This is a genomic window from Corynebacterium nasicanis (assembly GCF_042658165.1).
Taxonomy (GTDB): domain Bacteria; phylum Actinomycetota; class Actinomycetes; order Mycobacteriales; family Mycobacteriaceae; genus Corynebacterium; species Corynebacterium nasicanis.
Genome location: NZ_JBHSQE010000002.1, coordinates 1 through 110,979 on the forward strand (window position 1 = coordinate 1; position 110,979 = coordinate 110,979).

General features: G+C 69.6%; 109 protein-coding genes, 2 tRNA genes, 1 rRNA gene, 3 pseudogenes and 1 riboswitch. Of the genes and pseudogenes, 52 read left to right on the forward strand and 63 right to left on the reverse strand.

Annotated features, from left to right (window positions below):
* The first annotated feature begins 159 nt into the window (after positions 1-159).
* The 14 genes and pseudogenes from rrf to ACFPUZ_RS03630 all read left to right on the forward strand — a co-directional run bounded on the left by rrf (position 160) and on the right by ACFPUZ_RS03630 (position 13,005).
* A 5S ribosomal RNA gene (rrf, locus tag ACFPUZ_RS03565) occupies positions 160-277 on the forward strand.
* A gap of 134 nt (positions 278-411) precedes the next feature.
* A pseudogene (locus tag ACFPUZ_RS03570) lies at positions 412-1,248 on the forward strand (hypothetical protein); the annotation flags it as partial.
* Positions 1,249-1,276: 28 nt separating this feature from the next.
* Positions 1,277-2,260: an HAD-IIA family hydrolase gene (locus ACFPUZ_RS03575; protein ID WP_376999988.1), complete on the forward strand. Its 984-nt coding sequence runs from the start codon at positions 1,277-1,279 to the stop codon at positions 2,258-2,260.
* 5 nt (positions 2,261-2,265) lie between these two features.
* Positions 2,266-2,403: a hypothetical protein gene (locus ACFPUZ_RS03580; RefSeq protein ID WP_376999990.1), complete on the forward strand. Its 138-nt coding sequence runs from the start codon at positions 2,266-2,268 to the stop codon at positions 2,401-2,403.
* A complete protein-coding gene (locus tag ACFPUZ_RS03585) occupies positions 2,403-3,227 on the forward strand; it encodes a TlyA family RNA methyltransferase (RefSeq protein ID WP_376999992.1) in 825 nt (274 codons plus the stop codon). The genes ACFPUZ_RS03580 and ACFPUZ_RS03585 overlap by 1 nt, the downstream gene beginning before the upstream one ends.
* A gap of 5 nt (positions 3,228-3,232) precedes the next feature.
* Complete coding sequence (locus ACFPUZ_RS03590) at positions 3,233-4,165, forward strand: NAD kinase (RefSeq protein ID WP_377000300.1); 933 nt, start codon at positions 3,233-3,235, stop codon at positions 4,163-4,165.
* Positions 4,166-4,170: 5 nt separating this feature from the next.
* Complete coding sequence (recN, locus tag ACFPUZ_RS03595; protein WP_376999994.1) at positions 4,171-5,895, forward strand: DNA repair protein RecN; 1,725 nt, start codon at positions 4,171-4,173, stop codon at positions 5,893-5,895.
* Positions 5,896-5,921: 26 nt separating this feature from the next.
* Positions 5,922-7,106 (forward strand): putative cytokinetic ring protein SteA, encoded by a 1,185-nt coding sequence (gene steA / locus ACFPUZ_RS03600; protein ID WP_376999996.1) that lies wholly within the window; start codon positions 5,922-5,924, stop codon positions 7,104-7,106.
* 9 nt (positions 7,107-7,115) lie between these two features.
* Complete coding sequence (locus ACFPUZ_RS03605) at positions 7,116-8,036, forward strand: copper transporter (protein WP_376999998.1); 921 nt, start codon at positions 7,116-7,118, stop codon at positions 8,034-8,036.
* A gap of 42 nt (positions 8,037-8,078) precedes the next feature.
* On the forward strand, positions 8,079-9,647 hold the full coding sequence (locus ACFPUZ_RS03610; RefSeq protein ID WP_377000000.1) for a CTP synthase: 1,569 nt from the start codon (positions 8,079-8,081) through the stop codon (positions 9,645-9,647).
* Between the two features lie 5 nt (positions 9,648-9,652).
* Entirely contained in the window at positions 9,653-10,300 is a 648-nt protein-coding gene (locus tag ACFPUZ_RS03615) for an NUDIX domain-containing protein (RefSeq protein WP_377000002.1), read from the forward strand.
* Positions 10,297-11,196 carry a site-specific tyrosine recombinase XerD gene (xerD, locus tag ACFPUZ_RS03620; RefSeq protein WP_377000004.1) on the forward strand — a complete coding sequence of 300 codons (900 nt, stop codon included), beginning with the start codon at positions 10,297-10,299 and terminating at the stop codon, positions 11,194-11,196. Before ACFPUZ_RS03615 ends, xerD begins: the two co-directional genes overlap by 4 nt.
* Before the next feature lie 133 nt (positions 11,197-11,329).
* Positions 11,330-12,205 (forward strand): ParA family protein, encoded by an 876-nt coding sequence (locus tag ACFPUZ_RS03625; protein ID WP_377000302.1) that lies wholly within the window; start codon positions 11,330-11,332, stop codon positions 12,203-12,205.
* On the forward strand, positions 12,202-13,005 hold the full coding sequence (locus ACFPUZ_RS03630) for a segregation and condensation protein A (RefSeq protein WP_377000006.1): 804 nt from the start codon (positions 12,202-12,204) through the stop codon (positions 13,003-13,005). Before ACFPUZ_RS03625 ends, ACFPUZ_RS03630 begins: the two co-directional genes overlap by 4 nt.
* Here ACFPUZ_RS03630 and ACFPUZ_RS03635 read toward each other — a convergent pair.
* Positions 13,002-14,444, reverse strand: coding sequence for a peptide MFS transporter (locus tag ACFPUZ_RS03635; RefSeq protein WP_377000008.1), 1,443 nt, complete (start codon positions 14,442-14,444; stop codon positions 13,002-13,004). The two genes, ACFPUZ_RS03630 and ACFPUZ_RS03635, sit on opposite strands and share 4 nt — an antisense overlap.
* Positions 14,445-14,496: 52 nt before the next feature.
* Here ACFPUZ_RS03635 and ACFPUZ_RS03640 point away from each other — a divergent pair, with 52 nt between their 5' ends.
* Entirely contained in the window at positions 14,497-15,720 is a 1,224-nt protein-coding gene (locus ACFPUZ_RS03640; protein WP_377000010.1) for an adenosylmethionine--8-amino-7-oxononanoate transaminase, read from the forward strand.
* Positions 15,717-16,364, forward strand: a complete 648-nt coding sequence (gene bioD / locus ACFPUZ_RS03645; protein ID WP_377000012.1) for a dethiobiotin synthase — start codon at positions 15,717-15,719, stop codon at positions 16,362-16,364. Before ACFPUZ_RS03640 ends, bioD begins: the two co-directional genes overlap by 4 nt.
* Here the strand turns inward: bioD and ACFPUZ_RS03650 are convergent.
* On the reverse strand, positions 16,348-16,911 hold the full coding sequence (locus tag ACFPUZ_RS03650; RefSeq protein ID WP_377000014.1) for a GNAT family N-acetyltransferase: 564 nt from the start codon (positions 16,909-16,911) through the stop codon (positions 16,348-16,350). The two genes, bioD and ACFPUZ_RS03650, sit on opposite strands and share 17 nt — an antisense overlap.
* Before the next feature lie 76 nt (positions 16,912-16,987).
* Here ACFPUZ_RS03650 and ACFPUZ_RS03655 point away from each other — a divergent pair, with 76 nt between their 5' ends.
* From ACFPUZ_RS03655 to ACFPUZ_RS03680, 6 genes are read left to right on the forward strand one after another with little or no spacing between them, the layout of a single operon-like run.
* Positions 16,988-17,740 (forward strand): sulfurtransferase, encoded by a 753-nt coding sequence (locus tag ACFPUZ_RS03655; RefSeq protein WP_377000016.1) that lies wholly within the window; start codon positions 16,988-16,990, stop codon positions 17,738-17,740.
* Complete coding sequence (gene scpB, locus ACFPUZ_RS03660; protein ID WP_377000018.1) at positions 17,737-18,276, forward strand: SMC-Scp complex subunit ScpB; 540 nt, start codon at positions 17,737-17,739, stop codon at positions 18,274-18,276. Before ACFPUZ_RS03655 ends, scpB begins: the two co-directional genes overlap by 4 nt.
* Positions 18,277-18,326: 50 nt before the next feature.
* The gene (locus ACFPUZ_RS03665; protein WP_377000020.1) at positions 18,327-19,259 is read left to right on the forward strand and encodes a pseudouridine synthase; all 933 of its coding nucleotides are present in this window, start codon (positions 18,327-18,329) and stop codon (positions 19,257-19,259) included.
* Positions 19,260-19,270: 11 nt separating this feature from the next.
* Positions 19,271-19,951, forward strand: coding sequence for a (d)CMP kinase (cmk, locus tag ACFPUZ_RS03670; RefSeq protein ID WP_377000303.1), 681 nt, complete (start codon positions 19,271-19,273; stop codon positions 19,949-19,951).
* On the forward strand, positions 19,948-21,465 hold the full coding sequence (gene der / locus ACFPUZ_RS03675; RefSeq protein WP_377000022.1) for a ribosome biogenesis GTPase Der: 1,518 nt from the start codon (positions 19,948-19,950) through the stop codon (positions 21,463-21,465). The genes cmk and der overlap by 4 nt, the downstream gene beginning before the upstream one ends.
* Complete coding sequence (locus ACFPUZ_RS03680; protein WP_377000024.1) at positions 21,443-22,042, forward strand: phosphotransferase; 600 nt, start codon at positions 21,443-21,445, stop codon at positions 22,040-22,042. Before der ends, ACFPUZ_RS03680 begins: the two co-directional genes overlap by 23 nt.
* On the opposite strand, the gene ACFPUZ_RS03685 is transcribed toward ACFPUZ_RS03680, so the two are convergent.
* Complete coding sequence (locus ACFPUZ_RS03685; RefSeq protein ID WP_377000305.1) at positions 22,039-22,830, reverse strand: class I SAM-dependent methyltransferase; 792 nt, start codon at positions 22,828-22,830, stop codon at positions 22,039-22,041. The two genes, ACFPUZ_RS03680 and ACFPUZ_RS03685, sit on opposite strands and share 4 nt — an antisense overlap.
* A gap of 26 nt (positions 22,831-22,856) precedes the next feature.
* On the opposite strand from ACFPUZ_RS03685, the gene ACFPUZ_RS03690 reads away from it, so the two are divergent.
* From ACFPUZ_RS03690 to ACFPUZ_RS03720, 7 genes are all read left to right on the forward strand, one after another.
* Positions 22,857-24,281 (forward strand): ABC transporter transmembrane domain-containing protein, encoded by a 1,425-nt coding sequence (locus tag ACFPUZ_RS03690; protein ID WP_377000026.1) that lies wholly within the window; start codon positions 22,857-22,859, stop codon positions 24,279-24,281.
* Entirely contained in the window at positions 24,278-26,014 is a 1,737-nt protein-coding gene (locus ACFPUZ_RS03695; protein ID WP_377000028.1) for an ABC transporter ATP-binding protein, read from the forward strand. Before ACFPUZ_RS03690 ends, ACFPUZ_RS03695 begins: the two co-directional genes overlap by 4 nt.
* On the forward strand, positions 26,011-26,823 hold the full coding sequence (locus tag ACFPUZ_RS03700; RefSeq protein ID WP_377000030.1) for a CE1 family esterase: 813 nt from the start codon (positions 26,011-26,013) through the stop codon (positions 26,821-26,823). Before ACFPUZ_RS03695 ends, ACFPUZ_RS03700 begins: the two co-directional genes overlap by 4 nt.
* 10 nt (positions 26,824-26,833) lie before the next feature.
* Positions 26,834-27,868 carry a diacylglycerol/lipid kinase family protein gene (locus ACFPUZ_RS03705; protein ID WP_377000032.1) on the forward strand — a complete coding sequence of 345 codons (1,035 nt, stop codon included), beginning with the start codon at positions 26,834-26,836 and terminating at the stop codon, positions 27,866-27,868.
* 67 nt (positions 27,869-27,935) lie between these two features.
* On the forward strand, positions 27,936-28,904 hold the full coding sequence (locus tag ACFPUZ_RS03710; protein WP_377000034.1) for an ABC transporter substrate-binding protein: 969 nt from the start codon (positions 27,936-27,938) through the stop codon (positions 28,902-28,904).
* Positions 28,901-29,779 (forward strand): ABC transporter permease, encoded by an 879-nt coding sequence (locus tag ACFPUZ_RS03715; protein ID WP_377000036.1) that lies wholly within the window; start codon positions 28,901-28,903, stop codon positions 29,777-29,779. Before ACFPUZ_RS03710 ends, ACFPUZ_RS03715 begins: the two co-directional genes overlap by 4 nt.
* Positions 29,779-30,570, forward strand: coding sequence for an ABC transporter ATP-binding protein (locus ACFPUZ_RS03720; protein WP_377000037.1), 792 nt, complete (start codon positions 29,779-29,781; stop codon positions 30,568-30,570). The genes ACFPUZ_RS03715 and ACFPUZ_RS03720 overlap by 1 nt, the downstream gene beginning before the upstream one ends.
* On the opposite strand, the gene ACFPUZ_RS03725 is transcribed toward ACFPUZ_RS03720, so the two are convergent.
* A complete protein-coding gene (locus ACFPUZ_RS03725) occupies positions 30,567-30,917 on the reverse strand; it encodes a thioredoxin family protein (RefSeq protein WP_377000039.1) in 351 nt (116 codons plus the stop codon). The genes ACFPUZ_RS03720 and ACFPUZ_RS03725 overlap by 4 nt on opposite strands.
* Before the next feature lie 105 nt (positions 30,918-31,022).
* Between ACFPUZ_RS03725 and ACFPUZ_RS03730 the strand changes: the two genes are divergently transcribed.
* The gene (locus ACFPUZ_RS03730) at positions 31,023-32,444 is read left to right on the forward strand and encodes an HNH endonuclease signature motif containing protein (RefSeq protein ID WP_377000041.1); all 1,422 of its coding nucleotides are present in this window, start codon (positions 31,023-31,025) and stop codon (positions 32,442-32,444) included.
* A 150-nt stretch (positions 32,445-32,594) separates the two neighbouring features.
* Here ACFPUZ_RS03730 and ACFPUZ_RS03735 read toward each other — a convergent pair.
* The 3 genes from ACFPUZ_RS03735 to ACFPUZ_RS03745 form a co-directional block, all read right to left on the reverse strand.
* Positions 32,595-32,668 (reverse strand) — tRNA-Pro (locus ACFPUZ_RS03735).
* Positions 32,669-32,736: 68 nt separating this feature from the next.
* Positions 32,737-33,123, reverse strand: a complete 387-nt coding sequence (locus tag ACFPUZ_RS03740) for a YchJ family protein (RefSeq protein ID WP_377000043.1) — start codon at positions 33,121-33,123, stop codon at positions 32,737-32,739.
* Positions 33,120-34,247 carry a bifunctional alpha/beta hydrolase/OsmC family protein gene (locus tag ACFPUZ_RS03745; RefSeq protein ID WP_377000045.1) on the reverse strand — a complete coding sequence of 376 codons (1,128 nt, stop codon included), beginning with the start codon at positions 34,245-34,247 and terminating at the stop codon, positions 33,120-33,122. The genes ACFPUZ_RS03740 and ACFPUZ_RS03745 overlap by 4 nt, the downstream gene beginning before the upstream one ends.
* Positions 34,248-34,273: 26 nt before the next feature.
* On the opposite strand from ACFPUZ_RS03745, the gene secA2 reads away from it, so the two are divergent.
* The 5 genes from secA2 (at position 34,274) to ACFPUZ_RS03770 (ending at position 38,974) form a co-directional block, all read left to right on the forward strand.
* Positions 34,274-36,502: an accessory Sec system translocase SecA2 gene (gene secA2, locus ACFPUZ_RS03750; RefSeq protein WP_377000046.1), complete on the forward strand. Its 2,229-nt coding sequence runs from the start codon at positions 34,274-34,276 to the stop codon at positions 36,500-36,502.
* 85 nt (positions 36,503-36,587) lie between these two features.
* Entirely contained in the window at positions 36,588-37,022 is a 435-nt protein-coding gene (gene odhI / locus ACFPUZ_RS03755; RefSeq protein ID WP_377000048.1) for an oxoglutarate dehydrogenase inhibitor Odhl, read from the forward strand.
* 22 nt (positions 37,023-37,044) lie between these two features.
* On the forward strand, positions 37,045-37,752 hold the full coding sequence (ftsR, locus tag ACFPUZ_RS03760) for a transcriptional regulator FtsR (RefSeq protein ID WP_377000049.1): 708 nt from the start codon (positions 37,045-37,047) through the stop codon (positions 37,750-37,752).
* Complete coding sequence (locus ACFPUZ_RS03765) at positions 37,749-38,315, forward strand: bifunctional nuclease family protein (RefSeq protein ID WP_377000050.1); 567 nt, start codon at positions 37,749-37,751, stop codon at positions 38,313-38,315. The genes ftsR and ACFPUZ_RS03765 overlap by 4 nt, the downstream gene beginning before the upstream one ends.
* A gap of 116 nt (positions 38,316-38,431) precedes the next feature.
* The gene (locus tag ACFPUZ_RS03770; protein WP_377000052.1) at positions 38,432-38,974 is read left to right on the forward strand and encodes a MerR family transcriptional regulator; all 543 of its coding nucleotides are present in this window, start codon (positions 38,432-38,434) and stop codon (positions 38,972-38,974) included.
* A gap of 49 nt (positions 38,975-39,023) precedes the next feature.
* On the opposite strand, the gene ACFPUZ_RS03775 is transcribed toward ACFPUZ_RS03770, so the two are convergent.
* The 6 genes from ACFPUZ_RS03775 to gndA are packed head-to-tail and all read right to left on the reverse strand — an operon-like array spanning position 39,024 to position 46,011.
* On the reverse strand, positions 39,024-39,977 hold the full coding sequence (locus tag ACFPUZ_RS03775) for a hypothetical protein (protein ID WP_377000053.1): 954 nt from the start codon (positions 39,975-39,977) through the stop codon (positions 39,024-39,026).
* Entirely contained in the window at positions 39,964-40,836 is an 873-nt protein-coding gene (locus ACFPUZ_RS03780; protein WP_377000055.1) for a 3-methyladenine DNA glycosylase, read from the reverse strand. The genes ACFPUZ_RS03775 and ACFPUZ_RS03780 overlap by 14 nt, the downstream gene beginning before the upstream one ends.
* Positions 40,829-41,857, reverse strand: a complete 1,029-nt coding sequence (locus ACFPUZ_RS03785; RefSeq protein WP_377000307.1) for a hemolysin family protein — start codon at positions 41,855-41,857, stop codon at positions 40,829-40,831. Before ACFPUZ_RS03785 ends, ACFPUZ_RS03780 begins: the two co-directional genes overlap by 8 nt.
* Before the next feature lie 20 nt (positions 41,858-41,877).
* Positions 41,878-43,260: a hemolysin family protein gene (locus ACFPUZ_RS03790; protein ID WP_377000057.1), complete on the reverse strand. Its 1,383-nt coding sequence runs from the start codon at positions 43,258-43,260 to the stop codon at positions 41,878-41,880.
* 21 nt (positions 43,261-43,281) lie between these two features.
* A complete protein-coding gene (locus tag ACFPUZ_RS03795) occupies positions 43,282-44,544 on the reverse strand; it encodes a DEAD/DEAH box helicase (RefSeq protein ID WP_377000059.1) in 1,263 nt (420 codons plus the stop codon).
* A gap of 18 nt (positions 44,545-44,562) precedes the next feature.
* On the reverse strand, positions 44,563-46,011 hold the full coding sequence (gndA, locus tag ACFPUZ_RS03800) for an NADP-dependent phosphogluconate dehydrogenase (protein WP_377000061.1): 1,449 nt from the start codon (positions 46,009-46,011) through the stop codon (positions 44,563-44,565).
* Positions 46,012-46,077: 66 nt separating this feature from the next.
* Here gndA and ACFPUZ_RS03805 point away from each other — a divergent pair, with 66 nt between their 5' ends.
* Positions 46,078-46,527: a PaaI family thioesterase gene (locus ACFPUZ_RS03805; RefSeq protein ID WP_377000063.1), complete on the forward strand. Its 450-nt coding sequence runs from the start codon at positions 46,078-46,080 to the stop codon at positions 46,525-46,527.
* On the opposite strand, the gene ACFPUZ_RS03810 is transcribed toward ACFPUZ_RS03805, so the two are convergent.
* A complete protein-coding gene (locus ACFPUZ_RS03810) occupies positions 46,514-47,611 on the reverse strand; it encodes a saccharopine dehydrogenase family protein (RefSeq protein WP_377000065.1) in 1,098 nt (365 codons plus the stop codon). The two genes, ACFPUZ_RS03805 and ACFPUZ_RS03810, sit on opposite strands and share 14 nt — an antisense overlap.
* 127 nt (positions 47,612-47,738) lie before the next feature.
* Complete coding sequence (locus ACFPUZ_RS03815) at positions 47,739-48,797, reverse strand: magnesium and cobalt transport protein CorA (protein ID WP_377000308.1); 1,059 nt, start codon at positions 48,795-48,797, stop codon at positions 47,739-47,741.
* 14 nt (positions 48,798-48,811) lie between these two features.
* On the opposite strand from ACFPUZ_RS03815, the gene ACFPUZ_RS03820 reads away from it, so the two are divergent.
* Positions 48,812-49,402 carry a class I SAM-dependent methyltransferase gene (locus ACFPUZ_RS03820; RefSeq protein ID WP_377000067.1) on the forward strand — a complete coding sequence of 197 codons (591 nt, stop codon included), beginning with the start codon at positions 48,812-48,814 and terminating at the stop codon, positions 49,400-49,402.
* Here ACFPUZ_RS03820 and ACFPUZ_RS03825 read toward each other — a convergent pair.
* Positions 49,381-50,886 (reverse strand): annotated as a pseudogene (locus ACFPUZ_RS03825) (bifunctional hydroxymethylpyrimidine kinase/phosphomethylpyrimidine kinase); the annotation flags it as partial. The gene ACFPUZ_RS03820 and the pseudogene ACFPUZ_RS03825 sit on opposite strands and share 22 nt — an antisense overlap.
* Positions 50,887-50,888: 2 nt before the next feature.
* Positions 50,889-51,686 (reverse strand): hydroxyethylthiazole kinase, encoded by a 798-nt coding sequence (thiM, locus tag ACFPUZ_RS03830; RefSeq protein ID WP_377000310.1) that lies wholly within the window; start codon positions 51,684-51,686, stop codon positions 50,889-50,891.
* Positions 51,668-51,763: riboswitch (TPP riboswitch) on the reverse strand. It overlaps the preceding gene by 19 nt.
* A 12-nt stretch (positions 51,764-51,775) precedes the next feature.
* Here thiM and ACFPUZ_RS03835 point away from each other — a divergent pair.
* Complete coding sequence (locus tag ACFPUZ_RS03835; protein ID WP_377000312.1) at positions 51,776-52,999, forward strand: NAD(P)/FAD-dependent oxidoreductase; 1,224 nt, start codon at positions 51,776-51,778, stop codon at positions 52,997-52,999.
* Here ACFPUZ_RS03835 and pflA read toward each other — a convergent pair.
* From pflA to ACFPUZ_RS03855, 3 genes and pseudogenes are all read right to left on the reverse strand, one after another.
* The gene (gene pflA / locus ACFPUZ_RS03840) at positions 52,996-53,859 is read right to left on the reverse strand and encodes a pyruvate formate-lyase-activating protein (protein WP_377000068.1); all 864 of its coding nucleotides are present in this window, start codon (positions 53,857-53,859) and stop codon (positions 52,996-52,998) included. The two genes, ACFPUZ_RS03835 and pflA, sit on opposite strands and share 4 nt — an antisense overlap.
* Positions 53,852-56,203 (reverse strand): annotated as a pseudogene (gene pflB / locus ACFPUZ_RS03850) (formate C-acetyltransferase). The gene pflA and the pseudogene pflB overlap by 8 nt, the downstream one beginning before the upstream one ends.
* 125 nt (positions 56,204-56,328) lie before the next feature.
* Complete coding sequence (locus ACFPUZ_RS03855; RefSeq protein WP_377000070.1) at positions 56,329-57,750, reverse strand: NAD(P)/FAD-dependent oxidoreductase; 1,422 nt, start codon at positions 57,748-57,750, stop codon at positions 56,329-56,331.
* Positions 57,751-57,912: 162 nt separating this feature from the next.
* Here ACFPUZ_RS03855 and ACFPUZ_RS03860 point away from each other — a divergent pair, with 162 nt between their 5' ends.
* Positions 57,913-59,193, forward strand: a complete 1,281-nt coding sequence (locus ACFPUZ_RS03860; RefSeq protein WP_377000072.1) for a class I SAM-dependent methyltransferase — start codon at positions 57,913-57,915, stop codon at positions 59,191-59,193.
* Here the strand turns inward: ACFPUZ_RS03860 and ACFPUZ_RS03865 are convergent.
* Positions 59,190-59,573 carry a VOC family protein gene (locus ACFPUZ_RS03865; protein ID WP_377000074.1) on the reverse strand — a complete coding sequence of 128 codons (384 nt, stop codon included), beginning with the start codon at positions 59,571-59,573 and terminating at the stop codon, positions 59,190-59,192. The genes ACFPUZ_RS03860 and ACFPUZ_RS03865 overlap by 4 nt on opposite strands.
* A gap of 36 nt (positions 59,574-59,609) precedes the next feature.
* Here ACFPUZ_RS03865 and ACFPUZ_RS03870 point away from each other — a divergent pair, with 36 nt between their 5' ends.
* A complete protein-coding gene (locus tag ACFPUZ_RS03870; protein ID WP_377000076.1) occupies positions 59,610-60,119 on the forward strand; it encodes an SRPBCC domain-containing protein in 510 nt (169 codons plus the stop codon).
* Here ACFPUZ_RS03870 and ACFPUZ_RS03875 read toward each other — a convergent pair.
* The 4 genes from ACFPUZ_RS03875 to ACFPUZ_RS03890 form a co-directional block, all read right to left on the reverse strand.
* Positions 60,116-60,877: an amidohydrolase family protein gene (locus tag ACFPUZ_RS03875; RefSeq protein ID WP_377000078.1), complete on the reverse strand. Its 762-nt coding sequence runs from the start codon at positions 60,875-60,877 to the stop codon at positions 60,116-60,118. The genes ACFPUZ_RS03870 and ACFPUZ_RS03875 overlap by 4 nt on opposite strands.
* Positions 60,878-61,197: 320 nt before the next feature.
* The gene (locus tag ACFPUZ_RS03880; RefSeq protein WP_377000080.1) at positions 61,198-61,371 is read right to left on the reverse strand and encodes a hypothetical protein; all 174 of its coding nucleotides are present in this window, start codon (positions 61,369-61,371) and stop codon (positions 61,198-61,200) included.
* 7 nt (positions 61,372-61,378) lie between these two features.
* Positions 61,379-62,083: a YceI family protein gene (locus ACFPUZ_RS03885; RefSeq protein WP_377000081.1), complete on the reverse strand. Its 705-nt coding sequence runs from the start codon at positions 62,081-62,083 to the stop codon at positions 61,379-61,381.
* A gap of 8 nt (positions 62,084-62,091) precedes the next feature.
* The gene (locus ACFPUZ_RS03890; RefSeq protein ID WP_377000083.1) at positions 62,092-62,427 is read right to left on the reverse strand and encodes a hypothetical protein; all 336 of its coding nucleotides are present in this window, start codon (positions 62,425-62,427) and stop codon (positions 62,092-62,094) included.
* A 109-nt stretch (positions 62,428-62,536) separates the two neighbouring features.
* Between ACFPUZ_RS03890 and ACFPUZ_RS03895 the strand changes: the two genes are divergently transcribed.
* Complete coding sequence (locus tag ACFPUZ_RS03895; RefSeq protein WP_377000085.1) at positions 62,537-62,923, forward strand: RNA polymerase-binding protein RbpA; 387 nt, start codon at positions 62,537-62,539, stop codon at positions 62,921-62,923.
* A gap of 53 nt (positions 62,924-62,976) precedes the next feature.
* On the opposite strand, the gene ACFPUZ_RS03900 is transcribed toward ACFPUZ_RS03895, so the two are convergent.
* The 4 genes from ACFPUZ_RS03900 to ACFPUZ_RS03915 are packed head-to-tail and all read right to left on the reverse strand — an operon-like array spanning position 62,977 to position 67,069.
* Positions 62,977-63,780, reverse strand: a complete 804-nt coding sequence (locus tag ACFPUZ_RS03900; RefSeq protein WP_377000087.1) for a polyprenol monophosphomannose synthase — start codon at positions 63,778-63,780, stop codon at positions 62,977-62,979.
* A gap of 14 nt (positions 63,781-63,794) precedes the next feature.
* Positions 63,795-65,276 (reverse strand): apolipoprotein N-acyltransferase, encoded by a 1,482-nt coding sequence (gene lnt, locus ACFPUZ_RS03905; protein ID WP_377000089.1) that lies wholly within the window; start codon positions 65,274-65,276, stop codon positions 63,795-63,797.
* Entirely contained in the window at positions 65,273-65,773 is a 501-nt protein-coding gene (locus ACFPUZ_RS03910; protein ID WP_377000091.1) for an FxsA family protein, read from the reverse strand. The genes lnt and ACFPUZ_RS03910 overlap by 4 nt, the downstream gene beginning before the upstream one ends.
* A 9-nt stretch (positions 65,774-65,782) precedes the next feature.
* Positions 65,783-67,069 carry a lipase family protein gene (locus tag ACFPUZ_RS03915; RefSeq protein ID WP_377000093.1) on the reverse strand — a complete coding sequence of 429 codons (1,287 nt, stop codon included), beginning with the start codon at positions 67,067-67,069 and terminating at the stop codon, positions 65,783-65,785.
* Positions 67,070-67,098: 29 nt separating this feature from the next.
* Between ACFPUZ_RS03915 and ACFPUZ_RS03920 the strand changes: the two genes are divergently transcribed.
* Positions 67,099-67,707, forward strand: a complete 609-nt coding sequence (locus ACFPUZ_RS03920) for a hypothetical protein (protein WP_377000095.1) — start codon at positions 67,099-67,101, stop codon at positions 67,705-67,707.
* Here ACFPUZ_RS03920 and ACFPUZ_RS03925 read toward each other — a convergent pair.
* The 3 genes from ACFPUZ_RS03925 to ACFPUZ_RS03935 are packed head-to-tail and all read right to left on the reverse strand — an operon-like array spanning position 67,704 to position 70,310.
* On the reverse strand, positions 67,704-68,423 hold the full coding sequence (locus ACFPUZ_RS03925) for an SDR family oxidoreductase (RefSeq protein WP_377000097.1): 720 nt from the start codon (positions 68,421-68,423) through the stop codon (positions 67,704-67,706). The two genes, ACFPUZ_RS03920 and ACFPUZ_RS03925, sit on opposite strands and share 4 nt — an antisense overlap.
* A gap of 3 nt (positions 68,424-68,426) precedes the next feature.
* Positions 68,427-69,197, reverse strand: a complete 771-nt coding sequence (ygiD, locus tag ACFPUZ_RS03930) for a 4,5-DOPA-extradiol-dioxygenase (protein WP_377000099.1) — start codon at positions 69,195-69,197, stop codon at positions 68,427-68,429.
* 3 nt (positions 69,198-69,200) lie between these two features.
* Positions 69,201-70,310, reverse strand: a complete 1,110-nt coding sequence (locus ACFPUZ_RS03935; RefSeq protein WP_377000101.1) for a M24 family metallopeptidase — start codon at positions 70,308-70,310, stop codon at positions 69,201-69,203.
* Positions 70,311-70,339: 29 nt separating this feature from the next.
* On the opposite strand from ACFPUZ_RS03935, the gene ACFPUZ_RS03940 reads away from it, so the two are divergent.
* Positions 70,340-70,948 (forward strand): S1 family peptidase, encoded by a 609-nt coding sequence (locus ACFPUZ_RS03940; RefSeq protein ID WP_377000103.1) that lies wholly within the window; start codon positions 70,340-70,342, stop codon positions 70,946-70,948.
* Here the strand turns inward: ACFPUZ_RS03940 and ACFPUZ_RS03945 are convergent.
* Positions 70,945-73,731 carry a DEAD/DEAH box helicase gene (locus ACFPUZ_RS03945; RefSeq protein WP_377000105.1) on the reverse strand — a complete coding sequence of 929 codons (2,787 nt, stop codon included), beginning with the start codon at positions 73,729-73,731 and terminating at the stop codon, positions 70,945-70,947. The genes ACFPUZ_RS03940 and ACFPUZ_RS03945 overlap by 4 nt on opposite strands.
* A gap of 60 nt (positions 73,732-73,791) precedes the next feature.
* Between ACFPUZ_RS03945 and ACFPUZ_RS03950 the strand changes: the two genes are divergently transcribed.
* Positions 73,792-74,235, forward strand: coding sequence for a tautomerase family protein (locus ACFPUZ_RS03950; protein WP_377000107.1), 444 nt, complete (start codon positions 73,792-73,794; stop codon positions 74,233-74,235).
* On the opposite strand, the gene tatC is transcribed toward ACFPUZ_RS03950, so the two are convergent.
* The 10 genes from tatC to ACFPUZ_RS04000 all read right to left on the reverse strand — a co-directional run bounded on the left by tatC (position 74,236) and on the right by ACFPUZ_RS04000 (position 84,455).
* Positions 74,236-75,210 carry a twin-arginine translocase subunit TatC gene (gene tatC / locus ACFPUZ_RS03955; protein WP_377000109.1) on the reverse strand — a complete coding sequence of 325 codons (975 nt, stop codon included), beginning with the start codon at positions 75,208-75,210 and terminating at the stop codon, positions 74,236-74,238.
* Between the two features lie 20 nt (positions 75,211-75,230).
* Positions 75,231-75,569 carry a Sec-independent protein translocase subunit TatA gene (gene tatA / locus ACFPUZ_RS03960; protein ID WP_377000112.1) on the reverse strand — a complete coding sequence of 113 codons (339 nt, stop codon included), beginning with the start codon at positions 75,567-75,569 and terminating at the stop codon, positions 75,231-75,233.
* 14 nt (positions 75,570-75,583) lie between these two features.
* Entirely contained in the window at positions 75,584-76,582 is a 999-nt protein-coding gene (locus tag ACFPUZ_RS03965) for a helix-turn-helix transcriptional regulator (RefSeq protein WP_377000114.1), read from the reverse strand.
* The gene (locus ACFPUZ_RS03970) at positions 76,579-77,532 is read right to left on the reverse strand and encodes a helix-turn-helix transcriptional regulator (protein WP_377000115.1); all 954 of its coding nucleotides are present in this window, start codon (positions 77,530-77,532) and stop codon (positions 76,579-76,581) included. The genes ACFPUZ_RS03965 and ACFPUZ_RS03970 overlap by 4 nt, the downstream gene beginning before the upstream one ends.
* Complete coding sequence (gene pafA, locus ACFPUZ_RS03975) at positions 77,533-78,927, reverse strand: Pup--protein ligase (RefSeq protein WP_377000314.1); 1,395 nt, start codon at positions 78,925-78,927, stop codon at positions 77,533-77,535.
* A 21-nt stretch (positions 78,928-78,948) separates the two neighbouring features.
* Complete coding sequence (locus tag ACFPUZ_RS03980) at positions 78,949-79,137, reverse strand: ubiquitin-like protein Pup (protein ID WP_377000117.1); 189 nt, start codon at positions 79,135-79,137, stop codon at positions 78,949-78,951.
* A 16-nt stretch (positions 79,138-79,153) separates the two neighbouring features.
* Positions 79,154-80,716 (reverse strand): depupylase/deamidase Dop, encoded by a 1,563-nt coding sequence (dop, locus tag ACFPUZ_RS03985; RefSeq protein ID WP_377000119.1) that lies wholly within the window; start codon positions 80,714-80,716, stop codon positions 79,154-79,156.
* Positions 80,717-80,721: 5 nt separating this feature from the next.
* A complete protein-coding gene (gene arc, locus ACFPUZ_RS03990; RefSeq protein ID WP_377000121.1) occupies positions 80,722-82,233 on the reverse strand; it encodes a proteasome ATPase in 1,512 nt (503 codons plus the stop codon).
* Positions 82,234-82,339: 106 nt separating this feature from the next.
* Entirely contained in the window at positions 82,340-83,176 is an 837-nt protein-coding gene (locus ACFPUZ_RS03995) for a tRNA (adenine-N1)-methyltransferase (RefSeq protein WP_377000123.1), read from the reverse strand.
* Between the two features lie 16 nt (positions 83,177-83,192).
* On the reverse strand, positions 83,193-84,455 hold the full coding sequence (locus ACFPUZ_RS04000; protein WP_377000125.1) for a M18 family aminopeptidase: 1,263 nt from the start codon (positions 84,453-84,455) through the stop codon (positions 83,193-83,195).
* A 35-nt stretch (positions 84,456-84,490) separates the two neighbouring features.
* On the opposite strand from ACFPUZ_RS04000, the gene ACFPUZ_RS04005 reads away from it, so the two are divergent.
* A complete protein-coding gene (locus tag ACFPUZ_RS04005) occupies positions 84,491-85,318 on the forward strand; it encodes a RecB family exonuclease (RefSeq protein ID WP_377000127.1) in 828 nt (275 codons plus the stop codon).
* Here the strand turns inward: ACFPUZ_RS04005 and ACFPUZ_RS04010 are convergent.
* From ACFPUZ_RS04010 to ACFPUZ_RS04050, 9 genes are all read right to left on the reverse strand, one after another.
* Positions 85,315-86,943, reverse strand: coding sequence for a formate--tetrahydrofolate ligase (locus ACFPUZ_RS04010; RefSeq protein ID WP_377000129.1), 1,629 nt, complete (start codon positions 86,941-86,943; stop codon positions 85,315-85,317). The two genes, ACFPUZ_RS04005 and ACFPUZ_RS04010, sit on opposite strands and share 4 nt — an antisense overlap.
* A 17-nt stretch (positions 86,944-86,960) precedes the next feature.
* A complete protein-coding gene (locus ACFPUZ_RS04015) occupies positions 86,961-88,271 on the reverse strand; it encodes an anaerobic C4-dicarboxylate transporter (RefSeq protein ID WP_377000131.1) in 1,311 nt (436 codons plus the stop codon).
* 127 nt (positions 88,272-88,398) lie between these two features.
* Positions 88,399-89,883 carry an aspartate ammonia-lyase gene (gene aspA / locus ACFPUZ_RS04020; protein ID WP_377000133.1) on the reverse strand — a complete coding sequence of 495 codons (1,485 nt, stop codon included), beginning with the start codon at positions 89,881-89,883 and terminating at the stop codon, positions 88,399-88,401.
* A gap of 113 nt (positions 89,884-89,996) precedes the next feature.
* Entirely contained in the window at positions 89,997-90,842 is an 846-nt protein-coding gene (gene hisG, locus ACFPUZ_RS04025; protein WP_377000135.1) for an ATP phosphoribosyltransferase, read from the reverse strand.
* Positions 90,843-90,852: 10 nt separating this feature from the next.
* On the reverse strand, positions 90,853-91,116 hold the full coding sequence (locus ACFPUZ_RS04030) for a phosphoribosyl-ATP diphosphatase (protein ID WP_377000136.1): 264 nt from the start codon (positions 91,114-91,116) through the stop codon (positions 90,853-90,855).
* 28 nt (positions 91,117-91,144) lie between these two features.
* Positions 91,145-91,837, reverse strand: a complete 693-nt coding sequence (locus ACFPUZ_RS04035) for an HAD family hydrolase (RefSeq protein WP_377000138.1) — start codon at positions 91,835-91,837, stop codon at positions 91,145-91,147.
* A gap of 4 nt (positions 91,838-91,841) precedes the next feature.
* Entirely contained in the window at positions 91,842-92,219 is a 378-nt protein-coding gene (locus ACFPUZ_RS04040) for a hypothetical protein (protein ID WP_377000140.1), read from the reverse strand.
* Between the two features lie 24 nt (positions 92,220-92,243).
* Complete coding sequence (mshC, locus tag ACFPUZ_RS04045) at positions 92,244-93,476, reverse strand: cysteine--1-D-myo-inosityl 2-amino-2-deoxy-alpha-D-glucopyranoside ligase (protein ID WP_377000141.1); 1,233 nt, start codon at positions 93,474-93,476, stop codon at positions 92,244-92,246.
* Positions 93,477-93,492: 16 nt separating this feature from the next.
* Positions 93,493-94,320, reverse strand: coding sequence for an undecaprenyl-diphosphate phosphatase (locus ACFPUZ_RS04050; RefSeq protein ID WP_377000316.1), 828 nt, complete (start codon positions 94,318-94,320; stop codon positions 93,493-93,495).
* 78 nt (positions 94,321-94,398) lie between these two features.
* On the opposite strand from ACFPUZ_RS04050, the gene ACFPUZ_RS04055 reads away from it, so the two are divergent.
* From ACFPUZ_RS04055 to ACFPUZ_RS04065, 3 genes are read left to right on the forward strand one after another with little or no spacing between them, the layout of a single operon-like run.
* Positions 94,399-95,298, forward strand: a complete 900-nt coding sequence (locus ACFPUZ_RS04055) for an aldo/keto reductase (RefSeq protein WP_377000143.1) — start codon at positions 94,399-94,401, stop codon at positions 95,296-95,298.
* Between the two features lie 14 nt (positions 95,299-95,312).
* A complete protein-coding gene (locus tag ACFPUZ_RS04060) occupies positions 95,313-96,335 on the forward strand; it encodes an NHL repeat-containing protein (protein WP_377000145.1) in 1,023 nt (340 codons plus the stop codon).
* Between the two features lie 13 nt (positions 96,336-96,348).
* Positions 96,349-97,455 carry a quinone-dependent dihydroorotate dehydrogenase gene (locus tag ACFPUZ_RS04065; RefSeq protein ID WP_377000147.1) on the forward strand — a complete coding sequence of 369 codons (1,107 nt, stop codon included), beginning with the start codon at positions 96,349-96,351 and terminating at the stop codon, positions 97,453-97,455.
* Between the two features lie 317 nt (positions 97,456-97,772).
* On the opposite strand, the gene ACFPUZ_RS04070 is transcribed toward ACFPUZ_RS04065, so the two are convergent.
* Genes ACFPUZ_RS04070 through ACFPUZ_RS04085 form a run of 4 tightly spaced genes read right to left on the reverse strand, consistent with a single transcriptional unit; the run spans position 97,773 to position 102,114 of the window.
* Positions 97,773-98,171: a hypothetical protein gene (locus ACFPUZ_RS04070; RefSeq protein ID WP_377000149.1), complete on the reverse strand. Its 399-nt coding sequence runs from the start codon at positions 98,169-98,171 to the stop codon at positions 97,773-97,775.
* Between the two features lie 12 nt (positions 98,172-98,183).
* Positions 98,184-98,723: a YbhB/YbcL family Raf kinase inhibitor-like protein gene (locus tag ACFPUZ_RS04075; protein ID WP_377000150.1), complete on the reverse strand. Its 540-nt coding sequence runs from the start codon at positions 98,721-98,723 to the stop codon at positions 98,184-98,186.
* Between the two features lie 32 nt (positions 98,724-98,755).
* Positions 98,756-100,528 carry an ABC transporter ATP-binding protein gene (locus ACFPUZ_RS04080; RefSeq protein WP_377000152.1) on the reverse strand — a complete coding sequence of 591 codons (1,773 nt, stop codon included), beginning with the start codon at positions 100,526-100,528 and terminating at the stop codon, positions 98,756-98,758.
* Positions 100,525-102,114, reverse strand: a complete 1,590-nt coding sequence (locus tag ACFPUZ_RS04085) for an ABC transporter transmembrane domain-containing protein (protein ID WP_377000154.1) — start codon at positions 102,112-102,114, stop codon at positions 100,525-100,527. Before ACFPUZ_RS04085 ends, ACFPUZ_RS04080 begins: the two co-directional genes overlap by 4 nt.
* Positions 102,115-102,248: 134 nt before the next feature.
* Between ACFPUZ_RS04085 and ACFPUZ_RS04090 the strand changes: the two genes are divergently transcribed.
* Positions 102,249-102,334, forward strand: a tRNA-Leu gene (locus ACFPUZ_RS04090).
* 45 nt (positions 102,335-102,379) lie between these two features.
* Here ACFPUZ_RS04090 and ACFPUZ_RS04095 read toward each other — a convergent pair.
* Positions 102,380-102,748, reverse strand: coding sequence for an excisionase family DNA-binding protein (locus tag ACFPUZ_RS04095; RefSeq protein WP_377000156.1), 369 nt, complete (start codon positions 102,746-102,748; stop codon positions 102,380-102,382).
* Positions 102,749-102,908: 160 nt separating this feature from the next.
* On the reverse strand, positions 102,909-103,334 hold the full coding sequence (locus ACFPUZ_RS04100; protein WP_377000158.1) for a cupin domain-containing protein: 426 nt from the start codon (positions 103,332-103,334) through the stop codon (positions 102,909-102,911).
* Between the two features lie 64 nt (positions 103,335-103,398).
* On the opposite strand from ACFPUZ_RS04100, the gene ACFPUZ_RS04105 reads away from it, so the two are divergent.
* Complete coding sequence (locus ACFPUZ_RS04105) at positions 103,399-104,100, forward strand: TVP38/TMEM64 family protein (RefSeq protein ID WP_377000160.1); 702 nt, start codon at positions 103,399-103,401, stop codon at positions 104,098-104,100.
* 10 nt (positions 104,101-104,110) lie between these two features.
* On the forward strand, positions 104,111-104,689 hold the full coding sequence (locus ACFPUZ_RS04110) for a MarR family transcriptional regulator (RefSeq protein WP_377000161.1): 579 nt from the start codon (positions 104,111-104,113) through the stop codon (positions 104,687-104,689).
* On the opposite strand, the gene ACFPUZ_RS04115 is transcribed toward ACFPUZ_RS04110, so the two are convergent.
* The 3 genes from ACFPUZ_RS04115 to ACFPUZ_RS04125 are packed head-to-tail and all read right to left on the reverse strand — an operon-like array spanning position 104,686 to position 107,158.
* Positions 104,686-105,852, reverse strand: a complete 1,167-nt coding sequence (locus tag ACFPUZ_RS04115) for an SPFH domain-containing protein (RefSeq protein ID WP_377000163.1) — start codon at positions 105,850-105,852, stop codon at positions 104,686-104,688. The two genes, ACFPUZ_RS04110 and ACFPUZ_RS04115, sit on opposite strands and share 4 nt — an antisense overlap.
* 5 nt (positions 105,853-105,857) lie before the next feature.
* Positions 105,858-106,286, reverse strand: coding sequence for an NfeD family protein (locus ACFPUZ_RS04120; protein ID WP_377000165.1), 429 nt, complete (start codon positions 106,284-106,286; stop codon positions 105,858-105,860).
* A gap of 23 nt (positions 106,287-106,309) precedes the next feature.
* Positions 106,310-107,158, reverse strand: a complete 849-nt coding sequence (locus ACFPUZ_RS04125) for a DUF3097 domain-containing protein (protein ID WP_377000166.1) — start codon at positions 107,156-107,158, stop codon at positions 106,310-106,312.
* Between the two features lie 33 nt (positions 107,159-107,191).
* Between ACFPUZ_RS04125 and ACFPUZ_RS04130 the strand changes: the two genes are divergently transcribed.
* A complete protein-coding gene (locus tag ACFPUZ_RS04130) occupies positions 107,192-107,905 on the forward strand; it encodes a hypothetical protein (RefSeq protein WP_377000168.1) in 714 nt (237 codons plus the stop codon).
* Here ACFPUZ_RS04130 and ACFPUZ_RS04135 read toward each other — a convergent pair.
* Together ACFPUZ_RS04135 and ACFPUZ_RS04140 are read right to left on the reverse strand one after the other, a co-directional pair.
* Positions 107,872-108,942, reverse strand: coding sequence for a ferrochelatase (locus ACFPUZ_RS04135; protein WP_377000170.1), 1,071 nt, complete (start codon positions 108,940-108,942; stop codon positions 107,872-107,874). The genes ACFPUZ_RS04130 and ACFPUZ_RS04135 overlap by 34 nt on opposite strands.
* 37 nt (positions 108,943-108,979) lie before the next feature.
* Positions 108,980-110,737, reverse strand: coding sequence for a DIP1281 family NlpC/P60 protein (locus tag ACFPUZ_RS04140; protein ID WP_377000172.1), 1,758 nt, complete (start codon positions 110,735-110,737; stop codon positions 108,980-108,982).
* Between the last annotated feature and the right edge of the window lie 242 nt (positions 110,738-110,979).

Consider the following 110,979-nt stretch of genomic DNA (forward strand, 5'->3'; position numbering starts at 1 on the left):
GTGACCGGTACTAATTGACCGACCTAAACACACACCCCCCAAGGGGGTTCGTGTTCAACGCACACGTAACAAACATGCACGAAGAAGATTGTGCTCGCGTCCACTATGCAGTATCTGACACAACACACGGCCACCAGTTGGTTGGTGTTCTACGTTTGTGTCGGTGGTTGATAGCGGCAGGGACACGCCCGGTCCCATTCCGAACCCGGAAGCTAAGCCTGCCCGCGCTGATGGTACTGCACCCGGGAGGGTGTGGGAGAGTAAGTTACCGCCGACCTAAAATTTCACAGAGGAATGAAAGGCGCGGCCTGTCGAGTTGAGATCCTTCTCCTCGACAGGCCGCGTCTTTTCGTCGTATCTGCCCCCGGGGCAGTGTTGATGGGAGAGAATTGCCCTATGTCTGATCGCCCGAACCGTGACCACCAGAACAACCCCCGTGGGGGCCGTCCGCAGGGCGGTGGCTCGCGCCGCCGCGATGAGCGGGGCGATCGTCGCCACTCGCAGCGTGCGGGTGCCGATCGCCCCGAGAAGCAGCGTTCCGGCCCCCAGCGCTCGGGGTTCCGCGAGGAGCGCATCAACAAGCGTCTGACTGAGCCGGATCTGCCGGACGACATCGACATCAACGATCTTGATCCCCTCGTCCTGCAGGACCTGCGTGTCCTGAGCAAGGACAACGCGGATGCCGTGGCCAAGCACATGTTCATGGCGGCCACCCTCATGGAGGATGATCCGCAGCTGGCACTGCGCCACGCCCGCGCCGCCAAGGACCGCGCCGGCCGCGTGGCCGTCGCCCGGGAGACCAACGGCATCGCCGCCTACCGGGCCGGCGAGTGGAAGGAGGCCCTCTCGGAGCTGCGCGCCGCCCGTCGTATGTCCGGTGGCCCGGGGTTCATGGCCGTCATGGCGGACTGCGAGCGCGGACTGGGGCGCCCCGAAAAGGCCGTCGAGATGGGCCGCTCCGACGAGGCCCGTCAGCTGGACCGCGAGGGCGCGGTGGAGCTGGGTATCGTCATCGCCGGCGCCCGCCTCGACATGAACCAGCCGGAGAGTGCTGTGGTGACCCTGCAGCGGCTCAACCCGGACCTGGCGTCCACGGGCTTCATCAACGCGCGGCTCTCCTACGCCTACGCGGATGCCCTCGCTGCCGCAGGTCGTACCGATGAGGCCCGCGAGTGGTTCGCCCACGCCGACCGCCTCGACGAGGACGAGCTCCTCGACGCCGCGGAGCGGCTGTCGGAACTGGCCTGATCGGCACCAGAGACTAAGCTGAGTCACCATGAGTCTTCTGCGCGCCCATGATGCCCTGCTTCTCGATCTTGACGGCACCGTCTGGGAGGGGGGTCGGGCGATCCCGGGTGCGGTGGAGACCATCACCGGGGCCGACGTGCCCTGTGTCTACATCACGAACAACGCCATGCGCGCCCCGCAGGTGGTCGCGGAGAAGCTGCAGGCCATCGGCCTGAACGCCACCGATGCGGATGTGGTCACCTCCGCGCAGGCGGCCATCGACCTGGCGGCGGGGCACCTGCAGCCGGGGGATCCGGTCTACGTCGTCGGCACCGAGTCCTTCCGTGACCTGGCCCGCGCGGCCGGCTACCGGGTCGTCGACTCGGCCGATGAGCAGCCGCGCGCGGTGCTCCAGGGGCTGGACCCGGAGGCCACGTGGGCGGTCCTCTCGGAGGCGGCGCTGGCCATCCGCAACGGCGCCACCTATGTCGCCTCCAACCTCGACACCACGCTGCCCGACCCCCGCGGCCTGCTCGTGGGCAACGGCTCGATGGTGGCGGCCGTCGTCTCGGCCACCGGCGTGGACCCCGTGTCCGCGGGTAAGCCGCAGGGCGCGATGTTCCTCACGGCCGCGCAGCGGGTGGGTGCCCGCGCCCCGCTCACCGTCGGCGATCGCCTCGACACCGACATCGAGGGTGCCAACGCCGCCGGCATGCCCTCTCTCCACGTTCTCACCGGCGTCTCCGGGCACATCGCGCTGCTCGAGGCCGCAAAGGAGCAGCGTCCGACGTACCTGGGTGAGGACATGCGGGCACTGGCAGAGGATCCGGCCGCCCTGCGCCCCGGTCCGCAGGGCGGGTTCACCGCTCGCGTCGACGGCCAGGACATCCTGCTTGAGCGCGGCCACGCGGAGTCCACGTCCATCCAGGCCCTGCGCACCGTGCTCGAGGTCGCGTGGTCGATGAAGCGCCCGGCCGACCTCATCCGCCCGGTCGGTGAGCACGCCGCCCGCGCGGTCGGCGACTGGTGGTGAGGGTGGTGCGGGAACGTCCGGAGGACGTCGATAAGCAGCTGCGCGACATCCTCGCCGAGCAGCCGGACTCCCTGCCGGCGGAGGCGGAGCAGCTCACGCGCGCGCATGCGGTGCTGCAGCGCGCCCTGCAGGAGGGGCACTGATGGCGCCGGCGCGCAGGCGACTGGACGCGGAGCTCGTGCGGCGTAAGATCGCCCGCTCCCGTGAGCACGCCGTCGAGATGATCAAGGCGGGCCGTGTCCACGTCGGGGGTTTTCCGGCGCTCAAGCCCGCCACCGTCGTGGAGCCGGAGGTCTCGATCCGCGTCGAGGAGGCGGCTGAGGAGGACTGGGCCTCACGGGGAGCCCACAAGCTGCTCGGCGCCCTGGAGGCCTTCGAACCGCAGGGTCTGCAGGTGGCGGGCCGGAAGGTACTTGACGCGGGTGCGTCCACCGGCGGGTTCACTGACGTCCTGCTGCGGCACGATGCCGCCGAGGTCGTCGCCGTCGACGTCGGCTACGGCCAGCTCATCTGGCGGCTGCAGAATGACCCGCGGGTGCGGGTCCTCGACCGCACCAACGTGCGCACGCTCACCCCGGAGCAGTGCGGCGGGCTGTGCGACATGATGGTCGGCGACCTCTCCTTCATCTCCCTGCGCCTCACGTTGCCCGCCATTGCGGAATGCCTGCGGGAGGGCGCTGACCTGCTGCCCATGGTCAAGCCCCAGTTCGAGGTGGGCAAGGACCGCCTCGGCTCCGGGGGCGTCGTGCGGAGTCCGCAGCTGCGGACGGAGGTGACCCGGGAGGTCGCGGATTTCGCGGCCACCCTGGGCCTGAGTTGCCGGGGCGTGGTGGCCTCTCCGCTGCCCGGCCCGAGCGGAAACGTAGAATACTTTCTATGGCTGAACAAGGACGGCGGTGCCGCGGCTCCGTCCCCGGATCAGCTGCAGTCCATGATCGACACGGCAGTGCAGGAGGGCCCGCAGTGAATGCAGTGAGCACCGAGCAGAGCACCCGACGGGAGGTGCTGCTCGTCCCGCACACGGGGCGCAGCAAGAACCTCTCCGCAGCGGAGCGGACCGCCGAGCTTCTCGACGCCGCCGGAATCACCGTCCGCGTCCTCGTCCACCAGGATGGCCGCCCGCTCGAGGGCAGCGAGGTCCTCGCCCCCCTCACGCGCGTCACCCACACGGCCGACGCCGCGGAGGGCTGCGAGCTCGTCCTCGTCCTCGGCGGCGACGGCACCTTCCTCCGTGCCGCGGACCTGGCGCACGCCGTCGACGTCCCCGTCCTGGGCATCAACCTGGGCCATGTCGGCTTCCTCGCGGAGTGGGAGGCGGAGTCCCTCGACGCCGCCATCCAGCGCGTCATCGACCGCACCTACCGGGTCGAGGACCGCATGACCGTCGACGTCACGGTCCTGGACAACGACCTCGAGGTCATCGGCCGGGGCTGGGCGCTCAACGAGGTGAGCGTGGAGAACCTCAACCGCCGCGGCGTGCTCGACGCGATCCTCGAGGTCGACGGCCGCCCCGTGTCCTCCTTCGGCTGCGACGGCGTGCTCATCTCCACCCCGACGGGCTCGACCGCCTACGCGTTCTCCGCCGGCGGCCCCGTGCTGTGGCCGGAGCTCGACGCGATCCTCGTCGTACCCAACAACGCCCACGCCCTGTTCACCAAGCCCCTCGTCGTCTCCCCGCGCTCGACGGTGGCGGTGGAGTCCAACCCGGACGCCTCCCCGGCGATGGCGGTCATGGACGGCTTCCGTCCCATCCCCATGCCCCCGGGCTCGCGGGTCGAGGTCGTCCGCGGCGCGCGCCCCGTGCGGTGGGTGCGTCTCGACGACTCGACCTTCACCGACCGCCTCGTGACCAAGCTGCGCCTGCCCGTCTCCGGGTGGCGCGGTCCGCGTACCCAGCAGAAATAGGTTTCATGCTCGCTGACATCGCCATCGAGAACCTCGGTGTCATCCCCGCGGCCTCGGCGGAACTGGCCGCGGGGCTGACCGTGCTCACCGGTGAGACCGGGGCCGGCAAGACCATGGTGGTCACCGGCCTGCGCCTGCTCGCCGGGGGACGCGCCGATGCCTCCCGCGTCCGCTCCGGCGCCAAGCAGGCGGTGGTGGAGGGCCGCTTCCTCACCACCGCCCTGCCCGCGGACACCGCCGCGCAGGTGAGCGCCCTGGTGGACGCCGCCGGCGGCACCCCGGACGAGAACGGCGAGTACATCGCCTCGCGCACCGTCACCGCCGCGGGCCGCTCCCGCGCCCACCTCGGGGGACGTTCCGTGCCCGCCGCCACCCTCGCCGAGTTCAGCGCCCCGCTGCTGACCATCCACGGGCAGAACGACCAGCTGCGCCTGCTCGCCCCGGAGCAGCAGCTCGCGGCGCTCGACCGCGTCGACCCCGCCATCGCGCCGCTGCTCGAGACCTACCGGGCGGCGTGGTCCACCTGGCGGGAGCTGGCCCGGGACCTGCGCTCGCGCACCGAGTCGCGGCGGGAGCTGGCCCAGGAGATCGACCGCCTGCAGTTCGCCCTCGACGAGATCGACGCGGTGGACCCCGCCTCCGGGGAGGACGCCGAGCTGCTCACCCTCATCCGCCGCCTGCAGGACGTGGACACCCTCCGGGAGGAGGCCTCGACCGCCCTGGCGGCGATCGACGGTCCAGAGGCCTTCGGAGGCTTCTCCGAGGCCGACCCCGCCTCCACGCTGCTGGGGCAGGCCGCGGCCGCCCTCGGTGGCTCCGAGGACGCCGTCCTCCAGGAGCTGGGCGAGCGGCTGGCCGCGATCACCAGCCAGCTCGGTGACATCGCCGCCGAACTGGGTGGCTTCCTCAGTGACCTGCCCGCCGATCCCTCCCTGCTCGAGGAGTCCCTGCAGCGCCAGCAGCAGCTCAAGCTGCTCACCCGCAAATACGCGCCCGACATTGACGGGGTCCTGGCCTGGCGGGACAAGGCGCGGACCCGGCTGGCCCGCATCGACATCTCCTCCGAGGCGCTCGACGAGCTGAAGAAGCAGGTCGCGGCCGCCGAGAAGGCCCTGAAGGCGACGGCGAAGAAGCTCAGCGCGGCCCGGAAGAAGGCTGCCGCCCATCTGGCCGCCCGGGTCACGGAGGAACTGCAGGGCCTGGCGATGGCCAAGGCGGAGCTCAGCGTCGCGGTGCGACCCGTGGAGCCGGGCCGCGACGGTGCCGACGAGGTGGAGCTCATGCTCGCCCCCAACTCCGGCTCGGAGCCCCGCCCCCTGGCCTCCAGCGCCTCGGGCGGTGAGCTCTCCCGCGTCATGCTGGCGCTCGAGGTCATTCTCTCGGCGGGCACCCAGGGTGCGACGCTCGTCTTCGACGAGGTCGACGCCGGCGTCGGCGGCCGCGCCGCTGTGGAGATCGGGCGGCGGTTGGCGCGGCTGGCGGTGCACAACCAGGTGATCGTTGTGACGCATCTCCCGCAGGTGGCGGCCTACGCCGACACGCATCTGCACGTGGCCAAGAACGTCGGCGACGAGGCCGTGACCTCGGGCGTGAGCACGCTCAGCCACCAGGAAAGGGTGGAGGAGCTGGCGCGGATGCTGGCAGGCCTCGACGACACGGACACGGGCCGGGCGCACGCGGCGGAGCTGCTGGAACTGGCCGCGCAGGAGCGGCGCGCCTTCACCACCTGAGTGGTCCCGGCCGTCACAATGGCCACATGAGTCTGTTCTCCCGCACCGCCGACCTGCCCGGTCTGCAGGGCACGCTCCGTGACTGCACCTCCGGAGGCAAGGGCGCCCGCCGGCTGCGCGCCGGCGACATCGCCGTCATCAACGCCGCCGACCTCTCGCGCCGCGACGCCCAGCTGCTTCTCGACGCCCGCCCCGCCGCCGTCATCAACATGTCCCGGTTCTCCACCGGTGCGGTCCCCAACTTCGGCCCCCACATGCTCCTCGAGTCCGACGTCCTCCTCGTCGAAGGCACCGGCCCGGAGCTCGGCGCCGCCCTCAAGGACGGCAAGAAGGCACGGATCACCGAGGACGGGGCGATCCACATGGGGGAGCGGCAGCTCGGCGCGGGACACGTCGTCACCACCGAGGCCGCCGAGGCCACCTTCACCGACGCCCAGCAGTCGCTCGTCGACCGCATGGAGGCATTCTTCGGCAACACCATCCAGTTCATCCACTCCGAGGGGCCCCTGCTCATCGACGGCCTGGGCATCCCCGACACCGGAGCCGACATCAACGGCCGCAAGGCCCTGGTGGTCAGCCCCGGACCGGAGCACCGCAACGAGGTGAAGCTGCTGCGCAACTTCATCCGCGAGTACGACCCCGTCATCATCGGTGTCGACGCCGCCGCCGACACCCTCCTCGAGCTCGGCTACAAGCCCGACCTCATCGTCGGTAACCCGGCGGGCATCGGCGCGGACACCCTGCGCAGCGGGGCCCGCGTGGTGCTGCCGGCCGACCCGGACGGACACGCCGCCGGGCTGGAGCGGATCCAGGATCTCGGCGTCGGGGCGATGACCTTCCCGGCCGCGACGGATTCCGCCACCGACCTGGCGCTTCTGCTCGCCGACTACCACGGGGCGCAGATCATCGTGAACGCGGGCAGCCCCTTCGACCTCGACGGGGTGTTCGGCAACGATCCGGACGCCACCCCGACCGCGATGCTCACCCGCGCCAAGCTGGGCAGGCGTCTCGTCGACGCCACGGCCATCTCCGACCTCTACACCGTCCGTACGGGGAAGGGCCTGGCCTGGTTGTGGGCCGTCCTCGGGCTGCTGGTGGCCCTGGCGGCCATCGTGCTCATCGTCGGCCTCACCGGCTCCGGCGGATTCACCGACAACCTCATCGACACCTGGAACAGCATCGCGCTGACCTTCCAGGGCTGGTTCCAGTAGGGGGCTGACATGGCAGGAAACAGTTCCGGTCGCGCCGGATGGCTCATCGGCGGCATCGGTTTCGGCATCGCCGCCGGAGTGGCGCTGGGCACCCTGGTGCTCGCGCCCAACATGCCGGACGACACCCGGCCCGCCCCGGAGCGGGAGGACACCGCGTCCGTCGAGCGGGCCGAGATCGCCGAGGCGCAGGCCGCCTCCGCCGACAGCGTCATCGCCGATCTCTCGGCGAGCGCGGTTGCGGACACGCTCGGAGACCGGCCCGTGCTGGTCATCCGCACGGCGGACGCGGTGGACGAGGATGTCGTGGGCGTCGAGAAGCTCCTGGCCCAGGCCGGCGCCAACGGCGCGGGGACGATCTCGCTGCGCGAGACATTCCTCTCCGCGGAGGGGGCTGATCAGCTCAAGTCCATCGTGGCCAACACGCTCCCGGCCGGGGCCCAGCTCTCGGAGGATCGCCTCGATCCGGGTGTCCACGCCGGCGAGGCCCTGGGTTCGGCGCTCATGCTCAACCGTGAGAGCGGCGAGGAACAGGCCAGTTCCGAGGAGCGCGGCCTGCTGCTGCGGGCCCTGCGGGATGCGGAATTCCTCGACTACGAGGACGGGACCATCCTCCCGGCGCAGGTCATCGTCGTCGTCACCGGCGACTCCGATGGCGCCGAGGGGCGCGCGGCCCGCAACTTGGCGGACTTCGTCGAGGCCCTCGACGGGCGCGGCAACGGCGCGGTGCTGGCCGGGCGTATCCACACGGCCGCCGACACCGGCGCGGTGGGGCTGCTGCGGGCGGCGGACACCGGCGTGTCCACCATCGATTCCGTCGACCGGGCCGTGGGCCGGATGGCCACGGTGCTGGCGGTGCGCGAGCAGCTGGAGGGCGAAACCGGAGCCTATGGTTCCGCCGAATCCGCGGAGGCGGCCAGCCCGGCGCCTTAGTGGGGTTCCTATCGGTCTACAGATAGGTTATCCTGAGGTTCCATGCGCCACATCATCATTACGGGAGGCGTCGTGTCCTCCCTCGGAAAGGGCCTGACGGCCGCCAGCCTCGCCCGCCTGCTCGCCGACCGCGGGCTTTCGGTGACCATGCAGAAACTCGACCCGTACCTCAACGTCGACCCCGGCACCATGAACCCCTTCGAGCACGGCGAGGTCTTCGTCACCGAGGACGGCGCCGAGACCGACCTCGACCTCGGACACTACGAACGCTTCCTCGACCGGGCTCTCAGCCGCTCCGCCAACGTCACCACCGGCGCCGTGTACTCCGACGTCATCGCCCGGGAACGCCGCGGCGGCTACCTCGGGCGGACCGTGCAGGTCGTCCCGCACATCACCGATGAGATCCGCGACCGCATCGTCGCCGCGGGGGAGGAGGACGTCGATGTCGTCATCACCGAGATCGGCGGCACCGTCGGCGACATCGAGTCCCTGCCCTTCCTCGAGGCCGCCCGCCAGCTGCGCCACGTCGTCGGGCGCCGCAACATTGCCTTCATCCACGTCTCCCTCGTGCCCTACCTGGCGCCGTCGGGGGAGCTGAAGACCAAGCCCACCCAGCACTCCGTGGCCACCCTGCGTTCCTTGGGTATCCAGCCCGACGCCATCGTCCTGCGTTGTGACCGCCCGGTCCCCGCCGGGCTCAAGGAGAAGATCGCGCTCATGTGCGACGTCGAGAAGCAGGGCGTCATCTCCTGCGCGGACGCGCCGAGCATCTACGACATCCCCGACGTCCTCCACGAGCAGGGCCTGGACACCTTCCTCATCGAGCTCCTCGGGCTGCCCGCCGGGGAACGGGACTCGCGCACCTGGCGGGACCTCCTTGACCGCGTGCGGAATCCGCGCGGCGAGGTCACCGTCGGCATCGTGGGCAAATACACCGATCTTCCCGACGCCTACCTCTCCGTCGTCGAGGCCGTCCACGCCGCCGGATTCCACCACCGCGTGGCCACCCGCATCGAGTGGATCAACGCCGACGGGGAGATGTCCTTCGAAGGTATCGACGCCGTCATCATCCCCGGCGGCTTCGGGTCCCGCGGTATCGAGGGCAAGATCTCCGCCGTCACCCACTGCCGCGAGAACGACATCCCGCTCCTCGGCATCTGCCTCGGCCTACAGACCGTGGTTATCGAAGCAGCCCGAGCGGCCGGACTGAGCGGGGCCACCTCCACCGAGGTCGACCCGGACACCGACACCCCGGTCATCGCGGTGATGGAGGAGCAGAAGAACATCGCGGACCTCGGCGGCACCATGCGCCTGGGCGCCTGGCCGGCGGTGCTGGCGGAAGGGTCCGTGGTCGCCCGCACCTACGGCGCGACCGCGGTCAGCGAACGCCACCGCCACCGCTACGAGGTCAACAACGCCTATCGGGACGCCATCACCGCGGGCTCCGGCCTGGAGTTCTCCGGTACCTCGCCGGACGGAGCGCTCGTCGAGTTCGTCGAGTACCCCGCGCACCGCTTCCTCGTGGCCACCCAGGCGCACCCGGAGTACGCCTCCCGTCCGACGCGGGCACACCCGCTGTTCATCGGACTGCTGGCGGCGGCGCTAGATTAGGGGGCATGACCACGCCCGGTACCCATGAATTCGACGTCCTCGATTCCGAGCTTCTGCTCGAGGCCCCCATTATCGCCGTCCGCCGCGACACCCTCGCCATGCCGGGCGGCGGGAGCGGGCGGCGCGAGATCGTCGAGCACTTCGGGGCCGTGGCGGTCGTCGCCGTGCGCGGGGCGGAGATCGCCCTGGTCCGCCAGTATCGGCACAGCGTCGCCTCCCGCCTGTGGGAGCTGCCCGCCGGCCTGCTCGACATCAAGGGGGAGGACGAGATCAGCACCGCGCAGCGTGAGCTCGCCGAGGAGGCAGGCCTCGCCGCCGATCGCTGGGACGTGCTCTGTGACCTGGTGACCTCGCCCGGATTCTGCGACGAGACCGTCCGCGTCTTCCTCGCCCGTGACCTCCACGAGGTGGAGCGCGGGGAGGCGGAGCACGAGGAGGCCGACATGCTCCTCGAGTGGGTCCCGCTGGCCGAGGCCCGCGCCATGATCCTGCGCGGCGAGATCATCAACTCCATCGCCGTGTCCGGCATCCTCAGCGCCGCCGAGGTGCTTGACGGGCGGGCGGAACCCCGCGGCGTCGATACGCCCTTCCCGTGGCGGCCGACCTCCCTGGCGACACGGCGGGTGGGCCCGGACCTGAAGACCATGCCGTGAGCGCCCGGGACATCGCCGCCACCTGGCTCGACCACCTCGCCGTCGAACGCGGCCTCGCGGAGAACACGCTGAGCAATTATCGACGCGACGTCGACCGCTACCTCACCTGGCTCGACGCTGCCGGGCGCCGCGACCTGGCCGATGTCGCCACCACCGACGTCGAGGCCTACGTCGCCGACCTGCGCCGCTCCGGCCTGGCCGCCAGCTCGACGGGACGGGCCCTCGTGGTGGCCCGCGGCCTGCACAAGTTCGCGGTGCAGGAGGGCCTCGTCGACGTCGATGTCGCCGCCGACGTCTCCCCGCCGGCCACCGGCCGCCACCTGCCCGACACCCTCAGCATTGACGAGGTCACCCAGCTTATCGACGCCGTCCCCGACGGCGAGTACGCCGACGCCCTCGACCTGCGCGACAAGGCCCTTCTCGAACTGCTCTACGGCACCGGCGCCCGCATCAGCGAGATCACCGGACTGCGCGTCGATGACGTCACCGACCACGACGGCATCCTCCGCATTACCGGCAAGGGCGACAAGCAGCGCCTCGTGCCCGTCGGCTCCAAGGCCGTGGAGGCGGTCGAGGCCTACCTCGTGCGCGCCCGCCCCCTCCTGGCGCAAGGCAAGTCGCACGCTCTGCTGCTCAACACCCGCGGGGGAGCGCTGAGCCGGCAGAGCGCCTGGGCGATCCTCAAGAACGCCGCCGCCCGCGCCGGACTGGACAAGGACATCTCCCCGCACACCCTGCGCCACTCCTACGCCACCCACCTGCTCGAGGGCGGCGCCGATGTCCGCGTCGTCCAGGAACTCCTCGGGCACTCCTCCGTGACCACCACCCAGATCTACACCCACGTCACTGCGGATAACCTCCGGCAGGTGTGGCGAGAGGCGCATCCGCGGGCGTGAGGTCAAGTCTGCAGGGTAGACGTCTTCCGGCTGCGCCGTGTCGCCGCGGCGTGTGGAAGAGAAGATGTACCCTGATAAACAACAACGATGTAAGGCAGCCTCTCTCGTGGAGGTCAAGGGAGTGGGTGTGACTGTGAGTCGAGAGGCACTGTTCGATGATCCCGGCGTCGAGCTGGGTCTGACCGGTCGCCCGCTGCGCGAGTTGCCGCAGCCGGCGCCCCTGGACCGCCACGGGCCGGCGACGATCATCTCGATGTGTAACCAGAAGGGCGGCGTCGGTAAGACGACGTCGACCATCAATCTGGGTGCCTGCCTGGCCGAGCAGGGGCGCAAGGTGCTGCTCGTCGACCTCGATCCGCAGGGCGCCCTGTCGGCGGGCCTGGGCGTGGCGCACGACGAGCTCGACATCACGGTCTATGACCTGCTGCTGGACAACCACACCTCGATCCACTCCGCGATCCACCACACCTCGGTGGCCAACATGGATCTCGTGCCGGCCAACATCGACCTCTCGGCCGCCGAGATCCAGCTGGTCAATGAGGTCGGCCGCGAGCAGACCCTGGCGCGTGCGCTGCGCCCGGTGATGAAGGAGTACGACTTCATCATCCTCGACTGCCAGCCCTCGCTGGGCCTGCTCACGGTCAACGCACTGGCCTGTTCGCACGGGGTCATCATCCCGATGGAGTGCGAGTACTTCTCGCTGCGCGGTCTCGCCCTGCTCACCGACACGGTGGAGAAGGTGGGCGACCGCCTCAACTTCGACCTGGAGATCCTGGGCATCCTGGTGACCATGTTCGACCGCCGCACCTCCCATGCCCGTGAGGTGATGTCACGGGTGGTCGAGGTGTTCGGGGACCGGGTCTTCGACTCGGTGATCACCCGCACGGTGCGTTTCCCGGAGACCTCCGTCGCCGGGGAGCCGATCATCAGCTGGGCGCCGTCCTCGCAGGGGGCGGAGCAGTACCGCAACCTCGCGCTCGAGGTGCTGGAGCGGACCGCCCAGCGGTGACCGGGGAGCAGCTGGAGATCCCGGGTTTCCGGGTGGCGCTGGCGAACTTCGAGGGCCCCTTCGACCTGCTCCTGCAGCTCATCGGGGCCCGAAAGCTCGATGTCACCGAGGTGGCGCTGTCCGAGGTCACCGACGAGTTCATCGCCTACACCCGGGCGCTGGGGGAGACGGCCAATCTGGACGAGACGACCGAGTTCCTCGTCGTGGCCGCCACGCTGCTCGATCTCAAGGCGGCGCGGCTCCTGCCGCGCGGGGAGGTCGATGACCTGGAGGATCTCGCGCTGCTGGAGATGCGGGACCTGCTCTTCGCCCGGCTGCTGCAGTACCGCGCCTACAAGCAGGTGGCGGACCTGTTCGCCGAGTGGCAGAAGAAGGCGCAGCGGCGCTACCCGCGGGCGGTCGGCCTGGAGCCGCAGTTCGCGGAGCTCCTGCCACCGGTGAGCATCGGTCTCAATCCCGCACAGTTCGCCGAAATGGCGGCCGGGGTCTTCCGCCCGCGGCCTCCGGAGCAGGTCGGCATCGGCCACATCCATCAGGTGGCGGTGTCCGTCCCGGAGCAGGCCGGGCGCATCCTGGACACCCTGCGGCTCATGGGGGCGGGCCACTTCCTCACCTTCCAGGCGCTCACCCGGGACTGCACGGTGTCCATGGAGGTCGTCGGCCGCTTCCTCGCCCTGCTGGAGCTGTACAAGGCGCAGGCCGTGGAGACCCGGCAGGAGGAGGCGCTGGGGGAGTTGTCCGTCAGCTGGACCGGGATGGATGTCGATCCGGCCGTGGTGGCCGCGAAGAACTGGGATTAGCGGCGGAGGGCGCGGGACGTCGTCAAGCACACCACCCCGATGAGGACGGCGCCGGCGGCGACGGCGAGGAAGTAGGCGCGTTCGGAACTGGGGGAGGCGGCGTCGTAGAAGGTGGACAGGGTGCCGGCGAGCGAGGTGCCGATCGCCAGGGTGAGGAAGTACAGCGCCGAGAAGCGGGTGGCGAAGGCCCGCGGGGCGTGGAGCGCGGTGGAGGCCATGCCTACCGGGCCGATGAGCATCTCCCCGAGGGAGAGCAGGCCGATGGCCGCCGCGAGGGCCAGGAAGGGGGTCGAGTTCTCCCCGCCGCCGACGAAGGGCAGCATGAGGAGCATGCTCGATCCGGCGATGATCACCCCGCCGCCCATCTTGGTGGCCGACGTCGGCCCGCGCTGGCCCAGGCGCACCCACAGCCACGCCAGCGGCAGGGAGAAGGCGAGGATGTAGAAGGGGTTGAGGGACTGCGTCCAGGCGGCGGGCACCTCGAGGTTGCCGATCGTGCGGTCGAGGCGGACGTCGGAGTAGACGGCGAGCACGCCGTAGATCTGCGCCTGCAGCGCCCAGTAGGTGGTCGAGGCGAGGAAGAGCGGGAGGAAGGCGAGGACGCGCTGCCGCTCCGGGGCGCTCACGGCCGGGGAGAGGAGCATCTGCCCGAAGAGAAACACGGCCATCGCGATGGTGAGCGCCAGGAAGGCGGCGGCGAGCTGCCCCGCGCTGAGGATCCCGAGCGCGAGCAGCGCCACCACGGTGAGCACCGCCAGCACCGCGCCGCCGATGAGGAGCGCGGCGCGGCGCGGGTCGAGGGGCTGGGTGGGCTGGGTGAGGACGCAGGTGGCCAGGAGCCGGGGGCGCAGGACCAGGTAGACCACCACGCCGAGGACCATGAGTCCGGCGGCGGCCGCGAATCCGGCATGGAATCCGTGGCGCGCGGCGAGCCAGCCGGTGAGCAGGGGCCCGAGGAGGGCGCCGATGTTGATGCCGAGGTAGAAGATCTGGAAGGCGGCGTCGCGACGCGCGGAGGCCGCTGGGTAGGACTGCCCGAGGATGGTCACGGCGGCGGTTTTGAGCAGCCCGGAGCCGAGGGCGATGAGCAGCAGCCCGGGGGTGAGGCCCGCGTAGCCGGGCAGCAGGGCGAGGCTGAGATGGCCGAGGACGAGCAGGCCGGCGCCGCCGAGCAGGGTGCGTTCGGCCCCGAGGAGGCGGTCGCCGATCCAGCCGCCGGCGAAGGTACACAGGTAGAGGAAGGCGCCGTAGGCGCCGACGAGGGCGGTGGCCTGGGGTTTCTCCATGCCCAGGCCGTCGGCCTGGGAGTAGAGGTAGTAGGCGAGGATGGCCTGCATCCCGTAGAAGCTGAAGCGTTCCCACATCTCGATGCTCACCATGGAGGGCATGGCGAGGGGATGTTTCTCGACGGTGCTTGAACGGTGTTCAATTATGGTCATGGGCGCTAGTATGACATGAATTGAACACTGTTCAAGAATCGAATGGAGACCCATGCACCCCGCCGCGATCCAGGCGCTCGACCACGCCCACGTGTGGCACCCCTATGCCCCCGCCCGCACCACCAACCTCCCGGTGGCCGCCACGGACGGCATCCACCTCCAGCTGTCTGACGGCCGCCGCGTCATCGACGCCATGAGCTCCTGGTGGGCCACCATCCACGGCCACGGACACCCGGCGCTCGTCGCCGCGGCCACCGAGCAGATCGGCCGGATGAGCCACGTCATGTTCGGCGGCCTCACCCACGAACCCGCGGTGCGCCTGGCCGCGCGCCTCGCCGACATGGTCGGCCTGCCCCACGTGTTCTTCTCCGACTCCGGCTCCGTCGCCGTCGAGGTCGCGGTGAAGATGGCTCTGCAGTACTCCCGCGGCATCGGCCACACGGAACGCACACGCTTGCTCACCTGGCGTTCCGGCTACCACGGCGACACCTTCGCCGCGATGAGCGTCTGCGACCCCGACGGCGGCATGCACGCGCTGTGGGCGGGCACGCTCGCCGAGCAGGTCTTCGCGCCCGCCCCGCCCGTCGGCGAGGTCGGCGATTATCTCCACCGCTTCGAGATGCTTATCGACGCCACCGTCGCCGCCGTCATCGTCGAGCCCGTCGTCCAGGGCGCGGGCGGGATGCGCTTCCATGACCCGGCCCTCGTGGCCGGGGTGCGCGAGATCTGCGACCGGCACGGCATCCTGTTCATCGCCGACGAGATCGCCACCGGCTTCGGCCGCACCGGGGAGCTCTTCGCCACCCACGGGGCAGGGGTGACCCCGGACATCATGTGCGTGGGCAAGGCGTTGACCGGCGGATTCATGAGCCTCGCCGCCACCCTGTGCACCGCGGAGGTGGCGCAAGCGATCCCCACGCTCATGCACGGCCCCACCTTCATGGCCAACCCCCTGGCCTGCGCGGTCGCCGGTGCCTCCCTGGATCTGCTGGAGGCGGGGACGTGGCGCGCGGATGTGGCCCGCATCGAGGCCGGCCTGCGCCGGGGCCTGGAGCCGCTGCGCGATCAGGCGGCGGACGTGAGGGTGCTCGGGGCCATCGGTGTCGTCGAGATGGCCGAGCAGGTGGACATGGTGGCCACCACGCAGGCGGCGCTGGAGGAGGGGGTGTGGCTGCGGCCCTTCGGCCGGCTGATCTACACCATGCCGCCCTACACCTGCACCGAGGCGGACATGGCGCAGATCTGTCGCGGCGTGGCAGCGGCGGTGCGCGCATGATCCTCATGGTGACGGGTACCGGCACGGACGTCGGCAAGACCATCGCCACCGCGGCCCTGGTGAGCAACCTGCGGGGACAAGGCCGGGAGGTGCTCCCCGCCAAACCGGTCCAGACCGGGCCGGGGGAGGGGGACGCGGCGAGCGTCGAGAAGCTCACGGGCGTGGCGGGCGTCGAATTCGCCCGCTACCCGGAACCCCTGGCGCCGAACATCGCCGCCCGGCGCGCGGGCCTGCCGCAGGTGACGCGCGTGGAACTCGGGGAATGGCTGCGGGGCCTCGATGCGCCCGGGCGGACGGTCGTCGTCGAGGGGGCCGGCGGTCTGCTCGTGCGCCTGGCTGATGAGCTGACCCTCGCGGACCTGGCCGCGGACGTGTCCGCCCCGCTCATCGTCGTGACCTCGCTCGGGCTGGGCAGCCTCAACGCCGCGGAGCTGACGGTGCGGGCGGCGCGCGCCCGGGGCCTGCAGGTGAGAGGCCTCATCGGGGGCAGTCTGCCGGCGGACCCGGACCTGGCGACCCGAGAGAACCTCAGTGAGCTGCCGCGGGTGACCGGGGTGCCGCTGCTGGGGTGTCTGCCGGAAGGCATGGGGCGGGCCCCGGACTTCGCGTCCGTGGCCCGCCGGGTACTTAGGGACGTGCCTTGAGGAACTCGAGGATCTCCACCGGCAGCTCGCGGTCGGCGTAGATGCGCACGTCCGGCTCGTCCGGATCATCGGCGGTGCCGACGCGGCGGCCCTCCCACACCGGGCTCAGGCCGACCTTCTCCAGGACGCGGGCCGAGGCGGGGTGGTTGGTGGTGATGCGCGCGGTGATCGGGGTCTCCGGGTCGAGGCGCTTGGCGGCCTTGAGGGCGGCCTCCGACACCTCGGTGGCGAAGCCGTTGCCCCACTTGTCGGGGCGGAAGCGGTACTTGAGGTCCCAGACGCGGCCGTCGACAAGCTCGATGCCGCCGACGCCGATGAACTCGGTGGGCTGATCGCGCATGTACACACCCCAGGGGCCGAGATCCTTCGCGGCCCAGGAGGCCTGCGTGCGGCCGATGAGCTGGTGGGTCTCCTTGACCGTTTCGTGCCGCGCCTGCGGGCGGTGCTCCCAGATGCGCTTGTCGCTGTAGACCTTGTAGGCCTCGGCGTCATGCTGGGCGCTCAGGGGCATGAGGATGAGTCGTTCGGTGCGTGTGATCGTAGCCATGCGGTGATGTTACACACATCACATTCGCCGGTGTGCGCGTTTCGGCAGATTTTCCGGCCCGCTTAGACTGGCAGCCATGAACCCGATGATCACGGTCGAAGAACTGCGCGCTCTGCCGGATGCGGTCGTGCTGTGTGCCTCCATGGGCCCGCACCCGCCGAGCCACGGCATTCCCGGCTCCCACCTCGCGGACCTCGAGGGTGACTTCTCCGATTCCGCCTCCGATCTGCCGCACACCGTGCCCACGGACGTACAGGCACTCTTCGCGTCCTACGGTGTCTCCGACGGCACCCCGGTGGTGGTCTACGACGATGCGGAGGGCGCCTCAGCGCCCCGCGTGTGGTGGCTGGCGAAGGTGGCCGGCATCGAGGCGCATGTGCTCGACGGCGGGCTCACCGCCTGGCGGGAAGCCGGGGGAGAGCTCGCCCCGTTCGCGGCACCCCGCGGCGGAGGACACCTGAGCGCCACCGAGCGGCCGGAGCTTTTGCGGAACCAGGAAGACGTGGCACAGGACGGCCGCCTCATCGTCGACGCCCGCTCCGCCGGTCGCTTCGCCGGCACGGAGCCGGAACCGCGCCCCGGCCTGCGCTCCGGGCACATCCCCGGCTCCGTCAACCTGCCCTACACGGAGGTCTACGCGGAGGGGCGCCTGAAGTCTCCCGCGGAGTTGCGCGCGCTCTTCGCCGGGGTGGCGGGGGAGCGCCGCGACCTCACCTTCTCCTGCGGTTCCGGGGTGACCGCCTGCGTCACCGCCCTGGCCGCCACCGTCGCCGGGTACGAGGACACGGCGGTCTACGAGGGATCCTGGTCCGAGTGGGGCCGGGCGTGATCAGTCAGCTGCGCTCCCAGCTGGAGTCGGTGCTGCTGGTCATCGACACTCCGGCCACCGTGGCCACCCTGGCGCGGGTCCTCGGCGCGGAGGAGGCCACCGTCGAGAGCCTGCTCCGGGCGACGGCCGCCGAGTTCGATGAGCGGGGATCCGGCTTCGACCTGCGTGAATCCGCGGAGGGTTGGCGCCTGTACACCCGGCAGGCCAACGCCCCGGTGGTGGAGCAGTTCCTGCTCGACGGCACCCAGACCCGGCTGTCCCGCGCGGCGCTGGAAACCCTCGCGGTGGTGGCCTACCGCCAGCCCGCGACCCGTGGCCAGATCTCCGGGGTGCGCGGCGTCAACGTGGACGGGGTCATGCGGACGCTGCAGTTGCGCGGCCTCATCCGGGAGGTCGACGTGGAGCCGGGCACGGGCGCCCACCGCTACGAGACCACGGAGCTTTTCCTCGAGCTCCTCGGCATCGATTCCCTCGACAGGCTGCCCGATCTGGCGCCGCTACTGCCTGACGTCGAATCGATCGACGAGGACTACTAGGGGTAGGGTGGAACGGACCCAATTTCATACCCAGATAGGACACGATTCCCGTGACCCCACCCGCTCGCCGTGACGGCACACCGGACAAGGACCAGCAGCCCAAGAAGCTGCGGGCCTCCGAGATCCCGCTGTCCAACGCCCGCCCCGCCCGCCGCCAGAACGTCAGCCCGCAGAAGCGGCAGGCCTCCGCCCGCTCCGTCGCCGAGAGCCTCGGCGCGGACTGGCTCTTCGACGATCAGCCCTCCGACGCCGCCGGGGTGCGCCTGCAGAAGGTGCTCGCCCAGGCCGGGGTGGCCTCGCGCCGCCATGCGGAGGTGCTCATCGAGAAGGGCCGCGTCGAGGTCAACGGGAAGATCGTCACCCAGCAGGGCATGCGCGTGAACCCGAACGTCGACGTCATCCGCGTCGACGGCGTGCGCGTCCACGTCAACGAGGAGCTGGAGTACTTCATCCTCAACAAGCCGCGCGGCGTCCTCTCGACGATGTCCGACGATGAGGGCCGTCTGTGCGTCGGCGACATCGTCGCCGAGAAGATCGCCTCCGGGCAGCGCCTCTTCCACGTCGGCCGCCTCGACGCAGACACCGAGGGCCTGCTGCTGCTCACCAACGACGGCGAGCTGGCCAACCGCCTCATGCACCCGAAGTACGAGGTGTCCAAGACCTACCTCGCCACGGTGCTCGGCGCAGCCGACCGCCGCCTCATCACGACCCTGAAGAAGGGCGTGGAGCTCGAGGATGGCCCGGCGAAGGCCGACTACGTGCAGATCGTCGATACGCATGAGGGCCAGTCCTTGCTCAAGATCGAACTGCACGAGGGCCGCAAGCACATCGTGCGCCGCATGCTCAAGGAGGCCGGCTTCCCCGTCCAGCGCCTCGTGCGCACCAAGATCCACACCGTCCAGCTCGGTGAGCAGAAGCCGGGCTCGCTGCGCGCGCTCAACAACTCCGAGCTGAGCTCCCTGTTCAAGGCGGTGCAGCTGTGAGCATCTCCAACATGCCCGACGGCGGGCTGATCCTCGCCGTCGACGGTCCCTCCGGCACCGGCAAGTCGACCACCTGCCGCGCCCTGGCCCGCCGCCTCGACGCCAAGTACATCGACACCGGCGCCATGTACCGGGTGGCCACCCTCGCGGTCCTGCGCGCGGGGGTCGATCCCGCGGACACCGCCGCCGTCATCGCCGCCACCCGCGCCCTGCCCCTGGCCGTCAACGACGACCCGGATTCCACCGAGGTCCTCCTGGCCGGCGAGAATGTCGCCGCCGAGATCCGCGGCCGCGAGGTCACCGGGCACGTCTCCGCCGTCTCCGCGGTGCCGGAGGTCCGCGAGAACCTCGTCGCCCTGCAGCGCCGCCTGGCCGCCGAGGCGCACCGCGCCATCGTCGAGGGCCGGGACATCGGCACCGTCGTGCTTGCCGACGCCCCCGTCAAGGCCTACCTCACCGCCTCCCCGGAGATCCGCGCGCGGCGTCGTTACGAGCAGGACCTCGCCGCCGGCCGCGAGGCGGACTTCGACACCGTCCTGGCCGACGTGATCCGCCGCGACGAGCTCGACTCCTCGCGCGCCACCTCCCCCCTGCGTCCCGCCGCGGACGCCCACCTCATCGACACCTCCGAGATGACCCTCGACCAGGTGCTCGACACGCTCGTCAATCTTGTGAAGGAGTCCCAGCGATGACCGACAACCACGAGGAGATGGAGACCGAGTTCATCTTCCCCGGCGAAGACGACATCGACGAATCCGAACTCAGCTCGGCCGAGCAGTGGGCGGACGCCGACTTCGCCCTCGAGGACTACGACTTCGAGGACATGACCGAGGAGGAGTGGGCCGCCCTCGAGGAGAAGCTGGGCGTCGAGCACAGCGACCACCTGGAGGAGGAGCTGTGCACCGTCGCCATCGTCGGCCGCCCCAACGTGGGTAAGTCGACGCTGGTCAACCGCTTCCTGGGGCGTCGAGAAGCGGTCGTCGAGGACTTCCCCGGCGTCACCCGCGACCGGATCTCCTACATTGCCGAATGGGGCGGGCGCCGCTACTTCGTGCAGGACACGGGCGGCTGGGACCCCAACGTCAAGGGCATCCACGGGGCCATCGCCCGCCAGGCCGAGGTGGCGATGGAGACCGCGGACGTCATCGTCATGGTCGTCGACACCAAGGTCGGCATCACCGAGACCGATGCCGTCATGGCCAAGCGCCTGCAGAAGGCCAAGGTGCCCGTCATCCTGGTGGCGAACAAGTTCGACTCGGATTCCCTCTACGCCGACATGGCGGAGTTCTACGCCCTCGGCCTCGGCGACCCGTGGCCCGTCTCCGCCCTCCACGGCCGCGGTGGCGCCGACGTCCTCGACGAGGTGCTGCGCCTGTTCCCGGAGAAGCCGCGCGCGGCCTCTATCACGGAGGGACCGCGGCGCGTGGCGCTCGTCGGTAAGCCGAATGTGGGCAAGTCCTCCCTGCTCAACAAGGTGTCGAAGGAGGAACGCTCGGTCGTCGACAATGTCCCGGGCACCACGGTCGACCCGGTGGACTCCCTCGTGCAGCTGGAACAGAAGCTGTGGAAGTTCGTCGACACCGCCGGCCTGCGCAAGAAGGTGAAGTCCGCGCAGGGCCACGAGTACTATGCCTCGCTGCGTACCCGCGCGGCCATCGACGCCGCCGAGGTGTGCGTCATGCTCATCGACGCCTCCGAGCCCATCTCCGAGCAGGACCAGCGCGTCCTGGCCATGGTGCTGGAATCGGGCAAGGCCCTGGTCATCGCATTCAACAAGTGGGACCTCATGGACGAGGACCGCCGCGACCTGCTCGACCGCGAGATCGAGCAGCAGCTCGGCCACCTGCCCTGGGTCACCCGCATCAACATCTCCGCCCAGACCGGCCGCGCCCTCCAGCGCCTCGAGCCGGCCATGATCGAGGCCCTGGAGAGCTGGGACAAGCGCATCTCCACCGGCCAGCTCAACAACTGGCTGCGCGAGGCCATCGCTGCAAACCCGCCGCCAATGCAGGCCGGGCGCCTGCCGCGCGTCATGTTCGCCACCCAGGCCTCGACCCGCCCGCCGGTGATCGTGCTGTTCACCACCGGCTTCCTCGACGCCGGCTACCGCCGTTACCTCGAGCGCAAGTTCCGTGAGCGCTTCGGTTTCCACGGCTCGCCCGTCCGCGTGGCGGTGCGTCTGCGTGAACGTCGCGCCCGGAAGTAGCGCCACCCCGGTCTGGGTCAACGAGCTCGGCGGCGTGACATGGCGGCTGCCGGGCTCGTACGTCAAGACGGGGCCGGGTAGGCACCTTCCGGAAGCCGAGCGGCTCACCTGGCTGGGCACCTGCGACCTGCCTTTCGCGGTGCCGCGGGTGCTCAGCGTGGGGGAGGACCACCTGCAGACCGCGAGCCTCACGGGCGCGCCTCCCCTGCACCCGGCCGATCCCGGCGCGGCGGCCCAGGCATTGGGCCGGGCGCTGCGCACGTTTCACGACGCCGTGCCGGTCGACCAGTGCCCCTTCGTCTGGAGCCCCCTGCGGGGCGACGAAGACCTGGTGGTCTGCCACGGCGACGCCTGCCCGCCGAACTGGCTGTTCGGCCCCGCGCTGGAGTTCGTCGGGGCGGTAGATCTGGGCAGCCTGGGTCTCGCGGACCGGTGGGTGGACATCGCCCCCGCCCTCGACTGTTTGCCGGAGGACGGCATGGCGGGGCAGGAGGCGGAGTTCCTGCGGGGCTACGGCATTGAGATGGACGCGGAGAAGTACGCCTTTTACCTCGATAAGTGGAACACCACCGACTAGTTCCGGAGTGATCCTCCCCGCTCGAGCACGAAAGCGTCCGTGCGGTAGGGGATCGGCAGCAGCTGCCCCGGCTGGTACTCGAGGCGATCGAAGAGGTACCAGCGCAGGTTCTCCGTCATGCGCGCACGCACCGTAGTCGAGGACTTCAACCAGTAGGACCGCGAGGCCATGAGGTCGAAGAGCTGCTCCACCCGCAGGTGCTGCACCCAACCGGTGCGCAACTCCTCCACCACCTCCCACGGTGCGTGCACCGCGGGGAAGAAGCCCGGGCGCTGGATGTCACCGGAGTGCATGATGCGCGCCAGGCGCAGGATCCACGGGTGGGAGACGTCGAGGTTGTTCCACACCAGCACCACCCGCCCTCCGGGGCGGACCACGCGATCCAACTCCGCGCACGCGGCGGGAGCGTCGACCCAGTGCCAGGTCTGGGCGCAGGTGGCGGCGTCGACGGAGTCCGCGCGCAGCGCCGTCGCCTCGGCGGTGGCCCGCCAGACGGGGACGTCGATAAGCGAACGAAGGACACGGACCATGTCCGGTGAGGGGTCGCTGGCGAGGACGTCATGGCCGGCGTCGAGAAGCGAGGCGGTGAGTTTTCCGGTGCCGGCGCCGAGGTCGACGACGGTGCGGGGGGTGCCGAGCAGCGAGAGCACCGCGGGCGGATAGCCCGGCCGGACGTCGTCGTAGGTGTCGGCGCCGGAGCGGAAGGCCCACGCGGATTCCCGGCGGTGGGCGGCGTCGAGAAATTCCGGGGTGTCCTTGGTGGAGGCCTTCCGGAAGGCGGGGGAGATGCTCACGCCAAGTAAGATAGCCGATCATGGCTCGACTTCCCGCCCCCGATGACCCGCGGTGGCTCCCCAAAACAGTCCTGTCGCGGTGGCGCTGGACAGTCCCGGCGGGGGTGCTCATGGCGTTGAGTTTCCTCAGCAACGGGCTCTCGCCGGTGATCATCGGCCGCGCCATCGATGACCTCGACCGGGTCTTCCAGTGGATCGCCGTCCTGGCCGCCACCTTCGTGGTGGGCATGGTGGCCAGCTGGTTCGGGCGGCGCCTGCTCATCCGCGCGATCCTGGTCATCGGGCATGACCTGCGCATGGAGGTCACCGACCGCATCCAGGATCCGCGCGGGGTCGGCGGGCACAAGCGCACGCCCGGTGAGCTGCTCTCCGTCGCGTCGGCGGACACGCAGCGGGTGGCGGACGCGGTGATCATGACCGTGTTCCCCATCGCGGAAGTGGCCTCGGTGCTCTACGTGGGCATCATGATGCTGACGATCAGCGTGCCGCTGGGCATCGCGGTGCTCATCGGCGGCCCGCTGCTGGTGTGGATCGCCCTGGTGGCGGCCGGCCCGCTGCGCAGCCGCTCCGGCAAGCGGCAGGCGGCGCTGGCCCGCGCGGCGGCGACGGCCACGGATGTGGTGCAGGGGCTGCGCATCCTCAAGGGGCTCGGCGCGGTGAGCATCGTCCGGGGCCGCTACCTGCGGGTCTCAGATGAGGCCTATGAGCGCACCGTCGCGGCCAATGCCGCGCAGGCCCGCCTCAACGCCATCACGGATGCGACGGGCTCGCTTTACGTCATCGCCGTGGCGGTGGCGGCGGCGTGGTTGGCGCTGCGCGGGCACCTGAGCATCGGTGAGCTCATCACCGCCATCGGCCTGACGCAGTTCGTCATCATGCCGATGACGATGCTGGGCAAGAACATCGCCTCCCGCTGGGCGGCGGCGCAGGCCTCGGGGCGGCGGATCCGGGAGGTGCTCGGCGCGCCGTACGCGCTGCCCGCGGAGCACGGGGACATCCCCGAATTCCCGGCCGGGCTCACGGTGATCACCGGGCCCTTCCCGGAGGAGCTCATCCTGGCGCCGCGTGAGCGCGTCATCGTCGCCCCGCACGCCGTGGACCTCTTCGACGGCACCGTCCTGGACAATGTCCACCCGGACCCGGTCCGGGCGCGCGCGGCCCTCGAGGTCGCGGCGGTGGGGGACATCCCCGGCGGGCCGGAGCGGGAGGTCGGCGAGAACGGACGCAACCTCTCCGGCGGGCAGCGCCAGCGCGTGGCGTTGGCCCGGGCGATCGCGGCGGATCCGGAGATCCTCGTGCTGCAGGATCCGACGACCGCGGTGGATTCCGTCACCGAGGTCCGGATCAGCGAGCGCGTCGCGGATGCCCGGCGGGGGAAACCCACCGTGGTGTACACCGATGCGCCCGCCTGGAAGGCCGTCGCTGATCAGGTGGTGGTCTCATGAGGTTCCCGCTGGCAGATCTCCGCCAGGTCCGCCGGGAGGTGGCCCGCCAGAGCGCGCGGGTGCCCGGCGCGCGCCGCCAGGCCCTCATCGCGCTGGTCCTGCTCAGCCTCGGGGCGGCGGCGACGGTCGCGGTGCCGTGGCAGTTGGGGCGGATCATCGACATCGTCCTGGCCGAGGGCAGTCTGTGGGCGGCCCTCGGGTGGCTGGTGCTGGCGGCGTTGCTCGGTGCGGGCCTCAGCGCGGCCGGGTTCTTCTACCTCTCCTGCCTCAGTGAGCGAATCATCGCGCACCTGCGGGAGGAGATGGTGGGCACCGCCCTCGGCCTGCCGGTCCACCGCGTCGAGGACGCGGGCACCGGTGACCTCGTGTCACGGTCGACGGATGATGTCGCGGTGGTCTCCTCCGCGGTGACGGAGACCGTGCCGATCCTGTCGAGTTCCCTGTTCACCATCCTCGCCACCGCGGTGGCCCTGTTGACTCTCGACTGGCGCTTCCTGGTCATCCTCGTCCTCGTGGCGCCGATCTACTGGTACTCCTCGCGCCGCTACCTGGCGGTGGCCCCGGCGCGCTACGCGGCGGAACGGGCGTCGATGGCAGACCGGGCCCGCAAGCTCCTCGAGGCGATCCACGGGCAGGAGACGGTCCGCGCCTACCGGATGGAGGCGGAGATGCACGAACGCATCCGCGTCACCTCCCAGTCAGTCGTCGACCACGGCTTCTCCGCCCGGGCCACGATGATCGTGCTGCAGGCGTGGATGTCGGTGGGGGAGTTCCTCATCCTCGCCGGCGGTCTGCTCGTCGGCTGGTGGGCGGTGCGCCACGGCGACCTCAGCGTCGGCGCGGTCACGGCGGCGATGTTCATGCTCATCCGCCTGCGCGGTCCCCTCATGATGTTCATGCGCGTGCTGGACACGGTGCAGTCCGGCTACGCCTCGCTCACCCGTATCGTCGGCGTGGTCATCGACCCGCCCGCCCCGGTCGCCGATTCCGGGGCCCGCGCGCCGGAGGGCGAGGTCGTCATGGACAACGTCAGCTTCTCCTACGGCGGCGACTGGGCCGTGCGCGACGTCTCCCTGCGGATCCGCCCCGGCGAGACCGTCGCCCTGGTGGGCGCCTCCGGCGCCGGCAAGACCACCGTCGCCGCGCTGCTCGCGGGTCTGCGGGTCCCCGACGAGGGTTCCGTGCTTATCGACGACGTCGAGGTCTCCACCCTCTCCGACGCCGAGCGTGTCGCCCGCCTGGCCATGATCTCCCAGGACGTGCACGTCTTCTCGGGCACCCTGCGCGAGGACCTCACCCTGGCGCGCCCGCACGCCACCGACGAGGAGCTCATCGACGCCCTCGAGCGGGTCCACGCCCACTGGTACCGCGACCTGGCGGACGGCCTGGACACCGAGATCGGCTCCCGCGGGCACCAGCTCGACCCCGTCGAGGCCCAGCAGCTGGCGCTGGCCCGCATCCTGCTGCTCGACCCGAAAGTGGTCATCATGGATGAGGCCACGGCGGAATCGGGTTCGGCCGGGGCCGGGGATCTCGAATCCGCGGCCGAGGTGGTCACCCGGGACCGGGCCGCCCTGGTCGTGGCCCACCGCCTCGACCAGGCGGCGCGCGCCGACGAGGTGCTGGTCATGGAGGCCGGGGTGGTCGTCGAGTGCGGCACCCACGCCGAACTGGTCGCCCGTGGGGGCCGCTACACGGACCTGTGGACCGCGTGGTCGAGGGGGCGCGGATGAGGGTGCTCATGCTCCTGCTGGTGCTGGCGCTCGGGGCGTGCACGGTGCCGGAGCGGGAGGCGCCGGTGGCGTCGACAAGCAGCGGTGCCCCGCAGAAGACGGTGACGGAGACCGTCGAGGGCCGCGAGGTGCGCATCTCCACGCCGGAGGGATTCCACCGCGGACGGCAGTGGCCCGTGCTTCTGGCCTTCCATGGCTGGCGGGAGACGCCGGAGTCGATGGAGCGCGCCAGCGGGCTCGATGCCGCGCAGGCGGTCGTCGTGTACCCGGAGGGTCGGGAGCGCGCCTGGGCCCCGGCCCCCTACGCGCGGAGCAGTGGGGAGGAGGATCTCGCCTTCGTGCGCGCGCTGGTGGAGCGCATCGCGGCGGACTACCCGGTGGACCGCAGCCGCCTCTTCGCCACCGGTTTCTCCAACGGCGGGGGTTTCGCCGCCTTCCTGGGCTGCCGGATGCCGGAGACCTTTCTCGCGGTGGCGCCGGTGGGGGCGGCCTACTACGAGTCGATCCACTTCGATTGCGCCGCGCGTCCCGTCGCGCGCCTGGACATCCACGGCACCAATGACGCCACGATCAACTATTACGGGGGCACCCGGCACGGGGTCGCCTACGAGTCGGTGCCGGAGGTTCTCGAGCGCGTCGCGGAGTCGAACGGCTGCACCGGCTCGACCCTTATCCGGCGGAGCCAGGAGGTCATCGTCCAGCACTGGCAGGGGTGCCGTCTGCCCCTGGTGCACATGCGTGTCGGCGGGGGTGCGCACGTGTGGCCGCCGGAGGCGACAGCGGAGGTGAGGTCCTTCTTCGGCGTGTAGCGTTGCGTTTATGGATAGCAACACAACTCGGCGCGTGGCGGTGGTGTTCAACCCCGTCAAGGGCGAGCCGGAGGAGATGAAACAGCTGGTCATCGATGCCGCGCGTCGGCACGGCTGGGAGGAGCCGCACTTCCGGGAGACCTCCGTCGAGGATCCGGGCTTCACCCCCGCCCAGGAGGCTGCGGAGGAGGGCTACGACATGGTCTTCGCGGCGGGCGGCGACGGCACCGTCCGCGCCGTCGCCGCAGCCCTGCGGGGGACCGGGACCACGCTGGCCATCATCCCCGCGGGCACGGGCAACCTGCTGGCGCGCAACCTCAAGCTGCCGCTCGATGTCCCCGAGGCGATCGAGACGGCTTTCGCGGGGCAGGACACGCGTATCGACGTCTGCACCGCCCTGCTCACCCGCCCCGACGGAGAATCCGAGGAGCTCGATTTCGTCGTCATGGCCGGGGTGGGCATTGATGCGCAGATGATCGTCAACTCCGACGATGACCTGAAGAAGCGGGTCGGCTTCCTGGCGTACGGGGTGGCCATCGCTAAGTCGCTGCAGGGCGGGCGGCGGCTGCGCCTGCGCTGGCGGCTGGACGATGCTCCGGTCCGCCGCACCCGCGTGCACTCCCTCATCGTCGGCAACTGCGGAGACCTCGTGGGCAGCGTCCCGCTCCTGCCCGACGCCGTGGCCAACGACGGGCACTTCGACATCGTCGCCCTGCGCCCCAAGGGGCTGCCCGGCTGGGGCCTCATCGTCGGCCGCCTGGTGACGCAGATGGGCCGGAAGGTGATCAACCGCCTGCGCCGGCGCGACGAACAGATCACCGGCGGTTCCTCCGACATCGACGTCCTGCAGTACGCCACGGGCACCCGTCTGGAGGTGACGCTCTCCGCCCCGGAGGTCTTCGAGGTCGACGGCGACGAGGTGGGGGAGGTCACGGGATTCACCGTCACCATCGAGCCGGAGTGCCTCGTGGTCCGCGAGCCGCTACCCCCGCCGACGGCAGAACCGGGCGAACCCCGCCCCGGAACGGAGATCTTCGGAGGGTGATGCCCCGTGTGACTACATGTACAAGTAGATTTATCTCCGTACCACGTCACACCTGGAAGGAACCCCCATGTTCACACGCACCAAGGTAGTGGCCGGCCTCGCGGCCGCCGCGCTTTTCCTCACCGCCTGCAGCTCGGACTCCGAGACGGAGTCCGGTGAGCAGTCCTACTCCATCGGCATCAACCAGCTCGTCCAGCACCCTGCGCTCGACGCCGCCACCGCCGGTTTCAAGGAGGTGCTCGACGAAGCGGGCATCGAGGTGACCTACGACGAGCAGAACGCCAACGGCGAGCAGTCCACCGCCCTGACCATCGCCCAGCAGTTCGCCGGCAAGAACCTCGACCTCGTCCTCGCCGTGGCCACCCCGGCCGCGCAGGCCACGGCCCAGAACATCACCGATGTCCCGGTGCTGTTCACCGCCGTCACCGACCCGGTCTCCGCCGAGCTCGTCGACTCCGAGGAGGCCCCCGGCGCCAACGTGACCGGCACCTCCGACGTCGCCCCCATCGCAGACCAGCTCGACCTGCTCAAGGAGCTTGTGCCGGACGCTCAGAAGGTCGGCATCGTCTACGCCTCCGGTGAGGTCAACTCCCAGGTCCAGGTCGACCTGGCCAAGGAGGCCGCGGCTCCGCGTGACCTGGAGATCGTCACCCAGACCGTGACCACCGCCAACGACATCCAGCAGGCCGTCGAGGCGCTCGGCGATGTCGACGCCATCTACGTCCCGACCGACAACATGGTCGTCGCCGGCATCGCCTCCCTGGTCCAGGTGGCCGAGCAGAAGCAGATCCCGGTCATCGCCGCTGAGGCCGGCACCGTGGAAGGCGGCGCCGTGGCCACCCTCGGCATCGACTACACCGAGCTGGGTCGCCAGACCGGCGAGATGGCCCTGCGCATCCTGCGCGACGGCGCGGATCCGGCCACCATGCCGGTGGAGAAGGCCACCGAGTTCACCTACGTCATCAACGAGGACGCCGCACAGCGCCTCGGCGTGACCATCCCGCAGGAGATCCTGGACGAGGCCGAGTCCGTATGATCGGCGCCGTCGAGGTCGGCCTCATTTACGGGGTGATGGCCCTCGGCGTCTTCCTGACGTTCAAGGTCCTCAACTTCCCCGATCTGACGGTCGACGGCAGCTTCACCACGGGCGCCGCGACAGCCGCGGTGGGCATCCTCCACGGATGGCCGCCGCTGCTGGCGACGCTCGCCGGTTTCGGCACCGGCTTCCTCGCCGGGGTCGTCACCGGACTGCTCCACACGAAGGGCCGCATCGACGGCCTCCTCGCGGGAATTCTCACCATGATCGCCCTGTGGTCGATCAACTTGCGCATCATGGGCGGTGCCAACATCCCCATGCTGCGCCAGGAGACCCTGTTCACGCCGCTGCGTGAGGCGGGTTTCCTGGGAACCTGGGTCGGCGCGGGCATCCTGCTCGCCGTCGTCGCGGTGCTCGGCCTGGTGGTCGTGTGGTTCCTCACCACCGACCTCGGCCTGTCCATCCGCGCGACCGGCGACAACGGCCCGATGATCACCTCCTTCGGGGTGTCCACCGACTACACCAAGACCCTCACCCTGGCGCTGTCGAACGGCTTCGTCGGCATGTGCGGCGCGCTCGTCGGCCAGTACCAGGGCTTCGCTGACATCTCCATGGGCATCGGCCTCATCCTCGTCGGCCTGGCGTCGGTCATCATGGGCCAGGCGATCCTGGGGCAGCGTTTCCTCTGGCTGGCCGTGTACGCGGTCGTCGTCGGTGCGGTGCTCTACCGCATCATCATCTTCCTGGCGCTGCAGGTCGGTCTCGACCCCAACGACATGAAGCTGATCACCGCCCTGCTCGTCATCGTGGCGCTCATCGTGCCGCGCTGGCGGGGGCTGACGTCCGGTTTCGCAAAGAGGAAGGTGGCTGTCTGATGCTGAAGATCGAGAACATCTCCAAGACCTTCTTCCCGGGCACCGTCAACGAACGCGTCGCCCTCAACGGGGTCGACCTCACCCTCGAGGAGGGTGACTTCATCACCGTCATCGGCTCCAACGGCGCCGGCAAGTCCACGCTGCTCAATGCCGTGGCCGGCCGTCTCTTCGTCGACTCCGGCACCGTGCTTATCGACGGCAAGAAGGTCAACAAACTCCCCGAGCACAAGCGGGCCCGCTACGTTGGCCGTGTATTCCAGGATCCCCTCGCCGGCACCGCCCCCAACCTCACCATCGAGGAGAACCTCTCCCTCGCGCTGCTGCGCGGCAAGGGGAGGGGGCTGGGTCGGGGGCTGACGAAGAAGCGCCGTGAGGAGTTCGTCGAGAAGCTCAAGTCCCTGGAGCTGGGCCTGGAGAACCGCCTCCCCGCCAAGGTGGGGCTGCTCTCCGGCGGTCAGCGGCAGGCGCTGTCGCTGCTCATGGCCGGTTTCACCAACCCTCGCATCATGCTTCTCGACGAGCACACCGCCGCCCTCGACCCCCAGCGGGCCGAGCTGGTCACCGGTCTCACCGAGCGCATCGTCGCCGAGGGCGGGCTGACCACCCTCATGGTCACGCACAACATGGAGCAGGCCATCCGCCTGGGCAATCGCCTCATCATGATGCATGAGGGGCAGATCGTCTACGAGGCCGACTCGGAGCTGAAGTCGAAGCTCACCGTGCGGGACCTGCTGCAGGAATTCGCCAACATCAAGGGAGCGACGCTCTCGGACAAGGCGTTCCTGGGCTAACGCAGGCTGTCGACGAAGCCCCGGAATCCTTCCTCGCTGTACATGAAGTCGAGGAAGGGCGGGGCGTCGATAAGCGTGTGAAACGGGGGGTCGCGGTAGATGAGTTCGCCGTCGCGGTAGACCAGCAGCACGGGGATGGTGGAGATCTGCAGATCCTTCACCAGGCGTTGCTGGATCTCGATCTCAGCCTCACCGAAGGGGATCTCGGGGAATTCCTTGTCGACAGCCTGGTAGATGCGCCGGAAGCGCAGGCACGGTCCGCAGGAGGTGGACCAGAACAGCACGAGCGCGAGGCCGTCCTGGCGCGTGAAGTCGGCGAATCCAGCGTGGTTCAACTTCTCGGTCATGGTGTCCATTATGCCGGTTACCCCCGGAGATCACCCCTGTGTCAGGGGCGTGGTTTAGGTTGGGGCTCGAACGTACGAACGAGACGTCGGGAGGGGGTGAAAGTCATGGCCGCACCATCATGGTCGGTGCTCGATCAGTCGAACAAATACCGCGATGTGCGGCAGGCGAAGCTGCAGGCGGAATATGAAATGTGGCGTAGCTGTCAGCCCGTGACCAGCGAGCGCGAGGGGGAGGACTGGACGGCGCTCACCGCCGAGCTCTACGCCAAGATCGGCGTGATGAAGCACCACATCACCCGCAACTTGGACGCGCTCGACGTCCTCGACCGGCTGCCCCGGCTGAAGGAATTCGTGGAGTCGACCTTTCTTCTCGACATGAACCACCTCTGTTCGATCGAGAAGGCCGTGTCGGGCGCCGCCTTCGCCCTCCAGGAGGATCCCTTCTTCTGGAAGGCCGTCGACGAGGACCTCCTTGAGCGCCTCACGCCTTCCCGGCCCCTCCAGCTGGTGCCGAGCACCTCAACCATCACCGACACCATCAGGAACACCATCCGCAGCGTGGAGGAGCTGGCGGCCCCGCAGTCGGATGCCTGGGGCGAGGGGGCACCTCCGGACCCGGAGGCCGCGGAAAAGGAGCGGCCGATACCCTGTGAGAACCCCGGCGAGTTGATGTCCACCCTGCCCCCGCCGGAGGAACCGCCGGGATCGACCCTCATCGTGGAGGACCTCTCGAACGGGGACATCCGCATCGAGCTCATCACAGACCAGGCCACCGGCACCCAGATCCTGGGGGCCGTGGACGAGGTCGCGGGGGAGCGGACGTGCTCGAAAGCGGACGCCCTGACCACTCTCATCCTTGACGACGTGAGCACCCGTGTGACCCTCAACCTGTACCAGGCTGAAGATGAGGGGGAGGACCAAGCGGACAGTCCCACCTTCCACCCCCAGCGGGGCCTGCTCACGCTTCAGGCGGTGGCCGCCCTGCGCAAGCGCGTCACCCGGACGATCAGCATGCGCCACGCCAAGACGGCCGCCACCGGGACCTACAAGCCGACCTCACTCATCCGGGCCTACCTCATCGGCCGCGACTGGATCTGCCGCTGGCCGGGCTGCAACCGCCGGGCCACCCACTGCGATGCCGACCACCACGTCAACCACGCCGACGGGGGACCCACCACCGCAGCCAACATGGTGATGCTCTGCCGGCATCACCACAACCGGAAGACCGACGACGTCATCCGCTACATCGTCGATCAGCACTCCGGAGACGTCACCTGGCTCTTCGCCGACGGTACCTACGCCGTCGACGAGGCCACCGGCCCCCTGGCGCCGAAGCAGAAGCGCTGGGTGCGCACCTATCGACAGCGCCGCCGAGCTCGCCGCGAATACCTCGCGGGCCAGGCGGCCGCAGAGAGGTTCGAGCGCTACCAGGACCGGAACAACTCACCACCGCCGGAACCTGAGAAGCCGGACCACCAGATCCCGTGGATGCGTCCGCCCCCCGACGATGATCCGCCACCCTTCTGAGAATTCCGTGCCATATTCGTGCCACAACTATGCCCAACAGACGTGAAAAGGCAGCTGGTGGAGCCGACCTCGCTGCCGTACAGATATATGCCTTGAGCTGCAAAAACGACGAAAACCAGTGATTGCCAATCAATCACTGGCTTTCCTTTGTCGGACTGACAGGATTTGAACCTGCGACCCCTACACCCCCAGTGTAGTGCGCTACCAAGCTGCGCCACAGTCCGCCGCTGCTTCGTGAAGAAGCAACTGCTACAGGTTACAACACTGTGGTTTGAATAGGCGAATCAGCAGGTCAAGACACGTTACCGGCGGTGTAGAACCATTCCCTGCCCACGCGTCGGAAGGTGGAACGCTCGCGCTGGGAGCCCGGTGGGTCGCCCTTGTAGAAGGCTTCGAATTCGACAATGCCCGCGGTGTCGAGGGGGCCGCCGCCCACGACGTCGATGATGTCGAGGCGGTAGAACCGCACCGGCAGGTCGACGAGCGTGAGCTCGAAGGGGCGGGTGTCGGGGTCCCAGGTGCGCAGGAGATAGTCGGCGTTGCGGATGACGAAGGCGGTGAAGCGGGAGCGCATGAGGGTCTCCGCGGTGGGGGCCACGCCGCCCCGGTGAAAGCGGCCGCAGCATTCGGCGTAACTAAGCCCGGTGTTGCACGGGCAGCGCTGGTCGTCGCGGATCATGCGGGCACGTCCAGGATCTTGATGCCCGGCAGCATGATCTGGAAGGGGGAGATCGCCGCGTTGAGCAGGGTGCGGCGTTGGGGTTCGGTGAGGTCGCCGATGAGCTGGACCTTTCTCTCGAAGATGTTGCGGGTGGCGTGGGTGATGGTGACGTGGGCGTCGATAAGCGGCATGTCGACGGCCGCTTCGCGGATGGCCTGCGTGGTGGCGGCGGCCAGCCCGGCCATGAGCAGGCTGAGCGGCGAATGGCCCTTGCCGCGCCCGCCGGCCTCCTTGTCGCGGTCGGAGTGGAGGGTGCCGCCGGCGGTGTCGACGATGGTGCCGTGGCGGGAGCCGACGGTCATGCGGGAGACGACGCGGTCGTCCTCGACCTGCGGTGGCTCATAGGAGGGGATGAGGTAGGGGCGGGCCCATTCGGCGATGAGTCGCCCGGCGCGCTGCGCGGAGTCCCCGCGGGTGAGCAGGTGGTTGGCGTCGTCGAGGGAGAGGAGTGACTTCGGCTGGCGCAGGCTGCGGTAGATCTCCTCGGCGTTGCTGTGGGGGACGGTCTGGTCGTGGGGGGAGTGCAGCAGGAGGGCCGGGGTGGTCACCTCCGGCAGGTAGGTGTCGGGGCTGTGGGCGGAGAGGTCCGCGAGGAATTCGCGCGTGAGCGTGAACTCACGTCCGGCGAGGGTGACGGTGACGCTGCCCTCGGTCTCGGCGTCCCGGATGCGCTCCCCGAAGCGGAGCACGGTGTGATAGACGTCGAAGGGCGCGGCGAGCGTGGCGACGGCCCGCACGGACGCCAACTCAGGAAGACTCACAGCCCGCAGCGCCGCCGCACCCCCGAGGGAATGGCCGACGAGCAGCTGCGGGGGCTCGTACTCGGCACTCAGCCACGAGGCGGCGGCCGCGAGCTCCTCGACGTTGGAAGAGAACTCGAGGTCGCTGAAATCGAAACGCAGGGAAGCGATGCCCTCGGCCGCGAGGGTCCGGCACACGCGCGAGGCGGCGGGGACCTGGCGGGAGCAGGTGAAGCAGTGCGCGAAGATCGCGTAGGCGATGGGCGGTGTGTCCGGCAGGTCGAGGGTTCCGATGACCTCCGTGCCACGCCCCGAGGGGAAGGTCACGCTCACTGATTGCATGCCCACCAGGGTACTAGGGTGGTGGCATGGCTTTTGACTGGTTCTGGAAGGCGATGGGTGCATCGCAGACGCGCAACCAGAAGCGCAGCCGCGCGCTGGTGGATGAGGCGGAGGCGCAGCACGCGGAGCTGGCGCAGCTCGATGACGCGGCGCTCGCCCAGCGCGGCCGCGATGTCGTCGATGATCCGGCGGCGCTGCTGGCGGTTCTCGGTGTTGCCGCGCACCGCACCCTCGGGTTGGAGCCTTTCCCGGTGCAGTCGCAGGCGGTGCTCCGCCTGGTCGAGGGGGACGTCATCCAGATGGCCACCGGCGAGGGAAAGACGCTGGTCGGCGCCATGGCGGCGACGGGTTTCGCGCTGCGGGGCCGGCGGGTGCACGTGATCACGGTCAACGACTACCTGGCGGAGCGGGACGCGGAGTGGATGCGCCCGCTCGTCGAGTTCTTCGGGCTGCGCGTGGCGGCGGTGACGGAGGGGATGGGGCCGGCGGAGCGTCGAGAAGCGTATGCGGGCGACGTCGTCTACGGCCCGGTCAATGAGATCGGTTTCGACGTCCTGCGGGATCAGCAGATCACCCGGCGCGAGGACGCCGTGCAGGCGCCGGCGGATGTCGCCCTCGTCGATGAGGCGGACAGCGTGCTTGTCGACGAAGCCCTCGTCCCCCTCGTCCTCGCGGGTAACCAGCCGGGCGAGGAGCCGACGGGGCAGATCACCGATGTCGTGCGCCACCTGCGGGAACGCGAGCACTACACCATCGACGACGAGCGGCGGAACGTCTTCCTCACCGATGCCGGGGCCGCCCGGGTCGAGGGCGCCCTGGGGATCGATTCGCTCTACGACGACGAGCACATCGGCACCACCCTGGTGAAGGTGAACCTGGCGCTGCACGCGAAGGCACTGCTCATCCGCGACATCCATTATCTGGTGACCGACGGCAAGGTGGCGCTCATCGACGCCTCGCGGGGCCGGGTCGCCGACCTGCAGCGCTGGCCGGACGGTCTGCAGGCCGCGGTGGAGGCGAAGGAGGGGCTCGACGTCACGGAGGGCGGGCGCATCCTCGACACCATCACGCTGCAGGCGCTCATGCGCCGCTACCCGATGGTGTGCGGCATGACCGGTACGGCGGTGGAGGCCACCGACCAGCTCCGGCAGTTCTATGGCCTGCATGTCTCCGTCATCGACCGGCACAAGGAGCTGCGCCGTTTCGACGAGGCCGACCGTATCTACGCCACCAGCGCGGAGAAGAACCGCGCCATCGTGCAGGAGATCGCCGCGCTGCACGCCACGGGGCAGCCGGTGCTGGTGGGTACCCATGACGTCGCCGAGTCGGAGGCGCTCGCCGAGGCGCTGGAGGAGCTGGGGATCGAGGTCAACGTCCTCAACGCGAAGAACGACGCCGAGGAGGCCCGGATCATCGCGGAGGCGGGCGACCTCGGGCGGGTGACCGTCTCCACGCAGATGGCCGGGCGCGGCACGGACATCCGTCTCGGCGGGGCGGACCAGTCGGACCACGCGGCCGTCGCCGACCTCGGGGGACTGGCCGTGATCGGCACCTCCCGGCACCGGACCGCCCGGCTCGACAACCAGCTGCGGGGCAGGGCGGGGCGCCAGGGGGATCCGGGCCTGTCGCTGTTCTTCGTCTCCCTGCAGGATGACGTGGTCACCGCGGGAGGGGCGGGGGAGACCATCACGGCCAGCCCGGAGCCGGACGGGCTCATCAACTCAGCGCGTATCCGCGACTGGGTCGGCCACTGCCAGCGCGTCACCGAGGGGCAGCTGCTGGAGATCCACGCCCAGACGTGGAAGTACAACCAGCTGCTCGCGGACCAGCGCGCCATCATCGAGGAACGCCGCGCCACGCTCCTCGACACCGAGCAGGCGTGGGTGGAGTTGAACGAGAAGGCCCCGGAGGTGGAAAGCTCCGTCCAGCACGCCCGTGACATCATGCTCTTCCACCTCGACGACGAGTGGGCCGAGCACCTGGCCATCATGGATGACGTGCGGGAATCCATCCACCTCCGCGCCATCGCCCGGGAGACGCCCCTCGACGAGTTCCACCGCATCGCGGTGCGGGAGTTCCGGGACCTGGCGCAGCGCGCCGTCGATAAGGCGGTGGAGACGTACCGCTCTGGTAGCACCCTCGCGGACCTCGGTCTGGCGCGTCCGTCGGCGACGTGGACGTACATGGTGTCGGACAACCCGCTCGCGGGGTCGGGTAATTCGGCGGTGTCCGGAATTGCTAACCTTTTCCGATGAGGGTGTCGTCGTGCTCTCACGCGGCGGCCACAGTCGCTATGATGGCAACCAGTCACAGTTCCGACCCAAGCGGAGGATTAAGAAAATGAGCGAGAACACCGGTACCCCCGAGGCACAGGTTGAGACCACGTCTGTCTTCCGTGCAGACCTGTTGAAGGAGATGGAGTCGGGCGCCGGGACCGCCCCGGCCACGGCAGGCGCCGACAACCTTCCCGAGGGTGCAGGTCTCCTGGTGGTCAAGCGTGGCCCGAACGCAGGTGCCCGATTCCTTCTGGATCAGCCGATCACCACCGCCGGCCGCCACCCCGAGTCGGACATTTTCCTCGACGACGTCACCGTGTCGCGTCGTCACGCGGAGTTCCGCATCACCGACGGCGAGTTCGAGGTCTACGACGTCGGCTCCCTCAACGGCACCTACGTCAACCGCGAGCCGCGCAACAACCAGGCCCTGAGCACCGGTGATGAGATCCAGATCGGCAAGTTCCGTCTGGTCTTCCTCGCCGGCTCCAAGAACGACTAGGTGATACAGAAGTAGTTTTCCCGTGAGTGCTGTTCGAAAGCCGGCGAGTGCAGTTCCGCCGCGCACGTCCCGGACCCTGTCCATCGGCAAGGTCCTCGAGGCCCTGCGCGAGGAATTCCCGGATGTGACCGTCTCGAAGATCAGGTTCCTCGAATCCGAGGGCCTGATCACACCGCAGCGCACCGCATCCGGCTACCGGCGATTCACCGGCGAGGACGTCGAGCGTCTGCGCTACATCCTGGTCACCCAGCGCGACAACTACCTGCCGCTCAAGGTCATCCGCGAGCAGCTGGAGGCGATGGACGCGGGCGTGGTCTCCGTCATCGACACCGAGCCGATCGTCTCCCCGGAGACGTTCCGGGCGCCCGCGGTCACCCGACTCACGGACGGGGACATTGCCGCCCAGACCGGCGTCGAGGTCTCCTTCGTCGCCGAGCTTCTCGACGCCGGGCTCATCCGCCCCGACGCCGCCGGCTTCTTCACCGCCGATGACGTGCTCGTGGTGAACACCGCGCACTCCCTGCGGGATGTCGGATTCGATGTCCGCCACCTGCGCTCCCTGCGGAACACCGCGCAGCGCCAGGCCGACCTCATCGGACAGGTCGCCGGCCCGGTCGCGCGTCGCAAGGGACGACAGGAGGGCGTGGACATGGGCCAGCAGCTCACCGCCCTCGTCGTGTCGCTGCACGCCAGCCTGGTGAAGAGCGCCCTGCGGGATGAGCTTGCATGACGCTCATTCCGGTCGAGTACCACGGCATCCACACCGCCGGCCCGGAGCAGTTCACCTGCGTGCTGCTGCGGTGGGCCGAGCAGAATAGGATCCTGCCGGTGTGGATCTCGCCGGTGGCCGCTGCCGAGCTGGATGCGCGTGACAACGGTTTCACCCCGCGTCGTCCGGGTTCCGCCGAGCTGCTGCTCGACGTGATCAACCGCAGCGCCGGGGGAGTGTCGGCGGTGACGATCATCAGCCATTTCGAGGGCGTGTTCATCGCCTCGATCGTGCTTGCCGACGGCGAGGAGATCGACGCCCGCCCCTCCGACGCGCTGCTGCTCGCGCGTGCCCTGGAGGTGGAGATCCAGGTGGAGGAGGACGTGCTCAACCAGGCGTCCTTCTTCGTGTCCGACGACATTCTCGAGGAATATTTCGGGATCCGTTTCGGCGGGGACGTGGAGGCCGCCTCGGCATCGGGGGATGCGCAGGCGGACGCTGATTTCGAGGAGATGATGCGCTCTCTCGGCATGTCAGAGGAGGATTTCGGACCGGGGGATGACAACGGGGAAGAAGAACTCTAACCTTCAAGTTGAGGGTTAGAGTTTCGGCGTGTCTCCGGGCCATCTCTTGACGTTGCTCTAACCTTGGTTTTTAATGACGCATAGGGCGCCTGTCCGAACCCCATTGGAGTAATTACGTGAGCAGCAACGAATTTCCCGTCCAGGAATCCCTCTTCGACCTCGGACCCGGTGAAGAGGTCGGCTACCGCGTGCCCATCGCATGCCAGGTGGCCGGAATCACCTACCGGCAGCTCGACTACTGGGCCCGCACCAAGCTGGTCGTCCCCTCGATCCGCGGCGCGCGCGGTTCGGGTTCCCAGCGTCTCTACTCTTTCCGCGACATCCTCGTGCTGAAGATCGTCAAGCGTCTCCTCGACACGGGCATCTCGCTGCAGAACATCCGCCTGGCCGTCGACAAGCTGCGTGACCGCGGCGCCAACGACATTGCGGAGATCACCCTCGTGTCCGACGGCACCACCGTCTACGAGTGCCGCTCCGCGGACGAGGTCATCGACTTGCTCGGCGGTGGCCAGGGCGTGTTCGGTATCGCGGTCCCGGGCATCATGAAGGAGCTCACCGGCACGATCTCCTCTTTCCCCTCCGAGCGTATCGACGACTCCGCGGCCGAGGTCATCGGCATGGACGAGCTCGCCGCCCGGCGCCAGCGCAAGACCAGCTAGGTTATTCGCCTCTCCCGCTCAGCTCACGTGCGGGGGAGGCGTTGCTGATTCAGAGGGTGGCCGGGGTGGACAGCTCCGCCAGGACGGCGTCGCGCTCACCCTCGCCGAGGTGGGCCACCTCGATGGTGACGGGGGCATCGCCCCGGGCCTGTTCCACCGCGTTGCGGAAGGTGTCCTCGTCCATGTCCTCGGCGGTACCGGTGGTGACCACGAGCACCCGGACCGGTTCGCCGGTGGCGCGGGCCTGTTCCGCGGCGGTCGCCACGGCGGCGGCGACGGCCGAGCGGGTCTGGGGGACGCCGCCGGTGCCGAAGCGCTGCACCACCTGGGCGGCCTCGGTGCCGTCGGAGAAGCTGACGTTGGTGCGCCAGCCCTGCGTCACTCCCGGGTTGAGGGGGGAGGAGTAGTTCCACAGCGCCACCTGTTGCCCCTCGCCGCCCAGCTCCAGCGCCAGACGGGAGAGGTCCTCGCTCGCCTGCGCGTTCACCGGGGCGGACTGGGCGGAGGTGTCGAAGAGGATGAGAGTGCTACCCGGGGCTGCGGGGGCGGCCTCGGTGGTGGTCGTGGTCGGAGGTGCGTCCACCTGAGAGAAGCGGGCGAAGTCCGCGCCCGCCCGGCTCTGTTCCTCGGTGATGTCACCGGCCGGGGCGAGCACATGGGCCGTGCCCCCGGTGACGGGCGTGGAGGAGGCCACCGAACGTCCCTCCGGTGCCTCGCCGATGACCACGGCGGCGCGGGCGGCATCGTCGACGGCAGTGGCCGTCACGCAGTAGTCGCGCACCACCGGTTCGGAGGCGTTGTAGGCGCTGATGAGCTCGGCGGCGTCGCCGGCCACGGGCAGCGTGAGCTCACCCTGGATGCACTCCTGTGCCTGGGGTTGCTCGGTGGTGCGGAACCCGAACCACCAGATGAGGACGCCGAGGAGCACGAGCGCCGCGATGACGGCGGCGATCACCCACCCGGCGACGGAGAAGCTTCTTGAGTCACTGCTATGACGGCCCATGACCATGCAGTGTAGTGGCGTGTGCTGTGTCAATGAGGGAGACAAGCCGGTCACGCAGGGGCTTTCCCCGTTCCGCCAGAGCGCGCTGCCGCTCGACGTACTCCGCCTTGCCCTCCGGGGTCTCGATGGCCACGACCCCGAAGCCGTAGGCCCGGCAGTCGTAGGGGGAGGCCTCCATGTCGAGGACGCGGGCGTCGACGGCCAGCTCGAAGCAGTCGAGGAAGAGCTCGCCCGGCACCAGCGGCCCCATTTTGGCCGCCCATTTGTACAGGTCCATGGTCGCGTGGACGCATCCGGTCTGCTCGTGGGCGGGCTGGTCGGCGCGTTCGAGCACGCGCAGGTTGAGCGGCCGGGCGGCCGGGGTGAAGAAGCGGAAGGCGTCGACGTGGGTGCACCGCAACCGATGCTTCTCGACGACCGCGTCACTCCCCGCCGCCCCCAGGCGCAGGGGCAGGTCGTGGCGGGGAGAGTCCGTGCGGTAGATCATCGCCCACTCGTGGAGCCCGAAGCAGTCGAACTGTGCGGGGTTGAGGGCGGTGCGCTGCAGCAGGTCGCGGATGTAGAGCAGGGCCTCGCCCCGGCGGGCCCACAGGGCGGCCACGTCGACGGTGGTGCAGGTGCCGTCGAAGGAATAGTCCCGCCACTCGGCGTGCGGGGTGCGGCCGGGCAGCGCGAGCCCGGCCCCAGGGTGCCAGCGGCGCAGCTGGGCCGGGCGGACGGGGTAGTACTCGAAGAGGAAATCGTGGACGGGGTGCTTCTCCCGACGCTTCCGGCGGGCGAGGTGCTCGCGGGTGAGTGCGTCGGCGCGGGCTTCATGGGCGGCCCGGCGGTCGACCCAGTCGTCGAGAAGCTCAGGCATCCTCGTGGGTCCAGTCGTTGACCGTGCCGACGTACTCCTCGATGAGATCCTCGAGGGTGATCACGCCGATGAGCTCGCCGCGGTCGCGGACCTGGGCCATGTGGGCGGAGCGGCGGTGCAGCTTGCGCAGGGCCTCGTCCATGGTGCCGGTGCCGTCGACGATGGTCAGCGGGCGCAGGTCGGAGCGGGGGATGAACTCCTCCGGGCTGTCGGTGGCCAGGCGGTCGAGGACGTCCTTGACGTGGATGTAGCCGAGGAAGGAACCGTCGGTGCCGGTGACGGGGAAACGGGAGAATCCGGTCTCGACGACCGCCTGCTCCAGCTCGCCGAGGGTCGGGCCCCGGCGGCCGAAGTCGAGGGTGCGGACCTTGCGCAGCGGGATCATGACCTCCTTGAGCGAGCGCTTCTCGGAGCGCAGGGCACGGGAGAGGCGCTGGGTCTCCTCGGCGTCGAGAAGCCCCTCGGCGCGGGACTCCTTGATCATGAAGGCCAGCTGGGCCTCGTTGACCGTGGTGTCGAGCTCGTCCTTCTGCTCGATGCCGAAGGCGCGGAGCGTCATGCGGGCGACCCAGTTCATGAACTCGATGAGCGGGCGGGTGATCTTCACCCACCAGATCATCGCGGGCGTCAACCACATGGCCAGCGTCTCGGGGCCGGCGATGGCGATGTTCTTGGGCACCATCTCGCCGAAGAGGATGTGGAGGAAGGTGATGAACGCCAGCGCGATGACGAAGGAGATCGGGTGGAGCAGGTGGTCGGGGATGCCGAGGGAGTGGAAGGGGCCCTCGATGAAGTGGGCGACCGCGGGCTCGGCGACCTTACCCAGGATGAGGGAGGCGATGGTGATGCCGAACTGGGCGCCGGCCAGCATGATCGACAGGTGCTCCGTGGCGTAGAGGACCTTGCGCGCCGCGGGCTTGCCCTGGGCGATGAGGGACTCGATGCGGTCCTTGCGGGAGGAGATGAGCGCGAACTCGGCGGCGACGAAGAAGGCGTTGGCGGCCAGCAGTGCCACGATCATGAGGGTGGTGACGACGATGTTCACGGCTGGTACTCCTGGGCTTCCTCGTCGGTGACCGGGGTGAGGATCACCTTGTCCACGCGGCGGTCCTCCATGACGGTGATCCGGGCGATCCAGCGGCCCGTGATACCGGTCTCGAACTCGGACATGCCGGGGTTGTCGGATTCGGGCAGCAGGAGGACATCCTGGACGGTCGGGATGCGCCCGAGGGTGGCCATGATGAGCCCGCCGAGCGTTTCATAGGGCCCGGAGGGGGCCGTGTAGCCGACGCGGGCGTGGAGGTCGTCGACGCGCACCAGGCCCGAGACCTCCCAGGAGGAGCCGAACTTCTGGAAGTCCTGCTCGGCGGCGGCGTCATCGTGCTCGTCGTAGACCTCGCCGAGGATCTCCTCGACGACGTCCTCGATGGTCACCAGGCCGGCGGTGCCGCCGTACTCGTCGGCGACGAGCACCACCTGGGAACCGGCGGAGCGCACGGTCGACAGCACCGCGTCCCCGTCGAGCGTGTCCGGCACGACCGGGACCTTGCGGGCCAGGGAGCCCAGGAGGGTGGTGGAGCGGGCCTCGCGCGGCACGGCGAAGGCGTCCTTGACGTGGACGACGCCGACGGTGTCGTCGAGGTCGCCGCGGGTGACGGGGAAGCGCGAATGGCCCGTCTCCAGGGACTTGGCGATGAGCGCGTCCACCGTGTCCTCGGCACTGAGGTAGGCGATGGTGGAGCGCGGGGTCATGAACTCGCTGGCCGTGGCCTCGCCGAACTGGAGGGAGCGGTCGATGACCTTGGCGGTGTTGATGTCCAGGCCACCCTGCTGCGCGGAGGTGCGCACGAGGCTGCCGAGCTCCTGGTTGGAACGCGCCGTCGCCAGCTCATCGGCGGGTTCGATGCCGAGTTTGCGGACGATGAAGTTCGCGGAGCGGTTCATCGCGACGATGAACCACCGGAAGACCATGTTGAACACGTGCACCGGATGGACCACCACGCGGGCGGTCTGCAGCGGCATGGTGATGGCGGCGTTCTTCGGCACGAGCTCGCCGAAGACCATCGACAGGAAGGTCGCGACGATGAGCGCCAGGACCAGCGCGACCGCCGTCGACGCGGACTCACTGAGCCCCACGAGCTCCAGCAGGGGAGTGAAGTAGCTGGACAGCACCGGTTCCGCGAGGAAACCGGTGGCCAGGGTGGTCACCGTGATGCCCAGCTGGGCCCCGGAGAGCACGAAGGAGAGGTTCTGGTAGTCGCGCTGGACGGCGTGCGCGCTGCGGTCGCCCTTGTCCCGGACATGATTGTCGACAGTCGAGCGTTCCAGGCCGGTGAGCGCGAACTCGATGGCCACGAACAGACCCGTCGAGCCCGTCAGGGCGATGAAGCCCAGGAGCGAGATGATGCTGATGAATATGTCCATGAGTGGCGCGGGTCGGGATCCTTATCGACGTGGGCGGCGCTGGCCACCCCGGCGCTGTCGGGCGTGCGGGGAGGCCTGCTTCCGCGGCTGCTGCTGGCCAGGGGGCGCCAGCGGGGCGCCGGAGGGCACGCGGGCACCCGTGATCTTAGTCAAGACATCTGATTCCGGGGTGACCCGGACCTCGGGGGCGTCGACCCCCGCCTTCCGCATGAGGCCCTCGACCTCCTTGCGCTGCTCGTCCATGACGAGGGTGACCACCGTGCCGGAGGTGCCGGCGCGTGCGGTCCGCCCGGCCCGGTGCAGGTAGGCCTTGTGCTCGGCCGGGGGATCGACGTGGACGACCAGGGACACGTCGTCGATGTCGATTCCGCGGGCGGCGATGTCCGTGGCGACGAGCACCGGGACCGAACCGTCGGCGAAGCCCGCCAGGGCGTTGGTGCGGGTGGTCTGGCCCTTGTCGCCGTGGAGACCGGCGGCGTTGATGCCCACCCGGCGCAGCTTCTTCACCTGGCGGTCGACGCCGTGCTTGGTGCGCATGAACATGATGGTCTTGCCCTCGCGGGCGGCGATGTGCAGGACGACGTCGTTGCGCTCGTCGCGGTTGCCCACCAGCAGGCGGTGGTGCTCCATGGTGTCGACGCTGGCCTGCACCGGAGCGGTCGAATGGGTGACCGGGTCATTGAGGTAGCGGTCGATGAGCTTCTGCACGTCCCCGTCGAGGGTGGCGGAGAAGAGCAGGCGCTGGCCGTTGCGCGGGGTGCGGTCCATGAGGCGGCGCACCTGCGGGAGGAAGCCCATGTCGGCCATCTGGTCGGCCTCGTCGAGGGCGACCATCGCGACCTCGTCGAAGTGGAGCTTGCCCTGGTCGAGGAGGTCCTGGGCGCGGCCCGGCGTGGCCACGAGCAGGTCGACCGGCGCCGCGAGCGAACGGATGTGCCGGTTGATGTTGACACCACCGACAACGTCGAGCAGGCGCAGGCCCAGGGCGTTGGCGGGGGCGTCGAGACGCTCCTTGACCTGGGCGGCCAGCTCACGGGTCGGGGTGAGCACCAGGGCGCGCGGGTGGCCGGGGCGGGTGACGCCCTTCTCCGCGAGGCGGGCGAGCATGGGCAGGCCGAAGGTGAAGGTCTTGCCGGAACCCGTCGGGCCGCGGCCGAGGACATCCCGGCCGGCCAGCGCATCAGGGATGGCGGCGGCCTGGATGGGGAAGGGCTCGGTGATCCCCTGTCGCTGCAGTTCGCGCACGATGGGCAGGGGAAGGCCGAGATCCTTGAAAGTGGTCATTGCGCAGAGTCTACGCTGCTAGCTCGTCTGCACCTCAGTCCGGTCACCCGACCACAGGGTGTGGAAGGCGCCCGGCTTGTCCACGCGGCCGTAGGTGTGCGCGCCGAAGAAGTCGCGCTGGCCCTGGATGACGGCGGCCGGCAGGCGCTCGGCGCGCAGCGAGTCGTAGTAGGACAGCGAGGAGGCGAAGACCGGCACCGGCAGGCCGAGGCTGGTGGCGGTGATGATGACGCGGCGCCAGGAGTCGATGAGCCCGCTGAGTTCGCCGAGGAAGTAGCCGTCGAGCAGCAGTGAGGGCAGCTCCGGGTTGGCATCGTAGGCCTCGACGATGCGGTTGAGGAACTTCGCGCGGATGATGCAGCCGCCGCGCCAGATGGTGGCCAGGTCGCGGGGGTCGATGTTCCAGCCGTACTCCTCGGAGCCGGCCTGGATCTCGTCGAAGCCCTGCGCGTAGGCGACGAACTTGGAGGCGTAGAGCGCCCGGCGCACGTCCTCGATGAAGGCGTCGCGGTCACCGTCGAAGGTGGCCAGCTCGCCGGAAGGCAGCACGCCCTGGGCGGCGCGCCGCTGCTCGAGGGAGGAGGACAGGGCGCGGGCGAAGACGGCCTCGCCGATGCCGGTGACCGGGATACCCAAGTCGAGGGCGGCCTTGACGGTCCAGCGGCCGGTGCCCTTCTGACCGGCGGCGTCGACGATGACGTCGATAAGCGGCTGACCCGTCTCGGCGTCCACCTGGGCGAGGACCTCGGCGGTGATCTCGATGAGGTAGGAGTTGAGCTCGCCGGCGTTCCACTCGCGGAAGACCTCGGAGATCTCGGCCGGAGTCAGGCCCGCCGCGTAGCGCAGCAGCTGGTAGGCCTCGCCGATGACCTGCATGTCGGCGTACTCGATGCCGTTGTGGACCATCTTGACGAAGTGTCCGGCCCCGTCCGGGCCGATATGCGTGACGCACGGGGTGCCGTCGACGACCGCCGCGACGGATTCGAGGAGGGGGCCGAGGGTCTCCCAGGACTCGGTGGGGCCGCCCGGCATGATGGACGGGCCGGTGAGGGCACCCTCCTCGCCGCCGGAGATGCCGGCGCCGACGAAGTGGCGGCCACGCGCGGCCATCTCCTGCTCGCGGCGGATGGTGTCGGTGAACAGGGCGTTGCCGCCGTCGATGATGATGTCACCCTCCTCCATCGCCTCGGCGAGCTGCTCGATGACGGCGTCGGTGGCGGGACCGGCCTGCACCATGATGATCGCCTTGCGGGGGCGCTCGAGGGAAGCGACGAAGTCCTCGATGGTCTCGGAGGGCAGGAAGGCGCCCTCGTCGCCGTGCGCGGCCATGAGCGCACGGGTCTTCTCCGGGGAGCGGTTGTACACGGCCACGGTGTGACCCTTGTGGGCGAAGTTGCGGGCGAGGTTGGAGCCCATGACAGCGAGGCCGACGACGCCGATGTGGGCGAGATTCTCAGGGGTGCTCATGGCTCATGAGTGTAGACACCGCTGATCGCCGCCGTCGGATGGACCCGGCAGGCTAGGATGTCCGCCATGAGCGAGCTCAAGTACACCGACCTCTTCCGCCTGGCCGGGACCGGGAAATCCCTGGACGCGCAGACCCTGGAGACGGTCAACACCCGCGACGTCGGCCTCTCCGCCCACCTGGGTGTCCGCTACACCGAGATCGCCGACGGCCGGGTCCGCGCCGAGCTGCCCGTCGGCCCGCACCTCCTGCAGCCGGTGGGCCTGGTCAACGGCGGGGTGTTCTGCGCGCTGGCCGAATCCGTCGGCAGCCTGGCGGGCGTGGCGGCGGCCGGGGCGCCGGTGGTGGGGGTCAACAACGACACCGACTTCATCGCGGCCGTCCGCGAGGGGATCATCGAGGCGGAGGCCACCCCGCTGCAGCTGGGCGGGCGCACCCAGCTGTGGGAGGTCATCATGCGCAACGAGGGGCGTGTCGTCGCCCGCACCACCCTGCGCACGATGGTCATGAGCAGGTGAAACTCATCCCCTTCGCCTGCAGCCGCGCGAGGTAGGGGGTGCCCAGCGCCGTGGACGGGGTGAACACCCCGCCCTCGCCGGGGTGTTCCAGCAGGGTGAGGGCGGCCTCGGCGAGCATCATGGCCGTCACCACGTAGCCGGGATCGCCATCGGCGGCGACGGTGCAGGCGACCTTCCTCCCGGATTCCGTCACGCCCTCGTGCGTGAAGCGGAAGTGGCCCTTCCCGGGGCCCGGGACGAAGCGCCGCAGGATCGGCTTCTGCGAGGCGGCGAAGACCGCGGCCGTCATCCCGGCCAGCGCCCAGGCCCCGAGGCGGGTGCGGGTGGCCCAGCGCTCGTGGTAGGTGAAACGCTCCCCGCGCAGCGAGTTGGATCGCCGCACCACCCGCGTGTTAAACATGGACATGAAGAACGGCCCGGCCCAGCGCCCGTCGGCCAGCCGGGTGACCTCGAGGTCCTTCCCCTCCAGCCAGGGCTCCGCGGAAGGGACGGGGGAGAGGGAGTAGGGGTGATGCAGGTTGCGGGCCACGCTGCGGTCGGCGCGGGCCTGCGCGGAGACCTCCCGCATCGAGTCAAGAGTGCCGGCGGACAGCCCGCCCTTGAGCTTCTCGACGACCATCGTCACGGTGTCCAGCGGCTCACCCGCGTGCTCCCGCAGGGCGAAGGCACCCATGTCCGAGGGGACGGAGTCGAAGCCGCAGGAGGGGACGATGCGGGCCGTGGTGGTGCCGTGGTGGGTGTCGATGACCCGCCGGATGAAGGGCACCTCGCCGCACAGGTCGACGTAGTCGGTGCCGTGCTCCGCGCAGGCGTTGACCATCTCCCAGCCCAGCCTCGAATAGGGGCCCACGCAGCTGATGACCACCTTCGCCTGCGCGGCGAGGGCGGCCATGTCCGCCGCCGAATGGGCGTCGCCCGTGGCGATCCGCCAGTCCGGGTTGAGCTCGTCGCGCAGCTCCTCGAGGGCCCGCCTGTCTCGGCCGGCGAGGATGACGTCGTGGTCGATGAGGTAGCGGGCGGTGAGGCGGCCGACGACACCGGTGGCGCCGAACAGGAGGATGTCAGACGTGGAGGGGGCGTTCATGGCGCCAGGCTACCGAAAGGCATATCTCGTCATGGATAGCGTGGCAGGTCTAGGCCGAGAGGAGCACGGGTCGCGCGGGCCGCCTACTCGACCTATGCCTGCCGTGATATCGCTGCCGTGATATGCCTCAGAGCCAGTTGTTGCGGCGGAACCACCAGAACATCAGCGCCACGATGAAGGCGATGACGCCGAGGACGACGTAGTAGCTGTACTCCCAGTCGAGCTCCGGCATGTGGCGGAAGTTCATGCCGTAGATGCCCGCGATGAGGGTCGGCGCGGCCGCCATGCCCACTACGGCGGAGATGGTGCGCATGTCGGTGTTCTGCTGCATGGTGATTTTGGCCACGGAGGCGTCGATGAGCGCGGAGAGGCGCTCGTCGTAGCCGGCGATCTGGTCGCGCACGGCCATCTCGTGGTCGAGGACGTCGCGGAAATAGCTGCGCAGCTGCTTGCCCAGGATGTCGCGGTTGTCCGCGATGAGCGCCCGCAGCGCCGGGGCGAGGGGGTCGGTGGAGTGGCGCATCTCGAGGATCTCGCGCTTGTACATGTAGATCTGCTCGATGTTGAGGCGCGAGCCGGGGGTGAAGACGTTCTCCTCCAGGTCATCGACCTCCTGCTCGAGGAGGGCGGCGATGCGCCCGTACTCGTCGACGAGGTGGTCGGCCACCCGCCAGGCCAGGGACGCGGGGCCGAGGGCGACGAGCTCGGGCCGCTCCTCGAGGACGTCGGAAAGCTCCGGGAGCTCCGCGCCGTGGCGGACGGTGATGATGAAGTCCGGGCCGATGAGCATCTGCACCTCGCCGGTGGAGATGATCTCGCGGGTTTCGGAGGCCTCCGCGCGGAAACGGATGGAGCGGACGACCAGGAACAGTTGGTCATCGTAACGCTCGACCTTGGGGCGCTGATGGGCGGTGACGGCGTCCTCGACGATGAGGGGGTGGATGCCGAACTGGTCGGCAACCTTCTCCATCTGCTGGGCGTCGGGCTCCCGCAGGCCGAGCCAGACGAAGCCGCGGCCGTGCTCGCGGACCTCGTTGAGCGCCGAGGAAGGGATATATTCACCCGGAAGGCGGACCCCGTCGATGAAGACGCGGCAGTGGTCGATGGCGCGTTCGACCGGGACCTTGAGGCGGCTCCGGTCGGGCGCCCGGCGGGCGCGGTCGAAAGGGGTGAGCACCTGGCTGATCCTATACTGGTCGCATGGCGACGTGGAAAGATATCACCACCCGGAATCCCCAGCACTCGGAGAACTACGCCCGCCGCTGGGAGGCGATGATCGAGCGGGGCGAGGACATCGACGGCGAGGCCCGGCTTATCGACGCCCTCGTCCCCCGCGCCTCCCGCCTCCTCGACGTCGGCTGCGGGCAGGGGCGCGTGAGCGGCTACCTGGCCGAACGCGGTCATGAGGTGGTGGGTGTGGACATCGATCCCGTGCTCGTTGAACACGCCCGGCGTCGGTACCCGGGGGCGAGTTTCCAGGTCGGCGACGTGTGCGCGGACCCGTTGCCCGGGGACGTCGACCTGGCGTTCTCCGCCGGCAACGTCATGGGATTCCTCGACCCCGCCGGGCGGGCGGGGGCGCTGGAGAACATCGCCCGGGCCCTGCGCCCCGGCGGGCGCTTCATCGCCGGGTTCGGGGCCGGACGCGGCTGGGGTTTCGATGACTTCATGGCCACCGCCGCGCAGGCCGGACTGGAGCCGGAGAACGTGTTCTCCACGTGGGACCTGCGCCCCTTCACGGAGGACTCCGACTTCCTCGTGGCGCTGTTCTACCAGGCCCGGTCGGCCTGAGCGAAGAACTCCCGCTCGTAGAGGCAGGCCCGCAGGTAGGCGGTCATCGCCTGCTCGCGCTGCGCGGGGGAGGCGGCTTCCAGGGCGCGCTCCGTGTGCTCGATGGCCAGGCGCGCCCCGGCGTTGAATTCCTCGCCGCCGTAGGTGGACAGCCAGGCGTGGTAGGGGTGCGCGGGTGAATTCGACCGGGCCAGCTCCATGCCGATCTCGGCGTAGAGCCAGAAGCACGGCAGCACGGCCGCCGCGCCGACGACATAGGGTTCCACGGCGCAGGAGGCGACGAGGAAGTTGGTGTAGCCCAGGGTGACGGGGGAGGGGCTGGTGACGCTGATGTCGTTGCCGCCCAGCCAGTCCCGGTGCAGCTGGGCCTCGCCCTCGAGCACCTCGCGGGCGGATTCCGCCCAGAAGGTCTGGCCCTCCTGCTCCGGGGCGGTGGCGGAGAGCAGCGCCAGGGCGCGGGAGTAGCGGTTGAGGTACTGGGCGTCCTGATCCAGGTAGAAGGCGAAATCGGCGTGCCGCAGGGTGCCGTCGGCCAGTTCGCGGAGGAAGGAGAGATCCATGATCTCGTTCCAGATCTCTCCCGTGGCCTCCCACATGGCCTGCGTGTGCGGGCCCGCCGGGGCGAGGTGCGGGGTGGGGGCGGGCACGTCCGTGCGCGGGGCCCACGGGGTGGTGGAGGCCGCCGCCTCCAGGCGACGGGCCCGGTGGAAGTGGTCGACGGGCCCGTGGCCCTGGCCGACCTGAAGGTCATCGGCGTGGCGGATGGCCTCGTGGAGCCAGCGGGTGGACCACTCGAGGGCCTCGGCGACCGAGTCCCCGCGGGCGATCCGGGTGGCCAGGGCGGCGGACAGGGAACAGCCGGTGCCGTGGGTGTTCTTGGTGTCGATACGCGGGGTGGGCACCCGGTGCACCGTGCCGTCCGGCGAGACGACCGCGTTGTCCGCCTCGGGACCGGTCAGGTGCCCACCCTTGACGATGACCACGGTGCCGGTGTCGGCGGCCAGGCCTAGTGCCTGCTCGATGCCCTCCTCGAGGGTGGTGGCCATCCCCATGTCGCACAGCACCGCCAGTTCGCGCAGGTTGGGGGTGATCACGTCCACCCGGCGCACGAGCTCCCGCACGGCGGCCTCGGCGTCCTCGTTGAGCAGCCGGTCGCCGGAGCTGGCCACCATGACGGGATCGAGGATGACGTGGGCGACCTCATGGTCCGACAGGGCGCGGGTGACCTCGGCGACCGTCTCCACGTCGCCGAGCATGCCGATCTTCACGGCGTCGACCGCGACGTCGTCGAAGACGGCGTCCAGCTGCTCCCGGAGGAAGGACATCGGCGGGGTGTGCACCGAGCGCACCCCCTGCGTGTTCTGCGCGACCAGCGCGGTGACCACCGCCATACCGAAGCCTCCGGCCGCGGAGATCGACTTGAGGTCCGCCTGCACACCGGCGCCGCCGGTGGGGTCGGTGCCGGCGATGGAGAGAATGCGGGGGATCATGAGGGGTCCTTCCAGGAGACGAGGTCCGCGATCTCCGCGGAGGTGAGGTGGTGCAAAGCGTCGAGCCACGCGGTGGAGAACCCGCCCGGACCGGTGGCCGAGCGGGCGGCGAGCTGGGCGGCGGCACCCGTGTGGGCGTGGGCGGCCAGGACGGCGTCGTGCGGATCGGCACCCAGCCCCAGGTAGGCCGCGCACAACGCGCCGAGCGCGCAGCCGGTGCCGCTCACCAGGGTGAGCAGCGGATCGCCCGAGGTCAGCCACGTGCTGCGACCCGCGGAGACGATGAGGTCCACCGGTCCCGAGACCGCCACCACCCCGCCGGTGCGTTCCGCCAGCGCCCGGGCGGCGGGCAGGGCCTGCTCGACGGTGTCGGCCGCGTCGACGCCCCGCCCGCCCGCGCCCGTGCCGCCCAGCGCGGAGATCTCGGAGGCGTTGCCGCGGAGGGCGGTGGGGGAGGCGTCGAGAAGCGCGTCGACGAAGAAGGTGCGGTGGGCGAGCACGCCGGCCCCGACGGGGTCGATGACCCAGGGGGTGCCGGCCGCCGTGGCGCCGCGGACCGCCTCGCGCATGGCGGTGTAGCGCTCCGCGGTGGGCGTGCCGACGTTGAGGAGCACCCCGGAGGCCAGCGCGGCGAAGTCCCCGGCCTCCTCGGGCGTGTCGATCATCGCGGGCGAGGCCCCGGCGGCGAGCAGCACGTTGGCGCTCAGCGGCATGGCGACCGAGTTGGTCAGGCACTGGACGAGCGGCGCGGCGGCGCGCAGCTCATCCCGCAGATCGAGAAAACTCATGACAATCCCTTCGCTAGTGCTAACTAGAGCAGGTTCGGTGGGTGTGATCTCAGCGCGACGTCCGCGCACCCCATGTCGATGTGACAAAGATTACCATAGGCGGTATGAGCAGAATCATCGTCGTCGGAGCCGGCATGGTCGGCCTCGCCACCGCCTGGCACCTGCAGGAACGCGGTCACCAGGTCACGGTCCTGGACAAGGAGGGCGTCGCCGCCGGCGCCTCGTGGGGCAACGCCGGCTGGCTCGCCCCGGCCAAGACCATCCCGCTCTCGGACCCCAGCCTGTGGCGCTACGGCCCCACGGCGCTTCTCGACGCCGACGCGGCCCTGTCCATGCCCCTGCGTTTCGATCCCCAGCTGTGGGCCTTCCTCGCCCGCTTCATGGCGCAGGCCACCGCCCGCGCGTGGGACGCCACCATGGCGGATCTGACCCCCATCGACCTGGAGGCCCTCGCGGCCTTCGACGAACTCGCACTCGGCGGTGTCGACGCCTGGACTCGGCAGGGCCCCTTCGTCATCGGCTTCGAGGAGGAGTCCCAGGCCGCCGGTTTCCTCCGGGAGGTGGCGGGCGCGGTCCGCCACGGCCAGGAGGCCCCGCTCACCCCGCTGGAGGATGTGCAGTCCCTGGCGCCCATGCTGTCCGACGCCATTACCTGCGCCTACCGCCTCGACGGGCAGCGCTTCATCGAGCCGGGACCCTACGTCGCCGCGCTCGGCCGGGCGGTGGCGGAGCGCGGGGCGGAGATCCGTACGGATGCCGAGGTGGTGAGTGTCCACGGGGACGCCGTGGTGCTCGCCACCGGGGAGCGGCTCGACTGTGACGCGGCGGTCATCGCCACGGGCGCCTGGCTCTCCGCCCTCGCCCGCCCGCACGGGGTGCGCACCCTCGTCCAGGCCGGGCGCGGCTACTCCTTCACGGTGGAGACCGCGCAGCCCGCCGAGCACCCCGTCTACCTGCCGCAACACCGCATGGCGTGCACGCCCTACCAGGGGCGATTCCGCATCGCGGGCACCATGGAGTTCCGCCGCCCCGACGAGCCTCTCTACCCGCGGCGGATCGAGGCCATCGTCAACCAGGCGCGGAAGGTTATGACGGGTGTGGACCTCGACGAGCGTCGCGACGAGTGGGTCGGGTCCCGCCCCGTCACCCCGGACGGCCGACCCCTGGTGGGCCGCACCCGCACGGAGAACGTCTACGTCGCGGGCGGGCACGGCATGTGGGGCGTCGTCCTCGGCCCGGCGACGGGGAAGTTCCTCGCCCAGCTCATCGACACCGGTGAGACCCACCCGGCGATCCGGCCCTTCGACCCGCTGCGCTAGTAGGTCTCGATCCCGCGCTCGCGGAAGGCCTGCCGGGTGGTGCGCAGGGAGGCGCTGGTCGGCGGCTTGGTGTCTGCCAGGTCATAGCGCAGGCCCAGCTCCCGCCACTTGTCGGCGCCCATGTTGTGGAAGGGCAGCACCTCCACGCGCTCCACGTTGGGCCAGCCGGCGACGACGTCCGCCACCCGGGCCACGTTCTCCGGGTCATCGGTGAGCCCCGGCACGAGCACGAAACGCACCCACACCGGCTTCCCCAGCGCGGCCAACCGGTCGCCAAAGTCGAGGGTCGGCTGCAGGGGCTGTCCGGTGACGTGGCGGTAGGTGTCCTCGTCGCCGGACTTGACGTCGAGAAGCACGAGGTCGATGTTGTCCAGGTTCGCATCGCTGAGGCGGGCCCCGAGGAAACCGCTGGTGTCGATCGCGGTGTGCACCCCCGCGGCGTGGACCTCCGCGAGCACCCGCCGGGTGAAGGCGAGCTGGAAGAGCGGCTCACCGCCCGAGATCGTCAACCCGCCCCCGGTGACCTGGAAGACCCGGCGGTAGCGCAGAATCCGCTTGACCACGTCCTCGACGCGCTCGAGCGTGCCGGTGCGCATCTCCATCGTGTCGGGGTTGTGGCAGTAGAGACACCGCAGGGGGCAGCCGCTGAGGAAGAGCGTCATCCGCGTTCCGGGGCCGTCGACGGCGGTGACCATCTCCCAGGAGTGGACGAGGGCGACGTCGCCGGTGACGCGGGCGTCGAGAAGCTCGGGGCGGGGGAGCTCCCCGGCCGTACCCCCGATGCCGGCGGCGACCCCGCGGACCCGCTCACCGACCGTGGGGGAGAGGCGGACGACGCCGGTGACGCCGTCCTCAGGCACCGTGATGGAAGGTCCGGGAGATGACGTCGCGCTGCTGCTCCTTCGACAGCTTGACGAAGTTGACCGCATAACCGGACACCCGCACCGTGAGGTTGGGGTAGTTCTCCGGGTTGTTCATCGCGTCCTCCAGCGTCGACTGGTCGAGGACGTTGATGTTGGCGTGGTAGAGGCCGGACTCCATGTTGTTGGAGGCGCGCGCGGCCTTCATGTCGGCCATGCGCTCGGCGAAGGTCTTGGTGGACATGGCAGGGTTCTCCTAGTTCTCGTCCATGATGAACCCGGCGTCGAGGATGCCGACGAGGTTGCTGACCTGCTCGGCCTTGGTGCGGCCCAGCCCGGAGGGGGTGATGGTGTTGGTGAGCGAGATGCCGTCGAGGGCATCGTTGTAGTCGAGCTTGCCGACGGACAGCATGGAGGCGACCATGCCGTGATTGTCGGCGCCGTTGGTGGGGTTGGCCCCCGGCGCGAAGGGCGTGCCCGCCCGGTGGCCGCAGGGGAAGTTGCCCGTCGCCTTGCCGTAAACGACGTTCGACGTGATGGTGAGCACCGACTGCGTGGGGATCGCGTCGCGGTAGAGCGGGATCTCCCGGATCTTGGCCATGACCGTGTGGACGATGGTGGCGGCGATGTCGTCGGCGCGGTCATCGTCGTTGCCGTAGACGGGGAATGCGCCCTCGGTGCGGTAGTCGACGATGAGGCCGGTCTCGTCCCGGATGGGGTAGACCTCGGCGTGCTTGATCGCGGACAGTGAGTCCGCCACGATGGACAGCCCGGCGATGCCGCAGCCCATGGTGCGGATGATGTCCGAATCGTGCAGGGCCATCTCGATGGCCTCGTAGGCGTACTTGTCGTGCGACCAGTGGATGATGTTGAGGGCCTCGACGTAGGTGCCGATGACCCAGTCGAGCATGTCCTCGTAGCGCTCCCACACCTCGTCGAAGTCGAGCGGGCCGTCGCCCTCGATGGGGGCGTGCCCCTCGACGATCTGCCGCCCGCTGACCTCGTCGCGCCCACCGTTGATGGCGTAGAGCAGCGACTTCGCGGCGTTGACGCGGGCGCCGAAGAACTGCATCTGCTTGCCCACCTTCATGGGCGAGACGCAGCAGGCGATGGCGGAATCATCGCCCCAGCGGTCCCGGATCTGCTTGTCCGACTCGTACTGCAGCGAGGAGGTCTCGATGGAGATCGCGGCGCAGAACTCCTTGTAGCCCTCCGGCAGGGCGTCGTCCCAGAAGATGGTGATGTTCGGCTCCGGCGCCGGACCCAGGTTGCGCAGCGTCTGCAGCAGGCGGAAGGAGGTTCGGGTCACCTGCGGGCGGCCGTCGTCCATGAAACCCGCATCCGACCAGGTCGCCCAGTAAGGGTCGCCGGAGAAGATCTGGTCATAGTCGATGGTGCGCAGGAAACGCACGATGCGCAGCTTGATCACCAGGGCGTCGATGATCTCCTGGGCGCCCACCTCGTCGAGGATGCCGGCGGCCAGGTCCCGCTCGAAGTAGATGTCGAAGAAGCTCGACAGGCGGCCGATGGACATGGCCGCGCCGTCCTGGGACTTCACGGCCCCCAGGTAACCGAAGTAGGTCCACTGCACGGCCTCCTGCGCCGTGGTCGCGGGCCCGGAGATGTCGAAACCGTTGGACTGCGCCATCACCTTGAGCTTGCGCAGCGCCTTGATCTGCTCGGCGTGCTCCTCGCGGTAGCGCGCCCAGTGCTCGGAGAAGCCGGCGTCATGGACGGCGTGCTTCGCCGCCTCCTTGTCCGCGATGAGACGGTCGACGCCGTAGAGGGCCACGCGGCGGTAGTCACCGATGATGCGGCCGCGGCCGTAGGCGTCGGGCAGGCCGGTGATGATGTGGGAGGAACGCGCGGCGCGGATCCGCGGGGTGTAGATGTCGAAGACGGCATCGTTGTGCGTCTTGCGGTAGCGGGTGAAGATGTCCTTGACCTGCTGGTTCGGCTCCATGCCGGCCTCGACGATCGCGGTCTCCACCATGCGCCAGCCGCCGGAGGGCATCATGGCGCGCTTGAGCGGGGTGTCGGTCTGCAGGCCGACGATGATGTCGTCGTCGTCGGAGATGCGCCCCGGACCGAAGGCGTCGATGTCGGCGGGGGTGTCGGTGTCGATGTCGTAGACCCGGCGCTCGCGCTCCACGGACAGGTAGTTGTCCTCCAGGTGCTGCCAGGTGCGCAGGGTCTTCTCTGTGGGGCCGGCCAGGAAGGCGGCGTCGCCGGTGTAGGGCGTGAAGTTACGCTGGATGAAATCGCGGACATCGATGGTGTCGGTCCACGCCCCCTCAGCAAAACCTTCCCAGGCCTGGGTCACAGGCGGGATAACGGTGGTCACGTGTTCAACCTCTCGGGTTTTCCGGTGTCAATGAGAAAAATAAGTCATATGACGTAACCCAGTATAGCCCCCGGCATGCGAAAGGCCCGGGCGGGGAGCCCGGGCCTGACAGTGGTGAGACGCGCCTAACGCAGCTGCTTCTTACCGGAGAACTTGGTGGTGTCACGCAGCTCGATCGGGGTGTCACCCTCGATCTCGGAGGTGATCGCCTGCAGCTTGAGCAGCGCGGTGCGCGAGTGCAGCTGCTGGCGGGTGGTGGCCAGGTTGTAGCGGGTCCGCGACAGCGCGTTGACGCCCCAGTTGATCATGGAGACGAAACGGTTGCGGAAGCCCACGAGGAAGAGCACGTGGACGGCCAGCCACAGCAGCCAGCCGATGAAGCCGGTGACCTCGACCTTGCCCATCTTCACCAGCGCGTAGAAGCGGGAGACGATGGCCATGGAGCCCTTGTCGAAGTACTCGAAGGCCGGGCGCTGATCCGGGGCGGTGCGGCCGGAGAGCTCGTCGGCGATCTGCTCGGCGGCGTACTGGCCGCCCTGGATCGCCACCTGGGCGACACCCGGGAGGTTCTTGTAGTTGGACATGTCGCCCACGACGAAGACGTTGCGGTGCTCGCCGACGGTGAGGTCGTCGTTGACCATGACGCGGCCGGCGCGGTCCATCTCGACCCCGGCCTGCTCGGCCACGAGGGCACCGAGCGGGGAGGCGGCGACACCGGCGGACCAGATCTTGGTGAAGGCCTCGATGGTGGTCTCGGAGCCGTCGACCATGGACTTGTAGGTGACGGTCTTGTCGTCGACGTTGGTCACCATGGCGTTGAGCTTGACGGTGACGCCCAGCTTCTCCAGCTGGCGCTGCGCGGTGCGGCCGAGGCGCTTGCCGAAGGGCGGGAGGACCTGCGGTGCGCCGTCGAGAAGCAGGATCTTGGCGTTGGAGGTGGAGAAGTTGGAGTACTCGCCGACGAGGGTGCGGTGGGCGAGCTCGGCCAGCTGGCCGGCCAGCTCCACACCGGTCGGGCCGGCGCCGACGATGACGAAGGTGAGCAGGCGCTCCCGCTGGGCCGGGTCCTTGGCCAGCTCGGCGCGCTCGAAGGCGCCGACGACGCGGGCCCGGATCTCCAGGGCATCGTCGATGGTCTTCATGCCCGGAGCGAACTCCGCGAAGTGGTCGTTGCCGAAATAGGACTGGGAGGCGCCGGCGGCGACGATGAGCGAGTCATACTCGAACTCGCGGGTGTAGGCGCCGAGGGAGGTGGTGACGATCTGCTTCTCCAGATCGATGTTGGTCACCTCGCCCTTGACCACGTTGGCGTTCTCCTGGCCCTTGAGTACCTGGCGGGTCGACGGGGCGATCTCGCCGGAGGACAGGATGCCGGTGGCCACCTGGTAGAGCAGCGGCTGGAAGAGGTGGTGGTTCGTGCGGTCGATGATGGTGATATCGACGTCGGCGTTCTTCAGATCCTGAGCCGCAAACAGGCCGCCGAAACCGGAGCCGATGATGACCACATGGTGGCGGCCGCCGTCAGGACGGAAAGGGGTGTTCGTCATGAATTAAGAGTTCCTCATCTTCTTCGCGGGAATCAACGGCACCTATCGTATATCGATCACCAGGCGAACCGTGAGCCGAACGGGCCCCAACCCCGCAACCGGACATCGGCGCCGGTCGCGCCTTCCTGATTCCCGCCGGGGCGGGGGATAGGATGAGGCGCTGTGAGGCATCCCCATCTCGCGGCAATTGACGCGACAACCTGGCCCGGCGTGGCCCGCATTCCCGACGGGCGGCTCGTTGACCTGCGGGCCCGCCTCGCCGAGGCCGGTTTCGCCCGCGCCTGCAGCGCCGCCGGCCTCGACCTTGACCCCGCGGGGACACCGGATCTCGTCGTCGAGAACGAGGCTCTCTTCCCCCGCCTCGCTGTATCCGGCTGGTTGGGCCTCGCGGAGAGTTTCATGGCCGGGGAGTGGCGTTCCGAGCGTCTCGTCGACGTACTGGCGGCGCTCATCGCGACCGGTTACCGCCCCCGCACCCGCCTGCCCGCCCCCGCGGCCTACGACGGCGGCGAGCTCCCCGCCGAGCTCGTGGCGCTGAGCGCCGGCGACGGCCTCAGCGCCTTCGGCGGCGTCTTCGCCTCCGGGGTGCCCACCACCGTGCGCACCGCTGTGCCCAACCACGCGCCCGGGCGCGGCCCCGACACCTACTTCATCGATCTGCAGACCTTCACCGAGCCCGTCGGCGTTGACCGGGAGGACCTCGGCGACGCGCAGACCCGCAGCGTCACCATGCTTCTCGACGCCGCCCGCGTCACCGCCGGCACCCACCTCCTCGAATTCGCCACCTCCGGTGGCGCGGTGGCGATCCAGGCGGCGCACCGCCGGGCGACCGTGGACACCCTCACCGCCGATCCCGCCCAGGCGCGGGCGGTGGGGGAGCAGCTGCTGCTGGCCGGGGTGGAGCCCTCGGTGCACGTGTCCGTCATCGATTCCCCCGTCCCCGGCCCCCGCGACTGGCGGGGCAGCTACGACGCCATCGTCTCCGTGGAGAAACTCGAGGTTCTGGAGCCGGCCGACCGGGTGCGTCAGCTCCGGGCCTTCGACCGACTGCTCAGCGTCGGGGGCCACGTGGCGATGCAGACCGTCACTGCCACCGACGCCATGACCCCCGCGGCCCGGCAGGCGCTCGACGTCCTGCGGGCCTACGTGTGGCCGGGGCTGGAATACCCGTCGGTGGAGGAGATCCACAAGCTCGTCGACAAAGAGTCCGGCCTGCGGATCGTCGGCCAGGCCCACGTGGGCAGCCACCACGAACTCTCGCTCGAGCTGCAGCGCACGCAGTTCGAGGGGCACATGCGGGAGGCCGCGGCCGCCGGTTTCGACATCGCCTTCCGCCGCCTGTGGGTCTACCAGTTCGCGCTGCGGGAGGCCCTGTTCCGGCTCGGCATGCTGGATACGGTGCAGTTCACGCTGACGCACCGGAACCGGCAGGGACGCCGCTAAGCGGCGATGTTGAACATCCAGCGGGTGCCGAAACGGTCCTGCAGCAGCCCGAAGAGCGCGCCCCACGGGGCGGGCTCGAGGGGCGAGAGGATCTCCGCGCCCTCCGCCAGGCGCTCCCAGTAGCCGCGGATCTCGGCCTCATCGTCGCCGGTGATCGCCAGGGGAGTGTCGGTGCCCGGCACGTGCTCCTCACCGGGGAAGGTGTCGGAGCCCAGGAGGAAGGTGCGGCCATCGCGGACCAGCGCGGAGTGCATGACCTGGCCGTCCGGGGTGGGGAGAATCTCCACCTCGGCGCCGAAAATGTCGGCGTAGGCGCGCATGGCCTCTTCGGCGTGGCCCGGGAAACGGCGGTAGGGGGAGACGGACGTTGTGGAAGTCATGCGCACGATCCTAGCTGCGCTGGCACCATGGGGGACATGACCACACGCGAACCCACCGGTTACCTGTCCACCGGGACAGTCTGGCCCGAGCTGATCATCACCCGCCGCCTCCCGCACGTCATCGACGCCGTGTGGAACCACCTCACCGACCCCGAACTGCTCGACACCTGGTACGGCACCTACGAAGGGGATCCGGCCAGCGGCGAGGTGCTCCTGCGGACGAAGGAGGCCCCCGATCATCCCGGGCAGGCGCTCATCGAACACTGCGAGGCGCCCTCCGCCCTGGCCGTCACCCTGGCAAGCCCCGCCGGGGCGTGGGTGCTCATGGTGACCCTGAGCTCCCATGGGGACGCCACTGACCTGGAGTTCCGCCAGCGTCTCGACGGCCTCGAGTACTCCGCCGCCGACCTCGGCCCGGGTTGGGAGTATTACCTGGACAAGCTGGCCCTGGCGTTGGAGGGCGGCGATGTCGACTCACTCCGCTGGGAGGATTACCACCCGGGCCTGTGCGAGCACTACAGCCAGGAGCATCCTGAAGGACGCTAGACGAGCACCGGGTCGAGGTAGAAGGCCTCGGCATTGGTGCGGAACACGGCCTCCAGATGCTCCGGATCCACGGAATCCCGGAGTATCTCCAGGTCAGAGACGTCGAAGGGGCGGGGGGAGCGGGTGGAGGGCAGGTCCGTCCCCACCATGAGGGCCGTGGGGTCGACGTCCATGATCGCGCGGATGGCCTCGGCAGGGTGGTCATCGAGGCGCCCGAAGCCGGTGGCCTTGACCTTTGTTCCGTGCTCGACGAGGCGGAGCAGGTGGGGCAGGCCCGCGCGGCTGAGCCCCAGATGGTCCACGCTCACGGCCGGGAGAGCGGCCAGGGTGTCGTGCAGCTCGGGGAGGTGGCGGGCGTCGACGTAGAGCTCGGTGTGCCATTCGGCGACGTCGTAGACGTGTCGGGCGAGGCTGTCGAGGACCTCGAGGCCCGCGGAGCCGCCCCGGGCGAGGTTGAAGCGGACGGCGCGGACGCCGCGGGCGTCGAGACGCAGGATCTCCGAGTCCGAGATGTCACCGGGCACCTGTGCCACGCCGACGAAATCCGGGCCGAGCTTCTTCAGGGCGGCGACGAGGAACTCGGTGTCGAAGGCCTGGAAGGAACCCGATACGACGGCGCCGCCGACGATGTCGAGCCCGGCGGTGCGACGCCGATAGTCAGCGACCGAGAATGCCTCCGGCACATAGCCCTGGTTGGGGATGAGGGGGTAGCGGGGGTCGATGATGTGGAGATGGGTGTCGAAGAGAGCCGGGAACATGGCTCCATTGTGGCACTGTGCGGGGCAGGGCGTCGCCGATCTAAAATGACATAATGTACATTATCGGCTTCTACGTCAGATACCTGCCTGCTGGTTCTGGTCCAGGAATCTGGGAAACCAATCCGCTCTCTATTTGGTGCTGCTCTCGCAGGAGATCCCCGGCGGGACGGTAGGCATTGAGTGTACGTGCACCCCTCTCGCGATACACGAGACGTGCTTCCCTGACATCTTGCTCTGTGGCGAGGAAGAAAGTGCTCGCTGCGAAGTGGGCCACACTCCCCTCACTTCCGCCCAATTAAGTCACAGTGACGTAAATGGGGCTACTCCCGGTCCCGGTACTTGTAGGCCATCCAGAGCTGCCAGATGGACACCAGGACCAGAACGCCGGCGATGATGCCCACGAACCAGTAGCCCTGCCACGTGACGTAGAGGCCGAAGACGAGGATGACGATGAGACGGATCCAGATCGCCGGGATCATGCGGGAGGGATTCATGCGGGACCTACTTCTTCAGCAGAAGGCGGATGTTGAGCTCGCCGGTGTCGTCGATCTTGGCGGCGACGAACTCCGGGGACTCGACGCCGTACTCGTGACGGTTGACCGGCACATCGCCGGAGACGATGACGCGATCGCCGTCGCGGAGGATGTCGAACTCGTGGCGCAGCGGGCGGGTCTCGCCGCGGATCTCCATGTCGCCGACGAGGGTCACCTTTCCGGGGGTGCCATCGCCCGGGACCGCGGAGACGTCGGCGGGCTCGGTGATGGTGAACCTGGCCGTCGGGTACACGTTGGTGTGGAAGATCTTGTTGCGGACATTGATGTCGCGGCGCTCGTTGTCGGTGGAGACGTCGTTCATGTCGACGACGATCTCACCGGCCTGCAGGGTTCCCTCGGCGATGGTGGCCCAGCCCTCGACGGACTGGGTGGAGCCGGAGGTCTCGCGGCGGTCGGACGGGAGGATCTCGAAGAAGGTGAAACCGACCGAGGTGGTATTGACATCCGCCCGCTGATGCGTGACGTGCCACTCCCCCTCCAGGTCCGTGCTGGCCGGCGACGCCCCCTCAGCGCGCAGGCCCTCCGTCTTCAGGCCGGGGCCGGTGGCCAGGGCGAAGAGCATCGGAACCACGGCCACCAGGGCCAGGAGCACGATGAGAATGATGAAGATCGCGATGATGATCTTGCTGGCGGGCTTGCTCTGGGTGGTCATCGACCTGTCTACCTCAACTTCTCGATCGTCCGGGCGAGTGCCACCAGTTCGGAGCACAGGACGCGGATCTCCTCCGGTTCGGCGCCCTCCGCCGAGGCGGTGGCGACGTCTTCGGCCGCGCACCGCAGCTCGAAGAGAGAGTCTCTCAGCGCTGCGGCACGGTCCGGATGAATGATAACTGCTTCGGCCGGGATACTGGTACCCGAAACGTTCTGACGTTGCTCGTAGGCACGCTGCTTGCAGGACCTGCTGCAGTACTTGCGTGGGCGGCCCCGGCCGGTGAGGACCAGCTCCCTGCCGCACCACGCGCATGACCCCGCGGGATTGGTGGTGGATATCGTCACGTGACCACCATAACCGATCCCCCGCCCGTTGTCGGGAACAAACCCGGTGGCCGGCACGTTATACTGGTACGTCTGTAGAACTTCAACCAACGAAAAGGATGATGCCGCAATGGCAGATCGCGTACTCCGCGGCAGCCGCATGGGTGCTGTCAGCTACGAAACTGACCGCGACCATGACCTGGCCCCGCGCCAGATGGTGAAGTACCGCACCGAGAACGGCGAGATCTACGAGGTCCCGTTCGCCGATGACGCGGAGATCCCCGAGGAGTGGATGTGCAAGAACGGCCAGCTGGGCACCCTCGTCGAGGGTGAGGGAGTCGAGTCCAAGCCGGTCAAGCCGCCGCGTACCCACTGGGACATGCTGCTGGAGCGTCGTTCGCTGGAGGAGCTGGACGTCCTCCTCGAGGAGCGCATCGAGCTGCTGCGTAAGCGCCGTCGTTCCGCCGCCCGCCTGCTCAAGGAGCAGCAGGCCGCTGAGGCCGAGCAGAACGGCTAGGTCCAGATAGAAAAGGCCCGGTGAGTCGCAGGACTCACCGGGCTTCTTCGCGTCTAGCGCTGGCGGGAGCGCTTCCAGTGGCGGTACTCGTGGGTGACCATCCGGCGGCCGACGGTCGCGGCGTCGGTGATCTGCTCCAGGCGGTGCTTCAGGCCCCACCGGGTCACCTCGACGAGGGAGTCCTTGACGAAGCTGCCGTCGAGCTTCGATTCGCCGATCTCGCGCTCGGTGAAGGTGATGGGCACCTCGCGGACATCGAAGCCCCCGGACACCGCGCGCCAGGCGAGATCCACCTGGAAGATGTAGCCCGCGTTGGACAGTTCCTCGAGGTCGAGGGCCTCGAGGACGTCACGTCGATAAGCACGGTAGCCGGCGGTCATGTCGGTGAGCCCGGCGCCGAGGAGCAGCGAGATGTAGATGTTGCCGCCCTTGGACAGGATCCAACGCTTCTTCGGCCAGTTGACCACCTTGCCGCCGGGGACGTAGCGGGAGCCGATGACCAGGTCGGCGCCGGCGTCGATCTCGGAGAGCAGCAGGTGCAGCTGCTCGGGGGCGTGGGAGCCGTCGGCGTCCATCTCGCACAGCACGGTGTACTCGCGCTCGAGGCCCCACTGGAAACCGGCGACGTACGCGCCGCAGAGGCCGCCCTTGCCCTCGCGGTGGAGGACGTGGACGTGCTCGTCGGAGCCGGCGAGCTCATCGGCCTTGTCGCCGGTGCCGTCGGGGCTGTTGTCGTCGACGATGAGGATGTCGACCTCCGGCGTGGCGGCGCGGACCCGGCCCACGATGAGCGGGAGGTTCTCCAGCTCGTTGTAGGTGGGGATGATCACCAGGGTCGCGTCACTGGGGTTGGTCACGAAGGTCTCCTTGCTTATGCGGTGTCTCGTCGCCGGCCGGTCACCAGCGCGGTGATGAAGAGCAGGCCACCAAGAAGTATAAGGGCTGTCTGAATGGCGGCGCCGTACCGGGCGGCGATCGTGAGCGAATCCCGTAGCGGCAGGGTCTCCACGAGCGAGTCCGCCTCGAAGATGCCGGTCTCCTGGCTGACGGAGCCGTCCGGGTGGACGATCGCGGACACCCCGGAGGTGGCGGCGACGACGACCGCCCGGTCGACCTCGATGGCCCGCAGACGGGACATCGCCAGCTGCTGGTAGGTCATGTCGGTGAACCCGAAGGTCGCGTTGTTGGTCGGGGTGGTCAGCAGCTGTGCGCCGTCGCGCACTGCGCTGCGCAGGGCAGGGTCGAAAGCCACCTCATAGCAGGTGGCCACGCCGACGACGACGTCCCGCATGCGGACCGTGAACTCGGGCGGACCGGGCTGGAAATTGCCCGCCTGGTCGACGTACTCGGAGAACATGCGGAAGAAGTCGCGCATCGGCATGTACTCGCCGAAGGGCTGGAGGAAATGCTTGTTGTGCTGGTCGCCGCGCCCGGTGTCCGGGTCCATGACGACCATGGTGTTGCGGTCGCCGACCTCGTCGCGGGTGATCGTGCCCACCAACACCGGCGTATCGACGGCCCGGACCGCCCGGTCCACCAGCTCCCCGGCGGCGGAGTCAGCGAAGGGGTTGACGTCGGAGGAGTTCTCCGGCCAGATGACGAGGTCGAGCTCCTCCCCCGCCAGATCCTCGGTGACCTGGACGTGGTTGGCCAGGACGGCGCGACGCTGGGCGTTGAAGTCGAGCCCCATGCGCGGCACGTTGCCCTGCACGGCGGCGACGCGGGTCTCCCCCACGGTCGCCTCCTCCCGGTTGACCACGGTCAGCCCCGTGGCCAGCCCGGCCACCAGGGGCACCACGACGGCGAGCACCCCGGCGACCCGCGTCCGGCGGTGGAGCAGCGCGAGCACGCCCGCACCGACGAGCGCGGCGGCGCAGGACACCAGCGCCGGCCCTCCCCACGCGGCGAGGGGCGCAAGCGGTCCGTTGATCTGCCCCCAGGCCAGCCGCACCCAGGCGAAGCCGCCGAAGGGGAAGGAGCTGCGGGCCCATTCCACCAGCACGTAGACGAAGGGGAAGGCGAGGAAGCCGTAACGCCAGCGGGCGACGGCCACGCCGCCGACCCCCAGGGCGAGCGCGTAGAGGGCGCAGAAGACGGACAGCGCGATGTAGGGCAGGTTGCCCACGAACTCGCCGATCCACGGAAGCATGAACAGATACAGCACCAGCGCGTGGGTGAATCCGAGCAGCGCGCCCGCGCGGTAGCCGGGTCCCGGGCCGCGCCACGGAGCGAGGGAGGCGTAGAGGCCGGTCATGCCGAGCACACCCGCCCACCACCAGCCGAGCGGTTCGTTCGAGGCGTAGGCGAGGAGTCCGGAGGCCGCGGCCAGGAGCAGCCGCAGCGCGAGGATCACTTGAAGTCCTCCGGGCGGACGTCGCGGGTCCAGTCCTGGATCTCCGAGTCGGCGGGCTCGTCGATGACCTGCGCACCATCACCGAAGCTGCCGTAGCTGGTGGTGGGACGGCGGGCGGCGGTGGCCTCGTAGCTGCGCACGCCGAGGTCCTCGATGGACTTCATCATCTTCTTCGCCGCCACCCGGCGGGCCACCGCGCGGGTGGGCGGGAGGATGAGCAGCAGGCCGAGCACCGAGGAGGCGATGCCGGGCGTGCCGGCGAGGATGGCCCCGGCGGTGAGCAGACCGTAGTCACCGGCCACACGGCCGGCGGAGATCTTGTTCGCGGCGGCGAGACGGCCGACGCGGTTCATCTCGATCGGCGCGGCGACCAGCCCCAGGGCCATGAGCCCGAACATGAGCAGGAGGGCCCAGCCGGTGCCGAGCCACGTGGCGACACCCCAGAAGACGAGGGCCTCGATGATGAGGACGGGAAGGAGAGCGAGGAAGAACGGCACGACCCCACCCTACCGGCGGAGTTCGTCGAGCAACCACCCGACGTGGCGGGCCAGGTGCCGGTAGTAGGGGCCGAAGTGGTTGGCCCCGGTGCGGCCCGGGATCCGCGGTGTGCGGTCCTCGAACCAGGTGAGGTCGGCGCCCTGTCGCCGCCAGGCCGCGCGCAGCTCGCGGACCTGTGCGATGGGGACGACATCGTCATGGCGCGAGCCCCACAGCAGCACGGGCACCGTCGGGGAGGCGCGGCCGAGGGCGCGGGCGTCGAACTCGGCGGCGACGTGGGGCAGGTCGTCGAGAAGCTCTCCGAGGGGCACGCCCTGGTGCGTCCAGCGGTGGGTCCCCCGCCACCCGGAGGTGAACACCGAGCTCACGGCGCAGGTGGCGATGTCGGCGGTGAAATGGTCGAGGCCCTCGCGGGTGAGGGCGCCGAGGATCTCCGCGCGGATGTCGGCGGAGGCGACCATGAGCCCGGCGACGGCATAGGAGAGGACGCCGGTGACCAGGGAGCCGTCGACGTGGGCGAGGACGGCGTCGAGACGCGCGGGCGGCGCCCCGATGACGGCGGCCACGGGGGCGATATCGGGGGCGTAGGAGGCGCGTTCCAGCGCCATGCCCACCGCCGCCCCTCCCTGCGAGAATCCCCACAGGCCGATCGGGGCAGACAAGGGCAGGCCCAGATGGCGGGCGGCGCGGAGGGCGTCGAGGAGCGCGTTCCCGCCGGAGGGGTGATCGCAGTAGAGCTGCCAGCCGAAATCCGGGTCGCGGGGATAGTCGGTGAGCACGACGTGCGCCCCGGCGGCGAGCATCGCGGTGATGGCGGGGAGTTCGTAACTGGCGACGATGTCCACGGGGCCGCGCAGCGAGACGGACATGCCGACGGACATGGAGAAGGAGGGATCGCAGTGCGGCGCCACCCCCTGCGTGGACGGCGCGAAGCCGATGACCGGGCGGGGCCCGCCGCGCCACGGACTGTGGGAGCGCAGGTAGGCGCCGGTGGCGGTGATGGTGCGGCCGCGGGCGTCGGTGGTGACGTACTCCATGCGCGTGGCGGTGACGCGGGACCCGCCCACCAGCCGCATCGGCGCCTCGCCGAGCAGGCTCCCGGGCGGCTGGCCGATGACCCAGGTGGCGTCGCTGAAGCTCGGTTCGGCGTCCCATTCGGCAAAGGAGGGGCGGGCCGGCTGGTTCCCCCGCCGCAGCACTCCCCTGCCGACCTCGTGCGCCAGCGGCAGCCAGGCACGGGCGAGCGTGGATCCCACCCCGGCCCGGTGGACCCGGGAAGCGCGCCTGCCGATCATGCGCCCCACCTTAACTACACTGAAGCCCCGTGAGTGCAGAACCCGCCTTCCTCGACCTCTCCCCCGCCGACTGCGTCGTCCCGCCCGGCGGCTGGGAGCCGTTGGCGGCCGCCGCGGACGGCCACATCCACGTCACCGAGGCAGGTCACGTGCGGCTCTACGGGGCGCCGCTGATCGACGTCCCCGGCTTCCACCCCGCCGCCGGGCCCGCAGATTCCGGCGAGATCGGCTGGCTCGGGCAGACCGATGGCCTGGTCACCCTCGGGGCGGGCCTGCGCCTGGGGATGATGAGCACGCAGATCGCCCGCATGCTCGACGTGGTGGAGGCCCCCGTGCGTCTGTGCCGCGGCGGGATCATCCAGATCGAGGGACTCGAGGAAGGCGTCGCCGAACAGGTGGTGCGCGCGCTCGCTCCCCTGGGCCTGATTTTTGATGCCGGCTCCGAGCTGCTCCAGCTGAGCGCCTGCGGCAACTGCGGGCTCTCCCGCTCGGACGTGCACTACGACGCCCTGCAGGCCGCGGCGGAGGGTCTGGAGGGACCCACCCACTTCGCGGGTTGCGAGCAGCGTTGTGGGGCACCGAGCGGAGACCATGTCGAGTACCTGGCGCTCGGCGAGGGCGAGTACGAGGTGTCCTAACGCGGCATCCTCCGCCAGATCGGGCGGGGCACGAGGCGCATCACCCAGGCCAGGAGGCGGAGGCGGCGCGGGATCCACAGAGTCGTGGAACCACGGCCGGAGCGGATCTCGGCGGCGACGGCGTCGGCGACCTCCCCGGGGGTGACCGACATGGGGGCCGGGTCCATCCCCGCCGTCATGGAGCCGATGACGAATCCGGGGCGGGCGGTAATCAGCCGCAACCCGCTGCCGTGGAGGCGGTCGGACAGGCCCTGGCAGAAGGCGTCGAGGCCGGCCTTGGTGGAGCCGTAGACGTAGTTCGCCCGCCGCGCCCGCCATCCGGCAATCGAGGAGAAGGCCACGATCTCGCCGAGCGGCAGCAGGTCGGCCAGGACGGTGAGCGCGGAGACCTGGGCGGTGTAGTCGATGGTCGCGATGTCCACGGCGTGCGCCTCATCGTGTTCGGCGCGGGCCTGGTCCCCGAGGATGCCGAAGGCGACGATCGCGGTGGATATTCCCCCGGTCAGCTCCCGGGCGCGTTCGACGAGCGCCCGGTGGGAGGCCACGTCGCGGGCCTCGAAGGGGAGGTGGTGGACGGCGGTGGCGCCGGCGTCGAGAAGCATCCGGGAGTCGGGCTCCCGGCGGGCGGCGAGGACGACCTCACGCCCCGCGCACAGACGCGCGGTGAGTTCCAGGCCGATCTCGGAGGTGCCGCCGAGGAGGAGGATGCCGTTCATGACTCAGGAGGCTACCCGGTAGCCGGTCATGGACAGCGAACCCATGGTGCGCTGCTCGTTGAACACGTCGACGCTGCCGCCGGTCGCGCTCGCCACGCCGGCGATGTAGGCGAGCGGCAGGAAGTGGTCCGGGGTGGGCACGGAGCGGGTGTAGTCCGCGTGCCCGCGCAGGGTCTCCAAGCGGTCCGGGTCGCCGAGCATGATGTCGCGGGCGGCCTCGTCGAAGGAATCGGCCCAGGCGAAACCGCGGTCGCCGCCGTGCCAGTCGATGAGGGAGAGATTGTGCACCACGTTGCCGGAGCCGACGATGAGGACGTCATGCTCCGTGGCCAGGCGGGCCAGGCGGGTGCCCAGCTCGTAGTGCTCGGACAGGGGCTTGGAGGCGTCGATGGACAGTTGCACGACGGGGATGTCGGCCTGCGGGTACATGTGCTTGAGCACGGACCAGGTGCCGTGGTCGAGACCCCAGTCATGGTCGTTCTGCACGAGGGTGGGCTTGGCCACATCGCGGACCAGCTCGGCGATCTCGGGGTCGCCGGGGGCGTTGTACTGGACGTCGAAAAGCTCCGGCGGGAAGCCGTAGAAGTCGTGGATGGTCCGGGGGTCGGACATCGCGGTGACGCCGGTGCCCTGGGTGTACCAGTGCGCGGAGACGGAGAGGATCGCGCGCGGCGTGGTCTCCTCCCCCAACCGGCTCCAGGTGCGCGTGAAATCGTTCTCCTCGATGGCGTTCATCGGGGTGCCGTGGCCGACGAACAGGGCGCGGGTGCTCATGGGTTACCTCAGTTCACGTTGTTGATGGGACAGCGACTCTACCCCGTCATGGGACACAACAACAATGTCCTCGAGGCGCATTCCCCACTGGCCCGGAACATAGATGCCCGGCTCGATGGAGAAGCACATCCCCGGCTCCAGGAGCAGGTCGTTTCCGGCCATGATGTAGGGCTCCTCGTGCGTGGACAGGCCGATGCCGTGGCCGGTGCGGTGGATGAAGAACTCCCCGTAGCCGGCTTCCTCGATGACCGCGCGGGCGGCCCGATCCACCGAGGCCGCCGTCACCCCGGGGCGGGCCTGCTCCAGCGCCGCCGCGTGGGCGGCGTGCAGGACCCCGTAGGCGGCACGGGCCTCGCGGGGGGCGTGCTCCGGGCCGCCGACGACGTAGGTGCGCGTGGAGTCGGAGTGATAGCCCGGCCCCCGGGTCCCGCCGACATCGACGACCACCACATCGCCGGTCTTCAGCACCCGAGCCGAATGGGAGTGGTGCGGGTTCGCCCCGTTCGGCCCCGAGCCGACGATGACGAAGTCCACCACCTCATGCTCCTTGAGGATGAGTGCCCGCAGGTCCGTCGCCACCTGCGCCTCGGTGCGTCCCTCCCGCAGCAGGGACGGCACCCGCTCCTGCACGCGGTCGATCGCCGCGGCGGCCAGGGCCAGCTGCTCGATCTCCGCCGCGTCCTTGCGCATGAACAGCTCCCGGAGGGTGGTGGCGGCGGGGAGCGTGGGGGCGTCGATGAGCTCCTGGAGGCGCAGGACGTGCAGCGTGGTCAACGAGGATCCGAGCGCGACCGGACCGTGGTCGAGCACCGCCACCGCGCGGGCGTGCGCATCCTCCCCGTCCACCCAGCCGCTGATGAGCACATCGAGGTGCGGCAGGGCCGACAGCTGCAGGTCACCGATGTCCGTCTCCGGGGCGAAGAGCACCGGCCGTCCCTCCGCCGGTACGACCAGCGCCGTCAGCCGCTCATGCGAGGACACCCAGGAACCAGTGAGATAGGCCAGCTCCGGACCCGTGCCGATGATGATCCCCGCCAACCCCTCCTCCCGGCACAACTGCGCGGCCCGGTGGAGGCGTTCGGCGTACACGTCGCTGGGAAACAGATCAGTCATGTCCCCCATCGTAGGTACGCTGGGACAGCGTGTCGCACGCCATCACCGTCCGCCTCAGTTCCGGCCGCGCCTACTGCTCCGGGGTGCTCATCGCACCCGATCTCAGCGCCGGCGAAGCCCCCACCGAGTACATCCTCAGCTGCGCGCATTTCCTGCGCGAACGCAGCGGCCCGATCCGCGTCGGCGGGGCCTTCTTCCACGCGCACGTGCGCGGCGCGGTGCGCCTCCCCCGCACCGACATCGCCGTGCTCCGCATGGACCGCCCCTCCCCGCCCCGTCCGCTGCTCCGCTTAGCGACGCACCCCGCACCCTGGTTCGCCCCCGCCCGCACCGAGGGCTTCGGGCAGAGCTGGCACCAGCGGCAGCTGCGCCCGGGGCGCGTTCTGGGACGCACCCCCGTCGCCCTGGGCCGTAACCTGCGGACGCTGGTCACCTCCGCGGCGATCCTGCACAACCACCCGCGCGCGGTGAAGGGCGATTCGGGAGGGCCCGTCATCGTGGGCGAGCAGATCGTGGCGGTGCAGTCTATGATCACCGACCCCTTCGGCGTGAACACCGGGCTGGCCACCGTCGCGCAGGTCGCCCCGCACCGGCGCGCGATACTGGCGGCGGTGGAGGCGCTGGAGCAGGCGTATTAGCTGCCGATGGCCACCACGCCGCGCCGGATGGCCGTGATCGCGCGCCGGGCGTTGGCCTGCACGTCATCGGTGTAGGCCGTCTTGGCGACCTGACCCAGCAGGTCCATGACCTGGCGGCACCAGCGAACGAAGTCACCCGGAGTCATCTCCGCCCCGGACTCAGCGGCCGCGGCCAGACAGTAGCCCAACGGCGCGCCCGCCGCCCACTGGTGCATGGCCAGCGCGAAACCGGCCTCCGGCTCGCGGGTGATGGGCAGGCGGTGGCGTTGCTCGTCGGCGGCCAGCTCCTGCCAGATGCGGAAGGTGGCGTCGACGGCCTCGGCCATGCGGTCGGTGGCGGAGTTCGCCTCGCCGCCGAAGTCCTTGCGGTTCTCGAAGGTGCACAGGGACACCACGGCCGCCAGCTCCGCGGGGTCCAGCTCATTCCAGATGCCGCGCCGCAGGCACTGGGCGACAAGTAGATCCGATTCATTGTGGATCTGGGAGAGCAGCTCGCCCTCGGGCGTGATCACCGGAACCCGCTCGGGGCCCGTCCCCTCGAACTCGACGTAGCTCATCTCCGAGAGCAGCCCGATGATGCGCTCGAAGTGGCGGCCGAGGGTGTCGGTCGCCTTCTCGACGCGCGCGTTGAGGCGGGCGAGCTCCCTCTCGCGGCGCGCCAGCTTCTCCCCCACCCGGGCCAGCTGCTCGCGGTCCGTGGCGGGCCAGGCGTGGACCGGGTGGGTGCGCAGCGCCTCGCGCAGGGCGAGGACCTTCTTGGAGTCGCGCACCCGGGCCTTCTCCCGCATCTTGCGGGGGCGGGGGAAGCTGGTGCGCTGGAACTGCTCGACGATGAAGCCGGTGTTGCGACGCGGGTTGTCCAGCACCTTGCGCGGCAGGCGCAGGCGCCCGATGGTCTGGGGCGGATTGAGGAAGGAGGAGGCGTCGATACGCCCGGACCAGCCCTGCTCGGTGGTGACCCACGGGCGCGGGTCGCGGGTCTGGTTCGCCGGGGTGACCACCACGGCGAGGACGGGGTGCTTGCGGCCCGGCATGGCGATGACGTCGCCGAGCTGCAGCTTGCCCAGCACGGTGACGGTCTCCTGCTGGCGCTGCTCGAGGGAGTGGACGCGGGAGGCCTTCTCCTCCTCGCTGAGGTCCCGGCGCAGCTGCATGTACTCCATGAGTTCCTCCGCAGGATCCTCCCCGTCGCGGACGGGCGGGGCGAAGGTCGCGATGGCGTCGAGAAGCTGGGTGCGCAGCTCCCGCACCCGGTGCTCGGCGCGTTCGATCTCGCGGACGTCATCGACGACGGAACCGTCGGCCTGGTACTGCGCGAAGGACTTCTCCAGCAGGCGCAGGGAGGGTTCGAAACCGATCATGCCCAGCAGGTTGACGGCCATGTTGTAGCCCGGTGCGAAGGTGGAGATGAGCGGGTACGTGCGTGTCGACGCCAGCCCCGCCACCGCCTTCGGGTCCATCGCCGGGCTCCACTGGACGACGGCGTGGCCGATGACGTCGATACCGCGGCGTCCCGCGCGGCCGGTGAGCTGCGTGTACTGGCCCGGCGTCAGCTCGACGTGTCCCTCGCCGTCGAACTTGACCAGCTTCTCCAGCACGACCGAACGCGCCGGCATGTTGATGCCCAGGGCCAGGGTCTCCGTGGCGAAGACCATGCGGACCAGCCCCTGGACAAAGAGCTTCTCGACGATGTGCTTGAACGCCGGCAACATCCCGGCATGGTGCGCCGCGAATCCCCTCTTGAGGGCGGCCTTCCACTGGGAGAACTGCAGGACCTCGAGATCCTCCTCCGGGATGCCCTCCACGCCGGCGTCGATGATCTCCTCGATGCGCTGGGACTCCTCGTAGTCGGTGAGCACCAGGTTGGAGCGCAGGCACTGGTAGAGAGCGCCGTCGCAGCCCGCTCGAGAGAAGATGAAGGTGATCGCCGGGAGCATGTCGCGCCCCTGGAGCACCCGGATGACGTCCGGGCGACCCACCGGCTTCTGCCGGTCCTGCGGGCGGGTGACACCGGAACGGCGCCCCTCGGCGCGGGCCCGGAAGCCGCGCCCCGACTCATAGTCCGCGCGTCCCTCCTCCGCCGCGTCGGCCTGCATCCGGGAGATGACGTGCTCGAGCTCGCGGTTCACCTGGCCGCCGGTGCCGGGCTCGAAGAGCGGGTAGATCTTGCGGCCCACCATCATCCACTGCTCGAGCGGGACCGGGCGCTGATCGGTGACGATGACCTTGGTGTCGCCGCGGACGGTGGACAGCCAGTCGCCGAACTCCTCCGAGTTGGACACCGTGGCCGACAGCCCGATGATGTTCACCGACTCGTCCAGGTTGAGGATGACCTCCTCCCACACCGCGCCGCGCTCCCGGTCCGCGAGGTAGTGGATCTCATCCATGACGACGTGGCTGAGGCGGTCGAGGGTCGGCGAGCCCGCGTAGATCATGTTGCGCAGGACCTCGGTGGTCATGACGACGATCTCCGCGTTCGAGTTGATCGACACGTCACCGGTGAGCAGGCCGACGACATCCTCGCCGTAGTCCTTCTGCAGGTCGTGGAACTTCTGGTTGCTCAGCGCCTTGATGGGCGTGGTGTAGAAGCACTTCGTGCCCTGCGACAGCGCCAGGGAGACGGCGAATTCGCCGACGATCGTCTTGCCGGCGCCGGTGGGGGCGCACACGAGCACCCCGTGGCCCTCCTCCACCGCCCGACACCCCTGCAGCTGGAAATCATCGAGGGGAAAGGAGAAGCGGGAGGCGAATTCCGCGAGGTGAGTGACATGGGTGTCGTTCATGAGACCCACGTTACTGAAATTGCAGGTGCCGGGAACCGACCCGACACTACAATCTCGTCCATGCCGACCTATACAGTCCACACCAGCACGGGCCACCTCGATCAGGCCGCGCGGGCCGCCCTGGCCCGCGCGATCACCGACGCCCACACCGCCGCCACCGGAGCCCAGGGGTTCTTCGCCCAGGTGGTGTTCCAGGACATCGACCCAGACCGACACTTTGTCGGCGGGCAACCTATCGCCGACGACCTGGTTTTCGTGCACGGGCAGATCCGGGCGGGCCGCACCCCGGAGCAGAAGGCGGAACTGCTCGCAGCGCTGAGCGCCGCAGTACAGAAGGTACTGGACGTGTCACGCCGTGCCGTCTGGGTGTACCTGCTCGACCTCCCGCCGTCGAACATGGTGGAATACGGCCACGTCCTTCCCGCGGCGGGCGAGGAGGACGAGTGGTTGGCCTCTCTGGACGCCGACACTCAGCGGCACCTCAGAGGCCTGGGCGGGCTTTAGCTAGAGGACGTCGTCGAAGCCGCTGGCGGGCCGGTCGATGGGGGCCGGACGCGGGACGGGCACCGGGGCATCGAGGCCACCGGGACCAGTGCTCAGCGAGGACGAGGCATCATCGTCCAGGTCCATCCACTCCGGGCGCTGGTTTGCGCGGCGCTTGTCGTTCCAGCGGGCGAACTGGATCGCCATCTCCACCAGCAGTACCAGGCAGGCCGCCAGCACCACCATGGAGAAGGGGTCCTGGCCCGGAGTCATGAACGCGGCGAAGACGAAGAGGATGAGGATGATCATCCTTCGCTTCTCCTTGAGCGTCTGGTACTCCAGGACACCGATGAGATTGAGCATGACGATGATCAGCGGCACCTCGAAGCTGACACCGAAGATGAGCAGCAGACCAAGAAGAAAGTTGTAGTAGTCCTGGCCAGTGAGGGCCGACACCGCAAACTCGGTGCCCATCGTCATGAGGAACTCCAGGGCGAAGCCGACGATGAAGTAGGCGATGAGAGCACCGAGCACGAATAGCGTTACGGCCAGTGTCACGAACGTGAACGTCGAGCGACGCTCCTTCTTGTGCAGACCCGGGACGATGAACGCCCAGATCTGGTAGAGCCACACCGGGGAAGACAGGACGAGGCCGGCCAGCGCACCCACCTTGAGGCGGAGCATGAACATCTCGAAGGGGCGGGTGGCCAGCAGGCGGCACTCCCCGTCGCGGGTGAAGTCCGCGCGCGACTCCGGTGGCAGCTCACAGTAGGGCCCGCGGAGGATCTCACCGAGCGGCATCGTCCCGAAGGGGGCGTGCTGGTACCAGATGAAACCGACGATCGTGCCCGCGAGGAGTGCGAGCAACGAGATGATGACCCGGCGGCGCAGCTCCTGGAGGTGCTCCACCAGGGACATGTCACCGGTGGGCGACTTGTGTTTCTTTTTCCTGCTGAACCGCAGACGACGCCGGGTGGCGTCACCGGTCTGGGACATCGTGGATTACGTCCCCTGCCCTACTGGTTCGGGTGCTGGGTATTCTGCGGGCCGGGCTGACCCGGGTACGGCTGCCCCTGCTGCGGCTGCTGGTAACCCGGCATCGGCTGCTGGCGCGGCTCGTAGTTCGGGTTCGGCTGGTTCTGCGGCTCATCCCAGAATTCCTGCTGGGGCTGCGGCGGGGCGATCTGCCCCTGCTGCGCCTGAGCCTGATCATCGTTACCCATCTCCTTGACCTCCGACTTGAAGATGCGCATCGAACGGCCGATGGAACGGGCCGCGTCGGGAAGCTTCTTCGCGCCGAACAGCAGGACGACGACGAGCACGATGATCAGGATTTCCCAGGGTCCGGGAGTCATGTGTGTACTACCTCTCAGGAGTAAGCTCGGTTGGAGTCGAACGTAGAGCCTCGATCATACGCTGTCAACGCGGCAACCGCGCGGCGACGAACCTCGGCGCGCAGGCCTTCGGGTCCGACGACGGAGAGCCGGTCCGACTGCCCGAGGGCGAAGCGGATGAACCACTCTTCGGAGCCGACTGGCATGGTGGCGTGCACGCGTCCGTCGGCGGCGGTGTCCCCGAGGGTGATGGGGAAATAGTCGGCCAACCAGGTGTGCTGCGGCTGGATGAGCAGCTCGGCCTGCGCGGCGATCATGCGGTAGCCGAAGGGGTCCGCCGGGTCGAAGGGCAGCTGGTCCAGGTGCGGCTCGGCGGCATCGGGAAGGACGGTGACGTCGCTCATGCGATCGGCGCGGAAGTTCTTGTGCTGGCCGGCTTCCGCATCCCAGGCGGTGAGATAGGTCTCTCCCCCGGTGACGAAGATCTTCGCGGGGTCGACCTCCCGGCGCGTCGTGGTGTCCGCGGACAGCGAGCGGTAGGTGAAGGCCACCCGGCATCCCCCGGTGATGGCTTCGCGGAGGATCTCCTGGGGGGTGGATTCCGCCGGGTCCTCCACGGCGAGGGAGTCGAAGATGGCCACGGCCTCGTCCGACATGATGCCGCGCAGTTTGGCGGCGGCCGAGAGGACGGCCTCGCGGTCGGTGAGGCCGGACATGGCCTCGAGGGATTCGAGGGTGAGCAGGAGCGCGCCCGCTTCCGTCGGGGTGAGCCGCAGAGGGCGGTCCATGCCCTGGGAGTTGGTGACGGACACCCGCGTCCAATCGGCCTGCACCTCCACCAGCTCCTCGGGCCAGGTGCCCACCCCGCAGCACTGGAGGCGGTTGATCTCCTCCTGGAGTTCGGCGGGGTCGCGGCCGAGGTCCTTGGCGGCCTCCATGAGGCTGCGGTCGGGGTGGGCCTGGAAATACGGGAGCAGGTTGAGCGCACGGACGATGGAGTCGATCTTGCCGGCGGAATCGGTGGGGCGGGTCATCGGGTGACTCCCTCAAGCAGCGCGATGACGTCGGCGCGGACGTCGGCGGGTTCGTGGACGACGACCTCCGGGGCGAAGCCGGCGGCGGTGCGGGCGAGCCAGGCCCGGTCGACGTCGATAAGCACGGTCGTGCCGTCCTCCCGGCGGGTGCCCACGGCGGCGAGCTCGTGGGCGGTGCCCTCGGGGATGGTGAGCACGGCGTCGACACGCTGGTGCAGGGCGCGCAGCGAGGCCTCGACGATGCCCTGGAGACTTTCGGCCGGGCGCGGGTGAGTGATGGACTGCCGGTGGCCGAAGACCTTGGTGATGCGCAGGACCCGGAAGCAGCGCGGGGCGTCGCGGTCGAGGTCGTGGCCGACGAGGTAGAGCCGGTCCTGGTGCGGGACCAGCGCCCACGGGTCCATGCGGCGCCGGACGGTGTCGGAGGTGGGGGTGGCCTGGTACTCGAAGGACATGCGCATCCCCTTGCGGAGGACGGTGAGCAGGTTGTTGAGCAGGTCCGGGGACAACCGGTGGGTGTCGTTGACGGCAGTGAACACCGGCGCCTCCGACAGATCCCGGCTCACGCCGGCCGCCGCCAGCTTCGTCCACCCGGAGCGGGCGAACACGCCCAGCTCACTGGTCTGCCCCATCTCGCCTGCCAGGCCGAGCACGGCGGCTTCTGCCGGGGTGAAGGAGACCTCGGGTAGCTCATAGCGGTCGGCGAGCAGCCGGTAGGCGGTGCCACCGGAATCGGAGACGCGCTGCTCCAACGGCACCCCGGCGCGGCCGAGGGTGATGATGTCCCGGTTGAGGCGGCGCTGGAAGGCCTCGCGGGTGCCGTCGCCGTAGCCGTCGACATGCGTGCGGATCCAGTCCGGGGTGAGCATCCGCCCGCCCCGCCGATCCGCGTCCTGCAACGCGAACACCAGGTTGGTCAGCCGGTGGACCACCCGCTCCTGTTTCCCCATCTAAGACCTCCCGTAGACACCTGCGTTGTCATCAAGATATGCCAGGAGCGCGTCCACGCGCGCGTCAACAGGCTGGAAAGGATCGGGAAGTTCCACCAGCTGCGGCTCCGGCGCGTTGACCTTGAGGTGCACCCAGTCGGTGGTGACGGGCGCGCCGAGCTCCTCCGCGCGGGTGATCACCTGGCCGCGCAGCCGCGCGCGGGTGGTCTGCGGGGCGGTGTCGACGGCCTGCTCGATCGCCTCGTCCGTCGTCCACCGTGCCACCAGTCCCCGGGCCTCCAGCAGCGGGAACAGGCCCCGGCCGGGCCGGATGTCGTGGTAGGCGAGGTCGACCTGCGCCAGCTTGGGGTGGGACCAGTCCTCCCCCAGGCGGTCGCGGTAGCGGTTGAGCAGGTTGAGCTTGATCACCCAGTCGATCTCGCGGTCGACCTGCGAGAAGTCCTGCGTGCGGAGGGCCTCCAGCTGACGGGCCCACAGGTCGACCACGCGCCGCAGTTCCGCAGTGGGGGTGCCCTCGTCGGGGCGCTGCTCCAGCCAGTCGGTGGCGGCGGCGAGGGTGGCCTCCTGCACCTCCAGCGCCGTGACGGTGCCCCCGTCCTTGAGCTGCAACAGGGTGGCGCCGGTCATGTCGCGGGCGATGTCGCGGATGTGGCCGATGGGGTTGTCCATCTCGAAATCGGGCAGGGTGACCTCGGCCTCGATCATCTCGAGCACGAGCAGGGTGGCGCCGACCTTGAGGGCGAAGGTCGTCTCCGACATGTTCGAATCCCCGACGATGACGTGCATGCGGCGGAAGCGTTCGGAGTCGCCGTGCGGCTCATCACGGGTGTTGATGATCGGCCGCGCCCGCGTCGTCGCCGAGGAGATCCCCTCCCACACCTGGTCCGCACGCTGGGAGAGCACGAAGCCCGGCTGGAACCCGCCGGTGGCGCGACCCACCATGCCGGCGCCGCAGATGAGCTGGCGGGTGATCATGAACGGCAGCAACTGCTTGCCCAGGCTGCGCAGCGGCAGGTGGCGGCCGACCAGGTAGTTCTCGTGGCAGCCGTAGGAGTTGCCGACCGAATCGACGTTGTTCTTGAACAGGTAGACGCGGGCGTCGATACGATCCCGGGCCAGGGCCTCCTCGGCCCGCTGCGCCAGCGTATCGACGACCCGGTCCCCCGCCTGCTCATGATTGAGCAGCTGGGTCAGGCTGTCGCATTCCGCGGTGGCGATCTCCGGGTGCGAACCGACGTCGAGGTAGAGGCGGGAACCGTTGCGCGTGAAGATGTTCGAGCTGGAGAACTTCTCGACGATCGGCCGGAACAGGTAGCGCGCGATCTCCTCCGGGCTGAGCGAGCGCCCGCCGTCACCGGTGACCGCGGTGATGCCGTACTCGGTCTCCACGCCCATGATGCGGCGGGCGAAGATCACTTACTGGCCGCCCTTCTGCACGTAGGAGCGGACGAACTCGGCGGCGTTGGTCTCCAGGAGACCGTCGATCTCGTCGAGGAGGTCATCGGTGCCGGTGGTGTTCAGCTGGGCCTGGCCGACCGCGAAGGCCTCGTCGTCGTGGTTGTCGCGGCCGCCGCCGGCGGAGATCTGGGACTGGGGTCCGGTCATGGTGCTGTGGCTCCTTCTAGTGCTGGTGAGGCTTGTTGATGTGGGACTTGTTGTGGTGGGTGACGTAATGGTCGGGGGCGAAGTCGAGCGCCGTGAGCGCCGCGATGAGTTCGTCGGTGGTAGCGGAGGAGTCGATGATCTCCCCGACGTGCTCGCGGGTGAGCTTGTCCACCTCGGTGGTCTGGAAACGCGCCGTACCGCCGGAGTGCTTGAGGATCATCGTCTGCCAGCTGGCGGCGATGACGTCGTCCGGGAAACGCGCGGAGACGGCGCCGCGGAACCAGGCGCGGGAATCTGCCGGGGGTACCTCGGCCGCGCGGGCGATCTCCTCCTCGCTGGCGATGGTCTCCATCCGACCCTTGCGCACGAGCGCGTGGTAGAGGGACTTCGCCGGGTCGATGTCCGCGTACTGCAGGTCGATGAGCTGGAGTTTCGGGTCCGCGATGTCGACGCCGCGGTCGAGGTAGCCCTTGATGAGCGCCCACTTGGCGGTCCAGTCGAGCAGGTGGGAGGTGGACAGGGGGTCGTCGGCAAGCAAGTCGAGGACCTTCCCCCACAGGGCGATGACACGCTCGTCGACGTCATCGACGGCGACCACCCGCTCCCGGTAGAGACGCAGGATGTCCAGGGCGTTGAGCGCGCGGCCGTCGCGCAGCTGCAGCTGGTGGGTGAGGCTGAGGTCGTGGGAGACATGCTTGATCTCCGCGACGGGGTCGACCAGGCGCAGGTCGGAGAAGTCGACGCCGTCCTCGATGGCGTCGATGACCAGCTTCGTCATGCCCAACTTGAGGAAGGTCGAGGTGTGCGACATGTTCGCGTCGCCGACGATGGTGTGCAGGCGACGGAAGTGGACGGCGTTGGCGTGCGGCTCGTCGCGGGTGTTGACGATCCCGCGGTTGAGCGTCGTCTCCAGCGAGATCTCCTGGTGGAAGTAGTCCGCGCGCTGGGAGATCTGGAAGCCCGCCCGCTCCCCGGTCTCGCCGATGCCCAGCCGCCCGGCACCGATGATGACGTTGCGGCTGACGAAGAAGGGGATGAGCGCCTGCGTGAGCACCGCAAAATCGGTCTTCCGCGAGTACTGGTAGTTCTCGTGCGCACCGTAGGAGGCGCCCTTGCCGTCGACGTTGTTCTTGTAGATCTTCAGCGGCGGGCAGGGATCGTGGTGCTTGAGGATGCTCAGCCCCTGCGCCGTCAGCTCGGCCACGTCCGCGACGGCCTTGCGCATGATGAGGTCTCCCGCGGCGTCGTAGACCAGCGCGTCATAGGCGTTGGACACCTCCGGGGAGGAGTACTCCGGGTGCGCGTGGTCGACGTAGAAGCGGGCGCCGTTGCTGGTGACCACGTTGGCCACCCCCACCGCGTCCGGCTCCACCACCGGCACCGTGTGGTAGCGGCGCAGGTCGAAACCGCGGGTGTCCTTGAGCGGGGACTCCTCCTCGTAGTCCCAGCGCGAGCGCGCGCCGGTGTTCATCGCCGCGTAGGCGACGACCGCATGCGTCGACGTGATGATGGGGCTCAGCCCCGGCTGCGTCGGCGTGGAGATGCCGTACTCGGTCTCCGTGCCCATGAATCTGCCCATGTCCTCTATCCCACCACTCGTGCCTGGACGACGCGCTTGCCGTGCCGTCCCGTGATCCGTGACCATTCGTCCGGGTTGGTCGTGTTCGGCAGGTCCTCGGACTCGCTCTGCTCCGCGGCGACCGCCTCCGCGATGTGCACCCGGCTGATGCCCGCGGTGCTCACCCCGGCGAGGTGGTCCTTGATGGCCAGCTTCTTCGCCCGGTCGACGATGTTGGCGATCATCGCCCCGGAGACGAAGTCCGCGTACTCCAGCACCTCGATCTCCCCGTCGACCAGCGTCAACTCGACGAAGGCCCGGGGCGCAAAGAGCTTCTCGACGCCCGCCTCGATCAGCTCAGCCACCGGCTCCGCATGCGGCACGTCCTCCGTGAGGTGGCGCTCGAAGATGTCGCGGGCCCCGTCGCGCGTGGGCCGCTGGACGCGGATCTTCACGTCGAGTCGGCCCGGGCGCAGCAGCGCGGGATCGATGAGTTCCTCCCGGTTGGTGGCGCCGATGATGATGACGTTGGCCAGGTTCTCCACGCCGTCGAGCTCGGTGAGCAGCTGTGGGACCACCGTGGTCTCCATGTCCGAGGACACGCCCGAGCCGCGGGTGCGGAAGATCGACTCCATCTCGTCGAAGAAGATGATCACCGGCCGCCCCTCCCCCGCCAGTTCCCGGGCGCGCTCGAAGATGAGGCGGATGCGCCGCTCCGTCTCGCCGACGAACTTGTTGAGCAGCTCCGGACCCTTGACGTTGAGGAAGTAGCTGGAGGAACCGTCGCCCAGCCGCAGGCTCAGCGAGTTGGCCACCGCCTTGGCGATGAGCGTCTTGCCGCAGCCCGGCGGGCCGTAGAGCAGCACCCCCTTCGGCGGGTGCAGCTGGTAGTCGCGGTAGAGGTCCGGGTGGGAGAAGGGCAGCTCGACGGCGTCACGGATCTGGTCGATCTGCTCGTCGAGGCCGCCGATGTCGGCGTAGGTGACGTCCGGCACCTCCTCCAGCGAGAGCTGGGAGACCTCCGTCTTGGGGATGCGCTCGTACGCCACCCCGGCGCGGGAATCAACGAGCAGGGTGTCCCCGGCGCGCGCCGAGGTGGCGATGGGCTCGGCCAGGCGCACGAGGCGTTCCTCGCCGGTGGAGTTGGCCACCAGGGCGCGCCCCTCCCCGACCCGCTCGGTGAGCATGCCCAGTTCCCCGGTGTCCGGGAAGCCGCAGGCCTCGACGACGATGGAGCCGTCACCCAGGCGCACCAGCGCTCCGGGGACCAGCTCGTCGGGGGCGACGTGCGGGGAGACCTTGAGACGCATGAGCCGCCCCGCGGTGAACACCTCCGCGTCGCGTCCCAGCCCCCCGGAGAGGAAGATGCCGTAGGTGGAGGCGGGCTCGCCGAGCGCGTCAACCTGGGCGGAGAGATCCTGCAGCTTGTCCCGGGAGGCCTTGAGCAGCTGGGAGAGCTTGGCGTTGCGGCTGCTCAGGGTCTGGATCTCACGTTGCAGGGCGCGGGGGTCTGCGGTATCGGCGGAAGCGGGGGTCATGCATCAACTGTAACGTGCACCACCCGGGCGGGGTGTCATCCCCGGGTGAACGCCGGGGTGTGCCCTGGGGAGGGGTGCACGAGGATCAGCCAGTGCACACCCACAGTTACTTGCGCGCGCGGCGCTGGGGGCGCGGCGGGGTCACCCCGTCCGCCAGGCGCCGGGCCCAGACGAGGAAGGCGGTGTGGGCGTTCATGCGGTGCTCGGGGCGGGTGGCCAGGCCCTCGACCTTCCATTCGCGGACGAGGGACTCCCAGGCCTTCGGCTCCGTGAAGCACTGCTGCTCGCGGATGCCCTCCATCACCTTCATCAGCTGCGGCACGGTGGCCACGTACGTCATGAACACACCGCCCGGGATGAGCACGTTGCGCACCACGTCGAGGCATTCCCAGGGCTCGAGCATGTCGAGGATGACGCGGTCGACGGGCCCCCCGAGATCCTCCACCGTCACCTGCGTGAGGTCCCCGAGGCGGGGGCTCCACGTGGCGGGGCGTCCGCCGAAGAATTCGTCGACGTTGGATTCGGCGAACTCGAGGTGGTCCTCGCGGATCTCATAGGAGATGAGCTCGCCTTCGGATCCGATGGCGCGCAGGAGCGCCATGGACAGGGCGCCGGAGCCGGCGCCGGCCTCGAGGACGCGCGCGCCGGGGAAGATGTCGCCCTCGATGAGGATCTGGGCGGAGTCCTTCGGGTAGATGACGGCCGCGCCGCGGGGCATGGACAGCACGTGGTCGACCATGAGGTGGCGGAAGAGCAGGTAGTCCGCGCCGAGGGAGGACTGGATGACCGAGCCTTCGTCCATGCCGATGATCTGCTCGTGCAGGATCTCGCCCTTGTGGGTGTGGAACTTCGCCCCCGGGGTGAGAATGAGCGTGAAGTGCCTGCGCTTGGCGTCCGTCAGCTGGACGCGGTCACCGGGCTGGAAGGGGCCGGAGTAGGCCACGGGGATCTCCTATCGTTTAAGAACCAATCAAGTATGCCTCAAGCGCCTCGGCGAACCACAGCTGGTCCTGCACGCCGGCCAGCTCGCGCGCCGAGTGCATCGACAGCAGCGGGACCCCGACGTCGACGGTGGGAATGCCGAGGCGGGTGGCGGTGATGGGCCCGATGGTGGAGCCGCAGGGCATGGCGTTGTTGCTGACGAAGCTCTGCGAGGGCACCCCGGCGGCGCGGCACGCCCGCTGCCAGCGCGCGACGGTGTCGGCGGAGGAGGCGTAGCGCTGGGAGGCGTTGATCTTCACCACGGGGCCGCCGCCGATGAGCGGGTGGTGCGCCGGGTCATGCTTGCCCACGTGGTTGGGGTGCACGGCGTGCGCGGCATCGGCCGACACGCAGGTGGAGCGGGCGTACATCCGCCGGGTGGCGTCGAGATCCGCGCCGAGGGCCGCGGCGGTGCGTTCCAGCACGTCCTGCAGGATGGGCCCGGCGGCCCCGGAGGTCGTCGCGGAGCCGACCTCCTCGTGGTCGAAGGCGGCGAGGACGAGGATGTCCGCGCCGGTGTCGCCGGACTCGATGGCGTTGAGCAGGGCCACGAGGCTGGCGTGCACGGACGTGAGGTTGTCCATGCGCCCGGCCGCGATGAACTCCGCGTCCGCGCCGAAGATCGCCCCGCGCTGCGTGTCGCAGGTGATGAGGTCGAATCCGTCGATGTCCCGCTTATCGACGCCCACCTGCCCCGCCACCAATTCCAGCACCGGGGTGTGCCCCTCGGCGATGAGCCCGGTGACCGGCTGCATGTGCTGCTGCCGGTCGAGGGTGAGCTCCGCCGAGCGGTCGAGGTGGATCGCCAGGTGCGGGATGCGCGCGACGGGTCCGGTATCGACGAGCCGCTGGGAACCGTCCGCCAGGATGACGCGCCCGGCGAAGGTGAGCTCGCGGTCGAGCCAGGAGGCGAGGATCGGCCCACCGTAGATCTCCACCCCGGCCTGGGCCCACCCGGCGGTGGCCAGCTCCGGGGAGGGCTTGAGGGTGAAGCCGGGGGAATCGGTGTGGGAACCGATGATCCGGAAACCCGACTCCGGCGAGGCCTCCTCCGGCACCCACCACGCCATGACCGCCCCACCCCGCACCATGACATGGCCCCCCGGGGTGGCGTCCCACGGGGTCGATTCGTCCTGGGGGGTGAAGGAGGCGTCGATAAGCCGGTCGGCGACGACCCGCGCGGCGTGGTAGCTGCTCGGGCTGGCGGCGAGGAAGTCGAGGAAGTCGCGGGTCTGATTCATGCGTCCAGCTTGCCACGGATAAGGTGGTGGCCATCATGACCACCCCGCGCCCTCTCGCCCTGTCCCCCTCGCGTGCCTCCGACTACCAGCAGTGCCCGCTGCTCTACCGCCTGCGCGCCATCGACCGCCTGCCGGAGCCGAAGACGGTGCCGCAGGTCAAGGGCGACCTGGTGCACGCCGTGCTCGAGCACATGCACGCGCTGCCGCGGGAGGAGCGCCACTACCCCGGGGCCGTCAAGCAGCTCACGCCCCACTGGACCGCGATGGTTGCCGCCGATGCCGAGCTCGCCGAGCTCGTGCCGGAGGCCGCTCTGCACGATTTCCTCGTGGAGTGCCGCACACTGCTGCGCGGCTACTTCGAGATGGAGAACCCCCAGGCCTTCGACGCCCACGCCGTGGAGATGTACGTGGACACCGTCCTGCCCAATGGCGTGCCGGTGCGCGGCTTCATCGACCGGGTTGACGTGGCCCCGACGGGCGAGGTGCGGGTGGTCGACTACAAGACGGGCAAGAAGCCGCTCCCCCGCTACAGCCACGACGCACAGTTCCAGATGCGCTTCTACGCGCTGGTGTACTGGCGCCTCTACGGGGTCATCCCCCACCAACTGCGGTTGATGTACCTCAAGGTCATCGACTCCATGTTCCTCGCCCCCTCGCGGGAGGAGCTGGAGTACTTCGAACGCGACCTCGGGGACCTGTGGACGAAGATCTCCGCCGACGGCCGGGCCGGGCGCTTCCGGCCGCAGACCTCGAAGCTGTGCGGCTGGTGTTCCTTCCAGGCGCTGTGCCCGGAGTTCGGTGGCACCCCGCCGGAGTACCCGGGGTGGCCCGGGTCGACGGCGGACTCGAGCCTGGGGGTCTAAAACAGGCCGGAGATCTTTCCGGCGGCGTCGATGTCGATGCCCTCGGCCGCCGGGCGCGCGGGCAGACCCGGCATGGTCATCACCGCTCCCGTGAGCGCCACGATGAAGCCGGCGCCGGTGCGCGGGATGAGTTCGCGCACGTGCAGGGTATGGCCGGTGGGGGCGCCGAGCGCCGCGGGGTCGTCGCTGAAGGAGTACTGCGTCTTGGAGATGCACACCGGCAGCCGGTCCCAGCCGTGCTCGCGCAGCACGGCCAGATCCCGCAGCGCCTGCGGCGAATACTCCACCTTCTCCGCGTGGTAGATCTGGGTCGCGAGGGTGGCGATCGACGCCTCCACCCCGTGTCGGGGATCGTAGAGCGGCCGCGAGCCCGCGCTCAGGTTGTCCAGGAGCACCTCGGCGAGCTGCTCAGCGCCCGTGCCGCCCCGGGCCCACACCTCGCACTCCGCGAGCGCCACGCCGTGGTCCCGGGCCCAGTCGCGCAGGAAGGAACGCTCGGCCGGCGTGTCGGTGGTGAAAAGATTGAGCGCCACGAGGGGCGTCGCGCCGAACTGGCGGATGTTGTCGACGTGGCGGGCGAGGTTGCGCACGCCGTCCGCGAGGTCCCCGCCGTGGTACTTGAGCGAGCGGATCGTGGCGACAACGACCACCCCCGCGACGTCGAGACCGCCGTGGCGGGCCTTGATGTCGAAGAACTTCTCCGCGCCGAGGTCGGAACCGAATCCGGCCTCCGTGAGCACGAGGTCCGCGTGCTCCAGCGCCACCCGCGTCGCGATGAGCGAGCTGCAGCCGTGCGCGATGTTGGCGAAGGGCCCGCCGTGCACATAGGCCGGGGTGCCGCCGAGCGTCTGCACGAGGTTGGGGTTGATCGCCTCCTTCATGAGGGCGGCCAGCGCCCCCGTGGCTCCCAGGTCATCGGCCGTGACGGGCGCGCCGTCGAAGGTGAAGGCGACGGTCAGCCGCCCGAGGCGGAGCCGCAGATCCTCCAGGTCGGCAGCCAGGCACAGCACGGCCATGATCTCCGAGGCGGCCGTGATGGTGAAACCGGTCTCCCGCGGGGTGCCGTGCGCCGTGCCGCCGAGCCCGGTGATGACACCGCGCAGCGAGCGGTCGTTGACGTCGAGGCAGCGTTGCCACACGATGCGGCGGGCGTCGATACGCAGCTCGTTGCCCTGCTGGACGTGGTTGTCCACGAGCGCCGCCAGGGTGTTGGTCGCCGCCGCGACAGCGTGGAAATCCCCGGTGAAGTGGAGGTTGATGTCCTCCATGGGCACGATCTGCGCGTAGCCGCCGCCGGTGGCCCCGCCCTTGATGCCCATGACCGGCCCCTGCGAGGGCTCGCGCAGGGCGGCGGCCGCGTTGAGGCCGCGCCGGGTGAGGGCGTCCGCCAGCCCGATGAGGACGGTGGACTTGCCCTCCCCCGCCGGGGTGGGCGACATGCCGGTGACCAGCACCAGCTGGCCCGCTTCTCGACGCCCCCGCAACCGCGTGATGTCCACCTTCGCCTTGTAGGGGCCGAAGGTGACCAGTGCTTCCGGGGGGATCTCCGCGCGTAGGGCGATCTCCGTGATGGGCTCGAGGGTGTGGGCCTGGGCGATGGCGACATCCGGGTTCGGCTGGGTCATGGCCCCCAGGGTAGGGATCAGAGCAGGAGCGCGCCGAGCCCGTAGGCGAGGAGGACGGACAGGGCGATGTTGACCACGCCGGGGATCATGAAGGGGTGGTCGAAGACGAAGCGTCCGATGCGGGTGGAACCGGTGTCGTCCATCTCCACGGCCGCCAGCAGCGTCGGGTAGGTGGGCAGGACGAAGAGCGCGGAGACGGCCGGGAAGGCGGCGATGGCGGTGAGCGGGGACACCCCGATGGCCAGGGCCGCGGGCAGCAGCGCCTTGGCGGTCGCGGCCTGCGAGTAGAGCAGCGCGGCGGCGAAGAAGAGGACGACGGCCAGCAGCCAGGGGCTGGCGGAGAGCACGTTCCCGGCGAGCGACTGGATGTCGTCGATGTAGTGGTTGATGATCGTCGTGCCCAGCCATGCCACGCCGAGCACACAGACGGCGGCCGACATGCCCGAACGGAAGACCTGGGTCTGCAGGATCTCGTCCGCCGGGATGCGGGCGACGAGCACGATGATCGTGGCGGCGGCGAGCATGATGGTCATGATGGCCTCGTTGCGCGGCAGGGTCGGGTCGGTGATGAGGCCCACCTGCTCGGAGATGGCCGTAGCGTAGAGCATGACGCCGACGATGGCGGCGAGGAAGATCCCCACGGAGGCGGTGGCGCCGGGGCGGGGCTGCCAGGTGCCCGTGCCCTGCGGGGCGCGGACCAGGCCCTTGGCCAGGCGGTCCTGGTAGACGGGGTCGTCGAGAAGCTCGCGGCCGAGGCGGTTGGTGAGCAGGGCCGTCGGGAAGATGGCGAGGAACGTGGCGGGGATCATGATGCCGAGCAGGGTGAGGTAGCTGATGCCGCGTGGCTCGAGGAGGGAGGCGACGAACACGACGGCCGCCGAGATCGGCGAGGCGACGATGGCCATCTGGGAGGCGACGACCGCCACCGACAGCGGGCGGGAGGGGCGGACGCGGCCTTCCTTGGCCACCTCGACGATGACGGGGAGCGTGGAGAAGGCGGTGTGGCCGGTGCCGGCGAAGACGGTCATGAGCCAGGTGACCACCGGCGCCCACAGGGTGATCTGACGGGGGTTGCGGCGCAGGAAGCGTTCCGCGAGGTGGACGAGGTAGTCCATGCCGCCGGCGCGCTGCATCGCGGAGATGGCGACGATGACGCACATGATGATGCCGATGACGTCGAAGGGGATGTCCTCGGCGGTGACGGGCACGCCGGTGAGGCTGAGGGCCAGGACGCCGAGTCCGCCGGCGAAACCGATGGCGATGGATCCCAGGCGCGCGCCGAGGACGATGGCGCCGAGGACGAGGAGGATCTGGAGGGCGAGGAGCATGGGGGCCTCTCGTAGTAGTAGGTATCACCTACTACTCTATGGTCTGACCACACTCCGCACCAAGACAGACGGCGCGAAAAGCGCCCGTCTGTGTGGAAACACACACAAACGGGCGCTAACGGGCGGGTTACTGATTATCCAGGTACAGGCGACCCCGGAACTCGGGGTGCATGAGGTTCTCCTTGCTCAGGACACGATCGAGGGTCTCGGCGTCCATGAGCCCCTGCTCCAGGACGATGTCCTTGACGGAACGCCCCGTCTGCGCAGCCTCCCGGGCGACGAGGTCGCCGTTGTGGTGGCCGATGAAGGGGTTGAGGTAGGTGACGATACCGATGGAGTTCTCCACGTAGGCGCGGCACACGTCAGCGTTGGCGGTGATGCCCTCGACGCACTTCTCGCGCAGCGTCACGGCCGCGTTGCCCAGGATGCGGATCGACTGGAACATGGCCTCGGCCATCACCGGCTCCATGACGTTGAGCTGCAGCTGCCCGGCCTCCGCGGCCATGGTGACGGTGAGGTCATTGCCGAAGACCTTGAAGCACACCTGGTTGACCACCTCGGGGATGACCGGGTTGACCTTGCCCGGCATGATCGAGGAGCCCGCCTGGCGCGGCGGCAGGTTGATCTCGTTGATACCCGCACGCGGGCCCGAGGACAGCAGGCGCAGATCGTTGCAGATCTTCGACAGCTTCATCGCCGCCCGCTTGACGCCCGAGTGGGCATGGACGTAGGCGCCGGTGTCCGAGGTGGCCTCGATGAGGTCGAGCGCGGACTTGATGTCCAGGCCCGTCACCTCGGCGAGCGTGGCGGTGACCTGGTGGCGGTACCCGGCCGGGGTGTTGACACCCGTGCCGATGGCGGTGGCGCCCAGGTTGATCTCCAGCAGCCGGTCCGCGGCGTTGCGCAGCACGGCCTGCTCCTCGGCGAGGTTGTGGGCGAAGGCATTGAACTCGTCACCCAGAGTCATGGGCACGGCGTCCTGCAGCTGGGTGCGCCCCATCTTGAGGATGTCCTGGAACTCCCGCCCCTTCTCCCGGAACGCCTTCTGCAGATCATCCATCTGCTGGATGAGCAGCGACATCGCCGCGTAGAGGCCGAGGCGGAAGCCCGTCGGGTAGGCGTCGTTGGTGGACTGCGACATGTTGACGTCATCGTTGGGGTTGATGATGTCGTAGCTGCCCTTCTCCTCCCCCAGGTACTCCAGCGCCAGGTTCGCGATGACCTCGTTGGTGTTCATGTTCACCGAGGTACCGGCGCCACCCTGGAAGATGTCGATGGGGAACTGGTCCATGCACCGACCCTCGTGGATGATCTGGTCGCAGGCCCAGACGATCGCCTCGTGCTTCTTCGCCGGCAGGGTGTGCAGCCGCCGGTTGGCCATGGCCGCGGCCTTCTTCACCTGCGCCATCCCGACGATGAACTCCGGCACATGGTTGATGGTGGTGCGGGAGATCTGGAAGTTGTCCATCGCGCGCATCGTGTGGATGCCGTAGTACGCGGTGGCCGGGACCTCCATGTACCCGAGGAGGTCCTCCTCGGTGCGGGTCTTCCGAACGACGGTGGTGGTCGGCTGGGCTTCGACGAGCTCGGTGGGCTCGGGCGTGTCGCTCAAGGCGGGGTCCTCTCACTGGTTAAGCGGGATGAGTGTAACCAAAAACACTCAATGCCCCATAGTAGCCAGTTTGCGTGCCCGGCCCCGCCCGGTCCTACCCGCCCTGTCTCAGATCAGAGACGGGCGATACGCAGCTCGGAGGCGAGGATGGCCTCCGCGCCGAGCTCGGAGAGCTGATCCATGATCGCATTGGCACCCTTGCGCGGGACCAGGGCACGCACGGCCACCATGTCCTCGCGGGCCAGCGGGGAGACCGTGGGGCCCGACAGGCCCGGGGTGACCTCGGAGGCGGCGGCCAGCTGCTCGCGGGCCACGTTGTAGTCGATCATGAGGTAGTTCTGCGCGTGAAGGATGCCCTCGATGCGGCGCAGCAGCACGTTCTGCTCCGCGGTCGGCTCGACGTTCTTCCGACCCACGATGACGGCCTCGGAGGACACGATCGGCTCCCCGAAGGGCGCCAGGCCCTGCTGGCGCAGGGTGTTGCCGGTGGAGACGACATCGGCGATGGCGTCCGCGACGCCCAGCTTGATGGAGATCTCCACCGCGCCGTCGAGACGGATGACCTCGGCCTCCATGCCGCGGGAGGCGAGGTCGTCGCGCACCAGGTTCGGGTAGGAGGTGGCGATGCGCTTGCCCGCCAGGTCCTCGACCGTCCAGATCTCGTCGGCCGGAGCCGCGTAGCGGAAGGTGGAGCCGCCGAAACCGAGCTCGAGCACCTCGGTGACCTCGGCCCGCGAATCCCGGGCCAGGTCACGGCCGGTGATGCCGAGGTCGAGCTTGCCGTTGGCCACGTAGATGGCGATGTCCTTCGGGCGGAGGAAGAAGAACTCGACGTCATTGACCTTGTCGAAGACGTTGAGGGCCTTGGTGTCGCCCCGGCCCTTGTACCCGGCCTCGCGGAGAATCTCCACGGCGGCCTCCGACAGCGAACCCTTGTTGGGGACGGCGATCTTGATCATGGTGGTCTCCTTAGAGGTTCTTGTAGATGTCGTCGGGGGTCAGCCCGCGGGCGACCATCATGACCTGCGTCCAGTAGATGAGCTGGCTCATCTCCTCGGCCAGCTCCTCATCGGACTGGTACTCGGCGGCGATCCAGACTTCCCCGGCCTCCTCGATGATCTTCTTGCCGATGTGGTGCACACCCTTGTCCAGGGCGTCCACGGTTCCCGAGCCCTCCGGGCGGGACGCGGCACGATCGGTGAGTTCGGCAAACAGGGAGTCAAAGTTCTTCACGAGGGAGCATTATTCCATGCCGCCCCGGTCACCGCTGCAGTTGGTGGAACCAGGAGAGCACCGTGTCGGCGTCCGCCCCCCGGAAATCATTGCGACCGTGCAGCGACTCCAATGTCACCACCCCTTCCGGCACGACCGTGTCGGCGTACCACGGCAGGCCGATCACGCGGCAGCCCGCGCTCACGGCCGCGGTCATCCCGGTGAAGGAATCCTCGAAGACGAGGCACTCCCCCGGGTCCGCCCCCACCAGCTCCGCGGCCCGCAGGTACATGTCCGGGGCCGGCTTCGGGCGGGGCACCTCATCCCCCGTGACCGAATCGCGGAAGAAGTGTCGGCCCACCGCGCCGATGGAGATGTCCGCCAGGGTGCGTTCCGTGTTGGTGGTCACCAGCATCGGGAGGTTGCGGCCCGCGAGGTCGTCGAGAAGCTCGGTGACGCCGGGGTTGGGCGCCAGCGAGGACTGCATGAGCTCCGCCATCCGCTCGTTCATGAACGCCCGGAAGCGCGGGTGGTCCTCCTCGGTGACCGTCACGCCGGCGTGCAGGGCGCACACCTGGACGGTGTGGCGGAAGCTGCCGCCGATGGTGGTCTCCCGCAGTTCGGGGGTGAGGCGGCGCCCCATGAGCTCGCTGAGTTCATAGGTGAACTGCTCCCACAGGGGTTCGGTGTCGACGAGGGTGCCGTCCATGTCCCAGAAGATGGCGGCGGGGGTGGTGGCCAAGGGGTCAGTCAATCTCCGGCAGTTCGGCGAGGGCCTCGTCATCGGCGCCGGTGGCGGCGGAGGCCTCGTGGATGAGGGTGTTGAGTTCGGCGGTCTCCTCCGGCTCGAGGATCGCGCCGTTGTGGCGGTCGTTGAAGGACTCGAGCTCATCGACGGCCGCCTGCACGACCTTGACCAGGTCCTCCGCCGGCGGGTCGCTGAGCAGGTCGAGGGTGTCGAGCAGGTTCTCCAGGATCTTCTTCAGCTCCGGCAGGGCCGCCGGATCGAAGGGCTGGTCCCAGAAATCCTTCTCCTCCTCCTTGAGGTAGCTGCCGGTGGCGAACTCGGTCAGATCAGCGATGAACTCGTCGACGTTCTTCTGGAAATCCCTGCGGATGCTCATGGCGCTCATTGTCCCTGAAAAACCTCAGACCTGCACGCCCAGCAGGGCGTCGACGGCGTCGCGGACCAGTTCGCCCGCCCCGTCCTCGTTCTCCCCGCGCGCCGCGGCGGCCCACGTATCGACGACCGCGAGCGCCCCCGGGGTGTCCAGATCGTTCGCCAGGTGCATGCGCAGCTCCTGGACCAGGGCCTGCGCGCCGGCCAGGGTGCCCGGCTGGCGGCACGCTGCCCGCCACGTGGCCAGGCGGGCCTCGGCGTCCGCGAGGATCTGCTCCGACCAGTCCCGGTCGGCCCGGTAGTGGGAGGCGAAGACGCCGAGGCGGATGGCGGCGGACTCGTGGCCCGCGGCGGTGAGACGGTGCACGAAGACGAGGTTGCCCAGGGACTTGCTCATCTTCACCCCGTCCAGGCCGATCATGCCCGCGTGGACGTAGTGCCCGGCCATGCGCTGCACCCCGAGGCCGGCCTCGGCGTGGGCGGCGGAGAACTCGTGGTGCGGGAAAATGAGGTCGCTGCCCCCGCCCTGGATGGTGAAGGAGGCGCCGAGGCGGTTGGTGGCGATCGCCGAGCACTCGATGTGCCAGCCGGGGCGACCTGGACCCCAGGGGGAGTCCCAGGCGGGTTCGCCCTCCCGGTGGGCCCGCCACAGCAGGGCGTCGAGCGGGTCGCGCTTGCCCGCGCGCTCCGGGTCCCCGCCGCGTTCGGCGAAGAGCTCCTCCATGGTGGCGCGGTCGTAGTTGGACTCGTAGCCGAAGTGCGCGGTCGCGTCGACGGAGGCGTAGATGTCCGGGTACTCGTCGTCGAGGAGGTAGGCGGCGCCGGCGTCGAGAAGCTTGGCCACCAGGCCGACGACCTCGTCGACGGACTCGACGGCCCCGATGTAGTCGCGCGGCGGGATGACGCGGAGGACCTCCATGTCGGAGCGGAAGAGGTCGATCTGGCCGGTGCCCAGCTCGCGCCAGTCGACGCCGTCCCGGGCGGCGCGCTCGAAGAGCGGATCGTCGACGTCGGTGATGTTCTGCACGTAGTGGACGTCCAGGCCCTGGTCGATGAGCAGCCGGTGGATGAGGTCGAAGGTCAGATAGGTGGCCGCATGGCCCAGGTGCGTCGAGTCATAAGGGGTGATGCCGCAGACGTACATCCCGGCGGTGCCGGACGCCTCCACGGGACGGACGACGCCGTCGGCGGTGTCGTGGAGGGCGAGGGGGACGGGGGTGCCGTCGACACGGGGGATGTGCGGGAGGGGCCATGAACGCATGTCAACAACCTTAGCGCTACACCGGCTGGAGGACGCCGAAGGCCAGCAGGCCCATCACGGCGAGGCCGACCGGGATGCGGTAGGCGGCGAACCAGGCGAAGGAATGGTGGGCGACGAACTTGAGCAGCCACGCGATGGAGAGGTAACCCAGAACGAAGGTGATGAGGGTGCCCACGCCGAGCTGCAGCGCCGAGGCGGCCTGCCCGGCCTGGGGGGCGAAGGCGTCGGGAAGCGAGAACAACCCGGAGGCCAGCACCGCGGGGATGGCCAGCAGGAAGGAGAAACGGGTGGCCACTTCGCGGTCGAGGTTCATGAACAGACCCGCCGAGACCGTGCCGCCCGAACGCGAGACGCCCGGGATGAGCGCGAGGCACTGCGCGAAGCCCATGATGATCGCGTCCTTCATGGTCAGCTCATCGAAGCTGCGCTGCTTCTTGCCGAACTTCTCCGCGAAGATGAACACGAAGGAAAACAGCACGAGCACGGTGGCGGTGATCCACAGGTTGCGCGCGCCCTCCCGGATGATGTCCTTGCCCAGGTAGCCGATGATCGCCACCGGCAGGGTGCCCACGATGACCATCCAGCCCATCCGGTACTCGAAGGTGCGGGCCGCCTTGTTGAACAGGCCCCGGAACCAGCCGACGAGGATGAGCCAGATCTCCCGCGCGAAGAACACCAGCACCGCCAGCTCCGTGCCCAACTGGACGACGGCGGTGAAGGAGGCGCCGGCATCGACGCCGAAGAAGAGCTCGGAGACGATACGCAGGTGCCCGGAGGAGCTGACGGGGAGGAATTCCGTCAGGCCCTGCACGATGGACAGCACGATGACCTGCAGCCAGGACATCTGCTCGGGGGCCGCCTGTGCGGCGGCCAGGATGGTCACGTCATTCACCCGGACCACGCTACTACTACTGTGGACCGGGTGAAACAGCGATTGGTGGGCTCCAGCGGACTGCGTGTCTCCGACCTCGGCCTGGGAACCGGCACCTGGGGAGCGGGCACCGATGCCGCGGAGGCCCAGGTCATGCTGGGGATGTTCCGTGACGCGGGCGGCACCCTCATCGATTCCTCCCCCGCTTACGCCGGCGGCCGCGCCCAGCAGGTCCTCGCCGAGGTGCTCCCGGGTCTGCCTCGGCACGAGCTCATCCTCTCCTCCTCCGCGGGGGTCGAGCCCGATTCGCCGGTGGGGCGCCGCGTGGACTGCTCCCGGCGGGCCCTCATGCACCAGCTCGACGAGACACTCCGGGTGCTGGGCACCGACCACCTCGACCTGTGGTCGGTGGGCTACTGGGACGAGCGCACTCCCCCGGCGGAGGTCGCCGACACCCTCGACTGGGCGGTCCGCACCGGACGCACCCGTTACTCCGGGGTGCGTGACTACGCCGCCTGGCAGCTGGCCGTGACCGATTCCCCGCGCGTGGTGGCCACGCAGCACGAATACTCCCTGCTCGCCCGGGGCATCGAGGAGGAGCTCATCCCCGCAGCGCGCCACCTCGGGGTGGGTGTCATCGCCGCCGCTCCCCTGGCGCAGGGCGTGCTCACCGGGCGCTACCGCCGGGCGCAGCCGCCCGGCGTGCGGGCCGAGGTGCATGCCCGCCTGGGTTATAAGGCGCACACCGTCGTCGACGCGCTCACCACCGCAGCGGAAGGTCTGGACATCTCCCCCGCCGTCGTGGCGCTCGCCTGGGCGCGGGACCGGGCGGGCGTGGCCGCGACCGTCGTCGGGGCCTCCCACCGCGGGCAGCTGCGCGAGCTGCTCACCGTCTCCGACACCGTGCTCCCCCGGGCCATTGTCAAGGCCCTGGATGATGTGTCGCGCTGATAGGCTTGCAAAGCGTGAATGCCGGACGTGTGACAGCCCTGGCGGCCCTGGCCGCCTCCTCCCTCCTTCTCGGAGCCTGCGGTTCAGGCCCCACGAACCCGGAGATCCCCGACCTCGGTAACGCGGAGCCCGTCGCCTCCCCCGCCGCGGGCAGTCCGGCCGGGCGCGTCATCGACACCGCCCTCGAGGTCAGCGACATGGAGGCCGCCGGCGACATCATCGCCCTGCGCGCCGGCCCGACACTGACACTGGGCACCCTCGCCGAGCACGACGCCGGCACCACCACCGAAGTCACCGTCCCCGCCGACTGCGCCGACCTCACCGCCTCCCCCGACACCTTCGTCCTCGCGTGCGGCGCTGAGGTCCTGCTTATCGACGCCGCCTCCGGCGACCTCCGCGACACCGTCACCGTCGCCGACACGGACGCCGCCCCGGCCTCCTCCGCGGTACTCACCTCCACCGGCGAACTCGTCGTCGGCTCCGGGGAGAGCGACCGCGTGGTGGTGTTCCAGGACGGGGAGGCGCAGCGTTCCATCACCGTGGCGGGCAAAACCTCCCAGCTGCTGGCCGTGCCCGTGACCGGCGCCGATGACGCCGTCGTGCGCACCAACCACTCCAACTCGACGATCCAGGACATCCACTGGCGCGAGGGCAGGCAGGGCGGCACGCTGCGGGTCGGGCTGGGCATCGGGCAGGCCGTCGCCGGGGACGAGGGCATGGTGCTCGCCTCCGACAACCGCGGAGGGCAGCTCGCGGTGTACACCGCCGACAACGTCGTGCGCCTCCACCAGACCACCCCCGTGAGCCCCAGCCCCTGGGCCGTGGCCTGGGATTCTGAGCGTCGCGTGGCCTGGATCTCCACCACCGGTGACAACCAGCTCCGCGCCTTCGACCTGTCGACCGGCGTCCCGGAGGAGGTCGGCACCCTCGACTCCCTCGCCGACGCCCACTCCATGCTCGTGCTTGCCGACGGCACCCTCGTCGTCGCCTCCGCCAGCGGTGCCGGCCTCCAGGTCATCACCGACCCCGAACTCTAGGAAGGACCACCCCGTGTCCCTGCGTCGCAACGCCTATCAGCTGGCCCTGAAAGGCATGTTCACCCTGCGCCCGGAGCGCATCCACGGACTCATCAACAACGGACTCGGGGTGCTCCAGACCGCGGCTCCCCTCAACCGGCTGCTGGGCAAGGTCGTGCCCGTCACGGACCCCGTGCTCGCGCAGGACGTCTTCGGCGTGACCTTCCCCCGCCCGCTGGGTCTGGCTGCGGGCTTCGACAAGAACGCCTCCGCCGCCGACACCTGGACCGCCCTCGGCTTCGGCTACTCCGAGCTGGGTACCGTCACCGCCTCCCCGCAGGCCGGCAACCCGACCCCGCGTTTGTTCCGCCTGCCCGCGGACAAGGCGATCCTCAACCGCATGGGCTTCAACAACGCCGGCGCCGCCGCGGCCGCGGAGAACCTGCGCCGCCGGAAGTCCACCGACGTCATCGGCATCAACATCGGAAAGACGAAGGTGGTCCCGGCCGAGGAAGCCGTCGACGACTACCGACGCTCCGCCGCACTCCTCGGCGACCTCGCCGACTACCTGGTGGTCAACGTCTCCTCCCCCAACACCCCGGGGCTGCGCGACCTGCAGGCCGTGGAATCCCTGCGCCCCATCCTCGCGGCCGTCCAGGAATCCACCACCACCCCGGTGCTGGTGAAGATCGCCCCCGACCTCTCCGACGAGGATGTCGACGCCGTCGCCGACCTCGCCCTCGACCTCGGGCTGGCCGGCATCGTGGCCACCAACACCACCATCTCTCGTGAGGGTCTGCGCACCCCTGCCACCGAGGTGGCGGCCATGGGTGCGGGCGGCATCTCCGGCCCGCCGGTGGCCGAGCGCGCCCTCGAGGTTCTGCAGCGCCTCCACTCCCGGGTGGGCGACCGGCTGGTGCTCATTTCCGTGGGCGGCATCTCCACCCCGGAGCAGGCGTGGGAGCGCATCACCTCCGGCGCGACCCTGCTGCAGGGCTACACCGGATTCATCTACGGCGGCCCCGACTGGATCCGCGACATCCACCGCGGCATCGCCGACCAGATCCACCGCCACGGGCTGCGCAGCATCACCGAGGCCATCGGCTCCGGGCTGCCCTGGCTGGCGAATCCCGCGCGCTAAGGGGGTCAGCTTTTCAGGTTCGCGCCGGCGTGGGGGCGGGTGCGACCTGGGCTTTCTCCCCTAGTGGGCCTGACCGAGCCTGAAAATCTGACATGCGGGGCCCGCGGGTGGGGGCGGTGAGCTTTTCAGGTTCGCGCCGGCGTGGGGGCCGGTGCGACCTGGGCTTTCTCCCCTAGTGGGCCTGACCGAGCCTGAAAATCTGACATGCGGGGCCCGCGGGTGGGGGCGGTGAGCTTTTCAGGTTCGCGCCCGCATGGGGGCCGGTGCGACCTGGGCTTTCTCCCCCACCCGGCCGGACCGCCCCTGAAAATCTGACGTCAGGCCTTGGGGATGAGCGAGCGTCGGATGATCAGGGCACACATGAACGCGAAGACCGCGTACATCGCGAGCCAGTACTGCGCCATGAGGGCCAGCGGCTCGTTGGGGATGAAGCGGGAGAAGATGACGATGCCCACCGCGACCGCCAGCGCCACGACCTGGGTGCGGCTGGACGCCTGATCGTTGCGGATCGTGGCGAAGGCGCCGAGGATGGCGGCTGCGACGAGGATGACCAGGAAACGCGGGGTGACGGCGAAGGAGGCCATCCAGCCGTCGGCGAACACGGACACGACGGCAAAGATGGCCAGGGCGAGGGCGAGCGCCATGAAGGCGCCGCCCACGCGCAGGGCCAGGGGCACCCGGAAGGTCTGCTCAGGGCGGGGGTTGTTGTGGCTCATAGACTGAAGAGCCTACTTGTTCTCGTACCAGCCCCAGAGGATGGCCCGGCCGAGAGAATGGAAATAGAGGTTGAAGCCGAGGACGGTGGCGGTGGAATCAGGGTCGATGTCGAGCTTCTCCACATCCACCGCGTGCACCGCGTAGAGGTAACGGTGCGGCCCGTGCCCCTGCGGTGGGGCCGCGCCGAAGTATTCACGGTTGCCGGAATCGTTGGCCAGGGCGATGACCCCGTCAATGCCGAGGTCCTGCTTGCTGCCGGCGCCCGAGGGCAGCTCCGTCGTTTCGACGGGGATGTTGAAGGCGGCCCAGTGCCAGTAGCCGGAGGCGGTGGGGGCGTCCGGGTCGAAGCAGGTGACCGCGAGGGACTTCGTGCCTTCCGGCAGGTCGGACCAGGACAGCTGCGGGGAGATGTTGAGCGGGGCGCACTGGTCGGCGGAGAGCTGGTCACCGTCCTGCAGGTCGTGGGAGCTCAGGGGGAAGGCGGGGAGGTCCTTGAGGGGGGCGTAGGGGTCGGGGCCGGGGAAACGGGGGTCGTCTGCGTAGGAGGTCATACTCCCGTTGTACCTGAGATTCCGCTCACATGTCAGCGGTTCCAGCGCTCGTGGAGGGCTGCGTAGCGACCCCGGGCGTCGAGAAGCTCTGTGTGGGTGCCGCTCTCCACGATGCGGCCGCCCTCCATGACGAGGATCCGGTCCGCCACCATCGCCTGGTCGAGCCGATGCGCCACGATGAGGCTGGTCCGGCCCCGGGCCGCGGCGGTGGCGGCGCGTTCCAGGGCGCGGGCGTCCTCGCTGCCAGCCTCGGAGGTGGCCTCGTCCATGATGAGCACCGGCGGGTCCCGCAGGAGGACACGCGCCAGCGCCACCTGTTGGGCGACCTCCGGCGGCAGAGCCTCGGCCCCGGCCCCGACCGGAGTGTCCAGGCCCGCCGGCAGGTGGCGGGCCCACGAGGGGGAGCCGGGGCTGAGACCGGTGGCGGAGAGGGCGTCGATAAGCAGCGGGTCGGCGGCCCCGGGGGCGGCCATGTGGAGGTCCTCGCGCAGCGACCCGGAGAACAGGTGCACGTCCTGGGTGAGCAGCGTGACCTGGCGGGTGGTCCAGCCGTCGTCGACGGCGGCGGTGTCCACACCACCGATGAGGATGCGGCCCGCGTCCGGGCGTTGCAGCCCGGCGATGAGCCCCGCCAGGGTTGACTTCCCCGCGCCGGAGGCGCCGACGAGGGCGGTGGTGCTGCCGGCGGGGAGGGTGACGTCGATGCCCGGGAGGATCACGGCGCCGCCCGGATAGGAGAAGCGCAGTCCCTCGATGCGGATCTCCGGCGGGGCGCTGAGGTCCGCCGGGATCTCGCGGGCGCCGCCGCCGGCCAGCCGGGCCAGGGCGACCGCGCGGCCGAGGGAGGTGCCGGCCTCCTGGATGTCTCCGGCCAGGAAGAGCAGGTTGAACACGTGGCCTTCGAGCCGGACGACCAACACCATCGCGGCGGTGGCGGCACCGACGCTGATGTCTCCGCGGCCCACCAGCCACGTCGCCAGGCAAAGGGTGGTGGCCAGCAACGCCACGTAGGCGATGTTGCCGTAGCCGAGCAGGTGCACGAACAGCGGCGCGCGGTCGGCGCGCGCCTGCACGGCCGTCCACGAGGCCTTCCGCGTGCGCTCCAGCGCCCAGGGCCCCAGGCGCAGGGCGCGCAGGGTGGGCAGGCTGCGGACGGTGTCCAGAAGCACCGCGTTACGACGCGCCTCCGCGGTGGCCACGATGTTCGCCGCCTGCGGCATCTTGGGCAGCACCCGGCGCAGCAGCGGGACGACGAGCGCGAAGGTGAGCACGAGGGAGAAGAGGAACTCCCAGTGGATGAGCACGAGAGCGACGAGAGTGACGGGGAACATGAGGATGGTCACCGCCAGGCGGATGCCGGTGGCCGACATCATGCGCACCACGGTGTCGATGTCCTGGGTGAGGCGGGTGATGACATTGCCGGTCCCCAGCTCGAGGACATCCGGCACCGGGGCCCGCAGCACGGACCCCAGCGCCTGGCGCCGCAGATCGACCGACATCATCCGCGTGCGTGCCGTGAGCAGGTAGCCACCGGCGGCGCGGGCGGCCGTCTCCACGAGCAGTGCCGCCCCGACGCCGATGAGCAGCCACACGAAGCTCCCCCACGGCCCGTCGACAAGGTCCACGGCCCGGCCCAGCAGCGTGGCGGAGGCGGTCATGGCGCCCACGGCCACGAGGAACACCACTGTGGTGCCCAGCAGCCAGCCGCGGCCCGGGCTCGCGGGCAGCGCCCGCAAGGTGTCTACCGATTCGCGGACGGTGGCCGGGGCGAGGGCGTCCTCGCGGGCATCCTTCTCCCAGCTCAAGAGAGCTCCTCCACCCGGTCGGCCACGGCCCGCCACGCCGGCGAAGTGGTGACGACGACCGTGGCGCGGTGACGCCGCAGGCGCGCGACGTTGTGCGCCACCTGGTCCAGCGTGACGGCGTCGAGGCCGGTCGTCGGTTCGTCGAGTACCAGCACCTCCGGGTCGCGCACCAGCCACCGGGCCAGCGCCACGCGCTGCCGCTGCCCGCCGGAGAGGTTGAGCCCGGCTTCGCCGATGGGTGCCTCCGGGAGCGTGTCGCCGTCCATCCCGCCGAGGCGGGTGATGATGTCCCCGCACGCCGCCGCCGACAGCGCCGCCTGCACGTGCTCCGGGTCCGCCTGCGCCAAGGGGTCGATGTTGTCGGCGAGGCTGCCCTCGAACACCGCCGGCGCATGCGGGGCGACGATGACCTCCGGGTCGGGGGAGGACTCCAGGGCCGCGAGACGCGCCCGGGCCTGTTCCACGCCCGCGGCACTCCGCGCCGCCCACACACTCAGTCCCGCAGGCGGCCTCTCGGTGTCCACGGCGTGTTCCTCCGCCGGTTCCAGGTCGCGGACGAGATCACGAATACGCCCCGTCGACACCAGACCCCGCGACCAGTAGTCGACGGCGAAGCTCAACGAGTAGCCCAGATAGGTCAACGCCGGGGGCACGATGAAGGCCACTGTCACCAGGTCCGCCGTGCCGATCGCGCCCTGCCGCACCAGCAGCGCCGCCACCACGACGATCCCCACCACGCACAGCGTGGGCACCAGCTGGCGCACGAGGGTGAGCCACCCGCTCAGTCGGGCCTCGATGAGCATGAGTCGCAGGGCGCGGCCTGTGGCAGCGTCGAAACGCTCCGCCGACGCCTCCACCGCCCCCAGGCCCTTGACCACCCGCGAGCCCTGCGCCAGGTCCGTGGCCAGCGACATCGCCGCGCCCTCCGCTTCTCGACGTCGCGCCGCCACCCGCGCCAGCGGCCGCGCCGTGGCGAAGGTGGTCGCCGTCGTCACCACGCCCGCCAGCACGAGTAGAACGCCCAACCAGGGCTGCGCGACACCGATGGCCACCGCCGAACCCAGCAGGTAGGCGAACATCATCACCGGCCAGTTGAGCAGCTGCTTCAACTCCCCCACCTGGTGAGAATCGCCGTCCACGGTGTTGAGCACCTGACCCGGCGTCAGCTCCGTCGGGCCCGCCCCCAGCAGGCGGCGCGTCAGCGACAGGCGCACGGAATGCACCGTCCGCGCCGCCCCGAGGTCGGTGAGCGCATCCGCCGTCGCCTCCGCCACCCACGACGCCGCCATGATCCCCGCGATCACCAGCACGACGACCGCGGCCGTCCGGAAGGAGGCCGACTCGAAGGCCCGCAGCCCACCCTGCGCCACCACCACCGAAATGATCACGGACGATCCCACGCCCAGGCACACAGTCACCACGATCGTGACCACCGCGCGCAGGTGCAGGCCGAGAAGACGCAGAGTCCCCCGCTGCCGCGACGACCACGTCTCCGGGCTCACCTGCGGGTCTGCCGCGGGCTCTGTGGCGGGGGCGAACCACGACCACGTGGGCATCCGGCGCGGTGGCTGATAGGTGCGTGTCATAGTGCCCAAAAAGTTACCACTTACACGCCTGTAACTAGCGTTGACATGCGGATTTGTGTCTTTCACTGCAGTGCGGCTACAGTAATGCAGGTGCCCAGCCGAGAGGGTGAGCACAGAAAAGTGAATGACACCCAGCCCGGGTGGCGGAATGGCAGACGCGCTAGCTTGAGGTGCTAGTGTCCTATTAACGGACGTGGGGGTTCAAGTCCCCCTCCGGGCACAAATGAAAATCCCGGTCACTAACAAGTGGCCGGGATTTTTCGCGTCACCAGGTCAGGCGACGCGACTGCGTGTGCAGCTTCTTCCACAGGAGGACGTCGGCGAGGATCAGCTTCCGGTGCCCGGACTCCGAGTAGCGCACGCTGGTCAGCAGATCATCCTCGATCCACGCCACCACCGTGGAGCGACTGACACCGAGAATCTCGGCCGCCTCCCGGGTGGTGATCAAGGTGTCGAGCCGGACGACCTTGACCTCCTCATCCGCGCTCACGGCGCCGGCGAGCTGGTGGAACTTCTCCCGCAGCCGTTCGGGCACCTTCAGCCGGGCGCCGTCCTTTCCTTCGATGTGCACGGGGCCCTCGCGCAGAATGAAGTGGATGACCGGTATCAGAGTCTCCTCGGGGATCTCGCTCATGCGGCGAGCATAAGGCCGCCGCCGCGCAGCCGCAGGGAAGCGCGAAGCGGGATACTCGTTTCTGGCGAATTGGGGCAAGCAATTCGCCAGAAACGAGCATCCCGCCGGAGGACTCTATGACGCGCGCCGGTGAGGCGGGCGTCGAGAAGCGTCGAGAAGCTCAGTGCTGCTCGTGCGGATCGTTGTCCGCGTCGGCCTTCGTCTCGTGGTAGGTGCCCGGCCGGTGGTCGGGCGCGGCGTAGATGGAGTAGAGCTTCACGGTCTCCGTGCCCTCGTTGAGGAAGTTGTGCCACTTTCCCGCCGGGACGAAGATGGCGAAGTCATCCTCGACCTCCTGGTCGATGTCGAGCTTGTCCGCGCTGTCGCCGATGAGGATGCGGCCCTTGCCTGCCTCGAGGCGGAGGAACTGGTCGTGGTCGTCGTGGACCTCAGCGCCGATCTCGCCGCCGGCCGGGATGGCCATGACGGTCATCTGGAGGTACTGCCCCGTCCACAGGGTGTCGCGGAAGGCCTCGTTCTCCGTGGTGACGCCTTCGATGTCGAGGACGTAGGGGTTCGGGCCGTGGTCGGTGCGCAGGTCTGCCATGGGGTCTCCTTCGTGGGTTGACGTACGTCTCCCCAGTGTAGACGCGGGCGTAGACTGGCCCCTTGTGAATCGTTTCGGGCAGTTCGTGGTCGCTCTGCTCCGCGACGCCGTCGGCGCCGTCGCGGCGTGGTCCTGGCCCCGACGTCTCGCCGTAGCACTGGCCGTGGCGGGTTTCCTCGCGGTCACCGTGCTTATCGACGTCCCCGCGATCGCCACCCTGCGCGCCTGGGCGGAAGCCTCCGGCCCGTGGTTCGTGGCCCTGTTCTGGCTCGGGTACGTCGGGGTGACGCAGTTCCCCATCCCCCGCACCCTGCTCACCCTGTCGAGCGGGGTGCTCTTCGGCCCGTGGCTGGGGGTCGCCGTGGCGCTCTCCGCGACGACCGTGGCCGCGGCCCTGAGCCTGTCGGTGGTGCGTGGCCTGCTGGGCGAATGGATGGCGCCGCGGCTGAGCCATCCGGCGGTGGCGGGCATCAACACGCGACTCGAGCAGCGGGGCTGGCTGGCGGTGATGAGTCTGCGGATGATCGCCGGGGTGCCGTTTTCGATCATGAACTATGCGGCCGCCCTAACGAGCGTCCCGCTGGGGATGTTCACCGTGGCCACCCTCCTCGGTTCCGCGCCCGGCACGGTGGCGACCGTCGTCCTGGGGGATGCGCTGACGGGTGAGCCGGGTCCGGCCGTCCTCGGGATCACGGTGGCGCTGGCGGTGGCGGGACTCGTGGGGCTCGCCGTCGACCATCGCCTGCCGGTCAAGTCTGTGACGTAGACTGACAGACATGTTGGCCGTTCACGCCCGGTACCGGGGCCGCGAGGTACGTCGCGCACAGCTGGTCCGCCGCTCGGCGGAGGCTCTCTCCACGCTCCCGGGGGTCGGCACCTTCGACATCCTCGGCGTCGAGGACATCTGCGCGGTGGTGGACTCCCCGGAGTCCCTGTGCGACACCGTCATGGCGCTGCTCTCGGACGGCAACTGGGCCATCGGGATCGGGATCGCCCCGGGCTCCCCGGCGGAGGCGGACACCCGGGCCACCGCCACCGGCGCCCTCACGGGGGCGGCCCGGGCGGGCACGGTCAAGGTCGCTCACGCCACGCGGCGGAACGCGTCGTTGAGTGGGGACATCGCCGCCGTCTTCGCGCTGTTGGGCCACGTGCTGGGCAAGCGCACCCTGGAGGGCCGGGAGGCCACGTCGCTGGTGCGCTCGGGTCTGAATCAGAACGAGGCCGCCGAGGAGTTGGGCATCTCCAAGCAGGCGATGTCCCAGCGACTCCAGGCGGCCGGGTGGCAGGCCGAGACCGCCGGTTGGCAGCTGGCGGTCCACCTGCTCACCCGCGCGGACGCGGGTGAGGTGACCTAGGCTTCCTCGAGCTCCGCGGGAGCCGGGGCGACGGCCTTGGCCTTCTGCGCCTTGATCTCGTGCGGCTCCGGGTCGACGGGCTTGTTGGCCACGGCGGTGGCGGCGGCGACAGCTGCGGCGATCTCCGGGTCGGTGGTGGTGTTGAACCACTCCTCGGTGTCCTCGGCACCCGCCAGCCGGCGGGTCTCCTCGTCCACCTGCGAGGGCTCGTAGCGGAAGACCCCCTCTTCGTCCTTCCGGGCGAAGGCGCGGGCGAACTGCTCGAGCGAGTCCCCGAACTGGGAGGGGATCATCCACATGGTGGAGGCCTGCCCCTCGGCGAGCTTCGGCAGCTTCTCCAGGTACTGGTAGGCCAGCACCTCAGGCGTGATCTTCGAGGACTTGATGGCGGCGTTGACCTTCTGGATGGCCTGCGCCTCACCCTGCGCCTGCAGGAAGCGGGCAGCGCGCTCACCCTCGGCCTTGAGGATCATGCCCTGGCGCTCGGCCTCGGCCTGGAGGATGGCGGCGTGCTTCTCACCCTCGGCGGAGAGGATCCGGGCCTGCTTCTCACCCTCGGCGGTCTTGATGTCGGATTCGCGGCGACCCTCGGCGGTGAGGATCATGGCGCGCTTCTCCCGGTCCGCCTTCATCTGCATCTCCATGGACTGCTGGATGGACGGCGGCGGGTCGATGGCCTTGAGCTCGACGCGGCTGATGCGCAGGCCCCACTTGGAGGTGGCGGCGTCGAGCTCGCCGCGCAGGCGGCGGTTGATGGTGTCGCGGGAGGTGAGGGTCTCCTCCAGGGTCATGCCGCCGACGACGTCGCGGAGGGTGGCCACGGAGATCTGCTCGACGCCGACGATGTAGTTGTCCACGCCGTAAATGGCCTTGGCCGGGTCGTTGATCTGGAAGGTGACCACGATGTCGATGGCCACGGTGAGGTTGTCCTGCGTGATGACGGCCTGCGGCGGGAAGGAGACGACCCGCTCACGGGTGTCCACCCGGGCGCGGATGCGGTCGATGAAGGGGACGAGCAGGGTCAGTCCGCCGGCGACGGTGCGGGTGTAGCTGCCGAGGCGCTCAATGACGGCGGCCTCGCCCTGCGGGATGAGGGCGATCGACTTGAGGACGACGACGGCGACGAAAACCAGGAGAACTATGAGTAGTACGAGCCCGAGCATGGGGTTCAGGAATCCTTCCAGACGACTGCGGTGGCGCCGTCGATGCTGATCACGGACACACGCTCACCTTCGGCGAACGTGTGGGTGGGGTCGAGGGAGCGGGCGGACCAGATCGATCCGTCGAGGCGGACCTGGCCCCCGTGCTCCTCGATCGGCGCCAGGACCACCGCCGTCGAGCCGATCAAGGCCTGCGGCGAGGTGTCCAGCGCCTTCGGGGCCGCGAGGCGACGCCTGAGGAAAGGTCGGAGGAACACCAGGAGCCCGAAGGCGGAGATGGCGAAGGCCACGACGGATCCCCACAGGGGAGCCCCGGCCAGCGACACCCCCGCGGCGGCCAGGGCCGCGCCGGCGAGCATGAGCAGGGTGAATTCGCCCACGGCCAGCTCGAGGCCGGCGAGGACGAGGGCTGCGATGAACCAGACGATTGCTCCCACGGGAACCAACGTACCAATGGCGGCTACTGGAGGTCGGACTTGGACAATTCGGGTGTGGTGACGAAATCCACCAGGCGTTCCACGGCCCCGATGAGGGTGGAGTCGAGGTCCCGGAAACTGTGGACGGCTGAGTAGACCCGGTTCCAGCCCTCCCGCGGGTCCGACCAGCCCAGGCGCTGGCACACCCCGGTCTTCCAGTCCTCGCCGTAAGGCACCTCGGGCCAGGCGCGGATGCCGACGGCGCCCGGCTTCACGGCCGCCCAGATGTCGATGTAGGGGTGGCCGGTGACCAGCACGTGCTCCCCGACCGTCTGCGTGAGGCGGGTCTCCTTGGAGCCCTCGACGAGGTGGTCGGCGAGCACCCCGACCCGGCGGCCCGGCCCGGGGCCGAACTCGGCGAGCCGGGACTCGAGGTTGTCCAGGCCCTCGAGGTACTCCACGACAACGCCCTCAACGCGCAGGTCATGGCCCCACACCTTCTCGACGATCGCCGCATCGTGCACACCCTCCACCCAGATCCGCGAGGGGGCGGCCACCTTGGCCTCGACGTTCTCCACCCGCCGCGACCCGGAGTTGGAACGCCGCACGACGGGCTCCTTCTTCGGAAGGTGGCGGACGAGGGTGACGGGTCGGCCGTCGATGAGAAATCCGCCGCTGACCAGCTGGAAGAGGCGCTTGATCCCGCGTCGGTCCTCGAGGCGGACGAATTCGCCGTCATAGGTGCGCTCCCAGCCGACGACCGCGCCGACATAGTCCTCGCCGCGGACCTCGACGACCAGGCCGGGCTCGGCCGGGACCTGCGGGTACTCGCGCGGACGGGAACGGGCGTGGCCGGAGAGGATGTCACCGGAGTAGGGGTCGTGGAAGCTCATGGCCGACCACTTTATCGGCTAGACTGCCCCGCCATGGATATCCGCGCCGAGGTCTGGTCACCGCTGCAGAACACCGCCGTCTGGCTCGGCGCCTGGCTCCACGGGCTGGAGGCGGGCGACAACCTCATCGACGCCCTCCACGACCTCGGCGCCGAGGGGCTGGTCCCGGTCCTCGGTGACATCCGTCGCGCGGCGCTTCTCGACGCCCCCTCCCCCGCCGTCCGCCTCATCCTCGCCGGCCCCGGCGAGGCCCCCGCGCTGCCGGCGGGTGGGGAGGCGGCGCGGGCGGCGTCGCGAAGTGGGCACGCCCTGGTGCTGGCGGACACCCACGTGCTCGTACCTGACGGCGCGGGCGACTGGCAGTGGTTCGAGGAGGAGGGCCCGCTGCCGGCCCCGGCGTGGCTGAGCCCCGGGGAGGCGGATGAGCTGCTCACCCGGGCCACCGACGAGGCAGCGCGACTGGTGGGCGTCGGCGGGTACCGGACGGAGACCCTCGAGGCGCCGCGGCTGACGGTGGGCACGCTGGCGGACTTCTACGACACGCCCGGGCTGCCGGCCGCGGTGCCCCCGCGGGCGGCGAAACTTTTCGCGCGGGCCGACCGGGTGGCGGCGATCATCGAGACGGTGAAGGTGCGCATGGGCGACCACAGCCTCGACCCGCATCTGCTGGGTCTGTGGCGCCACATCCGGGCCGCCCGGATGGCCGGGGTCGACTACGCGGTACGCGAGTTCGGGCGGCTGACCTGACAGCATTCCGGGCGGCAGGCCACGCCGTTGACGGTGCAGCCCTGGACGGTGACCTTCCCGAGGGTGGCGGGCGGATCGTTGTTCACCAGTTCCTCGATGATGTCGACAACCATGCCCGCGAAGTCCGGCTCGGGGCCGGCGGTGCGGGTGCGCTCGACGTGGACGTCGAGGGCGCGGGCGGCGTCGGCCAGCTCGGTGTCGAGGTCCCATATGACCTCCATGTGATCGGAGATGAAGCCCACCGGGGAGACCACCACGGCCCGGACGCCCGCGGCGGCCAGCTCGGTGGTGTGGTCGACGATGTCCGGCTCGAGCCACGGGGTGCGCGGGTTGCCGGAACGTGACTGCCACACGATGTCGTACTCCTCCACCCCGGCAGCCTCCGCGATGAGGCGGGAGGCCTCCGCCACCTGGCGGGAGTAGAGGTGGGAATCCTCAGGCCCGCCGGCGGCCGCGTCCGCGGCGGTGGGCACGGAATGGGCGGTGAACAGGACGCGGGTGGCGTCGCGACGCTCGGCCGGCACCGCCTCCCGCGACTCCCGCAGCGCCTCGGCCATGAGCCGGATGAAGGTGGGGTGATCGTAGAACTGGCGGAGCTTGGTGAACTCGATCGGCTCGATCCCCTGCTCCTCCAGGTGGGCGAGGATGCGGCGGATATCCTCGTGGTACTGCAGGCAGGCGGAGTACCCGCCCCAGGCGGAGGTGGCGAAGACCAGTGCGCGGCGCACGCCGTCGCGGGCCATCTGCTCGGCCGTCTCCTCGCCGAAGGGGTGCCAGTTGCGGTTGCCGAAGTACACGGGCAGGTCCAGTCCGCGCTGGGCCAGCTCCTCCTCGAGGTGGGCGATGATCTCCCGGTTGAGGCGGTTGAGCGGGCTCACACCGTCGAAGTGGAAGTAGTGCTCACCGACCGTGGCCAGGCGCTCGCGCGGGATGCCGCGGCCGCGGGTGACGTTCTCCAGAAAGGGGACGACCTCCTCGTTCCCTTCGGGGCCACCGAAGGAGAGAACGAGGAGGGCGTCGAAATTCAGTTCAGTCATGCGACTGAGCCTATCAACCTTAAGGTTGATCACCGCATTAGATCAGGCGCACCGCGTGGGGGGACATGCCGGACCAGCGGACCGGGGCGACCTGGACGTTGGCACCGGAGTTGGGGGCCTCGATCATCATGCCGTCGCCGAGGTAGATCGCCACGTGGTGGCTGCCGCCCGGGCCGTAGAAGATGAGGTCGCCGCGTTGCATCTGGCTGGGGTCGATCTTCGTGCCGTGGTTGTACTGGTAGCCGGTGTAGTGCGGCAGCGCGATGCCGGCGCCGGCGAAGGCGTAGAGGACCAGGCCGGAGCAGTCGAAGCCGATCTTGTTGAAGTCACCGAAGGAGTCGGCCACGCCGCCGTCGCGGATGCCGCGGCTGGGGCCACTGGCGGTGCCGCCACCCCAGGCGTAGGGCACGCCCACCTGGGACTGGGCGCGGGCGATGACCGCCTCGATCTGCGCCCCCCGGTCCCCGATCGCCGCGACCTGCTCGGCGGCCTGCTCGGTGACGTCCTCGATGGTCTCCAGCACCGGACCGGTGGACAGCTCCTCCTCGACGGCCGGTTCCGGGTTCTGCACGGCGGCGATGGGGGCCGGCGCGGCCTCCTCGTCCGCGACCTCCGGGTAGGGGTTGTCCAGGGAGGCGTGCTCGGGCTGGGAAGCGGCGATGACCGCGGCAGCCGCAGCCACTGCGGCGGCGGTGGCGGCGTCGCGGAAGGCCTGGGCCTCGGCCTCGCGGGCGGCCTGGGCCTCCGCTTCGGCGGCCGCGGCCTCCTGCGCCTGGCGACGCTCGATGGCCTCCTGCTCGGCCTGGCGGGCGGCGTCGCGGGCTGCGGCGGCCTGGGCCTCTGCTTCCCGACGCTCGCGCTCACCGGCGGCGGCGGCAGCAGCCTCCGCCTCCTGCGCACGGCGGGCGGCCTCGTCGGCGGACTGCTGCGCGGAGTCGGCAGCTGCGGACTCCGCCTCGGCGATACGGCGGGCCTCGGCCGCTGCGGCGGCGTCGGCGGTGGCTCCGTCCTCGGCGGCCTTGCGGGCGGCGTCGGCCTCCCGGTACTCCTGCGCGTCCTGGCGGTTCGCGTTGCCGGTGGCGATCTCGGTGCGGGCGGCGTCGAGCTGCTCGCGGGCGGCGTCGCGTTCGGCGCTGAGGCGGTCGCGCTCGAGGGTGAGCTCGCCGATACGTGCGTTGTTGGTGTCGATGGCGGTGCGTGCATCGGCCTCCCGGCCCAGCGCGCGGGCCTCGCGCTCCTCGGCGATGTTGCGCAGGTGGCGCAGCTCCGATTCGCGGTTGGCCTGCTCGGTGCGCAGTTGATCGAGCTCCGCGATGGCCGCGCGCTGCTTCTCCGCGTTGGTGCGCAGGAAGGTCTGGCGGTCGAGGGAGTCGGTGGAGGCCTCCTCGCCGGCGAGGGTCGCCACGGCGGTGGGGGTGGTGGTGCGGCGGTAGGCGGCGCGGGAGATCTCGTCGAGGTGGGCCTGAGCCTCCTCGATCTTCTGCTGGGTCTCGTCGAGCTGCGCGCGGGCGATGATGACCGCCTGGCGGGACTGCTCGGCGGTGGCCTGGGCGTCATGCAGATCGACGAGCGCCTTGTTGACCTCCTCGTGGAGGCCGCTGATCTCCAGTGCGAGGCGGTCCATCTCGGACTCGGTGCGGGTGATGTCAGTGACCAGGCCGGCGGCGGTGGATTCACTGGTGGGCGCGGGGGTCGCGGAGACGACGGCCGGGGTGAAGGCCGTCAGCGTCGCCGCGCACAGGGCGGTGGCGATCACCGTGCGCAGGCGGGCACGGCTCAGAGTGGTCGGGGCCACGTGTACTCCTCACGAACCCGCGACATCAAGTTGGCAGCCTTGACGAGGCGGGTGCCGAATCGATTGATCATCAGTGTGGGCACACGGGTATCCAGACCCCTCATCACAGTGCGGTGACCCTTCGCGCCTGGCGTGCTTCCCCACATGCCCGTGCGATGACGTTGACGTTCGCGGCTTAGTCCGTGAACGTGACACCTGCTCCTGAAGGAGGCTTCCATCGACCCGTGAGCCGATAAGGGCAC

Excerpts from the sequence above, each read along its gene's own strand:
- ACFPUZ_RS03690 (WP_377000026.1), top strand. The coding sequence starts at position 22,857 with ATGGCTCGACTTCCCGCCCCCGATGACCCGCGGTGGCTCCCCAAAACA.
- ACFPUZ_RS04040 (WP_377000140.1), bottom strand. The coding sequence starts at position 92,219 with ATGAGCATCCGCAGGGATTTCCAGAAGAACGTCGACGAGTTCATCGCT.
- ACFPUZ_RS03705 (WP_377000032.1), top strand. The coding sequence starts at position 26,834 with ATGGATAGCAACACAACTCGGCGCGTGGCGGTGGTGTTCAACCCCGTC.
- odhI (WP_377000048.1), top strand. The coding sequence starts at position 36,588 with ATGAGCGAGAACACCGGTACCCCCGAGGCACAGGTTGAGACCACGTCT.
- arc (WP_377000121.1), bottom strand. The coding sequence starts at position 82,233 with ATGACCCCCGCTTCCGCCGATACCGCAGACCCCCGCGCCCTGCAACGT.
- ACFPUZ_RS03865 (WP_377000074.1), bottom strand. The coding sequence starts at position 59,573 with ATGACTTCCACAACGTCCGTCTCCCCCTACCGCCGTTTCCCGGGCCAC.
- ACFPUZ_RS04095 (WP_377000156.1), bottom strand. The coding sequence starts at position 102,748 with ATGAGCGAGATCCCCGAGGAGACTCTGATACCGGTCATCCACTTCATT.
- mshC (WP_377000141.1), bottom strand. The coding sequence starts at position 93,476 with ATGCGTTCATGGCCCCTCCCGCACATCCCCCGTGTCGACGGCACCCCC.
- ACFPUZ_RS03820 (WP_377000067.1), top strand. The coding sequence starts at position 48,812 with ATGGCGACGTGGAAAGATATCACCACCCGGAATCCCCAGCACTCGGAG.
- ACFPUZ_RS03965 (WP_377000114.1), bottom strand. The coding sequence starts at position 76,582 with ATGACCCGCCCCACCGATTCCGCCGGCAAGATCGACTCCATCGTCCGT.
- cmk (WP_377000303.1), top strand. The coding sequence starts at position 19,271 with ATGCCCGACGGCGGGCTGATCCTCGCCGTCGACGGTCCCTCCGGCACC.
- ACFPUZ_RS03615 (WP_377000002.1), top strand. The coding sequence starts at position 9,653 with ATGACCACGCCCGGTACCCATGAATTCGACGTCCTCGATTCCGAGCTT.
- ACFPUZ_RS03650 (WP_377000014.1), bottom strand. The coding sequence starts at position 16,911 with ATGGCTACGATCACACGCACCGAACGACTCATCCTCATGCCCCTGAGC.
- ACFPUZ_RS03795 (WP_377000059.1), bottom strand. The coding sequence starts at position 44,544 with ATGACCACTTTCAAGGATCTCGGCCTTCCCCTGCCCATCGTGCGCGAA.
- ACFPUZ_RS03775 (WP_377000053.1), bottom strand. The coding sequence starts at position 39,977 with ATGGGCCGTCATAGCAGTGACTCAAGAAGCTTCTCCGTCGCCGGGTGG.
- ACFPUZ_RS04050 (WP_377000316.1), bottom strand. The coding sequence starts at position 94,320 with ATGTCCTGGCTGCAGGTCATCGTGCTGTCCATCGTGCAGGGCCTGACG.
- gndA (WP_377000061.1), bottom strand. The coding sequence starts at position 46,011 with ATGAGCACCCCTGAGAATCTCGCCCACATCGGCGTCGTCGGCCTCGCT.
- ACFPUZ_RS04135 (WP_377000170.1), bottom strand. The coding sequence starts at position 108,942 with ATGACTGAACTGAATTTCGACGCCCTCCTCGTTCTCTCCTTCGGTGGC.
- ACFPUZ_RS03810 (WP_377000065.1), bottom strand. The coding sequence starts at position 47,611 with ATGAACGCCCCCTCCACGTCTGACATCCTCCTGTTCGGCGCCACCGGT.
- ACFPUZ_RS03895 (WP_377000085.1), top strand. The coding sequence starts at position 62,537 with ATGGCAGATCGCGTACTCCGCGGCAGCCGCATGGGTGCTGTCAGCTAC.
- ACFPUZ_RS04110 (WP_377000161.1), top strand. The coding sequence starts at position 104,111 with ATGTTGGCCGTTCACGCCCGGTACCGGGGCCGCGAGGTACGTCGCGCA.
- ACFPUZ_RS03765 (WP_377000050.1), top strand. The coding sequence starts at position 37,749 with ATGACGCTCATTCCGGTCGAGTACCACGGCATCCACACCGCCGGCCCG.
- bioD (WP_377000012.1), top strand. The coding sequence starts at position 15,717 with ATGATCCTCATGGTGACGGGTACCGGCACGGACGTCGGCAAGACCATC.
- ACFPUZ_RS03655 (WP_377000016.1), top strand. The coding sequence starts at position 16,988 with ATGAACCCGATGATCACGGTCGAAGAACTGCGCGCTCTGCCGGATGCG.
- ACFPUZ_RS03700 (WP_377000030.1), top strand. The coding sequence starts at position 26,011 with ATGAGGGTGCTCATGCTCCTGCTGGTGCTGGCGCTCGGGGCGTGCACG.
- ACFPUZ_RS03635 (WP_377000008.1), bottom strand. The coding sequence starts at position 14,444 with ATGACCATAATTGAACACCGTTCAAGCACCGTCGAGAAACATCCCCTC.
- pafA (WP_377000314.1), bottom strand. The coding sequence starts at position 78,927 with ATGGGCGTGGAGACCGAGTACGGCATCACCGCGGTCACCGGTGACGGC.
- ACFPUZ_RS03730 (WP_377000041.1), top strand. The coding sequence starts at position 31,023 with ATGGCCGCACCATCATGGTCGGTGCTCGATCAGTCGAACAAATACCGC.
- recN (WP_376999994.1), top strand. The coding sequence starts at position 4,171 with ATGCTCGCTGACATCGCCATCGAGAACCTCGGTGTCATCCCCGCGGCC.
- ACFPUZ_RS03695 (WP_377000028.1), top strand. The coding sequence starts at position 24,278 with ATGAGGTTCCCGCTGGCAGATCTCCGCCAGGTCCGCCGGGAGGTGGCC.
- ACFPUZ_RS04075 (WP_377000150.1), bottom strand. The coding sequence starts at position 98,723 with ATGACCTCCTACGCAGACGACCCCCGTTTCCCCGGCCCCGACCCCTAC.
- ACFPUZ_RS03870 (WP_377000076.1), top strand. The coding sequence starts at position 59,610 with ATGACCACACGCGAACCCACCGGTTACCTGTCCACCGGGACAGTCTGG.
- ACFPUZ_RS03980 (WP_377000117.1), bottom strand. The coding sequence starts at position 79,137 with ATGACCGGACCCCAGTCCCAGATCTCCGCCGGCGGCGGCCGCGACAAC.
- ACFPUZ_RS03880 (WP_377000080.1), bottom strand. The coding sequence starts at position 61,371 with ATGAATCCCTCCCGCATGATCCCGGCGATCTGGATCCGTCTCATCGTC.
- ACFPUZ_RS03805 (WP_377000063.1), top strand. The coding sequence starts at position 46,078 with ATGAGCGAGCTCAAGTACACCGACCTCTTCCGCCTGGCCGGGACCGGG.
- ACFPUZ_RS03720 (WP_377000037.1), top strand. The coding sequence starts at position 29,779 with ATGCTGAAGATCGAGAACATCTCCAAGACCTTCTTCCCGGGCACCGTC.
- ACFPUZ_RS03915 (WP_377000093.1), bottom strand. The coding sequence starts at position 67,069 with ATGATCGGCAGGCGCGCTTCCCGGGTCCACCGGGCCGGGGTGGGATCC.
- ACFPUZ_RS03585 (WP_376999992.1), top strand. The coding sequence starts at position 2,403 with ATGGCGCCGGCGCGCAGGCGACTGGACGCGGAGCTCGTGCGGCGTAAG.
- ACFPUZ_RS03935 (WP_377000101.1), bottom strand. The coding sequence starts at position 70,310 with ATGACTGATCTGTTTCCCAGCGACGTGTACGCCGAACGCCTCCACCGG.
- ACFPUZ_RS04100 (WP_377000158.1), bottom strand. The coding sequence starts at position 103,334 with ATGGCAGACCTGCGCACCGACCACGGCCCGAACCCCTACGTCCTCGAC.
- ACFPUZ_RS03790 (WP_377000057.1), bottom strand. The coding sequence starts at position 43,260 with ATGGACATATTCATCAGCATCATCTCGCTCCTGGGCTTCATCGCCCTG.
- ACFPUZ_RS03605 (WP_376999998.1), top strand. The coding sequence starts at position 7,116 with ATGGCAGGAAACAGTTCCGGTCGCGCCGGATGGCTCATCGGCGGCATC.
- steA (WP_376999996.1), top strand. The coding sequence starts at position 5,922 with ATGAGTCTGTTCTCCCGCACCGCCGACCTGCCCGGTCTGCAGGGCACG.
- ACFPUZ_RS03945 (WP_377000105.1), bottom strand. The coding sequence starts at position 73,731 with ATGAACGACACCCATGTCACTCACCTCGCGGAATTCGCCTCCCGCTTC.
- ACFPUZ_RS04125 (WP_377000166.1), bottom strand. The coding sequence starts at position 107,158 with ATGAGCTTCCACGACCCCTACTCCGGTGACATCCTCTCCGGCCACGCC.
- ACFPUZ_RS04085 (WP_377000154.1), bottom strand. The coding sequence starts at position 102,114 with ATGACACGCACCTATCAGCCACCGCGCCGGATGCCCACGTGGTCGTGG.
- ACFPUZ_RS03575 (WP_376999988.1), top strand. The coding sequence starts at position 1,277 with ATGAGTCTTCTGCGCGCCCATGATGCCCTGCTTCTCGATCTTGACGGC.
- hisG (WP_377000135.1), bottom strand. The coding sequence starts at position 90,842 with ATGATCAAGATCGCCGTCCCCAACAAGGGTTCGCTGTCGGAGGCCGCC.
- dop (WP_377000119.1), bottom strand. The coding sequence starts at position 80,716 with ATGGGCAGATTCATGGGCACGGAGACCGAGTACGGCATCTCCACGCCG.
- ACFPUZ_RS04130 (WP_377000168.1), top strand. The coding sequence starts at position 107,192 with ATGGATATCCGCGCCGAGGTCTGGTCACCGCTGCAGAACACCGCCGTC.
- ACFPUZ_RS03640 (WP_377000010.1), top strand. The coding sequence starts at position 14,497 with ATGCACCCCGCCGCGATCCAGGCGCTCGACCACGCCCACGTGTGGCAC.
- der (WP_377000022.1), top strand. The coding sequence starts at position 19,948 with ATGACCGACAACCACGAGGAGATGGAGACCGAGTTCATCTTCCCCGGC.
- ACFPUZ_RS03855 (WP_377000070.1), bottom strand. The coding sequence starts at position 57,750 with ATGACGAACACCCCTTTCCGTCCTGACGGCGGCCGCCACCATGTGGTC.
- tatA (WP_377000112.1), bottom strand. The coding sequence starts at position 75,569 with ATGACTCCCGGACCCTGGGAAATCCTGATCATCGTGCTCGTCGTCGTC.
- ACFPUZ_RS03610 (WP_377000000.1), top strand. The coding sequence starts at position 8,079 with ATGCGCCACATCATCATTACGGGAGGCGTCGTGTCCTCCCTCGGAAAG.
- ygiD (WP_377000099.1), bottom strand. The coding sequence starts at position 69,197 with ATGAGCACCCGCGCCCTGTTCGTCGGCCACGGCACCCCGATGAACGCC.
- ACFPUZ_RS03875 (WP_377000078.1), bottom strand. The coding sequence starts at position 60,877 with ATGTTCCCGGCTCTCTTCGACACCCATCTCCACATCATCGACCCCCGC.
- ACFPUZ_RS03745 (WP_377000045.1), bottom strand. The coding sequence starts at position 34,247 with ATGCAATCAGTGAGCGTGACCTTCCCCTCGGGGCGTGGCACGGAGGTC.
- ACFPUZ_RS04000 (WP_377000125.1), bottom strand. The coding sequence starts at position 84,455 with ATGAATCAGACCCGCGACTTCCTCGACTTCCTCGCCGCCAGCCCGAGC.
- ACFPUZ_RS03970 (WP_377000115.1), bottom strand. The coding sequence starts at position 77,532 with ATGGGGAAACAGGAGCGGGTGGTCCACCGGCTGACCAACCTGGTGTTC.
- ACFPUZ_RS04115 (WP_377000163.1), bottom strand. The coding sequence starts at position 105,852 with ATGCTCGGGCTCGTACTACTCATAGTTCTCCTGGTTTTCGTCGCCGTC.
- ACFPUZ_RS03785 (WP_377000307.1), bottom strand. The coding sequence starts at position 41,857 with ATGATCGTGGCACTGCTGGCCGCCAACGCCTTCTTCGTCGCCGCCGAG.
- ACFPUZ_RS03725 (WP_377000039.1), bottom strand. The coding sequence starts at position 30,917 with ATGACCGAGAAGTTGAACCACGCTGGATTCGCCGACTTCACGCGCCAG.
- ACFPUZ_RS04015 (WP_377000131.1), bottom strand. The coding sequence starts at position 88,271 with ATGCTCCTCGCCCTCCAGATCCTCCTCGTCCTCGGCGCCATCGTCCTC.
- ACFPUZ_RS04070 (WP_377000149.1), bottom strand. The coding sequence starts at position 98,171 with ATGAGCCACAACAACCCCCGCCCTGAGCAGACCTTCCGGGTGCCCCTG.
- ACFPUZ_RS03710 (WP_377000034.1), top strand. The coding sequence starts at position 27,936 with ATGTTCACACGCACCAAGGTAGTGGCCGGCCTCGCGGCCGCCGCGCTT.
- tatC (WP_377000109.1), bottom strand. The coding sequence starts at position 75,210 with ATGTCCCAGACCGGTGACGCCACCCGGCGTCGTCTGCGGTTCAGCAGG.
- ACFPUZ_RS03715 (WP_377000036.1), top strand. The coding sequence starts at position 28,901 with ATGATCGGCGCCGTCGAGGTCGGCCTCATTTACGGGGTGATGGCCCTC.
- ACFPUZ_RS03740 (WP_377000043.1), bottom strand. The coding sequence starts at position 33,123 with ATGATCCGCGACGACCAGCGCTGCCCGTGCAACACCGGGCTTAGTTAC.
- ACFPUZ_RS04005 (WP_377000127.1), top strand. The coding sequence starts at position 84,491 with ATGACCACCCCGCGCCCTCTCGCCCTGTCCCCCTCGCGTGCCTCCGAC.
- ACFPUZ_RS03925 (WP_377000097.1), bottom strand. The coding sequence starts at position 68,423 with ATGAACGGCATCCTCCTCCTCGGCGGCACCTCCGAGATCGGCCTGGAA.
- ACFPUZ_RS03885 (WP_377000081.1), bottom strand. The coding sequence starts at position 62,083 with ATGACCACCCAGAGCAAGCCCGCCAGCAAGATCATCATCGCGATCTTC.
- secA2 (WP_377000046.1), top strand. The coding sequence starts at position 34,274 with ATGGCTTTTGACTGGTTCTGGAAGGCGATGGGTGCATCGCAGACGCGC.
- ACFPUZ_RS03780 (WP_377000055.1), bottom strand. The coding sequence starts at position 40,836 with ATGCCTGAGCTTCTCGACGACTGGGTCGACCGCCGGGCCGCCCATGAA.
- ACFPUZ_RS03950 (WP_377000107.1), top strand. The coding sequence starts at position 73,792 with ATGCCGACCTATACAGTCCACACCAGCACGGGCCACCTCGATCAGGCC.
- ACFPUZ_RS04010 (WP_377000129.1), bottom strand. The coding sequence starts at position 86,943 with ATGACCCAGCCGAACCCGGATGTCGCCATCGCCCAGGCCCACACCCTC.